General features: G+C 44.3%; 109 protein-coding genes and 2 pseudogenes (1 of these 111 running past the window's edge). 81 read left to right on the forward strand and 30 right to left on the reverse strand.

The genetic code is table 11. The features are described from left to right. From ACL9RM_RS09785 to ACL9RM_RS09805, 5 genes are all read left to right on the forward strand, one after another. Positions 1–1,807: WIAG-tail domain (locus ACL9RM_RS09785; RefSeq protein ID WP_414126323.1), on the forward strand; the 1,807-nt coding region annotated here is incomplete at its 5' end. A gap of 159 nt (positions 1,808–1,966) precedes the next feature. Then, positions 1,967–2,473 (forward strand): hypothetical protein, encoded by a 507-nt coding sequence (locus tag ACL9RM_RS09790; protein WP_250266447.1) that lies wholly within the window; start codon positions 1,967–1,969, stop codon positions 2,471–2,473. Positions 2,474–2,641: 168 nt separating this feature from the next. Next, entirely contained in the window at positions 2,642–3,352 is a 711-nt protein-coding gene (locus tag ACL9RM_RS09795; protein WP_061828739.1) for a response regulator transcription factor, read from the forward strand. Between the two features lie 2 nt (positions 3,353–3,354). Further along, positions 3,355–4,734, forward strand: coding sequence for a sensor histidine kinase (locus ACL9RM_RS09800; RefSeq protein ID WP_250266446.1), 1,380 nt, complete (start codon positions 3,355–3,357; stop codon positions 4,732–4,734). 214 nt (positions 4,735–4,948) lie between these two features. After that, the gene (locus tag ACL9RM_RS09805; protein ID WP_013311421.1) at positions 4,949–6,016 is read left to right on the forward strand and encodes an ABC transporter ATP-binding protein; all 1,068 of its coding nucleotides are present in this window, start codon (positions 4,949–4,951) and stop codon (positions 6,014–6,016) included. A 146-nt stretch (positions 6,017–6,162) separates the two neighbouring features. Here the strand turns inward: ACL9RM_RS09805 and ACL9RM_RS09810 are convergent, their stop codons facing one another. Continuing rightward, positions 6,163–7,446, reverse strand: coding sequence for a pectate lyase family protein (locus ACL9RM_RS09810; RefSeq protein ID WP_250266445.1), 1,284 nt, complete (start codon positions 7,444–7,446; stop codon positions 6,163–6,165). A gap of 380 nt (positions 7,447–7,826) precedes the next feature. Here ACL9RM_RS09810 and ACL9RM_RS09815 point away from each other — a divergent pair, with 380 nt between their 5' ends. Then, a complete protein-coding gene (locus ACL9RM_RS09815) occupies positions 7,827–8,564 on the forward strand; it encodes a cyclase family protein (protein ID WP_165178643.1) in 738 nt (245 codons plus the stop codon). Positions 8,565–8,715: 151 nt separating this feature from the next. On the opposite strand, the gene ACL9RM_RS09820 is transcribed toward ACL9RM_RS09815, so the two are convergent. After that, complete coding sequence (locus ACL9RM_RS09820; protein WP_250266444.1) at positions 8,716–9,129, reverse strand: DUF4183 domain-containing protein; 414 nt, start codon at positions 9,127–9,129, stop codon at positions 8,716–8,718. Between the two features lie 441 nt (positions 9,130–9,570). On the opposite strand from ACL9RM_RS09820, the gene ACL9RM_RS09825 reads away from it, so the two are divergent. The 4 genes from ACL9RM_RS09825 to ACL9RM_RS09840 all read left to right on the forward strand — a co-directional run bounded on the left by ACL9RM_RS09825 (position 9,571) and on the right by ACL9RM_RS09840 (position 12,025). Continuing rightward, on the forward strand, positions 9,571–10,194 hold the full coding sequence (locus ACL9RM_RS09825; protein ID WP_250266443.1) for a DUF4183 domain-containing protein: 624 nt from the start codon (positions 9,571–9,573) through the stop codon (positions 10,192–10,194). A 438-nt stretch (positions 10,195–10,632) separates the two neighbouring features. Then, positions 10,633–11,217 (forward strand): TetR/AcrR family transcriptional regulator, encoded by a 585-nt coding sequence (locus tag ACL9RM_RS09830; protein ID WP_250266442.1) that lies wholly within the window; start codon positions 10,633–10,635, stop codon positions 11,215–11,217. Positions 11,218–11,291: 74 nt separating this feature from the next. Continuing rightward, positions 11,292–11,873 carry an NAD(P)H-dependent oxidoreductase gene (locus tag ACL9RM_RS09835; protein ID WP_103049409.1) on the forward strand — a complete coding sequence of 194 codons (582 nt, stop codon included), beginning with the start codon at positions 11,292–11,294 and terminating at the stop codon, positions 11,871–11,873. Beyond that, positions 11,831–12,025, forward strand: a complete 195-nt coding sequence (locus ACL9RM_RS09840) for a hypothetical protein (RefSeq protein WP_250269013.1) — start codon at positions 11,831–11,833, stop codon at positions 12,023–12,025. Before ACL9RM_RS09835 ends, ACL9RM_RS09840 begins: the two co-directional genes overlap by 43 nt. Here the strand turns inward: ACL9RM_RS09840 and ACL9RM_RS09845 are convergent. The 3 genes from ACL9RM_RS09845 to ACL9RM_RS09855 form a co-directional block, all read right to left on the reverse strand. Continuing rightward, positions 12,022–12,351, reverse strand: a complete 330-nt coding sequence (locus tag ACL9RM_RS09845; RefSeq protein ID WP_061828748.1) for a hypothetical protein — start codon at positions 12,349–12,351, stop codon at positions 12,022–12,024. The genes ACL9RM_RS09840 and ACL9RM_RS09845 overlap by 4 nt on opposite strands. A 271-nt stretch (positions 12,352–12,622) precedes the next feature. After that, positions 12,623–13,258, reverse strand: a complete 636-nt coding sequence (locus ACL9RM_RS09850; protein WP_250266441.1) for a LysE family translocator — start codon at positions 13,256–13,258, stop codon at positions 12,623–12,625. A gap of 304 nt (positions 13,259–13,562) precedes the next feature. Beyond that, positions 13,563–14,756, reverse strand: a complete 1,194-nt coding sequence (locus ACL9RM_RS09855; RefSeq protein WP_250266440.1) for a glycoside hydrolase family 5 protein — start codon at positions 14,754–14,756, stop codon at positions 13,563–13,565. A gap of 338 nt (positions 14,757–15,094) precedes the next feature. Between ACL9RM_RS09855 and ACL9RM_RS09860 the strand changes: the two genes are divergently transcribed. The 10 genes from ACL9RM_RS09860 (at position 15,095) to ACL9RM_RS09905 (ending at position 26,140) form a co-directional block, all read left to right on the forward strand. Beyond that, positions 15,095–16,117: a substrate-binding domain-containing protein gene (locus ACL9RM_RS09860; RefSeq protein ID WP_069290129.1), complete on the forward strand. Its 1,023-nt coding sequence runs from the start codon at positions 15,095–15,097 to the stop codon at positions 16,115–16,117. Positions 16,118–16,448: 331 nt separating this feature from the next. Then, positions 16,449–17,687, forward strand: coding sequence for a PTS ascorbate transporter subunit IIC (locus ACL9RM_RS09865; RefSeq protein ID WP_250266439.1), 1,239 nt, complete (start codon positions 16,449–16,451; stop codon positions 17,685–17,687). Between the two features lie 74 nt (positions 17,688–17,761). Continuing rightward, complete coding sequence (locus ACL9RM_RS09870; protein ID WP_023989787.1) at positions 17,762–18,103, forward strand: cupin domain-containing protein; 342 nt, start codon at positions 17,762–17,764, stop codon at positions 18,101–18,103. A gap of 216 nt (positions 18,104–18,319) precedes the next feature. Continuing rightward, the gene (locus tag ACL9RM_RS09875; protein WP_013311410.1) at positions 18,320–18,763 is read left to right on the forward strand and encodes a HEAT repeat domain-containing protein; all 444 of its coding nucleotides are present in this window, start codon (positions 18,320–18,322) and stop codon (positions 18,761–18,763) included. A gap of 213 nt (positions 18,764–18,976) precedes the next feature. Next, positions 18,977–19,969 carry a Gfo/Idh/MocA family protein gene (locus ACL9RM_RS09880; protein ID WP_235308970.1) on the forward strand — a complete coding sequence of 331 codons (993 nt, stop codon included), beginning with the start codon at positions 18,977–18,979 and terminating at the stop codon, positions 19,967–19,969. A 279-nt stretch (positions 19,970–20,248) separates the two neighbouring features. Then, positions 20,249–22,015, forward strand: a complete 1,767-nt coding sequence (locus ACL9RM_RS09885; RefSeq protein ID WP_250266438.1) for a cache domain-containing sensor histidine kinase — start codon at positions 20,249–20,251, stop codon at positions 22,013–22,015. 2 nt (positions 22,016–22,017) lie between these two features. Beyond that, positions 22,018–22,818 carry a response regulator gene (locus ACL9RM_RS09890; RefSeq protein ID WP_250266437.1) on the forward strand — a complete coding sequence of 267 codons (801 nt, stop codon included), beginning with the start codon at positions 22,018–22,020 and terminating at the stop codon, positions 22,816–22,818. Between the two features lie 133 nt (positions 22,819–22,951). Further along, a complete protein-coding gene (locus ACL9RM_RS09895) occupies positions 22,952–24,295 on the forward strand; it encodes an extracellular solute-binding protein (RefSeq protein ID WP_250266436.1) in 1,344 nt (447 codons plus the stop codon). A gap of 26 nt (positions 24,296–24,321) precedes the next feature. Beyond that, on the forward strand, positions 24,322–25,203 hold the full coding sequence (locus tag ACL9RM_RS09900; RefSeq protein ID WP_039273005.1) for a carbohydrate ABC transporter permease: 882 nt from the start codon (positions 24,322–24,324) through the stop codon (positions 25,201–25,203). Between the two features lie 55 nt (positions 25,204–25,258). Next, positions 25,259–26,140: a carbohydrate ABC transporter permease gene (locus tag ACL9RM_RS09905; RefSeq protein ID WP_013311404.1), complete on the forward strand. Its 882-nt coding sequence runs from the start codon at positions 25,259–25,261 to the stop codon at positions 26,138–26,140. A 522-nt stretch (positions 26,141–26,662) separates the two neighbouring features. Here ACL9RM_RS09905 and ACL9RM_RS09910 read toward each other — a convergent pair. The 7 genes from ACL9RM_RS09910 to ACL9RM_RS09940 are packed head-to-tail and all read right to left on the reverse strand — an operon-like array spanning position 26,663 to position 34,660. Then, complete coding sequence (locus ACL9RM_RS09910; RefSeq protein ID WP_250266435.1) at positions 26,663–27,196, reverse strand: SMI1/KNR4 family protein; 534 nt, start codon at positions 27,194–27,196, stop codon at positions 26,663–26,665. 29 nt (positions 27,197–27,225) lie between these two features. Further along, positions 27,226–30,354, reverse strand: a complete 3,129-nt coding sequence (locus ACL9RM_RS09915; protein ID WP_250266434.1) for an HNH endonuclease — start codon at positions 30,352–30,354, stop codon at positions 27,226–27,228. 25 nt (positions 30,355–30,379) lie between these two features. Next, on the reverse strand, positions 30,380–30,835 hold the full coding sequence (locus ACL9RM_RS09920; RefSeq protein WP_023989777.1) for a DUF4280 domain-containing protein: 456 nt from the start codon (positions 30,833–30,835) through the stop codon (positions 30,380–30,382). A gap of 31 nt (positions 30,836–30,866) precedes the next feature. Beyond that, positions 30,867–31,496 carry a hypothetical protein gene (locus tag ACL9RM_RS09925; protein WP_250266433.1) on the reverse strand — a complete coding sequence of 210 codons (630 nt, stop codon included), beginning with the start codon at positions 31,494–31,496 and terminating at the stop codon, positions 30,867–30,869. Positions 31,497–31,508: 12 nt separating this feature from the next. Beyond that, positions 31,509–32,021, reverse strand: coding sequence for an imm11 family protein (locus ACL9RM_RS09930; protein ID WP_250266432.1), 513 nt, complete (start codon positions 32,019–32,021; stop codon positions 31,509–31,511). Between the two features lie 12 nt (positions 32,022–32,033). Further along, complete coding sequence (locus ACL9RM_RS09935; protein ID WP_250266431.1) at positions 32,034–33,137, reverse strand: pentapeptide repeat-containing protein; 1,104 nt, start codon at positions 33,135–33,137, stop codon at positions 32,034–32,036. 20 nt (positions 33,138–33,157) lie between these two features. Then, complete coding sequence (locus ACL9RM_RS09940; protein WP_250266430.1) at positions 33,158–34,660, reverse strand: hypothetical protein; 1,503 nt, start codon at positions 34,658–34,660, stop codon at positions 33,158–33,160. A gap of 280 nt (positions 34,661–34,940) precedes the next feature. Between ACL9RM_RS09940 and ACL9RM_RS09945 the strand changes: the two genes are divergently transcribed. The 5 genes from ACL9RM_RS09945 to ACL9RM_RS09965 all read left to right on the forward strand — a co-directional run bounded on the left by ACL9RM_RS09945 (position 34,941) and on the right by ACL9RM_RS09965 (position 39,896). Next, positions 34,941–35,903: a helix-turn-helix transcriptional regulator gene (locus ACL9RM_RS09945; RefSeq protein ID WP_250266429.1), complete on the forward strand. Its 963-nt coding sequence runs from the start codon at positions 34,941–34,943 to the stop codon at positions 35,901–35,903. 109 nt (positions 35,904–36,012) lie between these two features. Next, positions 36,013–36,639, forward strand: a complete 627-nt coding sequence (locus tag ACL9RM_RS09950; protein WP_235308995.1) for a type 1 glutamine amidotransferase family protein — start codon at positions 36,013–36,015, stop codon at positions 36,637–36,639. A gap of 51 nt (positions 36,640–36,690) precedes the next feature. Then, complete coding sequence (locus ACL9RM_RS09955) at positions 36,691–37,215, forward strand: VOC family protein (RefSeq protein ID WP_250266428.1); 525 nt, start codon at positions 36,691–36,693, stop codon at positions 37,213–37,215. A gap of 622 nt (positions 37,216–37,837) precedes the next feature. Further along, entirely contained in the window at positions 37,838–38,962 is a 1,125-nt protein-coding gene (locus tag ACL9RM_RS09960) for a serine hydrolase (RefSeq protein ID WP_250266427.1), read from the forward strand. Between the two features lie 217 nt (positions 38,963–39,179). After that, the gene (locus tag ACL9RM_RS09965) at positions 39,180–39,896 is read left to right on the forward strand and encodes a M23 family metallopeptidase (protein ID WP_422759362.1); all 717 of its coding nucleotides are present in this window, start codon (positions 39,180–39,182) and stop codon (positions 39,894–39,896) included. A 285-nt stretch (positions 39,897–40,181) separates the two neighbouring features. Here ACL9RM_RS09965 and ACL9RM_RS09970 read toward each other — a convergent pair whose 3' ends face one another. From ACL9RM_RS09970 to ACL9RM_RS09985, 4 genes are all read right to left on the reverse strand, one after another. Then, positions 40,182–40,541 (reverse strand): putative zinc-binding protein, encoded by a 360-nt coding sequence (locus ACL9RM_RS09970; protein ID WP_250266425.1) that lies wholly within the window; start codon positions 40,539–40,541, stop codon positions 40,182–40,184. A 190-nt stretch (positions 40,542–40,731) separates the two neighbouring features. Continuing rightward, entirely contained in the window at positions 40,732–41,196 is a 465-nt protein-coding gene (locus tag ACL9RM_RS09975) for an Imm30 family immunity protein (protein ID WP_250266424.1), read from the reverse strand. A gap of 147 nt (positions 41,197–41,343) precedes the next feature. After that, positions 41,344–41,724 (reverse strand): hypothetical protein, encoded by a 381-nt coding sequence (locus tag ACL9RM_RS09980; RefSeq protein ID WP_250266423.1) that lies wholly within the window; start codon positions 41,722–41,724, stop codon positions 41,344–41,346. Between the two features lie 12 nt (positions 41,725–41,736). Next, complete coding sequence (locus ACL9RM_RS09985) at positions 41,737–44,727, reverse strand: contractile injection system protein, VgrG/Pvc8 family (RefSeq protein WP_250266422.1); 2,991 nt, start codon at positions 44,725–44,727, stop codon at positions 41,737–41,739. 468 nt (positions 44,728–45,195) lie between these two features. Here ACL9RM_RS09985 and ACL9RM_RS09990 point away from each other — a divergent pair, with 468 nt between their 5' ends. From ACL9RM_RS09990 to ACL9RM_RS10025, 8 genes are all read left to right on the forward strand, one after another. Continuing rightward, entirely contained in the window at positions 45,196–46,074 is an 879-nt protein-coding gene (locus ACL9RM_RS09990; protein WP_250266421.1) for an AraC family transcriptional regulator, read from the forward strand. 615 nt (positions 46,075–46,689) lie between these two features. Continuing rightward, on the forward strand, positions 46,690–46,815 hold the full coding sequence (locus ACL9RM_RS09995; protein ID WP_422759363.1) for a hypothetical protein: 126 nt from the start codon (positions 46,690–46,692) through the stop codon (positions 46,813–46,815). A 402-nt stretch (positions 46,816–47,217) separates the two neighbouring features. Further along, positions 47,218–48,612 carry a TldD/PmbA family protein gene (locus ACL9RM_RS10000; protein WP_250266420.1) on the forward strand — a complete coding sequence of 465 codons (1,395 nt, stop codon included), beginning with the start codon at positions 47,218–47,220 and terminating at the stop codon, positions 48,610–48,612. A 3-nt stretch (positions 48,613–48,615) separates the two neighbouring features. Further along, positions 48,616–49,959: a TldD/PmbA family protein gene (locus ACL9RM_RS10005; RefSeq protein ID WP_250266419.1), complete on the forward strand. Its 1,344-nt coding sequence runs from the start codon at positions 48,616–48,618 to the stop codon at positions 49,957–49,959. A 215-nt stretch (positions 49,960–50,174) separates the two neighbouring features. Continuing rightward, positions 50,175–51,566: a threonine synthase gene (gene thrC / locus ACL9RM_RS10010; RefSeq protein ID WP_250266418.1), complete on the forward strand. Its 1,392-nt coding sequence runs from the start codon at positions 50,175–50,177 to the stop codon at positions 51,564–51,566. 380 nt (positions 51,567–51,946) lie between these two features. Continuing rightward, positions 51,947–53,323 (forward strand): NADP-specific glutamate dehydrogenase, encoded by a 1,377-nt coding sequence (gene gdhA, locus ACL9RM_RS10015; protein ID WP_250266417.1) that lies wholly within the window; start codon positions 51,947–51,949, stop codon positions 53,321–53,323. A gap of 279 nt (positions 53,324–53,602) precedes the next feature. Further along, the gene (locus tag ACL9RM_RS10020) at positions 53,603–53,995 is read left to right on the forward strand and encodes a MarR family winged helix-turn-helix transcriptional regulator (RefSeq protein ID WP_025718154.1); all 393 of its coding nucleotides are present in this window, start codon (positions 53,603–53,605) and stop codon (positions 53,993–53,995) included. A 51-nt stretch (positions 53,996–54,046) separates the two neighbouring features. After that, on the forward strand, positions 54,047–54,700 hold the full coding sequence (locus ACL9RM_RS10025) for a nitroreductase family protein (RefSeq protein WP_061828772.1): 654 nt from the start codon (positions 54,047–54,049) through the stop codon (positions 54,698–54,700). A gap of 135 nt (positions 54,701–54,835) precedes the next feature. Here the strand turns inward: ACL9RM_RS10025 and ACL9RM_RS10030 are convergent. The 3 genes and pseudogenes from ACL9RM_RS10030 to ACL9RM_RS10040 form a co-directional block, all read right to left on the reverse strand. Then, positions 54,836–55,990 (reverse strand): annotated as a pseudogene (locus tag ACL9RM_RS10030) (VanZ family protein). Positions 55,991–55,997: 7 nt separating this feature from the next. Next, a complete protein-coding gene (locus tag ACL9RM_RS10035) occupies positions 55,998–57,341 on the reverse strand; it encodes an amino acid permease (protein ID WP_250266415.1) in 1,344 nt (447 codons plus the stop codon). A gap of 269 nt (positions 57,342–57,610) precedes the next feature. Continuing rightward, positions 57,611–58,876, reverse strand: a complete 1,266-nt coding sequence (locus tag ACL9RM_RS10040; protein ID WP_250266413.1) for a VWA domain-containing protein — start codon at positions 58,874–58,876, stop codon at positions 57,611–57,613. Positions 58,877–59,056: 180 nt separating this feature from the next. On the opposite strand from ACL9RM_RS10040, the gene ACL9RM_RS10045 reads away from it, so the two are divergent. Together ACL9RM_RS10045 and ACL9RM_RS10050 are read left to right on the forward strand one after the other, a co-directional pair. Further along, complete coding sequence (locus ACL9RM_RS10045; RefSeq protein ID WP_250266412.1) at positions 59,057–59,938, forward strand: AraC family transcriptional regulator; 882 nt, start codon at positions 59,057–59,059, stop codon at positions 59,936–59,938. A 149-nt stretch (positions 59,939–60,087) separates the two neighbouring features. Then, positions 60,088–61,050, forward strand: coding sequence for an ABC transporter substrate-binding protein (locus ACL9RM_RS10050; protein WP_422759364.1), 963 nt, complete (start codon positions 60,088–60,090; stop codon positions 61,048–61,050). A 115-nt stretch (positions 61,051–61,165) separates the two neighbouring features. Here ACL9RM_RS10050 and ACL9RM_RS10055 read toward each other — a convergent pair whose 3' ends face one another. After that, positions 61,166–62,218 carry a 2,3-butanediol dehydrogenase gene (locus ACL9RM_RS10055; protein ID WP_028542246.1) on the reverse strand — a complete coding sequence of 351 codons (1,053 nt, stop codon included), beginning with the start codon at positions 62,216–62,218 and terminating at the stop codon, positions 61,166–61,168. 341 nt (positions 62,219–62,559) lie between these two features. Between ACL9RM_RS10055 and ACL9RM_RS10060 the strand changes: the two genes are divergently transcribed. Together ACL9RM_RS10060 and ACL9RM_RS10065 are read left to right on the forward strand one after the other, a co-directional pair. Then, a complete protein-coding gene (locus ACL9RM_RS10060; protein WP_061828776.1) occupies positions 62,560–63,597 on the forward strand; it encodes a LacI family DNA-binding transcriptional regulator in 1,038 nt (345 codons plus the stop codon). Between the two features lie 65 nt (positions 63,598–63,662). After that, on the forward strand, positions 63,663–64,313 hold the full coding sequence (locus tag ACL9RM_RS10065; RefSeq protein ID WP_250266410.1) for a hypothetical protein: 651 nt from the start codon (positions 63,663–63,665) through the stop codon (positions 64,311–64,313). A 161-nt stretch (positions 64,314–64,474) separates the two neighbouring features. Here ACL9RM_RS10065 and ACL9RM_RS10070 read toward each other — a convergent pair whose 3' ends face one another. Continuing rightward, a complete protein-coding gene (locus ACL9RM_RS10070; protein ID WP_250268947.1) occupies positions 64,475–65,404 on the reverse strand; it encodes an AraC family transcriptional regulator in 930 nt (309 codons plus the stop codon). A gap of 197 nt (positions 65,405–65,601) precedes the next feature. Between ACL9RM_RS10070 and ACL9RM_RS10075 the strand changes: the two genes are divergently transcribed. From ACL9RM_RS10075 to ACL9RM_RS10095, 5 genes are all read left to right on the forward strand, one after another. Next, positions 65,602–65,880 carry an Atu4866 domain-containing protein gene (locus ACL9RM_RS10075; protein WP_250266409.1) on the forward strand — a complete coding sequence of 93 codons (279 nt, stop codon included), beginning with the start codon at positions 65,602–65,604 and terminating at the stop codon, positions 65,878–65,880. A gap of 39 nt (positions 65,881–65,919) precedes the next feature. Next, on the forward strand, positions 65,920–66,657 hold the full coding sequence (locus ACL9RM_RS10080; protein ID WP_069290117.1) for an SDR family oxidoreductase: 738 nt from the start codon (positions 65,920–65,922) through the stop codon (positions 66,655–66,657). A 221-nt stretch (positions 66,658–66,878) separates the two neighbouring features. After that, positions 66,879–67,157: an ArsR/SmtB family transcription factor gene (locus ACL9RM_RS10085; RefSeq protein ID WP_013311367.1), complete on the forward strand. Its 279-nt coding sequence runs from the start codon at positions 66,879–66,881 to the stop codon at positions 67,155–67,157. Between the two features lie 71 nt (positions 67,158–67,228). Continuing rightward, positions 67,229–68,401: an MFS transporter gene (locus ACL9RM_RS10090; RefSeq protein ID WP_250260764.1), complete on the forward strand. Its 1,173-nt coding sequence runs from the start codon at positions 67,229–67,231 to the stop codon at positions 68,399–68,401. Between the two features lie 732 nt (positions 68,402–69,133). Further along, positions 69,134–69,505: a hypothetical protein gene (locus ACL9RM_RS10095; RefSeq protein ID WP_061828782.1), complete on the forward strand. Its 372-nt coding sequence runs from the start codon at positions 69,134–69,136 to the stop codon at positions 69,503–69,505. 229 nt (positions 69,506–69,734) lie between these two features. Here the strand turns inward: ACL9RM_RS10095 and ACL9RM_RS10100 are convergent, their stop codons facing one another. Continuing rightward, entirely contained in the window at positions 69,735–70,739 is a 1,005-nt protein-coding gene (locus tag ACL9RM_RS10100) for a chitosanase (protein ID WP_250260765.1), read from the reverse strand. A 266-nt stretch (positions 70,740–71,005) separates the two neighbouring features. Here ACL9RM_RS10100 and ACL9RM_RS10105 point away from each other — a divergent pair, with 266 nt between their 5' ends. Genes ACL9RM_RS10105 through ACL9RM_RS10120 form a run of 4 tightly spaced genes read left to right on the forward strand, consistent with a single transcriptional unit; the run spans position 71,006 to position 73,191 of the window. Then, complete coding sequence (locus tag ACL9RM_RS10105; RefSeq protein WP_250260766.1) at positions 71,006–71,788, forward strand: isocitrate lyase/PEP mutase family protein; 783 nt, start codon at positions 71,006–71,008, stop codon at positions 71,786–71,788. A gap of 42 nt (positions 71,789–71,830) precedes the next feature. Further along, a complete protein-coding gene (locus ACL9RM_RS10110; RefSeq protein WP_013311362.1) occupies positions 71,831–72,391 on the forward strand; it encodes a bifunctional transcriptional activator/DNA repair enzyme AdaA in 561 nt (186 codons plus the stop codon). A 25-nt stretch (positions 72,392–72,416) separates the two neighbouring features. Then, positions 72,417–72,902 carry a methylated-DNA--[protein]-cysteine S-methyltransferase gene (locus ACL9RM_RS10115; RefSeq protein WP_250260767.1) on the forward strand — a complete coding sequence of 162 codons (486 nt, stop codon included), beginning with the start codon at positions 72,417–72,419 and terminating at the stop codon, positions 72,900–72,902. Positions 72,903–72,915: 13 nt separating this feature from the next. After that, positions 72,916–73,191, forward strand: a complete 276-nt coding sequence (locus tag ACL9RM_RS10120; RefSeq protein ID WP_250260768.1) for a hypothetical protein — start codon at positions 72,916–72,918, stop codon at positions 73,189–73,191. An 86-nt stretch (positions 73,192–73,277) separates the two neighbouring features. Here the strand turns inward: ACL9RM_RS10120 and ACL9RM_RS10125 are convergent, their stop codons facing one another. Beyond that, positions 73,278–73,835, reverse strand: coding sequence for a YdhK family protein (locus ACL9RM_RS10125; RefSeq protein ID WP_250260769.1), 558 nt, complete (start codon positions 73,833–73,835; stop codon positions 73,278–73,280). 288 nt (positions 73,836–74,123) lie between these two features. Between ACL9RM_RS10125 and ACL9RM_RS10130 the strand changes: the two genes are divergently transcribed. The 3 genes from ACL9RM_RS10130 to ACL9RM_RS10140 all read left to right on the forward strand — a co-directional run bounded on the left by ACL9RM_RS10130 (position 74,124) and on the right by ACL9RM_RS10140 (position 76,961). After that, the gene (locus tag ACL9RM_RS10130) at positions 74,124–74,963 is read left to right on the forward strand and encodes a MetQ/NlpA family ABC transporter substrate-binding protein (protein ID WP_250266408.1); all 840 of its coding nucleotides are present in this window, start codon (positions 74,124–74,126) and stop codon (positions 74,961–74,963) included. Between the two features lie 69 nt (positions 74,964–75,032). Continuing rightward, on the forward strand, positions 75,033–76,208 hold the full coding sequence (locus ACL9RM_RS10135; protein WP_250260771.1) for an aminotransferase class I/II-fold pyridoxal phosphate-dependent enzyme: 1,176 nt from the start codon (positions 75,033–75,035) through the stop codon (positions 76,206–76,208). 42 nt (positions 76,209–76,250) lie between these two features. Then, entirely contained in the window at positions 76,251–76,961 is a 711-nt protein-coding gene (locus tag ACL9RM_RS10140; RefSeq protein WP_013311357.1) for a 5'-methylthioadenosine/adenosylhomocysteine nucleosidase, read from the forward strand. Positions 76,962–76,979: 18 nt separating this feature from the next. Here ACL9RM_RS10140 and ACL9RM_RS10145 read toward each other — a convergent pair whose 3' ends face one another. The 4 genes from ACL9RM_RS10145 to ACL9RM_RS10160 all read right to left on the reverse strand — a co-directional run bounded on the left by ACL9RM_RS10145 (position 76,980) and on the right by ACL9RM_RS10160 (position 80,431). Beyond that, positions 76,980–77,465 (reverse strand): DUF5381 family protein, encoded by a 486-nt coding sequence (locus ACL9RM_RS10145; RefSeq protein WP_250260772.1) that lies wholly within the window; start codon positions 77,463–77,465, stop codon positions 76,980–76,982. Continuing rightward, complete coding sequence (locus ACL9RM_RS10150) at positions 77,458–78,294, reverse strand: hypothetical protein (RefSeq protein WP_250260773.1); 837 nt, start codon at positions 78,292–78,294, stop codon at positions 77,458–77,460. Before ACL9RM_RS10150 ends, ACL9RM_RS10145 begins: the two co-directional genes overlap by 8 nt. Before the next feature lie 33 nt (positions 78,295–78,327). Further along, positions 78,328–79,413, reverse strand: a complete 1,086-nt coding sequence (locus ACL9RM_RS10155) for a WXG100 family type VII secretion target (protein ID WP_069290106.1) — start codon at positions 79,411–79,413, stop codon at positions 78,328–78,330. A 271-nt stretch (positions 79,414–79,684) separates the two neighbouring features. Next, a complete protein-coding gene (locus ACL9RM_RS10160) occupies positions 79,685–80,431 on the reverse strand; it encodes a hypothetical protein (protein ID WP_250262044.1) in 747 nt (248 codons plus the stop codon). Between the two features lie 160 nt (positions 80,432–80,591). Here ACL9RM_RS10160 and ACL9RM_RS10165 point away from each other — a divergent pair, with 160 nt between their 5' ends. The 5 genes and pseudogenes from ACL9RM_RS10165 (at position 80,592) to ACL9RM_RS10185 (ending at position 84,069) form a co-directional block, all read left to right on the forward strand. Next, on the forward strand, positions 80,592–81,518 hold the full coding sequence (locus tag ACL9RM_RS10165) for a cell division protein ZipA C-terminal FtsZ-binding domain-containing protein (protein WP_250260775.1): 927 nt from the start codon (positions 80,592–80,594) through the stop codon (positions 81,516–81,518). A 20-nt stretch (positions 81,519–81,538) separates the two neighbouring features. Beyond that, positions 81,539–82,240, forward strand: a complete 702-nt coding sequence (locus ACL9RM_RS10170; RefSeq protein ID WP_250266407.1) for a DUF1963 domain-containing protein — start codon at positions 81,539–81,541, stop codon at positions 82,238–82,240. Between the two features lie 173 nt (positions 82,241–82,413). Further along, complete coding sequence (locus ACL9RM_RS10175) at positions 82,414–82,674, forward strand: DUF6097 family protein (protein ID WP_250260777.1); 261 nt, start codon at positions 82,414–82,416, stop codon at positions 82,672–82,674. A gap of 52 nt (positions 82,675–82,726) precedes the next feature. After that, entirely contained in the window at positions 82,727–83,194 is a 468-nt protein-coding gene (locus tag ACL9RM_RS10180; RefSeq protein WP_039274394.1) for a hypothetical protein, read from the forward strand. A 78-nt stretch (positions 83,195–83,272) separates the two neighbouring features. Then, positions 83,273–84,069, forward strand: a pseudogene (locus tag ACL9RM_RS10185) (hypothetical protein). A 29-nt stretch (positions 84,070–84,098) separates the two neighbouring features. Here ACL9RM_RS10185 and ACL9RM_RS10190 read toward each other — a convergent pair. Then, entirely contained in the window at positions 84,099–84,521 is a 423-nt protein-coding gene (locus ACL9RM_RS10190) for a hemerythrin domain-containing protein (protein WP_039274397.1), read from the reverse strand. Between the two features lie 169 nt (positions 84,522–84,690). Here ACL9RM_RS10190 and ACL9RM_RS10195 point away from each other — a divergent pair, with 169 nt between their 5' ends. The 27 genes from ACL9RM_RS10195 to ACL9RM_RS10325 all read left to right on the forward strand — a co-directional run bounded on the left by ACL9RM_RS10195 (position 84,691) and on the right by ACL9RM_RS10325 (position 112,954). Continuing rightward, positions 84,691–85,479, forward strand: coding sequence for a YwiC-like family protein (locus ACL9RM_RS10195; protein WP_039274398.1), 789 nt, complete (start codon positions 84,691–84,693; stop codon positions 85,477–85,479). A gap of 14 nt (positions 85,480–85,493) precedes the next feature. Further along, positions 85,494–86,609 carry a TIGR04053 family radical SAM/SPASM domain-containing protein gene (locus ACL9RM_RS10200; protein ID WP_039274400.1) on the forward strand — a complete coding sequence of 372 codons (1,116 nt, stop codon included), beginning with the start codon at positions 85,494–85,496 and terminating at the stop codon, positions 86,607–86,609. Continuing rightward, positions 86,593–88,014, forward strand: a complete 1,422-nt coding sequence (gene hemG / locus ACL9RM_RS10205; RefSeq protein WP_039274401.1) for a protoporphyrinogen oxidase — start codon at positions 86,593–86,595, stop codon at positions 88,012–88,014. The genes ACL9RM_RS10200 and hemG overlap by 17 nt, the downstream gene beginning before the upstream one ends. Positions 88,015–88,123: 109 nt before the next feature. Continuing rightward, complete coding sequence (gene ric, locus ACL9RM_RS10210) at positions 88,124–88,843, forward strand: iron-sulfur cluster repair di-iron protein (RefSeq protein ID WP_039274402.1); 720 nt, start codon at positions 88,124–88,126, stop codon at positions 88,841–88,843. A gap of 29 nt (positions 88,844–88,872) precedes the next feature. Continuing rightward, positions 88,873–89,724, forward strand: a complete 852-nt coding sequence (gene modA, locus ACL9RM_RS10215) for a molybdate ABC transporter substrate-binding protein (protein WP_039274404.1) — start codon at positions 88,873–88,875, stop codon at positions 89,722–89,724. Then, on the forward strand, positions 89,721–90,398 hold the full coding sequence (gene modB, locus ACL9RM_RS10220) for a molybdate ABC transporter permease subunit (RefSeq protein ID WP_039274406.1): 678 nt from the start codon (positions 89,721–89,723) through the stop codon (positions 90,396–90,398). The genes modA and modB overlap by 4 nt, the downstream gene beginning before the upstream one ends. Positions 90,399–90,596: 198 nt before the next feature. Continuing rightward, positions 90,597–94,271 carry a nitrate reductase subunit alpha gene (locus ACL9RM_RS10225; RefSeq protein WP_039274407.1) on the forward strand — a complete coding sequence of 1,225 codons (3,675 nt, stop codon included), beginning with the start codon at positions 90,597–90,599 and terminating at the stop codon, positions 94,269–94,271. Further along, on the forward strand, positions 94,261–95,838 hold the full coding sequence (gene narH / locus ACL9RM_RS10230) for a nitrate reductase subunit beta (RefSeq protein WP_250260778.1): 1,578 nt from the start codon (positions 94,261–94,263) through the stop codon (positions 95,836–95,838). The genes ACL9RM_RS10225 and narH overlap by 11 nt, the downstream gene beginning before the upstream one ends. Further along, positions 95,831–96,397 (forward strand): nitrate reductase molybdenum cofactor assembly chaperone, encoded by a 567-nt coding sequence (gene narJ, locus ACL9RM_RS10235; protein ID WP_039274409.1) that lies wholly within the window; start codon positions 95,831–95,833, stop codon positions 96,395–96,397. Before narH ends, narJ begins: the two co-directional genes overlap by 8 nt. After that, positions 96,397–97,080 carry a respiratory nitrate reductase subunit gamma gene (gene narI, locus ACL9RM_RS10240; protein WP_081330765.1) on the forward strand — a complete coding sequence of 228 codons (684 nt, stop codon included), beginning with the start codon at positions 96,397–96,399 and terminating at the stop codon, positions 97,078–97,080. Before narJ ends, narI begins: the two co-directional genes overlap by 1 nt. 45 nt (positions 97,081–97,125) lie before the next feature. Beyond that, the gene (locus ACL9RM_RS10245) at positions 97,126–97,578 is read left to right on the forward strand and encodes a GAF domain-containing protein (protein ID WP_029515512.1); all 453 of its coding nucleotides are present in this window, start codon (positions 97,126–97,128) and stop codon (positions 97,576–97,578) included. Next, positions 97,579–98,643: a PAS domain-containing sensor histidine kinase gene (locus ACL9RM_RS10250; protein ID WP_039274412.1), complete on the forward strand. Its 1,065-nt coding sequence runs from the start codon at positions 97,579–97,581 to the stop codon at positions 98,641–98,643. Positions 98,644–98,650: 7 nt separating this feature from the next. Beyond that, positions 98,651–99,298 (forward strand): response regulator transcription factor, encoded by a 648-nt coding sequence (locus ACL9RM_RS10255; RefSeq protein ID WP_023989699.1) that lies wholly within the window; start codon positions 98,651–98,653, stop codon positions 99,296–99,298. A 22-nt stretch (positions 99,299–99,320) separates the two neighbouring features. Then, a complete protein-coding gene (locus tag ACL9RM_RS10260) occupies positions 99,321–99,851 on the forward strand; it encodes a hemerythrin domain-containing protein (protein WP_254328792.1) in 531 nt (176 codons plus the stop codon). 165 nt (positions 99,852–100,016) lie between these two features. Next, entirely contained in the window at positions 100,017–101,171 is a 1,155-nt protein-coding gene (locus ACL9RM_RS10265; RefSeq protein WP_013311332.1) for a nitrate/nitrite transporter, read from the forward strand. Beyond that, positions 101,164–102,183, forward strand: coding sequence for a ThiF family adenylyltransferase (locus ACL9RM_RS10270; RefSeq protein WP_250266405.1), 1,020 nt, complete (start codon positions 101,164–101,166; stop codon positions 102,181–102,183). The genes ACL9RM_RS10265 and ACL9RM_RS10270 overlap by 8 nt, the downstream gene beginning before the upstream one ends. Before the next feature lie 85 nt (positions 102,184–102,268). Next, entirely contained in the window at positions 102,269–102,712 is a 444-nt protein-coding gene (locus tag ACL9RM_RS10275) for a molybdenum cofactor biosynthesis protein MoaE (RefSeq protein WP_039274531.1), read from the forward strand. After that, entirely contained in the window at positions 102,705–102,938 is a 234-nt protein-coding gene (locus tag ACL9RM_RS10280) for a MoaD/ThiS family protein (protein WP_069290094.1), read from the forward strand. Before ACL9RM_RS10275 ends, ACL9RM_RS10280 begins: the two co-directional genes overlap by 8 nt. Before the next feature lie 37 nt (positions 102,939–102,975). Further along, positions 102,976–103,992 (forward strand): GTP 3',8-cyclase MoaA, encoded by a 1,017-nt coding sequence (gene moaA, locus ACL9RM_RS10285; RefSeq protein WP_250266404.1) that lies wholly within the window; start codon positions 102,976–102,978, stop codon positions 103,990–103,992. Between the two features lie 586 nt (positions 103,993–104,578). After that, entirely contained in the window at positions 104,579–105,412 is an 834-nt protein-coding gene (gene licT / locus ACL9RM_RS10290; protein WP_250266403.1) for a BglG family transcription antiterminator LicT, read from the forward strand. Positions 105,413–105,518: 106 nt separating this feature from the next. Then, positions 105,519–107,432: a beta-glucoside-specific PTS transporter subunit IIABC gene (locus tag ACL9RM_RS10295; protein ID WP_250266402.1), complete on the forward strand. Its 1,914-nt coding sequence runs from the start codon at positions 105,519–105,521 to the stop codon at positions 107,430–107,432. A 31-nt stretch (positions 107,433–107,463) separates the two neighbouring features. Next, positions 107,464–108,921 carry a glycoside hydrolase family 1 protein gene (locus ACL9RM_RS10300; protein WP_250266401.1) on the forward strand — a complete coding sequence of 486 codons (1,458 nt, stop codon included), beginning with the start codon at positions 107,464–107,466 and terminating at the stop codon, positions 108,919–108,921. A gap of 177 nt (positions 108,922–109,098) precedes the next feature. Then, positions 109,099–109,449 carry a hypothetical protein gene (locus tag ACL9RM_RS10305; RefSeq protein ID WP_039274421.1) on the forward strand — a complete coding sequence of 117 codons (351 nt, stop codon included), beginning with the start codon at positions 109,099–109,101 and terminating at the stop codon, positions 109,447–109,449. Positions 109,450–109,535: 86 nt separating this feature from the next. Next, a complete protein-coding gene (locus ACL9RM_RS10310) occupies positions 109,536–110,342 on the forward strand; it encodes an alpha/beta fold hydrolase (RefSeq protein WP_250266400.1) in 807 nt (268 codons plus the stop codon). Positions 110,343–110,366: 24 nt separating this feature from the next. Further along, positions 110,367–111,350, forward strand: coding sequence for a sensor domain-containing diguanylate cyclase (locus ACL9RM_RS10315; protein ID WP_250266399.1), 984 nt, complete (start codon positions 110,367–110,369; stop codon positions 111,348–111,350). Positions 111,351–111,466: 116 nt separating this feature from the next. Next, positions 111,467–111,862, forward strand: coding sequence for a hypothetical protein (locus ACL9RM_RS10320; RefSeq protein WP_250266398.1), 396 nt, complete (start codon positions 111,467–111,469; stop codon positions 111,860–111,862). Between the two features lie 129 nt (positions 111,863–111,991). Then, positions 111,992–112,954: a helix-turn-helix domain-containing protein gene (locus tag ACL9RM_RS10325; protein ID WP_250266397.1), complete on the forward strand. Its 963-nt coding sequence runs from the start codon at positions 111,992–111,994 to the stop codon at positions 112,952–112,954. An 88-nt stretch (positions 112,955–113,042) separates the two neighbouring features. On the opposite strand, the gene ACL9RM_RS10330 is transcribed toward ACL9RM_RS10325, so the two are convergent. Together ACL9RM_RS10330 and ACL9RM_RS10335 are read right to left on the reverse strand one after the other, a co-directional pair. Beyond that, the gene (locus ACL9RM_RS10330; protein WP_250266396.1) at positions 113,043–114,623 is read right to left on the reverse strand and encodes an S-layer homology domain-containing protein; all 1,581 of its coding nucleotides are present in this window, start codon (positions 114,621–114,623) and stop codon (positions 113,043–113,045) included. A 296-nt stretch (positions 114,624–114,919) separates the two neighbouring features. After that, positions 114,920–115,343: the 3' end of a methyl-accepting chemotaxis protein gene (locus tag ACL9RM_RS10335; RefSeq protein WP_422759365.1), read on the reverse strand. Its footprint extends 1,277 nt past the window's final position; the window shows 424 of its 1,701 coding nt (coding positions 1,278–1,701); its start codon lies beyond the right edge, outside the window; its stop codon occupies positions 114,920–114,922.

Here is a 115,343-nt window from a genome sequence, read left to right on the forward strand (position 1 = left end):
ACCAGAGTCCATCCAGTCGCATCATCTACAAATTGGAACCATTCAGGGTGTGCATATCGCATCACAGGCGATATCGAACGATGCTTTACAGGATGAATCCGTTACGTCCGACAAATTGGCGGATGAGGGCGTGACTGCCGCTAAGCTGTCTGCCCACTCGGTCCAGCCGTGGCACATTACAGACGAAGCGGTGCAAGCCAATCATTTGGCAGAAGAGTCCATCCAGTCGAACCATTTGGCCTCGGAATCCGTCACCTCTGATCATTTACAGGCTTCTTCGGTGTTTGCGAGACATCTGGCCGTGGACAGTGTGTCAGGTCGTGCGCTTCAAGCAGAAAGCGTCACCTCGGAAAAGCTGGCGGCACGCTCGGTGCAAGCCACGAATCTCGCGGAAGGCAGCGTCGGCCCTTCGCAGTTGTCTGAGCATGCCGTACATCCCCGGCACTTGGCAACGGGCGCAGTACAGGACAGAGCGTTGGCAGAGGGGGCAGTGAAGTCCGTGCATATCGCACCGGAGTCCATTCAGCCGCACCATCTGCACCTTGGAACCATTCAGGGTGTGCATATCGCATCACAAGCAATATCGACTGATGCTTTGAAGGATGAGTCGGTTACGTCCGACAAACTGGCGGATGATGGCGTGACTGCTGCCAAAATATCTCCTCATTCGGTCCAGCCGTGGCATATTACGGACGAAGCAGTGCAAGCCAATCATTTGGCAGAAGAGGCCGTCCAGTCGAGCCATCTGGCTCCTGAATCTGTCACCTCTGCCCATTTGGAGGCTTCGGCAGTGATGACCCGGCATATTGCCCCCGGGAGTGTATCGGTTCACGCGCTCCAGGCAGGCAGCGTGAACGCTGAGAAGCTTGCGCTTCGGGCGGTGCGTGCTTCGAATCTGGCAGAAGCCAGCGTAAACTCCGTGCATTTGACGGAGCATGCCGTACACGCTCAGCATTTGGCCGATGGGGCGATCCAAGGGTCCGCACTGGCAGAGGGCGTGGTGCAGTCCAGGCATATCGCGCTGGATTCAATCCAGTCGGAACATCTGCAAGCAGGGGCAATTCAGCCACAGCATGTAGGCTGGCAGGCGGTGGCTGAGGATGCTATACAGGAAGGTGCGGTGACGTCCAGCAAGCTTGCAGATGGAACGATACAGTCCCGCCATGTGGCTGAGGAAGCTATTGAAAGCCACCACATTGGAGAGGAAGTTATTGATTCGCATCACCTAAAGCCGGGCTCGGTGACACTGGCTCAGCTGTCCACAGATATTCATCTCTCCGGACTTTTGCCAGAGGAAGGTGTCAGTGGCGACAGACTTCAGGCAAACAGTATATCTCGCAGCCATCTGCAAGCTCAGGCCGTCGACAGCGAGGTACTGAGCCCGGAAGCTGTGGGACCAGAGCATCTGCAGGCTGCTGCGGTACAAAGTCATCATGTGGCAGAGCAGAGCATTGAAGGTCATCATCTGGTGGAAGGCTCTGTAGGCTCACGTGAGTTGGAGCTGAACGCAGTGAAGCCGGAGCATTTGAGCATCACTCCGGTCCGTACTTGTGCGAATCAGCCCGCATTGCAGCAGTTTGGCAGAGCGCCGTTTCTTTTGAAAGGTAGTGAAGGAGAGACGGAAGTGACCATTGTATTCGGGGAGCCTTTTGTAAACCCAGACTACACGTTGGTAGCGATGACGAACCACCCTCTCTTTCATGCGACGCTGAAATCTCAGACGCCGAATGGAGCAGTGATCGTCGTAACCAAGTGGAACGAAACCTCGCATAACTATGGTATTATTTCCTGGATCGCCATTGGCTAGTGAAGATGGTTATTGTAGAACTCATAGCGTACAGACTCATGTAATTTCTAAATACATGAGTCTGCACGCTATTTCATATACTTTTCACACATTTGCTCCACAATTATCCCGAATTCTCCTGATAAGCTAAAGATACTTTAAAGGAGAGGTGATTCAATCATGAAAAAATGGACTAAAAATGCAGCAGCCGTATTGACCGTAGTAAGTGTACTGGGAGGAGCAAGCAGTGCATTCGCCGCTACAGCAACAACGACTCCAGCGAGCACTGCACCAGCGACCAAAGCTCCTGCGTTTACGACTCCGGCTACCAAAACACCGGCGAAAGCACCTGTGACGAAAACACCTGTGGTGAAAGCACCCGTTAAAAAAGCTGCAACAGCTCATAAAACAACAACCAAAGCGAAGAAAGCCCCTGCCAAAAAATCCGTTGCGAAAAAAGTGGCAAGCCACAAAACAAAAGCAGTGAAAGTGCAGCACCGTACAGTTAAACATCATGCAAAAAAACATAATGTTGTTAAACACAAAGCAACAACTCATAAAACTCGTGCACATCATGCCGTAGCTAAAAAAGTGATCCACAAGGCTCCAGTAAAAAAAGTAGTCCCAGCAAAAACAGTGAAAACAGCGCCAAAAACAGCTGCTAAAGTAGTAACGACCAAGAAATAAGATTGATGTGTAATTAGCTTTCAGCTCGCCTGGCATATACAGCAGCGATTCATGATAAGAAAGACGGGACCGGGAACGGTATACCCGTCTTTTGTCTATTCTGCTGGGCTTCTGTTAAGCTTAAAGAGAGGATGGAAGCATCCAGAACAACGGCAAGGGGTTAAGGCCATGACAAAAATAGTAGTAGTGGATGACGATGTGTTCATTTTGCAATTAATATCTGAATATTTGAAAAAAGAATCCTACGAGGTCACTTCCTTTTCCAGTGGTAAAACACTGGTAGAGCATATCCGTACGAACCGTCCGGATTGTCTCGTTCTTGATATTATGATGCCTGGCATTGATGGGCTTTCTCTACTGACTCAGCTTCGTGATTTTACAGAAATGCCGATCATTATGATCTCTGCCCGTGGAGAAGAAAACGACCGTATTCACGGGCTGGAGCTGGGATGCAGCGATTTTTTGACCAAGCCCTTTAATCCAAGAGAGTTGGTAGGAAGGGTTAAAGCGATGCTGAGACTGAGCAAGGCCGGAATGTCTGCATCGGACGATAGACAAGCGGCAGGAAGCGCAGATCTTTGCCATGCGGGCAATCTGTGTATTTTTGCTGACTTTCGTAAAGTCACAGTGGACGGACAAGAGCTAAATTTGACCTCACGTGAATTCGACCTGCTGCTGTTTCTTGCGAATCATCTGGAGAGACCTTTTGGCAGAGAACATCTGATTCAGCAGGTATGGAGCTATGATTTTATAGGTGATGTGAGAGTCGTGGATGATCTGGTCAAACGGATTCGTAAAAAGTTAGCTGAATATCACTCTACGCTCGTCATTAACACCGTATGGGGTTTCGGATATAAAGCAACAGTTCAGGAGTTGTAACCATGCGTACGATGAGAGCTAAAATACTGCTTTCCCTGTCCATCGCCATGCTTATTACCGTCTGTATTACGGTCGTTTTATTCATCAGGCTTATCGACGACATTCTGGTGAATCAGGCCAAATCCAAGCTTCATGAGCAGGCGCGCAAAGCCGTCCATATTATGAGCGACGGAGGCTTTGATCGACTGGATAATGCTGAATTGAACTATGTTATCAAGGGCGTGCTTTTATCTGCCGATTACTTTATTTTAAGCACGGATAACCGCATCATCGACTCAAGCGTCTCTGGAATGGAAGGCAAAAAGATCGAGCATTTGCTTTTGATCCGCCAGGGATTTTTTGCATCGGTTCATCCGTCTCCCCAGGATCTGACCGCTACACATGAAGGGGTAGCTGTGCTTCAAGGTAAAAAGGTACTGTTTACGAATGAAGAATTGCCCGGACAGCCTTTTCGTATTTTTGTATACTCACCCTTATCTTCTTTGCGAGCACTGTATGTACCGTTAATGAGAACCACATTACTGTCTATCATCGCGGGTTTTTTGGTGATTCTCGTCATTGGTCTGATGGTTGTCTCACGTCTGGTGCGTCCGCTCAAACGATTGAAAGAGGCGGTAGGCAACTACGAACCGAATCAGCCACAGGATAGTGATTTTCCGCAGGCGGATAAAAGTGAGATCGGCGAGCTGATCGGTACTTTTCATTCCATGTCCGCCCGTATTCAGCAGCACCACCAGGGTCAAATTGAATTTCTACAAAATGTATCTCACGAGCTAAGGACACCGTTAATGTCCATTCAAGGCTATGTATATGCCATTCAGGATCAAGTGGTATCCCAGGACGAGGGGCTGAGTATCATCAAAGTGCAGTCCCAGCGGTTAATTGACATGGTGGAAAAGCTGCTCCAGCTATCGAGGCTGGAAGCGTTGAATGAGGAATGGCCTGTATCTCTAATTGATCTAAGAAGCATGGCGGAGGATGCTGTTCATCTATTGATGCCGGTGGCTGCTGAACGTTCTATCTCGCTTCGAGTGGAGGGAGAGGGCCTGCATGTGGCCGTTCCGGCCGAGCAATTGTTCCGTATGATGTTGAATTTGTTGCAAAATGCAGTTCGGCACACCTCTACGGAGGTTGTCATTTATTTGGAGATAGGGACAACACCGGAGGTTGTATGGGTTATGCATGTGGATGATGATGGAGGAGGGCTGACCGAACAAGAGGCAGCCGAGGTGTTCGGAAGATTCTATGCGGGCTCGAATGGTGTCACAGGTCTTGGATTGGCTATTTGTCGTCAAATTGCTACCCGATTGAACGGAGAACTACTCTGCACCCGTTCGCCATTGGGTGGAGCACGCTTCAGCTATATCCAGCACATGTTATAAATGAGTACAAAAATGGGTAAAAATGATCGTTTTTTCGGCCTAATATCCCACTTATCTAACATAGTATGAGAGGTTTTTGATGATATTTTAGATATAGCTTGACTGGTAGGTACTAAACTGAGTAAAATTAATCGTATATACCTTGACTCCTGGACGTCGTTTTTTTAGATAGTGGTCAATAATAGTGATGAATAATAAATGAAAGAGTGATGAGATGAACCGCCTTTTGGAAGTGAAGGACTTAACGATATCTTTCAAGACCCGTCAGGGACTAGTGCAGGCCATTCGTGGCGTAAACTTTCATGTCAATAAAGGAGAGACGCTGGCGATTGTGGGCGAATCCGGCTCAGGCAAAAGCGTAACCTCACAAGCTGTTATGAAGTTGATTCCGACCCCTCCGGGCATCTATCAAAAGGGTCAAATTATGTTTGACGGACAAGAGCTGATTAATAAAACAGAAAAACAGATGCAAAAAATTCGTGGTAAGGAAATTGGCCTGATTTCTCAGGACCCAATGACTTCGCTTAACCCGACGATGAAAGTCGGCAAGCAGATCACGGAAGTGCTTTTCAAGCATGAAAAAATATCCAAGGATGCTGCTCGCAAGCGGGGTATTGAGTTGCTGAATCTGGTAGGTATTCCACATCCTGAACAGCGTTTTAACCAATATCCGCATGAATTTAGTGGCGGTATGCGTCAACGTGTCGTCATTGCGATGGCATTGGCTGCTAATCCGAAACTTCTGATTGCCGATGAGCCGACGACTGCGTTGGACGTAACGATTCAAGCTCAAATTTTGGAGCTGATGAAAGATCTTCAGAAAAAGATCGATACTTCCATCATCTTTATTACGCATGACCTCGGTGTTGTGGCGAAGATGGCGGACCGTGTTGCCGTTATGTACGCAGGACAAATCGTGGAAACAGGTACGGTTAATGAAATTTTCTACAACCCGAAACATCCATATACATGGGGCCTTCTCGCTTCTATGCCAAGTTTGGACAGCCATGGTCAGAAGCTGGCAGCTATTCCGGGAACACCTCCGGATCTGCTTCACCCACCTGTAGGGGATGCTTTTGCAGCCCGCAGTTCTTATGCTATGAAAATTGACTTTGAGAAAGAGCCTCCACTCTTTCAATTATCCGATACGCACTTTGTAAAATCATGGTTGCTGCATCCAGATGCGCCTGCGGTTGAGCCACCAGAAGCGGTAAAGGCTAAACTTCGCAAGCTGGATAACGCATTTGAAAAGCCGGTTTTGGTAGAACAATACGGCAGTTAATGCGCAACGTAATTTATAACTAAACCAATGAGAAATAAAAAAGGGCTGTTCTCTCCGTGTGGAATCATTCTACGGAGGAAACAGCCTTTTTGGTGTAATATCGCAGGTTGTATGCGCCTGTGGTTATTGGTGTTAGCGGGCAGTGCTTACAGCTTACCGGAACCAGCTTGGGAAGTGACTTCTGTCTTCACACTGGCGGATGGGGAAATTTTATCGTTCAGCGATGGTTTCCAGCCTACAGAGGAGCTAAGACCCGCGCTGGAGCCTGCGTTAACAGCTTGTCCATTCAGGATTGTGCCCGTATCTGACAGGGCAGTTCCTCCAAAGACAGTCACGATTTTAGCTGCAGATAAACCGGCAACGTCAATGACATTGTTTTCGGCGAAGATTTTGGAGGATTTACCTGCACCCCATATATACAGTAAAGGATATTCGGAGCGTTTTACATCACCTGTATAGTAATTGTTGTACAGATGGACTTGTCCATACCGTACACGTGGTGTGCGTTGTACCGTGTTTTCATAATAGTTGTGATGCAAGGTTACACGTAAAGCTCCTTCATCTGCTGTTTTGCTGTCACTGTTGCCAATAATCGACGATTTATCATGATCGTAAAAATGATTGTAAGAAACCGTAACCAGATCGCCTTGGTTAATCACATCAAGAAGTCCATCATGATGCTGGTATTCTTGACCGTAAAAGGTACCGTTTTGGCTATCGGGGTGAGACCCATCATTGAAGGTATTGTGATCTACCCACACATGTGTGGCGCCGTTAACTGTAATACTGTCATATTCCGAATTCCAATTGCCTGTGCTGCCGTCTGTTGGGTCCCACTGAGGGAAATAATCGTAGGCATCCTGGAATTCAATATTACGGATAATAACGTTGTCTGTCCCTTTTTTCAGCTGGAGGTTTGCGCCGTTAATGACGGCGTCGCTACCCAGCCCGACAATGGTTGTATTGGACGGAATATCAATAATGACACGACTGGCTTGATTTTTTTGTGAAGCCTCGCGTGCCTTTTCCAAAGTGCCGGACGGAGCCTTTTTCCCCCAGGTGGATGGGTCATACGCTTTGAGGTAGGCGTCAAAATTATATTTAGGGTCCTTGTAGTCGTCCAATCCTAACGGTTTATTATTGTCATCGACGTTGGCATTGATCGTGCCTTTGACATAAATAATTTTAGGCGCTGTGTTGCTGCTTTTGCCTAAGGCATCGACAAGTTGCTTGCGATTCGTTACGGTGAAAATATTGGAGGTAGTCGCCGTAGCTCCACCTGTTGTGCCTGTAGAAAAGGCTGCCCATCCGTTTTTGCTGCCGAGCGTCTCCTTGCCAATATCGCTGGCTGCATGAGCAGGTGCACCTATAGGAGCCAGAGTAGTGAACAGTAGAGCCGCTGCGATTCCGAGTGAAAATCTCTTTTTCATAAAATACCTCCGTATATTGGATTAATGGAGTAGATGAACGAAGGGAGTCCCGGGTGCTCCTGTGGTTTCTACATTTTCTATCATACTTCGTGTTCCAGTATTTGTTAATATAATAAAAGTTACATACTAAAATTTTTGTCGAATTTTTTATATAATTCAATAGACCCCTTCTTTTTCCAATCAAGACGTATATGTAATAATGAAAACGTTAACAATCACACGGAATAGGAAATGTATATATGAATATATGGAATTGTTTATGTTTTTTTCTCAGAATGTTAACGATTGCAATCTATATTAGTTTAGCAGATCGATTTATAGATTTTTGAAGAATCCTCAGGTAAAATGGCTTGTAATAAAGCTGAGGAGGAATGGGCATCATGGCAGAGCATTTAGCAGATATCTTGAAGTTGTTGAAGCAAAAAGAGTGGGTAGATTTGTCCCACGCTTTTTATCCTGAAATCCCTCATTTTCCAGTATTCGATAATGTTCAGGTGGATACCCTGTTTACCCACGACGATGGCTTTTTTGTAAAACAATACTGCTTTCCCGGTCAGTATGGGACTCATATTGACGCACCCGTTCATTTTGTGAAGGGCAAACGTTACTTGCATGAGCTTTCGTTGAAGGAGCTGGTATTGCCGCTAGTTGTCATTGACCGTTCAGCAGCCGTTGCAGCCAATTCTGACTATGAACTTACGGTTGCGGATATTTTGGACTTTGAGAAAGAGCATGGACGCATTGCTGATCAGTCCTTTGTCGCTTTTCGCAGTGACTGGAGCAAACGTTGGCCTGATTCAGATGCCTTCTCAAACAAGGATGACGCTGGAGATGCACACTGTCCGGGCTGGTCGCTGGAAGCGCTACGCTTTTTGGTAGAAGAACGGAATGTAGCTGCCATTGGACATGAAACACTAGATACTGATTCCTCTGTAGCTTATCGCAATGCTGGCAAGCTGGTAGGGGAATATTACATATTGGAGCAGGATCGGTATCAAGTTGAGGTGCTGACGAATTTGGACAAGCTACCCCCGACGGGCGCGGTCATATATAATATTGTTCCGAGCGTTCAGGATTCCCCTGGATTTCCGGTGCGCTCCTTTGCTATTTTGCCTTAATCATACAGTACCCAGTCATTTGAAAAAGATTATATAATTTAAAAGACCGATTCAGATATCGACATCTGAATCGGTCTTTTCTAGCTTATACGGGGTAATGTACAGCATAAATGACCGTTCAGTCCATCTTGAATCAAAAATATGAAAAGTGTTAAGTGATAATAGTGACCGTAGGCGCAGAGATGGTAGGCGGAGTTGTGATAGTAGAGGTCGTGCCGCTAAAGTCGGATATTTCTATAACAACTGGGACACCTGGTGTAATATCTACGGAGGCAATGACCAAACTTGCTGTGGTTAGAGTGAATAAGGAGCTCTGCTGAATAACTCCGTTAATATAATAATTAGAAGAATCCGTAGCCGCTAATGTCGGCAAAGCAACAACTGGAGCATCTGCGTCATCAACAAAGCTTGCGGCAGGAACAGTTGTTGTTGTTGCGCCGATCATCCCGGCTGTAATGGTTGCAAAAAAACGAGTCACGGCTGGGGTTACAGTCGTGGTTACGGCACCACCAGTTGCTACGGGAGCAGTAGCTACTGCTGTATATACAGGTTTTATGATTGGCATGGTTCTTATCTCCTTTCTTTGTGGTATGAACCATTTTGCTGGCTCTTAATCAATAAATGATTTTTTAACCTATTTGGAAACGGCATATTAACCTTTCTATTAATAATAGGGTAAATGGAGAAGCCCTATTTTGCTACAAATATAAATGGAAGCGGATACTTGGGATCGGCATGCTGCAAATGCCTAAAACCCTAAAGGGGGATATGCATACAATACATAGCATGAGAGAAGGAGGTGCATACGGCTGGTATGAGGAGACGCGATTCATCACTAAGAAGGCAAGGAAAGAGAACCGTACATTGCAAGATCAACAAACGTAAAAAGTGTAAAACAAGTTATCCATTCAAAGGTAGAACAAAAACGGGGTTCCATGCCAAAAAGCTTCCAAAGCTAATCATGCAACGGCGGTGTAGAAATATTCCTGTCAAGCGGAGGAAAAGAATGGGCCAGACAGGAAAGCGAGGTGTTCCGGGTTCGGCAGGAGCACAAGGCATTCCCGGTTTGACAGGGTTACAGGGTGAAACTGGTTTGACAGGAGTACAAGGCATTCCAGGTTTAGCAGGAGCGCAAGGCATACCGGGAACTGCGGGAGCACCGGGAGTCCAAGGAATACCAGGAATACAGGGTCCAGCAGGAACATGGGGAGCGCCAGGAGTGCCAGGTCCGGCTGGAGTTCAAGGTATTTCAGGTGCAACAGGTGCACCTGGCCCTACTGGAGCCCAAGGTATAACAGGCCCAACCGGCCCGGCAGCTGACATTTCAAATATTGAAATTGTTCCTACGGCTGAGCGGTATTTTTATTTTGCCCCTGCTACAATTGAATCTTCAATCATGATTATGGCAGATCAATTTTCTGTAGATGGTGTACAGGAGGTCTTTCAGCGTTTTAATGTCGGAAGCAACAGTTACGCCAATCTATACATTAATGGCATGATACAAGAAAGCACATTGTATAGCCTGACACCTGAATCGCTGACGATTCGCCTAAACGAAGGAGAGGCAATTCTCTCCGGCACACCTATTATTGTGGAAATTGTCCAATTTAGTGTGCGATCCAGTGGATGATACGGTTTGCGGTGAGGCAACCCAGAGGCAGATACAGCTGTTTCTTGGGGCAACGAGCCTTTGCATCCGACATGCCAAGCTGAAGACCGACTTTGGAGCCTTGGTCATGGATGGCTTGCACGACTTTTTTGCAGCGGGGAAATGTGCTCGTCGCTCCATAGGCCAAGATTGCCTGAGTCTTTTCCCTGCTGGGTGACTGCGTGCATCTCAAGCATAATTAGTCCCACCTGTCCTAGCGCCCGTTTTATTCGGTTACATATCTATTTTATATGAATAAAATGGGGTGATACACGTATTATTTAAGGTATTTATGATCATTCACTTATAAAACATATATTTTAGGTTAAAATCAATATATTTTAAAAGAAGGTATGAAGAGGGAATGAGCCTGCATAAATATAATTTGCATTTTAGTTAGTTATCGCTTACTATAAGCTTATGAATAAGAAAACACATATAGACAGCAAAAAGAAAGATATTCTGCAGGCAGCGATGTGCTTATTTGCAACCAAAGGAATTGACGGGATTTCAGTCAAAGAAATTGGAGAGGCTGCCGGTGTGACGGATGCCGCGATTTATAAGCATTTTAAGAGTAAAGATGCGATGGCTTTGGAAGTATTCGGGCAATATTGCAATAGCTACACCACATTAATTGACTTCTATCGCAAGCAGAGTGGGAGCTTCGTCAGTCGTTTCCATCAACTGGTGGATGAAGTGCTGAATATGCATGATGAGGACCAGTATGGCTTGCTTCTACTATCACAGCATCATGAGCTGTATGTTGAAGCAAGCCAGAGCCAGAATGTGCGTCAGCCGCTGGAGGCGTTGACTGAATTCATCGAACAGGGGATTCAACAAGGTGAACTGCCGAAGCAGGATGCTCAGCTATCCGGTGTGCTCATCATTGGAGCTATTACACGCTTGTCCGTGTCCAGCCTGGAAGGTGAACTTCCACAGCAGTTGGTTCCATTTGCAGCAGAGGTCAAACAACGTTTAACTGCTTTATTAAGTAAAGGTCAGTAGTGACCTTTTCTTTTTAAATATAAAGTTAGTGTTTTCTAACTAAAATCATAATATGAAGGTAGGAAGTGGTTTATATGTCTAAAAAAATATTGGTAATTCAAGGGAATCCTGTCGCTGGCAGTTATGGAGAAGCGTTGGCTCAATCCTATGTAAAAGGAGCGAAGGCTGCAGGGGCAGAGGTTCGTTTGTTGCAGCTATCCGAGCTTGATTTTAATCCAAATCTATTAGGTGGATATCGTAATAAATTGCCGCTGGAGCCTGATTTGATTCAAGCACAGGAGTCGATTAAATGGGCAGAACATCTCGTTTTTGTCTTTCCGATCTGGTGGGGCAGCTTGCCTGCGTTAATGAAAGGATTCATTGACCGTACCTTTATGCCGGGATTTGCGTTTAAGTATCAAAAAGGAAAACCCCTGCCTGACAAGCTTCTAAAAGGAAGAACGGCCCGCCTCATTACAACGATGGACGGTCCACACTGGTACTACCGATTTTTCCAGGGACAGCCTGGGCATCGAATGATGAAGGATTCCACGCTGCATCTATGTGGTGTCAAACCAGTGCATTCTACTGCGATTGATCTCATGAATAAATTATCGGATCAGCAGCGCAACGATTGGCTGAGCAAGGTGGAGCAGCTGGGACGAAGCATGAGCTAGGTTTTCGCCTGCCTGCCCCAAATCCATTGGCTACAGGTAAACCATGGTGGTATCTGATCATAATTGACCTTCAAAAAGAAAAAACACCGCAATGGGAGCAACTGGCTCGCATTGCGGTGTTTAGAATCGCTCATGTTTGCAATCAACGTTAAATAAATATCGATGCAACGATTAAAATAAATCCGATCGCTAGACCGGCAGGGCCCCAATAATGCATAGGGATAAAAAACAGGCTGTGCTGGGTTCCCATTCGATAACGTTGCCCCGTTTCCATATCAACTAGCACTTTGTCCGAGTCGGCGTTAAGCGCCTTTCCCAAGTACCAGATAATAACCCCCGACACAATGAACACAAAAGCCATCGGTAGCCGGGAATCTATGGAGTCAAGCCCTAGAGCGGATACTAAACTCCCGACAATAACAAATAAGATCCCTGGAATAACGATGTTTAAAATACCAAAACCCTTCCAAATAATCACATGAAATCTTCCTTCCTAAATTTAAATCCAACATATGTATTTATCGGTTAAAAGAGAGATTTAGTTTACAAAATGACCCATTCATTGTGGGATTTACAATGTGTAAAACTGGAAGGGATGTGTCAAAAAGGGGAGAAAAAGCTTAGTTTGCTATTTTTTTATTGTGTCGATTTTTGAAAAAAAATATGACCACCATTTAGCTATGTAGGTGGTCATATGATGAATTCAAAAATGTTCCTGTTAGTGGAACACTGTGAACAATTAATCAAGTTTATTGAGGAGCCTTTGCTCGAAGAAGATTTAATCCTAATCCGATGAAGATTATCCCGGTTATTTTGTTTAAATAGCTGCCAACCCTTTGGTTGACTTTTATTTTTTGGGTAATGTAAGAGGAAAAATAGGCAATAAACAAGCACCATAATAATCCGGTGAACGAAAATGTAAGTCCTAAAATGATAAATGGAATGGGACCAGAAGCCTTTGTATCAATAAATTGTGGAAGAAAGGCAATGAAAAACAAAGAAACCTTGGGATTCGTAAGACTTGTCATCATCCCTTGTAAATATGTTTTTCTGTTACTGTGTTGTTTATTGGATTCAGAGGCACTAAAACTTGCATTTGTTTTATCCAATAACATTCTTACTCCTAAATAAACTAAATAAATAACTCCAATTATTTTAATCATGTTGAACAAGATAATTGACTTTGTAAGTATAATTGACAAACCAAAAGCAACTAACAGCGTATGGATCAAAGAACCACTAATGATACCGAAAACAGAATACACACCGGCTTTTCTCCCCTGCGCAACACTTTTTCCAATTATATACATTGTGTCTGCACCAGGAATTAGATTTAGGAGGATTCCAGTAAGCAAAAATACTTCATAATTTACGATTCCAAACATTTTGTGTGCACCACCTCTACATTATGAAATACATTAAAAGGTAATAATAATTTAGTGAATAGCTCATTGTCAATCTTCGGTATCTGTAATACATATATGTAGGTTTACGTAAAAAAAACCGCTTTTCACCCCTCCATAGGTCTGGCATGACCTGATCCTAAAGGAGGGAAAGCGGCTTTTACAATGAGAGTATACTACGTAGTTACTCATTCACGATAATTAGCAAAAAACATGGGCAGCCTGTCCTGTGTCAAATGCCCAAAGGATGGGCCGTTGTCATATACCCGTGGAGCAGGCGACAGGCCTATTCTGCGGTTGCTTTCGCTTGTTCCGCTACGAAAACAACAGGCTTCATAATTCGACTCAGCATATCTTGCTTCGGACGATTCCAGGTAGTCCAGTCATCCAGCAGCAGACCGCCTGTGTCACCGCTATTCGGATTCAGGGACCAGTACGTAAAGTACAGGTTGTTGGCACCAATATAGTCTACGAGTGCATTTTGCCATTTCCCCTCAGAAGAAGACAAATCAACATTACGACCGCCGAATTCACCGACCAGTACCGGAGCTATGTTTTGCTTACTGATGTAGCCCCAGGTTTGATCCCAGATCGCTGGCAAGTTGGACGGGAAGGCCGGATCGTTGAACCATGGCTGCGAAGACACACCAGGGCCGTAATCATGTGGAGAATATACGACACGGTGCGGTACGTCCAGAACGACAGGATAGTTGGCTACACCTGTCAGGTTGCCACCCCACCAGTATTGGCTATTGTTGCCTTGTACATTGTGGTCTACACCTTCTACGAGAATCAGCCAATTCGGATTCACGGACAGAATCGCATTCCCTGCACGTTGTGCCGCCAGACGCCAGTCTGTGGAGGCATTGCCTGTGCCCCAGCTTGCTTGACCGTGTGGCTCATTGTGTAAATCCGCACCAATGACGGTAGGGGTGTTTTTATAACGATCAGCCAACATTTTCCAGTCGCTAATCCAGCGAGACTCAGGGTACTGGGATGTGTACCACAGCTCGGATTGCCCACCTGAGCTTGGACGGTGACGGTCAAGGATAATCTGAATACCGCGTTGTCCAGCTTTTTCGATCAGCTTGTCCATAATTTGAATCGGAGTTAATCCGACCAGATCAGGGTTTTTGTGATAATCAATACTGTCTGGACGGGAACTGGAATCGAACAACTGATTGCTGTAAGGCAGACGAATCAGATTGTAGCCTTCTTTCTTCACTTGATCTAGCATGTCGTCCATTGAACGGCTCCACAGTCCATGCAAGGTATAATTAGGGGTTTCCAAACCGAACCAGTTCAGACCGTTAAATGCCGCCTCTTTCCCGGATTCGTCTACAATCTTGTTTCCTTGGGTGTGATAATATCCTTTCACACTGGCTGCATCTGCTGAAACGGGAGTATAGCCATACAGTGTGAAGCCCATTACGAGGGAGGCAATGACGAAAAATGTTTTTTTCATTCCTTTTTTCTTCATAATTCTGCTTCCTCCTTTATTTAAAAGAAATTGTAACCGATTACATTTTTATTTTATGTTCAAATCTTCCATCAAACAAGTTCATAAAATTCGTATCTTTCTAAGATTTCGTTCGAATTCAATAGATTCGTAACAACGGATGGTTAAGCTAAGTGTCCAGCTTTTGTGGGAGCGGTTGTTTATGGGCTGGATGGCTCGCTCTAACTCTTTATTTATTATATTTTCCTGCTGTAAAAGAAGGTATATAATAAAGTGAAATTCACTTTACATACAGGTTGCAGAATATATATTTGATAAAATAACACGCCTGACATGCAGAAAAAGAAAGGAGGGTAATTATGGTAACAACGATGAAGGAAGTGGCAGAACGTGCCGGGGTGTCGAAGAGTACAGTTTCGCAGTTTCTACAAAAGAGATACAACTATATGAGTGAAAACACCAAGAAGAAGATCGAGCAAGCGATTGAGGATCTCAGTTATATACCCAATGAGGTGGCACGTAGTCTCAAGCAGAAGAAGACCTTCATTGTGGGAGTTATTTCTTCAACCATTTTATCGAGATTTACTACAGAAGTCGTGCGTGCCATTGAAGATGAATGCCAACTGGAAAATGTCCAGGTCATTGTCTGCAATACCGATGATGATTCGCTCAAAGAGAAAAAGTATGTCCAGTCGATGATTGCTCGGCAAGTGGATGGACTTATCATTTTCCCGACGGAAGAGAACAAGAAATTATATGTTTCCCTTGTCAAGAATGGCTATCCTTTCGTGTTTGTGGACCGGAAAATCGATGAAATCAGCGTAGATACGGTGCTATTGAATAATGAAAAGGCCAGCGAGCTTGCGGTTGAAGCACTCATTGAGCATGGTCATAACAACATTGGGATTATCACGTTCCCCTTAGGCAAAAAAGCGATCACTACACGAAGTGAGCGACTGTCAGGTTATCGAAATACGTTGGGCAAACATGACATACCAGTGAATGAAAACTATATCAAAAGCGGCAGATCGGATGAAATGCCCAATCTGATTGGACAACTATTCCACATGGAGAATCCGCCCACTGCAATCATTGCTACGAATGACATGATTTTGGAGCAGGTGCTGATTTATGCAAAAAATAATCATCTGACCATACCTAATGATTTTTCCTTGATTGGCATAGATGATGTATCCTTTGCGTCTTTTTATAACCCGCCGATCACCACCGTTTCCCAGCCGAGTTTTGAAATGGGGAAAAGAAGTGCCCGGCTACTGCTGGAGAAAATTGATCAAAAAGAACAGGATCATGAGGAACTGTCAGAAATCATCCGAATGAATCCGGTCATTAACCACAGAGAATCTGTCCAAAAACTGAACTGAATGATTGAATAAGTCCTTTTTATCTTTTTGAAAACGTTTTTATGAATTCTATTGTAAAAAGAAAATAAAGAGCTATAATGATCTTATGATTCGAGTCATGAATACCCTTTCATTTATGTATGTCCTGATTTTAGTGATGTTGCGATTGTAGAGAGGGGAGGAATGGAGCTTAAACGAATAATGTATGGAGTAAGTTGTGATTTAATTCACAAAAATGATTCTGCTTCTTTTTACATTCCCGGAAGGGAAATTTTTTTCGTGTATTACTAAATCGATTTAGTAAGAATGGAAAATAAATAAAAGAAAGTCGGAGATCACTATGGAAATGTTTATGAGCATTATCAGGGAGCCATCCATCATTATCGCGATTGTGACATTACTCGGCCTTATATTCCAGAGAAAGAAAGTATCAGAAATTATTACGGGAACTACCCTTTCTTTTATGGGCTTCACCATGATCAAGGTCGGCGGCGGCATTTTAGGTGGCGTTCTCACTAACTTCAGCCAAATTTTTTCTTATGCGTTCAACCTTAAAGGTGTCGTACCCAGCAATGAAGCCATTATGGCACTGACCATTGATCAGATCGGGGCGGATGCTGCGCTCATTCTGCTCTTTTCCATGATCCTTAACATCGTGCTTGCACGCCTGACCAAGTTCAAGTACATTTATTTGTCTCTTCACTTGATTTTGTTTATGAGCTTTGCCGCTACAGCCGTTATGAAAGGTCTGGGTCTCAGTTCGCTGACTACGATCATCGTCGGTTCTTTGGTAATTGGGAGCTATATGGCGGTGTTTCCTTACCTCCTCCGGAATGCCAGCAAAAACATTATTAAATCGGATGAATATACGATTGCTCATGCTTCCATGACCTCTTACATTCTAGGTACCTATTTAGGGAAAGCTTTTGGCAACCGTGAAAATGACACCGAAAATGTGAAAATTAATGACCGCATCAGTTTTTTGCGCGACCCCAATGTTGCAACGACCTTGACGATGCTTGTGCTTTTACTGGTATCTGGACTGGTTGCTGGTTCTGATTATGTCAGCAAATTATCGGATGGGAAAGAATATATCGTCTTTATCCTCGAACAGTCAGCTATTTTTGCTGCCGGCTTGTATATCGCAAAAGCAGGTGTTAAGCTGTTCACAACTGAAATTGTACCCGCTTTCAAAGGCTTCTCCCAAGTGTTCGCACCTGGAGCAATCCCTGGTGTGGATGTTCTGGTACTGTTCGATAAATCACCCAATTCCGCGTTGGTAGGCTTCTTGGTCAGCTTCTTCACAGGCGTTGCCTGCGTCTTTCTTTTCCCGTTTATCGGATTGCCTGTCATTGTGCCGGGGATCATGGCCTGCTTCCTTGCTGGTGGTGCAGCCGCGATATTCGGCAATTCCAGCGGTGGTTTCAGAGGAGCTGTTATTTCCAGTTGTCTTAATGGATTCTTGCTCTGTCTGCTGCCGGCTCTCACCTTGCCGCTCTTTTCTTTTTTGGGTGCCGAAGGGGTAACGTTCGCCGATCCCGACTTTACTACCCTTTCCGGAGTACTTTGGCTTATTTTTCGCTGGTTTTAAACTAAATCGATTTATGAGTTTTTTCAAAATAACTTATCTAAATCATTTGTGCTTAAAAAGAGGAGGAATTATCCATGTTTTTTAACGACCAAGATATTCAAATTGACATCGTTGACAGTAATACCACCCGGAAAGTGCTGGCCCACAGCGACCAGCTTATGTATGTCAAAGTGATGTTTGCTAAAGCCCAAACAGGGGAGATCCTGTTGCATAAGCATGTCCATGAGCAAGTCACTTATGTAATAAAGGGAAGTTTTAAGTTCATGATCGATAATGGCGAAACCAAGGAAGTCCAGACCGTCAAAGAAGGAGACAGCATCCATTTTCCATCCGATACTCTTCATGGCTGTATCCCACTGGAGGATGGCGGTATTCTGCTAGATGCATTTACACCAGCACGTGCAGATTTTCTGTAAATCCCCTTACAAAATACGGTTTATCTACCCCGAGATCTGGAGGGATTTACGAAGCCTTTCCGCGGCAACCAACTGAGGCGGATGATGCCTTCTGGCATGTCCAATACATTTCATTTTTATCTTTTTTAGAAGAAGACCTGCAAGTATGTTATATTTAACAAACGGCAATCGTGATGAACAGTAATATAGTGATTTTTAGAAAAGGATGAGATGATTTTGGAAAACAACGAAACTCAGCAAGAATTTGCAGAAGTATATGAGCAGCTTAAAGTAGCTGCAAACCGAACCTCCGATTGGAAAACACGCCTAGCCGCGGTAAATGATCTGGGTGCATGGAAGAATCAGCAGACGATTGACTTGCTGACACACCGTTTGAATAATGATACGGTATATGCCGTTCAGGAAGCCGCTTACCGCAGACTTCAGGAATGGGGCGAGAATGTACAGCCGCCTGTGCGCAAAGAGGGTGAACTTGTTAAGGGTCTGACGAAGATTCTGGTGCGGATTAAAAAAAGCCTGCCAGCCGACCATACCTATAACGATTTTCGCGAGAAGCTGCACAAGATGAGAGTCGATATTTATGACATCTACGAAGGCGACAAGGGTGCTGAATTTGATCAGTGGCTGGAGCAAAAATGGGCTTCGTTATCTACAAGATAATGTCTGAACCCTGTAATTGAATGTGTATTTAAGGATCATTACTGGTGATGCAGACAGAGCCTTAACAAGGATAAGGAATTATCTTTGTTAAGGTTTTTTTAGCTTGTTCTCCTTAAGAATCACGCCCTTTATCTTTATGACACTGTATATATACTTCGGCAATATGGTACGATGGGATCGGATTATTTTAGTGTGTACATGGGAGGGACTAACATGAGCAAGGCGAAGCTGTGTTTTATCGGGGCGGGCTTTCACGCTTCAACAAATATATATCCTGCTGTTATTGGGGCAGGTGCTGAAATTCAGGCGATTGCGACTAGAGATCTAAGCAGATCGAAGACAGCACTTCAGCGGTTTGGAAGCAGCGGCACACCTTATGACAATTACAAGGCTATGCTGGAGCAGGAAGACTGTGATGGAGTTGTCGTGATTGCACAAGCGGCAGATCATCCTTCGCTCGTACTGGACTGCATTAAGGCTGGAAAACATGTTTTTGTAGACAAGCCACTGGGTTGGAATGCGCAAGAAGCGGCCCAAATTGCAGATGCGGCAGAAGCAGCAGGCGTTGTCCTGATGGTCGGCTTCATGAAGCGCTACGCACCTGTATACATAAAATTAAAAGAATTAATTGAGGGTGGCTCGCTTGGAGCCGCACGCTCATTTCAGGCGAAATTTCTCGTGGACAGTACCCTGTTTTGTAAAACCGGCGAAGATTTCATGAAGCTGGCGGCGGTCCACATGGTCGATCTGGTACGTTATTTGTTCGGGGAAGTGGTACAGGTTACCGGATTTGCGAACGATAACGGTGAGTGTATTTCCCATACGATTGCCCTGAAATTTGAAAATGGTGTAGTGGGCAGCGTATACTTCGCAGGTATGACAGCATGGACACGCGAGAGTGAAGGGATCACGGTAACCTTTGATCACGGTTTTGCGAACGCGGATGAGGTGAATACACTGATCATTCACAAGTCGGAGAGTCATACAGAGCTTCCTTGGAAATCCCTTGCGGAAAACGATACGGTTCTGACACCGTCAGCCTCCGCGATGTCGGGCGGATACCGTGATTTGTACTTGCGCGGTTTTGTTGGTGAAATCGCACATTTCATGAACTGCTGCCAAGAAGGACGGACGCCTGATTCAAGTGGACGGGACAACGTGAAAACGATGGAACTGTGCGACCGCATTTTGGCTGCGCTCCAATAGGATATCTATTTTATATCCAAGCTTTGGAGCCTGGACGGTACCTTAGTTTGGGTGATTTGAAAGAAGCTTCGGTTTAACTGGTCAGTAGATGGCTCCTGCATTTGTCTGGAGTCATTTTTTTCGTTTACCCTACGATCTTTCTATTTCATAGCATTCCTGTCCATTTTGATTAATCTCTGCTGAAAATACGCCAACAAGAACGAATGATACGATAGAATAGGAAAAGGAAAGCGTTATCATCACCCATTTTTTCTGCGATGGTTCAGGGGGAGAAGGCATATGCGTTCAAGGTCAAGGTTTCAGCCATTAAACACATTACGTAATCAGATTTTTATCGGATTTATACTAGTGATGCTCATTATGATGAGTGTAGCAGGGGCGTTCATTTATCTCAATGTGTCTCACTTGTTAAAAGACAGTGCTGAGCGACATATTGGTCAGACCGCCGTACAAGCAAGCGGTAGGCTGGATGCATTAATCGGCCAGATGGACAGCTTGACGGAGCAGGTCGCGAATCACCCGTCTGTTCAGCATATTTTGCTGGAGGAGCGTAACGGGGGCAAGGTAAATTTCGGACAGCGCCAATCCCTACTGCAAGTGATGCATAGCTATCAGGCATATATGCCGAGTGTCGGCTCACTGGAGCTGTATACCGCCGAAGGGAAGATGTTGTTTCCGATTAGAGAGGGCAGTCTGGAGGAACGTATTGGACAGGCAGACATCCGGGAAGCGAATCAGATGAAAGGAAGACTGGTCTGGATCGGTATTGATCCCGAAGACCCTCGGTCACTGCTGGCAATTCGGCAGGTAAGTCTGGTGGATCGCTGGTTCTCACGAGGAGGGTACTTGATTACCCGTATGGAGCGAAGTTATTTTGGACTGAATGGTGCGTCAACAGTCAATGAAGAAGCGGATGAAACCATGCTGCTTGTAGATCGTCAAGGCCAGCTGCTGTCGGGTGAACCAATGAACCAGACGGATTTGTCAGGTGTACTGCACAGCAAGACACAGACGGTTCATATTGGGGAGCGGGAATATGTGAAGGCGGTTCAGCAGTCGGAGCGGACGGGCTGGTCGCTGCTGATCCTGATTCCGGTTAGCGTCGTCACAGACGGAATTACGGTTTTACGGACTACACTTATCATTTCCGCGTCTCTTGGTGCCGTGCTATTTCTGTTCATGTCCTTTATGTTGTCTACGTTGATTACAAGACCGATAGGTCACTTGATTCAGGCGATGCGTCGTTCACGGGAAGGGGCATTGGCCCTGAATCCAGAACCGGCAGCAGCAGTCGAGCTGCGAGAATTGAACGCAGAGTACAATACGATGATTGTCGATATTAATGAATTGATCCGTGTTATTTGTGAGAAGGAGGTTTTACAAAGCCAGACCGAGCTTAAAGCTCTGCAGGCGCAGATCAATCCGCATTTTCTTTTTAATACGCTGGATGCTTTCAACTGGTCGTTACAGGAGAAGGGAGAGGAGGAGCTTGCGGGACTGATGGTGTCTATGTCGCGGCTGTTTCGTTATGTTATCGAACCGGCTCACCATGACTCTTGGGTGACCCTCGGGGAAGAAATGGCGCAAATCCGTCGTTATCTGGAACTGATGGAGATGCGTCTGGGTGAACGTCTGAGCTGGCAAATTCATATGCCTTCAGAGGCAGCCAGAATTCCGCTTCCTAAACTGCTGATCCAGCCTATTCTAGAGAATGCCATTTTGCATGGTGTCGAAAATCGCATCGGCAACGGTCGCGTTGAAATCAGTGTCACTCCTTCGACCAGATCGGGTTGGACCAAGATCGCGGTCATAGATAACGGACCTGGAATGACAATGGAAGAACTTGCAGCTGTGCGTACAGCGTTGATGGGGGGAGCAGCCTGCGAGAGCAAGGGAACCGGTATGGGACTAGTGAATGTGCAGCGCAGGCTCACGCTCTATTATGACAGCGCATCTTATCCAACGGACGGTATGCTGATACATAGTGCTGAGCAGGAAGGAACTGTGGTCGCTTTTGAAATTCCTGATGAATATGGAGGGCGGTAGGAATGAGTGTTTCATCCAAAACCATTGTCATTGTAGACGATGAACAGCGAACACGTCAGGGGATACACCAGACATTGGAGCAATGGGCCGCCGGGAAATACCGGATTGTGACATTCGATAATGGTTTGGAAGCATTAAATATACTGCGAGCAGAGACAGTTCATCTGTTGATTACGGATGTCCGGTTGCCGGAATTCAGTGGTCTGGATTTAATCCGCTCTCTGGAACGGGATTCACGACGACCAGCGATCATTGTCATCTCGGGTTATGCGGAGTTTGATTATGTCCAGCAGGCTCTTCGTCTGGGAGCCGTCAATTATTTGCTCAAACCGATTGATAAGCATGAGCTGCTGAATGCGGTCAATGAAGCGCTTCGGCTGGAAGAGGAGCGGCAGCGGTACGAGAAGCTGGACAAGCTGGCTGACCCTGTTCTGCTAGAGCTTGATCTCCAGGCGGCTACTCTTAGTGATCCGGTACGACGTGCCTTCACCTATATGGCGGAGCATCTTCACGAATCCATTACGATGGCGCAGACTGCCGCGCATTCACACCTGAATGCGAGCTATTTTAGTGTTTTATTCAAGGAGCAAAGTGGTTTGTCCTTCAGCGAATATCTGCATCGACTGCGGATTCAACGGGCCAAGGAGCTGCTGCTGCATACCCAGTTGACGATTGCCCAAATCGGCGAGCGATCAGGCTACCGGACAGATAAATATTTTATTAAAGTATTCAAAGCGACCGAGGGGATAAGTCCTAGCCGCTACAGGCAGCAGATGCGTACAGGACCAAAGAATATTGACTGACAGTAGGTAGATCAAACCCAATAAAAGTGGAATTATACCCAATGAGTGTACCCTGTTGGAAGCAGGAATGGAGTGCTAAACTTACAAATGATAACGGTTACAAAAAATAAATACAACAAACGGAGGTCTAACGATGTCCAACGAGTATGGTTTGCGTAAGCGCTCACATCAAAAGTGGTTTGCTGGGTTGACCCTGCTGCTGTCATTCATGCTGGTTCTATCCGGTTGCGGTGCTGGTAAGGATGGTCAAGGCGGTTCCAGTGGAGAAGGGGGAAAGGTTACACTTAAAATGATGCACCTGTGGCCAGAGGGAAGCTCGGCACAGCAGAGCAAGCTTGTGACTCAGATTATAGATCAATACCAAAAGGATCATCCGAATGTCGTCATTCAGCAGGAAGTGCTGGAAAATGAACAATATAAAAACAAACTCAAAGTGCTGTCAGCTTCCAATGAATTGCCGGATATCGGCATCACCTGGGCAGCGGGTTTTATGGAGCCTTACGTTAAAGGTGGATTATTTACGCCAATGGATGACCTGTTGAATGGTTCCAAGCTGAAGGACAAATTCGTACCGGGAACGACCGAAGCTTATGCGCTGAATGGCAAAACGTATGCGCTTCCGATTGAATTGAACATTACACCTATTTATTATAACAAAGCCATATTCCAAAAATACAACTTGAAGGTACCTGCGACATTTGACGAATTTAAGCAAGTTGTGAAAACACTTACGGATCATGGAGTTGCGCCGATTGCATTGGGCAATAAAGACCGCTGGACCGGCTCGCTCTGGTATATGTATCTGGCGGACCGTATAGCAGGTAACGAAACGCTGAAAAAAGCGATTGACGGCTCAGGATCTTTCGATGACCCTGGTTTAATTCAGGCGGCCTCCGAAGTCCAGACGCTTGTGGATATGAATGCCTTTAACAAAGGATTTAACGGCTTGTCCAATGATGAGGGAAAATCCGAGTTTATGAACGACAAAGCGGCTATGTATTTAATGGCTACTTGGGAATTGCCGAATTTCACGACCAATCCTGCAATCCCGCAAGCATTTAAAGATCAAATTGGCTTCTTTAAATTCCCGATGGTTGAAGGCGGCAAGGGCAACGAGAACAGTTGGGTAGGAGGTCCGGGAGTAGGTTTGTTCGTTTCGGAAAATTCCAAGGTAAAAGAAGAGGCCAAAGCGTTCGTTGAATACTTCGTAGTCAAGTGGGGAGAGCAATCGGTCACACAGGCGGGCGTAATTCCGGCGACGAAAGTGGACACCTCCAAAGAAAAATTGCCCAAGCTGTATGTCGATTTGCTGAACGGACTGAATCAAGCCAGCAGCATTACCTTGTTCGCCGATGTACAGATGAAGCCGAATGCAGCACAGGTACATTTGAATATGATTCAGGCGTTGTTTGGTAAAGCGGTGACACCGCAACAATTTGCCGAGCGGCATAAGGCTGCCATCGAGAAAGAAAATTGAAATTGACCACCTAAGGAGGTCCGACCGTGGAAAAGGTCATGTCCAATAAGCTTGTCATTGCTCTATATGTATTGCCTTCTCTGCTGCTGTTATTCGCCGTAATATATGTACCCATCGTACTGACCGGCTATTACGGCCTGAATCAGTGGAATGGAATCGGCTCTATGACTTTTGTGGGGCTGGACAATTATCAACATTTGCTCACTGACAGTGCATTCTGGCAAAGTGCCTGGCATTCGCTGCTGTTGGCCTTGTTTTCAGGCATCAGTCTGATCGGTTATCTGGTCATTGCGATGATTTTGTCAGGAAAAATCAAGGGAGCGAATCTGCTGCGGAAAATTTATCTGATTCCCATGCTGTTATCATCTGTAGCGATCGCACAGCTGTGGCTCAAAATGTATCATCCAACGAACGGAGTGTTCAATTCCATACTGGCGTCGGTCGGAGTCCACAATCCGCCTGAATGGTTAGCTAATCCGTCCTTGGTGCTGTTTGCTTTGTTCATTCCGATTATTTGGCAATATGCAGGCTTTTATATCCTGATCTATTATGCCGGGCTGAAAAACATTCCCGAAACGCTAATGGAGGCTGCCCGGATCGACGGGGCCAGTGCCTGGCAGATTGCGACTCGTATCAAATTGCCCCTGCTGCGCGAGGTGATTAACGTTACGATCATATTGTCCATTGTCGGTTCGCTCAAATATTTTGACCTCATCTACGTCATGACGGATGGTGGACCGAATGGAGCCAGTGAAGTGATGGCCTCTTACATGTACCACCAGGCATTCCGCAGCTTTGATTTTGGATACGGCAGTGCTACAGCCTTTGCCCTGCTGCTCATCTGTCTAATCGCTACGTGGCTGATCCGCAAAGTTACGGCTACGAGTGACACCATCCAGTATTCATAATGCAGTCTTGCTAATAGATGAGGGTAACAAAGGACAGGAAGAGGGAGGAACGGATATGAAAACCCAGGCAGCCGCCAACTATCCGCTAGGAGTCGCTACCCGCGGCAAAATGTTAACTCGGGTCGGTTATGCCGCTTTGTATATCATTTTAATCATCTTGGCGGTGACGCAGCTTTTACCGCTGGTGTGGCTGATGCTGTTCTCGCTTAAAAATAATCAGGAAGTGTTTAACCTTCCGCCGTTTGCACTCCCGTCCCAGCCGCATTGGGAGAACTATATGAATGTGTGGACCAGCGGCAATATCGGGCGGTATTTTTTCAATAGTGTGTGGATTACGGTCATATCCGTGGCGCTGACGGTGCTGCTAGCCAGCTTTGTAACATTTGCCATTACGCGTATGCGGTGGAAAGGAAGTCAGTTGGTTCTCGGGCTATTTATGGTCGGACTAATGATTCCCGTCCATTCCACCTTGATTCCGTTGTTCAGTATGTTTCTCAAATTGCATTTAACAGACACTTCACTCTCCATCATCCTGTCGTATGTTGCTTTTAATCTACCGACAACGATGATGATCTTGCTGGGCTTCTATTACGCCTTGCCCCGTGAAGTGGAAGAAGCGGCCGTTATGGACGGCTGCTCCGTCAACCGGATGTTCTTCCGAATCGTGCTACCCATGACTACCCCGGTCATGGCAACGACATCTATTATTAACATGATCTATAACTGGAATGAGTTTATTTTCGTCAATACGTTCATCAGCTCGGACGAAAACAAAACACTGACCGTTGGTGTCCAGAACTTTATCGGACAATATACGACCGACTGGGGAGCTATCGGAGCTACGTTGATGATCAGCATTTTGCCCATTTTGCTAGTGTTCCTCATCATGAGTGACCGGATTGTGGAAGGAATCGCGGCAGGATCGGTTAAGGGGTAAAGCAAATATTCCCTGATTAGAAAAGCCCCCCCCTAGTGTAGACATTGGATCAAACCTCTTGGTTTGTCCGATGAATGCTAGGGGGATTTTTTTATGTGAGTCTAGTTTTAGTTGAAGGAAATATATAAATGAAGTGGAAAATCCATAGATTTAAGCTTTTCTGAAAATAAATGATGAGCAAACATGTTGATATTTATGATGCCGACCAATTGCGAATCCATCAGAGATTATGATGTGGTTGGTAACTCTGATAGGGGGATGGCAAGTTATTGTTTTGGTGCAGGGAGATTGGTGGGACTGCTATTTTTTATTTCTTCTTTAAATTGAAAAAGTCCATTCCTCTTATGATTCAAATTGGAATCGACTTTCAAAATTTTAGAGTGACCCATCTTAAAAAAAGAGTAAATGCATTTAATATATATTTAATAATGATTTCTCTAAATAATTCACTCCCCAATCTATATAATTAAGTTCATTTATTTATAGCTATGTTTAGGGCAGTAGCTTCAAAGAGTAATCCTTTTAGTCTCTAGGAGAAATTAATTTAAGAAAAGCTGCGAATGATTCACATACAAAATCTAATGTTTCGTCTTGCCAGTCTTCAAGTGATTTTTCTTCTAATTCCTCTTCGGTTATTTCACTTTCTAAAATTAAATCTTCATGGTTTTGAAACAAAATTTGGGGTTCATTTTTATCTTTCCGAAAATCAAATAAAAATTTATCTCCAGATCCATTAATAGCAAAGGGGAATATATTTTTTGGTAACGCCTCGCTCAAAGTATCATACGCCAGCTCAATTGGAGAAATTACTTCTCCAAGAACTTCTTTTTCTATTAGAGATAATAGTTGTATAGACCATGTTAATTTCCCAGGTACTTTTACAACGCCCGTAATCTCTTCACCATTTTGATCTATTATATAGGGTACCGATCCATCATGATTCAGCACAATTTCTACATACTCTTTAGGAAAGCGGATATTCCATCGCTCCTCAAGACCTCTCAATTTGCTTTCATCTAAATTTATATTATCAGACCATTTTAGCTCATATCCCATTTTAATTCTCCCTTTAATTTATTAGAGGTTTAGTCGCCATTACCCCAAATTTTATTTCCACCAGTATGATTTACTTTACCATGAACATTCTCATCTACCAACTGCATTCTTCCTGTTTCTTGATGGTGATGCCAAGTAAAGCCAGGTATTTTATCATCCCCTTTTATAATGGCACGTATTTGTTTCTTATCATATTTTAATACATCCTCTAAATATGTGTTTAAATCCAAATTTGCTGCTTTTGCCTCCAGTTTTAGCTTTTCAAAGTATAACTTTGTTGAAGCTTGTAAATGGTTAGGACGAGACATATTCAGTAGTTGTTTTGATGTGTGACTCTCTAGTAAGGAAATTTCAAATTTGATATATTTTTTGTCGAATATAGGGAAACCTAATGGATCAAATTCCACGCCTTTATATTTTGCTCCTGCATTGCCTGAATTTAAAACATTAGGACGTTTATACTTAGGGTTGTTAAGATAATTACTTTGAAGATTGTTCACTGATTCTTCTAATTTTTGCACATTAGTATAGCCCCATTTTGTAACATCCACTTTACCATCCCTCGCTTTTTTTAGTAAATCCTCAACACTTTCAAATCCGTTTGGAACTATCCACCTTTTAACTACTTTACCGTTGGAATCAATTCCTTCTCTTAAAGTACCTTTAGTTTTAACTTGTTTAACGACGTCTTTTACATCTTCAGGAATGTAATCGTGTTTCTCCAGCGTTTTAGTGCTCTTACCCGTATACTCTCCTGATTTTAACGCATCAATTTGTTTTTGTCTCTCAGGCGAAATTTTTGCACCGGAACCTTTGGAATGCGGAACGTCAGGACCAGGATCATGAAACCGATAATGACCTCCAGCAGTTTCGAAAATGGGTAACCTTTTAGTTATACGGAAGTTCATCTTTCTTGCTACACTTTGCAAGTAACTCCCTAAGGATTCAAAATTGGTTGGAAAACGGATGGCATTCGTTTTGAATTTTCCATCTCCAACTTTGGCCAGAGCAGAGTCGGCCTTTGCTGAATCTCCGAATAACCCCGGTGTCCCTCCTTTACCGGCTTTCTTTTCTTCAGCTTCCTTGAGTCCCTTAGATAAGGAGGCTTCTTCTTTACCCAACTTACCCAGCTTTCTAACTAACTTTGCGCCGCCTTTGACAAACCCATAAATATCTGCTACACGTTCAACGGCCTTGATACTGTCATATCCTGCGTCGTAACTTTCCTGTTTGGTATCGGTCAATGGATTAGGGAAGAAATTATTCAATTTTCGCTCAATCGGATCGGGTATGCTTTTTATGCCGTCCCACACGGTTTCAAGGTCGTGAACCACATCTTTCTTTGTTTTTTTTCCTTGGAATGAATCGGCAATATAGTCCCAGCCAAACTTTGCACCGCCCTTAATACCCTCGAGCGTCTCATTGCGTTCCAGAAAACCTTTACCAGTGTAATTTCCCGGCATAACGAAAGGAGTCATTACCATGGTTCCCATATCCGCTATGTCGACAACTGAGTCCCATACACCGCCTAAAAACTCTATACCCGCATCCCATTCTCCCTTGAGCGTGGCGCCTACGTTTTCCTTAACGCGTGCTCCGAGCACACTTTGGATTCCCTTTTCAGCGACTTGCTTCTCAAAGTCAGACAAAATCGGTTCTGGGTAGTATTGATGGAGGGAAGCTTTAAGTTGAATCTCAGAGCTGACGCTGTTGACTTCCTGCTCCAAATCCAACGTATCGGTTGTTGTATTCAAGTGTAAGCCGTTGGTTCCTTGCAGCAGGATGCTACCTGCCGAAAGACTAAGACTGCCTGTGACTTGAATTTGTACACGTTGGGTGCTGTTCAGGCTGACACCGTTATGGGTATTCATGGAGATGTATAGTGATCCTTCCTGAGCACTCATCGACAGTTCGGAGTTCCCTAAGGAAATTTCTTTTCCCTGCGGATTCGCAAAGGATTTGACCCCGGGATCGGCTGTTTTACGCTGGTGGCGTACTGCAGGCGATTCGACCACGGCACCTTGAGCTGCGTGAGATGAAGGGACAGCAACGCTGGATGGTTTCGTTCGGACCGATTGTATGACCATCGCATCGTCTTCGTCAGCACTTGGAAAATACAGCTTCACCTGCGCACCTTTTTCCGGCATCAGATACCAAACCTGATTCCCTTCAGCAGAATAGGGGAACCATTGGGCATCCTTGGGATTCTGCTGATCGTCTATATCCAAATGCAATCGAACCTGATTCCGGCTGACATCTAGTATTTTCCCTTCAATAGCGGCGCCAATGATCGTTCGATTATATATTTTGGGAACCTTCAAGCCTTGCGACAGTGCGCATTCATATGACCAGGTCATTAAGCCGCGAATCAACTGTCCTTCACGTTTGGTGATGACGTAGGTTTCGTGATTGCGCTCCACTTCATCTCCCAATTGCAGCATTCGATCCCACTCAAAGGTATACCGAGTATAGTCTGCAATATGGGCAGATCTCCAGCCGTTAGCCTCCTGATCCAGATAGGGAGCAATCTTGCGCTGCAACGAAAAAGGAACCTCTTTCAAATGAATATGCTGTCTGGCTTGCGGAATACCGATCCAAATTTGCGCATGGTGTGAAACGACATTAGGGACGAGAAGGGCTCCCACATGCGAAGCTAGCCGTTTTAAAAAAGTCCAATCGGTCTCTTGATACTGCATCATGAACTGGCCTGTCGCTTTTTTCTCAAAAGCTTCATCAATCTTATCCGAGCCCTTATAATCAGCCAGCACTGCGTCGACGATTTCAACATATTTCTGGTTTATGTGCTGAAAGGAGCGGTTTTTGAGCTGCGTATCTAGTTTAAAACTATGAGAAATGACGTCGAGAGTTACCACGATCTCCTGATGTCTGTGCTCCACATCTACGCAGTACAGTTGTCCCATAAATAAGGGATGCTTCTGGTCTTTGGCATCGGAATACCAGAGTTCGACTTTGTCGTCGCTGCTTGCTTTGGTAATGATTGTATCTGCCTGATCGACTTCTAGACTACCCGTGATCATCAGTCTGGCATGTTCTCCGAGCTCGTGACTCATATGGACGTGACTAAGACGCAGCTTGCCATAGGGCCAAGTGACATGTAAGTGCTGATAGGTAAAGCGGTCTTTCGCTACGATGTTCATCCCTTACTCTCCTTGCTTGATAAAATCAGCCATCTTGTCCGTCATCTGTAATGGAGATAATGCCTCCACCACCCGATCCCGTGCTGTCTGCACCAAAAAAGGAGGATATGGCCTCTTGTACACCTTGACAGCTACACATTAAGGTCGAATTGTTGAGTAGGGCAGGTGCCCCCTCAATCAATACGTCTTCTTTCCCGCCTGTCCACTTGGACCCAAACGCAATCTCCGGTTCACAGGGAAGACCCTGCTTCAATTTACACAATCCAAAAGCATTGATTTTGCTAATATTGGCTCCACAAATGGCATCGTCCACGTTCAGAACGGGCTTATCTTTAATGAAGACACCGTGGCTGTACATCATATTGAGCACACCAGGGTCTGTACCTTGACTGCACTGTAACTTGGCGCCTCTCACCACATAAGAATGTTCTCCGCTGAGTGCACCTTGGGCTAGAGCTTTAATAAGTAAAGGTAAAAACATATAAGTACCTCCTTGAATAAAAGGTATAGAATCAAGAAAGCTCCGACCATGTCGCAGTGTGCAGCATGGCATAGGTTAACGGGACCCAGAGGGAAGCATCCTCCAGCTTAAATTGGCAACTCCCGATCATAGCTTTGCCGCGCCAGGAACGCACAAAGACAATCTGATAATAGGGAGAGGGGGAAACTAGAAAAATAGCTTCATAGCAGCCAATGATGGTATCTTGAATAGAAATAGCCTTTTCATCCACGAGCTTCATACTTGGTTGTGCGCGACTCGTTTGCTCAATCATTTGTTGTTGATAGATTTCTATTTGCGAGGGGGCCAATTCTTGTCTACTTTGGTGCAGACCGAACAGAATTCCACCCAGCTTGTCCTGAACAACGAAGCTTTTCGAAGGATCTACCGTCTGTCCCGCCCGAACTTCTGGAATAAGAGAGTCAGGCAGGGAAATGGTGAGTTGATCTTCAAAGACAGGAAGGGTCTGAAACTGGATCTCCTGTTCATTCGGTAGGGTTAGTGAGCCTTTCGAAATTCCCTCCATCGCTTCTTCAATAGATATCATCATCCAGCCTTCATTGTTTTCCGCTGTACTTAATTGCTCTTTCAATATTTGTTGATGATGCAGTTTCAAAAAAAATTCATCCCAATGCTCCGTCAAGGTTGAACCTCCTTATAAGAGTTCTAGCTTTTGTAGCCGAAAACCACTCAAACTTCGTCGAAGCAAGCTTTCAGCAGCTTCCAAGCTAACGATGAAATAAGGTTCCCTCACGTTGGAGAGTCTGAAAAAATGGTGTCCATTCACCTTATTGCTATCGAGAACAAGTCGCTTTAGGGTTTGATCATGCGGATAAAATTCAGTCTTTTCCGAAATACCATCCACGTAGGGAACAGATGGAATCCAATATAGCTCCTGACGGCTGGGTTCCCGGTTCACGATATACAACTGCTTAAAACGAGCTTGGGTATTGTATAGTTCTAGAATCCGTTTCATAGGATCGGAAAATAGCGGTTGTGAGGGTGAAAACGGTAGCCAGTCCGTGTACTCGGCATCTTCTGTCGCATGAACATCTAAAACCTGAGCCGGAGGCATGCCAACAAATGGCGTTTTAAAAAGGTCTAAATTCATCGGTTTAATGTTTCGGGAAATACGATGATCATCGACCAGCACATAATAATGGCGCATACACATTCCTCCTTATTCCGTCCACACAATAGATTGACGCTGTGCTTCGCTTAGTTTCCAATGCTGTTGGTACTTTCGTGGGACAAGAGTTCCTTGCATCGAAGCCCCCTCAAAATATGCATGTTCAAACGAATGTACATCTGTAAAATCAGCCCCATCCAGGTTGGCGTGTTCAAAACGAAGTCCACATAGCCCCGGCACCCGAACTCCATGTTCCCGATACGGCTGTCCGCTGGCACTATTGAAGTTAGCACCTCTCAAATCGCTATATCTAAAATCCGTATCGGTCAGTAGGCATCCCTGAAAGTTGCCTCCTGCTAGATTCGCTCGTTGCCAGATGCTTCCAATCAATATGCAGCTGTGAAACTGGCTTTCTCGTAAGTCACTGTGACTAAAATCGTTATAGCGCAAATCCTTTTGCATCAGGTGAAGGTGGGGAAGAGAAAGCCGCTTTAGGTTTTCGTAAACATAGGGTTCTTCTTCACTGGAATGTATCAATTGCTCTCTCACATGATCTGCAAGAAGTGCTTCCTGATCTTCGACATATAGATTCTCGCTGATATCCTTGTACTCGCCCGTTCGTATAGCTACACGATCAGCTTTATGAATGGCGAGATACTCAGGCATTTGAACCACTTCTGCCATCCCTAAGCGCAGGAGGGAGTTCACAAACTGGTGAAAAAAAGGAGCGGATTCCAGCATCAGTCGTTCAACGTCCACTGAAGTGATCGTCCCCATATATATTTTTCGTTCCTGCTCCAAGGTTTCCAACATGGTACTCATCGGTGCGTAAGCCCATGATGCGTCATAGGTTAACTTGCAATCGGAATCATCTTCGTACCATTCAGCAGAGTAAGCCTCGACTATATACAGGTAGGATTGCTCCAGCATCTGAGTGCGCAAGAACGAGTAGTGAATATATCCAATGGGTTGTTTTTGACCTTGTTGCTGCATGCTCAGAATGTGTATACACAAATCCCTGAACGATTCTTTGAAGTCGAAGATCAGTTGAGCTTGGTAGCGATGAAACATGGCTTCCAGCATGTCCAACTGAATGTCCAGCAAAGGTGTAAAGTGATGCTCTTTAAAATGGTGTAACGCCGCTTGTTTATCCATCTGCTAGTTCTCACCTTCCGTTAGTTCATCTTAATTTCCGTGCCAGAGAAGGTGGTTTTGTCATCCAGCGTAATCGTGTTGCCTTTACCAGACAGCTCGATTTTTCCGGCGGAAAGCTGGATGTTACCGGAACTCATAACAATATCTGAAGCCGCGCTAATACTCACATTTTTTCCACTTACAATATCAATGCCTGTTTTATCGTTAATGACAATAGACATGCCATTCCCGGAAATAACGATTTGATCCGGAGCGAGCATGATTTCTTTGCCGTATTTGGTTCGCAGCGTCTTAATGGCAGGGTCAGCCATTCGATCTGGGGCAGGAGCTGCTGCGGACAAGGCTGAAGAAGACTTTGATCCGGCAGACAAAGTAGAAGCTGTGGCATGTCCAGAAGTCGCAGAAGATTTTCCCGTGGAAGGCTGCGGTTCTCTTTTAACTGAGCTGATCGCGTACCCTTCTTCTTCCTTATAACTGGGAAAATAGATGCGGATGCTGTCTCCGTCTTCAGGCATGCAATACCAGCCCGTGTTATCCGCAGATGCATAAATGGTAGAGTAGGGAAACCAGTAATCCGTGTTCGGGTCTTGCTGATCGTCCATATCGAGCTGGGCGCGGACTTTGTCCCGACGAACGCTCAGTACCTTGCCATGAATGGAAGCGCCGATAATGGAGCGATTGTAGTCTTTAATTGGACGTAAGCCGCTTCGTGGTGACAGCTTGGCGGTATGGGTCAGCACCCCGTCTTTCATCTCCGTTAGCACCTCAGCTACGATCAACTTATGACCTTGAAAGGTTACTTCATAGCCAGGTTCCAGTAATTTCTCCGTCTCGACCTCATATTGGATAAAATCAGCATCACGTACGCCAGGGATATGGTTCTCTGAGGCGGTTTGAAAATCCGCAACCCGTTTGGTGACCTTATAATTGGTAGATTTAATTTCTCCTTTACTGAGTCCCATAGGCAGGCCAAAATAAAACTTCGGCACTCCATAGCCCACCGCAGGAATGAGCGGAGAGTAGAAGTGGGAGGCCATACGTTTCAGAAATTGCCAATCGGTCTCATCATATTGCATGATAAAGGTGCCGATGGGCTTCTTATGGGACACAACATCCATGGCTTCGGCTTTGGAGTAGTCCGATACAATACTTTCGATCAGACCCGTATAGGTGAGCTTGGGGTTCTGGAAAGAGCGTTGATGCCGCTTAATATCTAACTCGTAGGTATGAGATATGGCTTCGACGGTCAGGTAATGGACCCCATGAACGACTTTTTCCTCCACATCCAAGGCAATGCCTCGAAAAAGGGGCTGTCGATTGCCATTTTTGTCCGTAACAAAAGCTTTGACCTGAGTTTCTTCATCCGAAGCACGTACGTACAGCTCTCGCTTTTTCTCCGAAATGATACCTGTACAGATCATTCGGGCATGGTCATTGACTGTTTTTAAGATTTTAAATTCATGAAGGCGGACGAACTCATAAGGCATGATTTCGATATGACCGTATGTCACGATGTTATCCATAGATCTCTCCTTCTATAGTTGTTTTTGGTAAATGTTATTATGAGATTCCCAGCTAGTAATGTGGTTATTGATAAATCCAGCATATGTATTTATCGGTTAAAAGAGAGATTTAGTTTACAGAATGACCCATTCATTGTGGTATTTACTATGTGTAAATCTGGAATTAGAAGATATGAGAGGGAAGTATAAGGTGGAAAAAAGCATATAATAGGTAGTAAGAGAGAGTATAAAAAGATATTTATAAAAGATTGAACTTTAATGAGAGATGAGGATTCATGTTATGCCAAAAAACGATAATATGCTGGCCATTCTATGGATGCTGAATTCGGGCGTAAAAATGACTGCAAAACAAATATCCGAAAAGTTAGAAATAAATATAAGGACAGTCTATCGGTATATTGATGCACTATGTGCCAGTGGAGTGCCGATAATATCCGACACAGGTCATAATGGCGGGTATAGCTTGCTGAATAATTTTATCAGAGCGCCTCTACTATTTGATATGGAGGAAAAAAAGGCACTCCTTCATGCTGCTATTTTTGCAAAAGAGGCTGGATACCCTTTGAGTGAGGCATTAGACAATGCAACATCAAAATTGAAAATGTATTCGAATCAAGAGCAGGAAAGTATACTTAGCCGTCATTTAGCCGGATTTGAAGTTATTAATCGCATGGGAGACCCTTCTCTTCAGCCGATATTGGCGGAATTGGAGCAAGCTGTAGCCAACGAATTCTCTGTAGAAATGGATTATCGCACAAGCCATGAAGAACAACCCAAGAATAGGGTGATAGACCCCTATGGAATGGTTTACTGGAACAACAAATGGTACACTGTTGCATTTTGTCACCTAAGAAATGAGATCCGTAGCTTTCGGGCAGATCGGATTCTACAAATCAAGCGTACTCCAATCATATTTAAGCGTTCCGAAGCTTTTTCGGCCCGTGAATTTTTTATGCAAAATCTGTTGCCTGATTTAGTAGGCAAGGACGGTTTAATTTCTTTAACTATCGGAGGCAGGTCAGAGGCATTGGATGACTTATGTCTGCATTGGTTTTTGGGGCATCATCTGAAAGAGCGGGTATCCAATCAGGCAATCTTTTTGCTTGAGGAAAAATCACTTCATACATATGTCCCTTATTTACTCCTAACCTACGGGAAGTCCATTCAAGTCATCGAACCACAGAGTTTGAAGAAAAAGCTTGTTACTGTTGCGTCGGAGTTAATGGAATATTATCAACGTTAAAAGCTTCACTGACAGCAGATGTCAGTGAAGCTTTTTTATAATGAGGATAATCATGGATTACCGAGAGTTGGTATCACTTGATAAATTATTAAATAAGGAGAACTTGTGAATGAATAGTACGGTATATCTTTATGTGTTTGACACCATGGCAGACTGGGAGATCGGTTACTTAACTGCCGAACTGAACTCGGGGAGATATTATAAAAAGGGGCTGTTTCCATCCAAAATAGTTACCGTGGGAATAGAAAAGACTCCTGTAACCACAATGGGGGGATTGAAAATCCTGCCTGACATCAAACTGGATGAGTGCAGCATTGAGAGTACGGATATATTGATTTTACCCGGTGGAAATACATGGACAGAAACCATTCATCAACCGATCTTAAAAATTGCTGAAAGATGTTTAGAGGAAGGTATATGGGTGGCGGCGATTTGTGGTGCTACCATGGGACTTGCCCAGATAGGATTGCTGAATTCACGTTGGCATACAAGCAATGACCTGGAATATCTCAAAATGACCTGTCCCACCTACACGGGCGAAAAGTATTACAAAACGGAGTCTGCTGTAACGGATGGAAAACTGATCACTGCATCTGGAACAGCTCCGTTGGAATTTTCCGTACACGTCTTGAAAGCTCTGGGTGTGTTTTCTTCTAAAACATTAGAAGCCTGGTATAGTCTAAATAAGACTCGCGCATCCAAATATTACTATGAGTTGATGAATTCAATCCAATAAAGGTATAAGCACAAAATAGAACTGTTACGATCATTTAAAGGAGGAGTCAAAATGACTGAAAGCAGAGAATATACAGGAGTGTCAGGTAAATATACAAAGAAGGGAACACCCAACGGCTTTACATCTATTACCCCTTTTATTACAGTGAAGAATCCTTCCGAAGCAATAGAGTTCTATAAAACGGTTTTCAATGCAAGGGTTAAGGATATTACTGAATATCCTGATGAGAATGGCAATAAAATAATTGTTCATGCGGAATTAGATTTTGGAAATGGTTTTTTGCAGCTGGGAGCAGCGAATCCGGCATATCAATTGGTTTTGCCGCCAGATGAAGAGAATGCGTGTTATTCTTTCGGAATTTACGTAGTGGATGTTGATCAGGTCATTGAAAATGCGGTAGCAAGAGGAGCAAAAGTAAGGGAACCAGTTACAAACTTTGTTTCAGGTGATCGATTCGGAAGTATATTGGATCCTTGTGGAGTAAGATGGTCTATTATGACCAGGATCGAGGATTTGTCAGAAGAAGAAAGTAGTCGTAGGGTTGCTGAATGGGCTAAAAGCTTTAGTGGAGAATAAATGCAATCACTTTTTTGGTAAAGTGTATTAAAGTGACTATCTGCTGAAATGATGTTAAGGAAAGATTGAATATAGGAAGCATTGGTATTTTGCTCTTCAATGAGGATCTAGTTGATAAATGAAGAGAGGCTCTTCAAGTCTGGTACATAAGGCTTGAAGAGCAATAATAACGATTAATGCATAGCAGAAAAAGTTTGGAAAAGGGGTTCGATTTGAAAATATAAAAAGTTATACCATTTTATAAAGATCAGTTTCCGGAAAATATCAATTACAATTCGAAGAAAAACAAGAAGATTAGGATAAGTAAGCTTTCAACACAAACAAATTCTGGTTTTCTATGATGGTTGGTGTCCTGTTTGTTAATGAATTAGAAAGGTGAATGCATAGTTTCTCAATGAATGATTCCAGTAAAATACAACGTTGAATTGACTCTATTGCACAAATTTGTACAAGAATACCGTATCTTTGGTGGGCGGTTCCCTTTATAATTATTTTCAAAAAAATGGGTATAGGCGGTTATTTGTATGATTATATAGCTTCTAAAAGAAAAGTGATTCCCGTATAGGGAACTGTGACGACTTATGTGAACTTCAGCCTAAGCGTGTCCATTAAGGAGCAAAGTATGAAAATAATTTTATTGTTAGTAGCTATAATTTTAATATTTGTTCTCATATGTATCCTGTTTTTGTTCATTGCGAAGCGCCAAAATAATAAGAAAACAGAAATGGATGTTCTGAGCTTTTTAAAGGAAAATCCGAGTAAAGCATCTTTGTTTATGATCAAAAATGGTATGGAGAAAATCAGCTATAACTCAGAAGTTAAAATGCCGCTTGCCAGCACGGCCAAAGTGATCATTGCTATCGAATTTGCTCGCCAAGTTGTGGCGAAAATATTAGACGAGCAGGAACTTGTTCCTTTAGAGGAATTAAATAAGTTTTATATTCCTGGTTCCGATGGTAACGCTCATCATAACTGGATCAAATCCATTCGCGCAAACCATAAAGAGGTTCAAGGTAAAATTACGTTATTGGATATTACTCATGGTATGTTAGCATATAGTTCCAATGCCAATACAGAATTTCTAATGGCGAAAATGAGTTTGGATAAGATAAATGAGAATATTATGAAGCTCTCACTTTCTTCTCATGATAAAATCTTTCCTTTTTCATCTGCGGGATTCATGTCTCCTTATATCCAAGAGACCGAAAACATAGGCTTTAAAGAGTCGATACAAAAGATAAGTGAGATGAGCTACGAGGAATATATGAAAAAATCTATTGAAATTCATCAGATTTTAAATCGTGATCAGGGGATAGAATGTATTCAGAAATGGAACACCAGGCAGAATTATGTACGAAAGCTTCAAGTGCTGGAATCGCGCAAGCTTCCTCGTTCAACGACTAAAGAATATGCTTATCTCATGAAGCTCATACACAAGGAGGAGTTGGTTCCTTCTACTATAAATCCATATCTAAAAATGCTAATTCAGCGACAAGTGGATAACTCCAAGTTAATAGAGTTCGGAAACAAAGGTGGATCTACCATTTCTGTTCTAACAGAGGCTTTATATTGTACGGATCGAGAAGGAAATGACATTCAACTAGCCCTGTTTATTCAAGATGATTCTGGGGTGGATCATATTTGGCTCAAGCAGAAGATGGATTTGTTTTTTTACAAATTATTAACGGATACTGCATTTCAAGAAGAGGTAAGAAGCAAATTATCATATGATAAGGGAAGAAATTGAATGTTTTTTTTATTTTGTAAAAATGCTGTTGATTCCGCTTATATTTTACTGGATCATGGCTTACTTTCCATTTAAAAACCGTATTTCGTGGTATATACACACTTTGTTTACAAGTGCATATACGTTCATGATTTTATTCATAAATGATTGGACAGAACTTAGCTATTATTTACGACCGGTTTGCATCGTATTGTTTGGATGTTCCTTATTCCGTCAAATGGTTACTTTACGCTCTTTTAAATTTAATGGCTTAAATAGAAAAACACGAATATTTCTTTCTCTTTATGGTTTATTAGCAATATATCAAGTTTTTATATGTATTTTATTTAGTATTTCATACATTACATCCACTCCTAAACACGAAGATGCAGTCGATTTAGCGTTCCCTTTGAAAGGAGGGGCTTACGAGGTAGTGAATGGTGGAATGAGTTCATCTATGAACTATCACTTTTCGCATCGTACTCTGAAATATGCGGTGGATATAACTAAGCTCACCCCGTTAGGTTCAAGAAAAGGAATATTTGATAATCCTGAATCTTTAAAATCCTATCCCATTTATAATGATTCAGTATATAGTCCGGTTGAGGGTAGAATTATCGAAGTTGTGGATGGAGTAGAAGATAATGTCCCAAACTCCCTGGGCCGTAGTACTACAAATATGATTATCATCAAACACCAAGGATATAATATTCTGTTGTTACACTTGAAGAAAAATAGTCTATTAGTCAAGAAAAATGATTTTGTCAAGGTTGGACAAGAAATTGCGAAAGTAGGGAACTCAGGTTACAGTAGTGAGCCGCATCTTCATGTTCATGCTATAAAACATGACAATATGAGAGATTACTTCAATGGAACTTCGGTCCCTATTACTTTTAATGGTAATTACTTAAAGAGAAATGATTTGCTATTTAATCAAACACTTATTTTTCGATAAAAATGAATATCCCCTTAGAACGACGGTTTGAGAATTTGTGTACCAGGTTTCTGGGGGGGGCAATTAATTGCTCTTTAAGTCTGGTACATAAAAAATCTTCTTTTGTACAAGGACGCATAGGAATTTTGTCAATTTTAAATTGTGAGACAAATTCATTTAAACATTCGATAATTATTCTTCTTATTAAAAAGATGTTGCTGTATAAAAATAATACTGGTGACCCTTAAAGATGTGTTAGGAGCCACCAGTAAAAATTCGATACACACTTTTATTTTGATTAAAGAATTATTGTCCAATTTGTTCTAAGATTTGTGTGTAAGCATTCCTATAATGATTGGGGTTAGGATCTTCTCCTATTATCTTGGGTACGTCAAAGTCAGACAGCAGGAAATGGTGTTTGGGTTGAACTTCATGCCTTGCTAAGCAACTCTTGCAACAGGACAAGGGACAGCCATCAATTGCAATGATGTCACGTCCTGATTTTGCTGTTCTGACAAGAGGTTTGACATCACCACCAACACCAGCTATACAGGACATTTCAGCGACTTTTTCTCGATCCATTTGTATAGCGATCATGTTAGCGGTTTGTGCTGCGGAGGAACATCCAGAACATGAATAGACAAGAGGCAAATCAGTTCTTTTCATCTTTGTACACTTCCTTGTTTTTTCTTTGTGATCCGTCACAGTATCTTTGGTTTTAGCTGAAATAAAATTTAAAATTGTTTGTATTTTAACTTAAATTTACAGTCTAAACCGTGATCATGATCACGACAACATTTTGTAAAATCTATTATAGGGCTAACTATTTGTATATAAATCAGCCAGATCCCCCTTTTTAACTTAATTTTTCTAATACAGAATTAGCCTTATCTAAATATAAATCTGGATCGTCATCCTTAATCACCATTAAAATTTCTTTAATTGTCTGTTTGGTTGTACTTTCTAGTTTATCGAAAGATTTACCGTAAGAAATTACTAAATCTTTTGAATTTAAAAGTGTCCGATGGATTCTCTCTGCCCAAAATTCTGCATGGGGCAACATTTTGGAAGTACCCAAAGCCAATTTGTATAAGCCCTCTTCCAAATCATTACGTTTTGCAATATAAAATATAGTTTCAATAAGATAATCATTAGCTGACGGTTCAGCAACTTCATCTTCGAAGATTGTACAGAGATCTAGAATTATATCATTCGTTCCTTCAAGGGACATTTCATTCAGAATATTCTCAAATACCTCTATACTGTCCCCCTCGTTTTCCATAAAACGCATTTTATATAGTAAATTAATTTTCTCATTCATATTCTCTTCCCCTCCTGCGGTTTGAGTGTGTATGTTAACTCTGATGGAGAGGGATGACAAGTCATTGTTTCATAAAAAAAGCCCATCCCCACTCATGATTCAAGTAGGAATAAGCTTTGGGTAGTTTTTTAATCGTAAAAAAATGACCTATTCAGAAATTTCAATATAGTTCTGTTCATTAATTTGTTCATATTTTATTTTTATTTTTTCCGTTCCTTCTAAAAGTGAGGCAATGTATCTTGTTATTTCTACCGTCACTCTTTCAGTATCGTCTGGGCTTTCATTGTATGGGCTTGGATTGACTTCTAATAAATATCCACCTTCTCCTCCATACCCTTGTATAACTAACTCAAAACCCAATATATTTGCATTAATATATACTGCCGGAACTTCTTCATAAATGTAATCTTCTAATCCACCAAATGGAATACCACCAACCAGTTTATCTGAAATAATCTTTGCAACACCAAAGATATCTTCCTCAGATTCTATTGGTAGGGAACAAGTAAAGTAAGGGTATTTTTTCATATTAATTTCCTCCTAATCATGATCAATTATTTGAGTACCTGCTTTAATTTTTTGGTTATATTCTTCTTGCGTAAATATACGAAAAGTAAGCTTGTCTGGTCTCCCTTTCTTATCCACTCTCCTTAGACCATCTAAAGATTCTTTAAGGATTTTATCGGCTTGCCGTTGTAATTGTTCAACCTCTTTAATTTTTGCCCCTGACCTCCATGTATCATCAATCCGAAATTTTGAAGCCAGCTTATCACTGACAATAAATGCATCAATATCAAAGTCCGTTGGATCAAATGGCGCGTTCCCCTTATGTGGGCCTTTCTGACCTGTTGCCAAAGAACCTCTATACCCCACTTTAGCATCCGGGTCTAATTCTTTTATTTTCTTCGCAGCAGGACTCAATGTCTCTTGAACCGTATTCATAATATCTATTCTGGTTTTAGGTTTACCCGTCCCCTCAGTTTTAGTTAGACTCGATTTCGGCTCATTCGTTGGCTTCAAGGGTTTTGGTTCTGAAACATCTTTGGAATTATGATGTGTCCCTTTTCCACCTTTTATTTTTCCCTTACCCAGAAGAGAGCTAATTAGCATCCCAGCTAATGTCTCACCCTCCATGTAACTTTGGCCCTTCTCTAACATCCGTTTATCGTCTTCTTTTAAACCTTTGAGATACTCATCTCTGGCATTTTCCTGATCCAAAATATAATTTTTAGCAAATACCAAATCTCCCTTTGCCTCTTCAAATTGGCCCGACACTATAGTACTTATAGTATCCACAGGATGCTCGATAAGAGCATCTTTTAACTGTTTCAAGCCTTCAACGTTCGCTTGAACTGTTTCCTCCATGCCCTGGAAAAAGAGTGTGGTTTCCTCGCCAAAGCTTTTTTTAGGGGGTTCGGGACGATTAGCTTCCCAGTCACGAATACTTTGCGCATACTTTCTTGCTCTCTGTAATTTTTCTTCTTCTGGGGAAAGCGGCTTAGGAGGAGGTTGTTGCTTCATATAATCCCTAATCCATTTTTCACGAACACTTTTAGGAACCTGCTGATACGCATGAACCATCATCTTAGACTCTTTCAGCAAGTTTTGAACCAGCTCTAGTGTTCCACCGGAATGAGCCACATGACGAGCACTTGTATACACTTTCCCCAAAATCCACTTGCTATAATAGGCTTCCTTAGCCCGCTCATGCTCGTATTGGCTTATTAGCCCTTGGAGTGCTAAACTAGCCAGATGCTTCAGTGGATGCAAACCACCTTTAGGAGCACTACCTCCAGCGTGACTTGTTCCTTTGCTCCGAACGGGGATCATTGCGGTTGCTTTTAGAATGACACCCGCCGCAGGCCCACCTAAAGCTCCCGCAACAACGCCAGCCACTTTTCCCATCACTGGAATGGAGCCTAATAGCTTGGACACCGTACCCAACAAAGAGTTGGCCTGTTGAAGTGCAGCCGGACTTGTTACTTTGGCGGTAGGAGTGCTGCTTGATGATGTCTTAGCTGTCGATGGAGCTTGCGCCGCCTCGTATGCTTTGATGCTCATTAATGGCGGTTCAGGCACAGGAGGGAGGTCGGCTACGAAAACAGGTGCTTTCACCGTACCTTCCTGATAAATCATCGGAGCTTTGGTATCCGTCTCACCATCCAGTACCATGCTGCTGGACCCGCCTTTTAGATACAGCGCCGTTCCAGCTTCCAGTGAAAGTTCCTCGCCAGCATCGAGCTTCACGTGACCACCCTGAATCTGCACATTCCCCGGACTGTCGATGGTAATGCCGCTACTTTCATGCAGTGTAATGGAAAATTCACCGGAGGTGGATAGAGTCAGCTCATGCTCAGACATTTCTACGCCGCTACCTTGTACATGTTGCCATACCTTCACATTCGGCTGTCCATTGGTGTGGCGTTGTTGTCGCAGTGAATCCGTGACATAGGCATCTTGTTCGCGGTGTGTAGGCAGATACAGTTCCACCTGTTCCCCGATTTCAGGCATATCGTACCAGCCACTATGTTCTTCGGCGACATAACGGGTGGACACCGGAAACCAGCACGCTTTGGCAGTGTCTTGCTTCGGATCAATATCCAGTTGAAGCTGTACAAAATCCTGCTGTACCTTCAGCACCGTTCCTGTCACCGAAATCCCGGTGGCCTGATCGTTTTCATAGCGGGCATAGTGGATATCCTGCTCGGCTTGAAGATCATAACGGGTGCGCAGTAAGCCATCCGTTAGTGTAGTCACGGCCCGAACCACGACCAGTTCTTTACCTTGTCCGATGGGTAACGTGATGAGGTCGCCCAGCGCATAGTATTGCAGGCTTTCGATCATATAGGTGATATACGAGCCAGCACGTTCTCCCGGCTTTTCCGTATCCAGTTCATGAAACGTTTTTCGTACACGATAAAATACTTCCCGTTCCACCTTATGCTGCTTGCCTTCTGGCATTCCAAAGAAAACCTTGGGTGAGGCTGCGGTTACCTCTGGCACAAGTACGGAACCAAAGCGAGAAGCGAGACGTTTTAAAAACGCCCAATCGGTCTCATCATATTGTAAAACAAATGTCCCTAGTTTGGCATAATTGCTTACCGTATCAATGGCATCTCCGTACTGATATTTTCGAACCATTGCAGTCACCAGATCATCATAGGTACGGTGAAAATCTTGATAGGAGCGTCTTTTACGCTTAATATCCATCTGGTACGAATGGGAAGCGGCCTCTAGTTCAAACGTATACACGCCTCGCACGCAGTGTACGGACATACGTGTAACAATCCCATGGAACAGCCTTCTCAACGATTGTCCCTGATCATTTAACTGACGAATCACAATGGGCTCTTGCTCCATATCCTGTCCGATGCATACAGCTCCTTGTTCTTCGGAGAGCATGCCACTGATATGTAAAAAGGCATGATCATTAATGGTGCGTGTTATTTGAAGTTGTTCGATGTGTAGTGGCTGAAAGGGACCATAAAAGCGTAGGCTTTCATATCCGATCCCATCTGATAATACGCTCAAGTGAGTTCATGACTCCTTTCTAGATGCGATGGGTATTTCCAAGTAAAGCACGTCATCTTGCATTCACTTCTGATTATAGAAGGAGCAGATGAGTACAACAGTGAGTCCATATAAATATGTATAACAAGGTTTGTACGCTAAAAAGGAACGAGAGGTGATATTTAAATAACAACCCAGCATATGTATTTATCGGTTAAAAGAGAGACTTAGTTTACAGAATAACCCATTGGTTATACCGAATAATGAAAATCTTTATTGATGGAACATATATTAATTATAATAAATCCGGTGAGGTGGATCTTTTATTGAAAGGGCATTGATTATTAAAGATATTCTTACTTAATTAGTTATGTTATATAAGTTTGTGTACTAAACTTATGAATAAGAATAGACCCTACAATATTGTGCAGGAATTGTCGGATGGATACATTCAACTACTGTTATTCTATTGATGAAGGAGGTCATATAGTGGATTTGCTTAAGAGCATGAATGAAGCAATAAGGTATATTGAAGAAAACCTGACTAATGATATTGACTTTAAAGAGGTAGCAAGGTTGGCTTACTGCTCTGAATTTCATTTTAAAAAGATGTTTTCTTTTCTTGCAGGTGTTACGTTATCAGAATACATCCGCCGCAGACGCCTTACTCTTGCAGCATTTGAGCTTAAAGATAGCAATGTAAAGGTTATTGATATCGCGATTAAATACGGGTACAATTCACCAGATTCTTTTACAAGAGCTTTTCAAAATTTACATGGATTAACGCCGTCTGAAGCCAGAATTAATGGCCGTTCACTTAAAGCATATCCACGAATGACCTTCCAGTTATCCATTAAAGGGGGAAGTGAAATGAACTATCGAATTGAAGAAAAAGGGGCATTTTGCATCGTTGGTATCCAAAAAAGAGTTCCCATTATTTTCAACGGAGTCAATCCAGAGATTGCTGCGATGTGGGAAAGTTTAGATGGTGAAACGATCAGCAATCTTAAAAGAATTTCTAATGTCGAGCCTATGGGGTTGCTTAGTGCGTCCACGAACTTTTCTGAAGGTAGAATGGAGGAAAAAGGGGAGCTTGATCACTATATTGGCGTTGCAACAACAAAGGAGTGTCCGGATAACCTAACACAACTTAAAGTTGCTGCCTCAACGTGGGCAGTATTCGAAGCAATCGGATCATTTCCTGATGCGCTACAAGATGTGTGGGGACGTATTTATTCCGAATGGTTCCCATCCTCAAACTATGAACAAATAGAAGGCCCGGAAATCCTATGGAATGAGAGTAAAGATATAACCTCACCGACTTTCAAAAGTGAAATATGGATCCCCATTTCAAAAAAAGTAACATAAAGCATGTGATTATGAAGTATCCATGAGCTGTTTCGACAGCTCTTTTTTCAATTATTATAATTGAAGCTTATTTTGTGAAGAAGGTATTTCTTTTAAGGTACAGCCATTTGGTGAGAAAGATCAGGTAATTTATTTTACGGGACTAATGATTTTGAATAGAAATGATACTTACTTATGTAATTGAAAATATAATGTAGCGACAGACTGAAGAACAGTGCAAGGTTTAGGGTATTGAAATAATATTTATTCATTTAGTTGTACTTTTATAGCTTCTAAGTTTGAAATAATCCTTATCTTGGAATGTCAAAGAGTCTTAATTTATCTTGCATACTAAATTGTTCTAATAATCTTATCTATTATTCTCTCATTGCTACGTATCCACGTACCACATCCAGCATCATCCTTTGCTACACTTTTTATAAAGGAGATGGTTAACTTGGATACCCAACCTAAGATACTAAAGAGCATGGAACATACAAACTCATCTGAAAATACTGCTGAAGAATACGAGAACTTGGTGCAGCAAGAAGACGACACATAGAGAGACTTAAAACATGCACAAAGCTCATTTGGGATGCGCTGGCTATTATTTCTCAAAAGGCAAGCGTACTTCACATGGAAACCGTCAAAGAAGCAGCAGACCATCTTCATATTATGGAACTAGATTTACGAAGAGAACTGTTTAAAGTCCGTTTGAAAAAAAGTATTTTGGCAAACAAAATGAAGCAAACCCAAGCATAACAGCGGAGGGGATGGAATCGTTCTGTAGAAGCGGAGTGTTCGCCTTTGAACCCGGATTTTTACCGTTAAACTATAATCAAAAAAATCTGGGGGCAACAGCGATCGGAAGAATGATCCGTCTACGTAGCGGCATCATATGCACGTACTTGCTCAACCCAACCAGTAATCAATTTGCTCCAATAACCCGACATGACCCTTCACGGTCTGATCGGTTTTTCTCATTTCAATCCCTTCATCCCCGCGCATAAATCTTCACGCCCCTCCCAACACCGCGACCCAGATAGTTACACCCACTCCCAACATCATGTATAGTAAAGTTATGGGAAATGAACATGAACCCGCATATGATCTTGAACGTTTAACAGTACAATAAGAAACATGGCAAAAACGAGGAGGAACGTGATGATACATCCAACACAGATTCAGGATATGCTGCAAGCCGCGCTGGAGACGGGCGGGGATTTTGCAGAGGTGTTCGTTGAGGACCGTACCAATGGACAACTGGGTATGACCGGGGGAGTCGTGGATACGGCGCTGTCAGGCCGGGATTTTGGGATTGGTATTCGGATCATGAAGGAGCATTTTTCGGTGTATGCGTACACCAGCGATATGAGCGAACAGAGCCTGATCAGACTGGCCAAATCGGCCGCCAAGGCCATTCGCGGAGGTGGAGTGCCAGGTACACACACCATTACACTCCATCCTCATGCTATCCCTAACCAACATCCGATTGCGATCATTCCTGACGGTTCACAGAAACGCGCTAAGATCGACATGATGAGACGGGCGCATGAGGCGGCAAGCCAATACGATCCTTCCATCACGCAAACCTCCATAGGGATCAGTAACTCGATCCAGAACGTGCTGATCGCCAATAGCAACGGGCTACTGGTGGAGGATACCCGTACGTATACACGTATGAGAATAAGCGCGATTGCGACGGATGGGGAGCATAGACAATCCGGGTTCCGTGGGCCGGGAGCATATGCGGGGACTGAATTCCTGGAGAATCTGAATATCGAAGAAAATGCGAGACACGCCGCTCGCATTGCGTCCACGATGGTGAAAGCAGGATATGCGCCTAGTGGCAGACTGCCTGTCGTGATTGAGAATGGCTTCGGCGGAGTTCTTTTTCACGAAGCATGTGGACACGGGTTGGAATCTACGGCGGTGGCTCATGGAACCTCAGTGTTTGCGAATAAGATCGGGCAGCAGGTGGCTTCGCCGCTCGTTACAGCTATAGATGATGGAACGATTCCGAACGCGTGGGGCTCGCTCAATATCGATGATGAAGGAGCGCCGACACAGCGCAATGTATTAATTGAGAACGGCATTTTAAAAGGATATCTGATCGACCGCATGGGCTCGCGCCAGATGGGTGTGCCTGCGACAGGGTCGGGACGAAGACAGTCCTATAAATTCGCGCCTGCGTCCCGTATGAATAATACGTTTATTGCGAACGGGGATTCGACCCGTGAAGAGATCATTGCCAATACGGAGTACGGGATCTATGCCAAATCGCTGGGCGGTGGTTCGGTGAACACCTCGACGAGCGAGTTTAATTTTGCGGTCGAAGAGGCGTACATGATTCGCAACGGCAAAATTGCCGAGCCGGTCAAAGGCGCAACATTGATCGGCAAAGGGATTGAAACCCTACAAAATATTGATAGGGTCGGCAACAATCTGGATCATGGTCAGGGGATGTGCGGATCAGTCAGCGGAAGTCTTCCGGTCAACTGCGGACAGCCTACGATACGAGTGTCCGAGATGACTGTCGGCGGACGAAAGGGGGAATAGGAAATGGATATTCAGCAATTTCAGGAAGCGTTGTTCACAAAAGGTCGGGAAATTGGCTACGCGGATATGGAAATCTACTATGTAAATGGACGTTCTACCTCGGTGAAGGTACTGAAGGGAAAAATTGATCAATATACCATCGTTGAAAATGGCGGACTTTCCTTCCGGGGCGTCATTAACGGGAAAATGGGCTATGCCTCTACGGAGAAGCTGGAACCGGACGTGATCGACTTTTTATTGGAAGAAGCACGCAGCAATGCGGACATATTGGAGAGCGAGGAACAGGATGAGCTGTTCGCAGGCTCTGAGAGCTATCCTGAGCAGCCTGCCTATGCCTCAGCGTTGGCCGACACGGCTCCTGAGATTCTGATCGAAGCGGCGCTAGAAATGGAGCGCACAGCGCTTGCCGCAGATCCACGGATTGTGATGGCTCGGCATTGCTCGGTCAGCATTCGTGAAAATGAGGTTCTGATAGTAAATACCAAAGGACTGCACTGCCATCGTCGCAAAAGCCTAGCGACCGCTTATGTGTATGTGATTGCAGCAGACCATGACACGACGGTAACTGGGGGCTGGCATGATTATTCCCTGCGGAGCGTGGAGGAAATCGATATTGTGGATGTGGCGCGTAAAGCCGTAAAAGAGGCTGTTTCCAAGCTGGGGGCGCACACGATCCAATCGGATAACTACCCGGTCATTTTCCGTCATGATGCGGCAGCGCAATTGCTGGCTGCGTATACGTCGGTATTTTCAGCGGAGTCGGTGGATAAAGGCTTTTCGCGATTAGCTGGGAAACTGGGGCAAAAGGTGGCAAGTGAGCATATTACGCTGATCGATGATCCGCTGATGGAGAATGTTCCGGCAGGCAGTACGTTTGATGCCGAAGGCAGTGCGACGCATCGTAATGAGATCATCAAGGACGGCGAACTGCGGACGTATTTCCATAACCGCAAGACGGCCCGAAAGGCTGGGGTGCAGAGTACCTCTAATGCTTCCAAGGGAGGCTATAACGGTAAAATCGGTGTGTCGTATCATAACCTGTATGTGGAACCAGGCACGTCTACGTTGGAGGACATGATTCGTAAGACGGATCGCGGGTTGATGATCGTCGAGCTGCAAGGGCTGCATGCGGGTACGAATACGGCGTCCGGTAATTTTTCGCTGGCTTGTCTGGGATACTGGATTGAGCAGGGGCAAGTGGTCAGAGCAGTCAATCAGATCACCGTATCGGGCAACTTCTTTGACGTGTTGCAGCAGGTAGAGGAAGTTGGCAACGATTTGCGTTTTACGGGAAGCTGCACATCCCCTTCGCTCAAGCTGGCTGAACTCTCGATTTCAGGTTCCTAATGTCTGGAGCAGCCTTCTTTTTTCAGACTCACAGCCTGTTTCTGACGTTCCGATTGCCTAGCGATTACAGATGCCTGATGCATCAGGGTATGGTAAAGTAGGAGAAAGTCTTTGAAATATGAAAAAAAGGCTTGGTTACAGCACCGCGACAGGGTATTATAGACAATAATATATTCGAAAAAAGGTTCGAATTGAATTTTTATTGGGGGATGTATATGAGATATATTAGCACTAGAGGTCGAGTAGAAGCCAAGGGATTTATTGATACCGTGCTCATGGGGTTAGCTGACGATGGAGGTCTGATGGTACCTGAGCAGATTCCGACCGTGTCGGCAGCTACGTTAGAGCAATGGGCTACATTGAGCTACAGAGAGCTGCTGCTGGAAGTTTTTGCGCTGTATATCAATGATGAGATTCCTCGTGAAGATTTGGAGCAGCTGGTGGAGCGCAGTTACGCGAGCTTCCGTCACCCGGAAGTTACGCCAGTGAAGAAGATCAACGATTCCCTGTCTATTTTGGAGCTGTTCCACGGGCCTACGTTCGCGTTCAAGGATGTGGCGCTGCAATTTATGGGTGAGTTTTATTCCTACGTGTCCAAAAAGCAGAATGAGATCATTCACATTTTGGGTGCAACCTCAGGTGATACCGGGGCAGCGGCGATTCAGGGCGTGCGGGGCAAGGAAGGCATTAAAATCTGTATTTTGCACCCACACCAAAAGGTGAGCAAGGTACAAGAGCTGCAAATGACGACAGTTGACGATGAAAATGTACTGAATCTGTCCGTAAAAGGGAACTTTGACGATTGTCAGAAGGTCATTAAGGATCTGTTTGCCGATCTGGATTTCAAAGCTAAACATCATTTGCGGGCAATTAACTCGATTAACTTTGTGCGTATTTTGGCGCAAACCGTATATTACTTCTATGCTTATTTCCGGGCGCAGGAGTCTGCCGGTACGAAAAAGATTAATATCAGCGTGCCATCCGGCAACTTTGGCAATATCTTTTCTGGCTTTCTTGCGAAAAAAATGGGCTTGCCGATCCATAAGCTGATTATTGCCACCAATGAAAATAATATTTTGGAGCGCTTTGTGAAGACAGGCGAATACAAGCCAGGCGACTTTAAAAGCACATACAGTCCTTCGATGGACATTCAGGTGGCGAGCAATTTCGAAAGATACCTGTATTACTTCCTTGGAGAAGATACAGCCAAGGTATCTGAATACATGGATAACCTCAAAACCGAGGGACGGATTGTGATCAGTGCAGAGGATTTGAAACGGGTACAGCAGGATTTTGAAGCGCTCGGTGCTTCGAATGAGCAGTGTCTGGAGCTGATCAAAAAATACAAAGCCGAGTACGATTATTTGCTCGACCCGCATACGGCTTGCGGTATTGCCGCATATGAGGCGTATAATGGCGCGGACGAAGTATGTGTGACCTTTGCGACAGCACATCCGGCCAAATTTGATGAAGCTATTCGTCTGGTGGACATCAAGCAGGAGTTCCCGACGCAAATTGAACAATTATTCTCGAAATCGCAGCATCAACAGGTGGTAGAGCATGACGAGGCAGAAATTGTGCGTCAGCTTGAAGCCTTTTATGTGTAAAAGAATGGGAAAGGAGGCTACGCCCTGCGCGCAGCCTCTTTTTTATTTCCATATTTTCCAGATGTGCTGTATGTTTTAGTTTCAATTTGTTCACATTATAATGCCATGTGGAGTAAGGTGTTAGGGCCTTAGAAATCGTGAAAAAAGTCCGTGAATCAAGGGATTTATCTTTAATAAACTAACAGGCAATGAGAGGTTCATAGAGTTATTTGATGAAGGATACAAAAATTTTTTATAGGCGAATTAGATGTATTATTATAAAAAATCATGTATAGTTAACTAAATTTTATGAATACATAAAGTTCCACTCTCGAAGGTGCAACATAACGTCGTTCCGTCATTTAACAGAGGGGCTAATTATAAAAGGGGTGTATTAAATAATGACCATGATCCGTCCAGAGCAGAGTCAACAAGCAGCAGCCGAATATGTGCAGTCCGTTTTTGAGAAGGTTATCGCGCGCAATCCTCATGAGAATGAATTCCATCAGGCCGTCAAGGAAATATTGGATTCGCTAATTCCGGTATTGGCTAAGCATCCTAAGTATATGCAGCAGGGGCTTCTGGAACGGCTAGTGGAGCCGGAGCGAGTCATTACCTTCCGTGTACCTTGGGTGGATGATGCAGGGGTGGTACAGGTCAACCGCGGCTTCCGCGTACAGTTTAACAGTGCGATAGGGCCTTATAAAGGTGGACTTCGCTTCCATCCGTCTGTATATCTGGGAATCGTCAAATTTTTGGGTTTTGAGCAAGTTTTCAAAAATGCATTGACGGGTCTTCCCATCGGTGGTGGTAAAGGCGGTTCGGATTTTGACCCCAAAGGGAAATCAGATAACGAAGTGATGCGTTTTACACAAAGCTTCATGACTGAGTTGTATAAATATATTGGTCCAGATGCCGACGTTCCGGCAGGGGATATTGGTGTAGGCGGACGTGAGATCGGATACATGTTCGGGCAGTACAAGCGGATTCGCGGAGGACATGAAGGTGGCGTCCTGACGGGTAAAGGGATTCATTACGGAGGCAGTCTCACGCGTACAGAAGCGACTGGCTACGGTTGTGTATATTTTGTAAACGAGATGTTGCAGGCTCAGGGATCGTCCTTTGAAGGAAAACGCGTCGTCGTGTCGGGCTCAGGGAACGTATCCATTTATGCAATTGAAAAAGCACAGCAGCTCGGTGCTACAGTCGTGGCATGTAGTGACTCGAATGGCTACATCTATGATCCAGACGGTATCGATCTGCAGCTGGTAAAGCAGTTGAAAGAAGTGAATCGTCTGCGGATTAGCGAGTATACTAAAGAGCGTCCAGGCGCAATCTATACAGAAGGCTGTTCGGGGATCTGGTCGATCCCATGCGACATTGCACTGCCATGCGCCACACAGAATGAAATTGACGAGCAAGCAGCCCAGCTGCTGGTAAGCAATGGCGTAAAAGCTGTAGGCGAAGGTGCCAATATGCCATCCTCGCTACAGGCCATTGAAGTGTTTTTGGGCAATGGGGTTTTGTTCGGGCCAGCCAAGGCTGCCAATGCAGGCGGAGTAGCAGTCTCGGCGCTTGAAATGTCTCAGAACAGCATGCGCCTGTCATGGACCTTTGAGGAAGTGGATGCCAAGCTGCATGATATTATGAAAAATATCTATGCTAACAGCGTGAAGGCGGCTGAGGAATACGGTGTGCCGGGCAATCTGGTTGTCGGAGCCAATATCGCAGGATTTGTGCGTGTGGCCGACGCAATGCTGTCCCACGGGATTGTTTAACTTAACGGTATACCAACCCTTATCTGCTATTACATGATGATTGAATAAGTAAGCTAATGAAACAAAAGCTGAGTGGCTCTGTGTGAGTCGCTCAGCTTTTATTTGCAAAGAGCACTTTATTTTTCTCAGGGACTTGATTTATTTTTAAAGAGGATGTATATTACTTGATAGATCAATAATTGATGGATCAAAGGTCGGATCATCAAGCCCAGCGATATGCTTAAGGGAGGAGAGATTGATATCACCCAGACACCATCCGAGCCTGAGTATATTTTTGACATGCTGTTGTTGCTGAACAAGCAGATTAGCTCCAAGTTTGAGCGTTGTGCAGGAGTCAGCGCATCCAGATTGCAGCTATTGTGCAAGTTGTATCAAGTGGAGGAGATTAGTCAAACTCTGCTGCAAAAAGAGGTTGGCATTGACGCTGCAGCCGTAACGCGCCATTTGAAACAACTGGAAGCGACAGCTATGGTCACACGACGCACGAAGCCAGAGGACAACAGGGTTACCTTGGTAAGCCTGACCGATTATGGGCGTGCACGCATTGTCATCTTTAAGCAGGAGCGCTCGCAGTTTGTAGCTCAGCTACTACAGAGCTTCGACGAGACCCAACGGCACCAACTAGCTGATATGCTGCAAGTGATGAATAGTCACATATCTGATATGGACTGACAACATTTTTTTAACATTACTATACCCACAGAGGGACAAGGAGAGATTGGAATGAATAATACGAACACATCCAGTACTGTAAAAACGAATGATTTTAAAGAAATCGCCCTGGGACGCCGTTCTGTAAAAGTATACGATCCGTCCGTGAAGATCAGCCGCGAGGAAATGACCGAGATTTTGACGGAAGCTACACGCGCACCATCTTCCATTAACCTGCAACCTTGGCGTTTCCTTGTCATTGACAGCCCTGAAGGTAAAGCTACACTGGCACCATTGGCCCGTTTCAACCAACGTCAAGTAGAAACATCTTCGGCAGTGATCGCTGTGTTTGGAGATTTGAACAACTTTGATAATTTCGAACAAATTTTCGGAGAAGCTGTAGAACTGGGCTATATGCCAAAAGACGTCAAAGAAATGCAACAGGAAAAAGTAGCAGCCCATTTTGCAGCGCTTGATCCAGTTGTGAACAAAGAAACGGTCCTGATTGACGGTGGTTTGGTATCCATGCAGCTTATGCTGGTAGCACGCGCTCATGGTTATGATACTAACGCTATTGGCGGTTTTGAAAAGGATCAAATTGCTGAAGCCTTTGGTCTGGAAAAAGATCGTTATGTCCCTGTTATGCTCATTTCCATGGGTAAAGGTATCAACGATGGTCATCCGTCCACACGATTGCCTATTGATCAAATTGCACAGTGGAAATAAGCAAAACGAACTAACATCTATACACAACATAAAAAAACAGGCGGACAAAGGAAATTCCTTTGCTTCGCCTGTTTTTTATTTGCTTGGATGCAACGTAGATCGCGGGTGCTTATCACGTTGTCAGTCTTTCGGTTATCATGTCACGGTATTTTCTCCCGGCGTCTCTGCCGAATCAGCGGTGTCATTCTGAAGGTGATGATAATGCTTGGGCCATATAATTTGGTGCGAAGTATGGCTAAGCTCCTCATAAAATAACGGGGCTTTCTTGATTAGACGTATGACCAGATGGAAAAAGAACCATCCATTCATCACCAACAACAAAAGGCTGATCAGAACACTTACCCATGGAGAGACTTGAGACCACAGCACGGGTCCACCCAGTACGTAATTAAGTCCAAAATACAACCAATACAAGAGACTGTAACGCTTGATGAGCCCCCATAGGGAAATCCGTTGTCCCGTCCCTGTAAGATGAATACGCACCAGCCATTTCCCAGGAGTTCGTCCATTCGTCAGGTAAGGGACCCCCATAAAGTAGACTCCACTGGAAACCCAGAAGGCAGCAGGAACATGCAGAGACTCCATGATGCCGAGTAGCCCGATCCATATGATAGAATCCACGAAAAAGGCTACGCCCCGTCGGGTATAGGACACTCGCTTCGTTGCCATGTCCACATGCTTGTCCAGATGTTCCAAGCGGGGCAGGAAGCGTGAAAACCATTCGCCTAATAGAAAGCCTAGCATGCCGCCCAAGGTATTAGCCAATAGATCGTCCACATCGAACACGCGATACGCATGGTCAAAAAATCCATACAGTCCTGTCAGCTGCGTCACCTCAAAGAAGAGGGAGAGGATAAAGGACAGAATCAGACACCATCCCCATCGTGCACGGAAATAATAACGTAAGAACATACCGAAAGGCATGGTCATCACAACGTTAAAAACGACTTGCAGAAAAGCGCGCTCCTTCAGCAAATGAACATAGCTGGAGGGATGAGCGGGTGAGACGGATGTTTCTCTTATAATGTCTTGAACGAACTGCAAGGGCATCAATTGCAACGCTCCCCCGGCTAATGTAGCATTATGACGCGATGCCGGAAGCGGGAGTATGACCAGAAAGAAGGCGTTCATCAAGTATAAAAGCATCAAGTAAAGCAGCCATGCTCTAGCCTTGTGAATATAGCCATGCCTGCGATATTACACGATTAGAAAAGGCAGTGTAAACAATAACGCAGCAAAAGGAAACGCAAGAAAGGCATACGAAACAGGAAATAGATACGATTGAATCATGTGCTGCTTACGCCTGCTTTCTCCGGAACTTCACCAAAGACCAGATGATCAGAAATGCCATGAAAGCCAGGCACACGCTAATGCTAATACGATTTTGCGAGTCAAGCAAGAATAGGAACGCAATTACCCATAGGCATCCTACTGTAAGCGCCGTTACATAAGGGAATCCCCATATCTTGAAAGTAGGCTCCACGGGATAAGATTTGCGCAGTTTCAATTGGGACAGACAAATGCAGCTCCAGACGAGCAGCACGACGAAGCCAGGTACAGCCATCAAAATACGGAACAGTCCGTCCTGAGCGATATAAGCAACCATGGAACCGACAATCAGGACTACAGCGCACAATTTGAGACTATTTACCGGAACCCCGTTTGAAGATAAGCGGGCGAGTGATTTGGGACCTTCTCCATTGATAGCCAGCGAATGTAGCATACGTGTAGCCCCGTAAATCCCCGAATTGGCGGCAGACAGTACAGCAGTAATCAGAATAAAGTTCATGACATGAGCCGAGCCTTGAAGCCCTACAGAAGACAATACCTGTACAAACGGGCTGGTATTCGCATCCAGTTGGTTCCAGGGAATCAAGCCACAAATGATGAGAATGGGCAACGTATAGAACAAAACAACGCGAAGAATAAAGCTTTTAACCACTCTAGGCAGTACCTTTTCCGGATTTTCTGTCTCCGTCAACGTCAGTCCAATCAGCTCGGACCCGCCGTATGAAAAGGTAACGACCAGCAGCGCTGAAAAGATAGCCAACCAGCCATTGGGTAGAAATCCGCCGTGCTGCGCGTAGTTGCTTAGATAAGGTGGAGTTTCAGTGGGAATAATCCCGAACAGTATACAGCCACCCAAGGCGATGAAGATAATAATCATGGCAATCTTAATACCCGCAAGCCAAAATTCTAGCTCCCCAAAACCGCCGACACTCAGCATGTTGACGACAATAATGAAAGCTGCACTCACTAAACTGAGTACCCATAGAGGAACATCTGGCAACCAATATTGCAGGAAGCTTCCCGCAGCAATGACCTCAATGATACAGACGGCCAGCCACATGAAGCAATACAACCAGCCGATAATAAAGGACAGTCGTTCTCCAAAAGCTTTGCGAATAAAATCTTTCATATTCATGTTGGGATAGACGGTAGCCATCTCGGCAATTGCGCCCATAACGACCAAGAGCAGGAGTCCCGCGAAGACATAGGATAAAATAACTCCAGGTCCCGCCAAGCTAATCGTTTCGGTACTTCCTTTAAAAATTCCCGTTCCGATGACTCCACCCATAGCCATAAAGGTAATATGCCGTGGGAGCAGCTTTTTGTGCAAAGTTGCTTCATTTGATTTCAATATGAAATCCTCCTTCATATAGTGTATAGCTTCAGCATAGCCCAAACAGGGTTACTTCAATTAGACTTATACTACATGAAAATATCCAATTAGGAAATGAAAGAAATAGGATCTGGTAGGGAGATTGAAATCGATAGAGGACAAACTGAAGAAAACAGAGGCAGAATGCTGGCGCTGATGATTGCTCTATCTGCGGTCATTCTGCCTTTATTGCACTGCTCGGTGGATATTTAAGTGATCATGTAGGAGTATCGCATTGCGGTGAAGGATTAGCTCCGCAATATTCCTTTAGCCCGCACTTGCTTGAGCCAACCAGGAAACTCATTCAGCAGACGGTCGTACAGTTCTGTGTCTGTCACGGAGTCGAAGTCATCCAAGGCAAAGAAATCTGCATTATCCACTACGCGGCCGCGCATCTTATCCAACTTTCGAAGGATTCCGTAATCGGCTTGACCAAGACCTACAAATTGCCAGAAAATCGGGGCGCTTGAGCTTTTAATCAGCAGTTGTTCTATTTTTTTCTGTTCATAAATACCTCCATCACTGAAAAAGATAATGTAGGTCGGGATTATATCGTTGGGATCTTCTTTTGTATATTTTAGTATGATATCCTTCATGACTTCTGGTTCGTTATTTCCCCACCCTAGCTCACTATCTTCACTAGGCTCAGCATAATTCATATGAATGTAATTCTCGAAATTCCTCTCTGTGACGCTTGGAGCACGCTTGGCTTTGTCTGCAAAAAACCATACATCCATTTCACCATTGTCATCCATACAGGCGGCTACAGCCAACACACGTTCGCAGGTTTTTTGCACCGTCCCACCCGTGTACAATTTGAACATAGAAACAGAAGCATCGAATACAACCGCTACCCGTGCCTTTTCACAGTCTATGTGTTTCTTTTTTAGTGAATATTGTACATTCTGCTTGTGCAGATTGATTCTTCCACTCACAGGAGAAGTTTCTTTCATGTCAGCTTTATCCGCTGACGGTGCTGCTGGCGATTCCGTTTCCTCTACGGTGACACCGTGAGCCTCGGCAAGCGGCTTTAGTCCTCCGTTGAAACCACGTCCAACTGCGCGAAGCTTAAAGCCAGAAGTATGACGATACACCTCTGCCAGCACAAGCGATGTCTCACTGGTGGCTTCGGTGATGCTGTAGGTGATATGGGATTGCTTGCCTTGAGCAGTAACTGAGCAGCCGACCACATCGGCAAAAGTACCTGGGCCGTCCACTGTGGCCGCAAACACACATTTTTCCACCCCGGTTCGTTCCAGTTCCTGGAGCGCTACAGTAAACTCAGTGGTTCTGTCATTTGGACGCTGTAATCGTACATGGCCGTGCGGGTCAGCGGGTTGATTGTAAAAAATGAAATAGTCATCTGAGGAAACCTTTCCGTCTGCTCCTACCATAAAACAGCTAACATCCAGTTCGGCAGGTGCATGCTTCCATGTAATGGTGACCCGCACCGTATCTTCCTTACCGAATGGTGCATTAGCTCCTGTACTCAATGCAATGTTGGGACCGCTCATGCTGTCAAACCCCCTATGTATTTTAAATCTTGTATTTATACAAATTGTACCATGAAAATGGTACATACACCTTGTTTCGTGCAGGAATATTTGTCTCATGGTAGACGCAGTAAATGATGATATATAATGAGGTTGGTTTGGAAAAAAAGTATGATATTTATGAAGCGGAGGCTTTGATACGTGAAGCAGGATCGACAAAAGCAGGCAGGTTCTCATACCGGGATGAGCAAGGGATATGAAGCTGATGAGTTAAACAAACTGTTGTCCCTATGGCTTCATTCGTCGATCCGTGTCATGGATGTCCGGCATATTCGACTGGAGCCGGAAGAGTTGCTTCAACCGTATCGTCTTCCAGCGCAGGCTTTTGTATTTGTATTGCAGGGTAGCGTGCGTTTGGATGGCGATTGGAAGGATACGCCACATTCAGGATACATACTGCATGGCAGCAAAGGTTTTGAACTGAATATGAAACCCTCGCAATGCGGGATTGAATATATCCTTGTACTATATAAAGCGACTTCTCTATCTGGACATACGGTGTATAATCATCCTTCGATAGTTCATGGTTTTGCACCGCCTTATCCGGTTATACTGTATCAAAAGCTGCAACTACTGGATGAAGCATGGCAGGATCAAGAGACGCTATCCAAGATTCAGGCTCAGGGTCGGTTCTATGATTTTGCATATGAATGTATACGGCAATTGCAGGAACCGAAGGCTCGAACTTCTGCGCGGGATATCGTGACACAGGCTATTCGATTTATGCAGGATCATTATGCGGAGTCCGTAACGCTGGAACGTTTGGCCGGATTGTTGGAATGCAGTCCGAGACATTTGACCCGGTTATTTAAAAAACAAACGGATTGTAGCCCGATTATGTACTTGATTCAACTGCGAATGGACAAGGCGAAGGAGCTTTTGCGGAAGACGGATGCGACTTTGCAGGATATCGCTGTCAGTGTGGGGTACCCGGATGTCTATTTCTTTAGCCGGGCATTCAAAAAATATACGGGTGTATCCCCGGTTCATTACCGGGACAGCCTATATCATCTGCTTTTGTGAGAGATACCAGTCTGGATAATCCATTAAGCATGTCTGAATGTTCCATTGATTCGATAAGTGGCGCCCTGCATACTGTTATTGAGGATAATAATCATTATCAAAATCATGATGAAGGGATTTTACGAATGAATAGAAACGCAAAGCATTCCATGGCATTTATTTTATTGCTTAGTTTTACCCTGCTGCTCAGCGCGTGCTCAGGCACATCCAGTCCTGCGGCAACCGATGGCGCTTCGCAAGGGACCAATAATACATCAGCGGAACCAACATCACAGGAAAGGGTGCTGAAGGATGCACTTGGGCATGAGGTGAAAATTCCGGCTCAGCCTCAGCGTGTGATCGCTTCTTATCTGGAGGATCACCTGGTTGCGCTGGGGGTTAAACCTGTAGCCCAATGGTCGGTAGGGAAAAATTCAGTTCAAGGTTACCTGCAAAAAGAACTGAAGGACGTTCCTACCATTGCTTCAGATCTTCCGTTTGAGGCGGTTCTGAACTTCAAACCTGATTTAATCATTATGGACAGTGCGAGCATGGTGGAAGGCGACAAATATAATCAATACTCTAAGATTGCTCCAACCTACGTGGTAGGCACTAATATGAACAATGATTGGCGTCAAGAGCTGCTGACCGTGGGTGAGGTGCTGAATAAGAGCAGTGAAGCGAAGCAGGCATTGAGCAACTACGACAAAAAAGCAGCAGAGGCTAAAGCCAAGCTGAGTCAGACGGTAGGACAAAAAACTGCGGCGGCATTGTGGGTAACGGATAAAAATGTGTATGTCGTAAACCAGAATCTATCCAGCGGTGATGTATTGTATAAGGATTTGGGATTCAAGATTCCACAAGTCGTACAGGAGATTTCCAAAACGGCTAAGGCGAACTGGAGTAATTTATCGCTGGAGAAGCTGGCCGAGCTGGATGCGGATTATATCTTTATCGTGAACAGCAAAAACGTAAGTAAAGAAGATATTGTAAAAGATCCTGTATGGGCGGGAATTCCAGCCGTTAAAGAAGGCCATGTATACGATTTTGGTAAGGATTCCAGCTGGTTGTATACAGGTACAATCGCAAACAGTCAAATGATCGACGATGTTTTGAAAAATGTAACTCAGTAATCCAAATGGTAATCAAAAAACGCTACTCATCTTGACGACAGTATGTCGCAGGAAGGAGAGCGTTTTTTTATAAAAAGATGTCTGCAAAGAGCAGACATCTGATTTATTTTCTGAATTAGGCTTGCGGAGATACCAGGATTTTAACCTGATTTTTCTCTTTCAGGAGACCTTCAAAACCTTGCTCAATCACTTCTTCGAGTTTAATGCGTTTGGTAACCAGCTTGTCAGCAGGGAAATAACCTTTTTCCATCAGGCTGATAACAGCTGGGAATACATCACGGTAGCCGATAATACCAGTCAGATTGCGTTCCTTCATAACGATATTGTTAGGCTTGATCGGAGCTTCTTTTTCAAAAATGCTGACGATCATGATTTGTCCGCTGATCTTAGTGGATTCGATAGCTTGAGTCAGCACAGGAGGTACTCCAGTGACTTCATAGGCTACATCTACGCCGCCGTTGGTCCGTTTGTGCAGTTCTTCCACCACATCATAAGTTTTAGGATCAATCACGATAGCACCCAGCTCTTCAGCTTTAGCTTTACGCTCCTCGGAAAGCTCTACTGCATAAATCTCAGATGCTCCCGAAGCTTTCAACGCTTCAATAACCAGCAATCCGATAGGGCCAGCGCCAAATACTACAGCTTTGTCGCCGACTTTCAGTTGGCTTTGACGAACAGCATACAAAGCAACGGCCGAAGGCTCTACCAATGCGCCTTGCTCGAAAGATACGCTTTCTGGAATTTTGTGAACCATGTGCTCGTCAGCTGCGACATATTCAGAAAATCCACCACCGCCGCCTGCCAGACCGAGGAAGCCCATTTTATCGCAAAGATTATATTTGCCTTGTTTACATGCATCACATTCTCCACATGCAAACACCGGTTCTACAACTACACGGTCGCCAACTTGAATCTTGGTTACACCTTCGCCGATTTCGACAACTTGTCCAGAAAATTCATGTCCCATTACGATCGGCGCTTTTTCGCCAGTCAATGGATGCTGAGCATCTTGGGGAATGAAGATCGGTCCTGCTACATATTCGTGAAGATCACTTCCGCAAATGCCGCACCATTCTACCTTGATTTTTACTTTTCCTGCCAGAGCAGCGGGCTGCTCAATGTTTTCCAAACGTAAGTCTTTTACTCCATGCCATCTCAATGCTTGCATGTTTGTCATCTCCTTGAAGAATATATGATCATTGCCTCTATAAAAGTGAATGAATTAGGAAACGTTTCCGAAAAATAATATGTCACAATTTTTACACATTGTCAAACCAATTTAATGCAAAAAGCACTTGACTTTTTTTGTGAATATAATCACTTGTGACTACAGTGCTATATTTGGCTCTTTACTTTTATACAAAGAGATTTTGCGAATTTTTTAGGTGAAGCAAAGACAAGAAGAAAACGACTTCAATTTTTAGACACTCATTCTGTGGTATAATATCAACATTAAGACTTTATCTTAGAAAGTCAGAAAACGATTCCGTTCTTGAAAGGATTTTGGGCGTGACAGATCAAAAGAAAGTAACCATAGAGGATGTAGCCAAGCGGGCAGGAGTCGGTATTGCGACTGTCTCCAGAGCTATTAACGATAGTGAGGGCATCAGCCCGAGAACGAAAGCCTTGATTTTGCAAGTGATTGAAGAGATGGGGTTTACGCCCAACACCTCGGCTCAGAGCTTGAAAGTTCGTCAGACACGACAAATCGCACTGGCCGTGCCAGACATTCGTAACGCGATTATTCCAGAGATCGCTTGGTCCGTAGAGCAGGCCGCCAAGCAGCATGGTTACCGGGTCGTGCAAATCAATACCGCCGGGAATGCCAGAATGGAGCTTGAAACAGTTCGTGAGGTCAAGAAGCTGCATGTCGACGGGCTCATCATTATGCCGCTGGCGTATCCCAAAATGTTGGTAGATCTGATTAACAAAGCCAGCGTTCCCGTGTCCATTATTAACTATGGCAAGAAGCTGGGCGAAGATGTCAAAGCGGATATCGTCAGTCTGGCCCGACAAGAGGGAAGACTTGTGATGGAGCATTTACTTAAAATCGGGAGAACAAGAATTGCCTATGCAGGCGCTGCGAAGGACAAAATCGAGGAGAGATACTTCGCTTATGAGCAGTCTCTCCAGCATGTGGACCCTTCACTCGTTTATTTTGGCGATGATTTCTCCTTTGAGACAGGGCTGCGTGCAGCCGATTATTTTTACAGCCTGAAACATATGCCGGATGCTATTTATGCGGTTAATGATATGGTGGCGATAGGGATCGTCAATCGATTTAAGGATTTGGGTGTAAAGGTGCCAGATGAGGTTGCTGTAGTCGGTATTGATAACAATCTGTGGGCTACGGTAACGACCCCTCAGATAAGCTCAGTTTCCATCATGGGAGAAGAGGTGGCACGGTTGGCTGCGGAGCTGCTGCTCAAGCGGATTCAAGAACAGACACCTGGGGATTATGAGCGTGTGCAATTCGAGCCTCGTCTGATCGTGAGGGAATCGAGCGTCTCTGTGATCCGTAAGCCTACGGTGGGACGTGACGAGTAGTAGGGTATGAGTGGATTTTGGGCAATTATAACGACCATTGTTTGTTCAGACAGGAGAGTGGATTCATGTTAAAAGGTAATGGGTTTGTATCTGTAGCTTGTACTGCACTATTGCTGGCTGTAACCATAGGGTGCACTCCCCATCCAGTGGGACAGGATGCTGAAACTGCGGCGCCGTCCGGGGCAAACAATGGGGAGTCCAAGCAAACTGCAGTCAATACGCAGCATACCCAGCAAAGTAAAGAGGAGCTAGTGCTGTCCTTTTATAAGGATTCATCCCTCAGTGATGAAGCAAAAGTCCGTCATATGACGGACCATTTAGCAGGAATCCAATGGGGAAAGATGAACAAAATCAATGAACATCAAAGCCTGGAAATTATCGAATATCTATATAGGCAGCGTGCTTTTATTCCATCGGAAAGCTTTGCAAATGTGATCCAGGCTTCTGACGGATTGGATGGAGCTTTAAGCGAAAGCTATGCTGGTCTTATGGGAGATTTGTTTACAAGAGATAGAACTGCGATGACTCGAGCATTGGCAAATATGGACAAAACCAACCGCACACAAGGTATAGGAAGCATCGGGTATGCTCTCAGTTATAGAGAACCCAAGGAAGTCAAGAAAGAGATTCAACAATGGCAGGCAGGACAAAAGCTAACTTCGGCAGAGAAGGATGTCATTCGAGCCTTGTTCGTCAAGCTGGATAATCCGTATTGATGCTCAAATAGTGATGACCACATGCGTAGAGGAATATATTGAACAGCCGCGTCTCTACCGGAGGAGCGGCTGTTTTGTGCTGTTTTTTTACATTCTGCCATGTATGATTGGGATAATCGTTAGTAGAACCAGTGGTTTCAGATGTTCATCTAACAACGGGTTCAAATGGTCGGGTGATCCTGATCCGAGCGCAAGCGTTTGATATCACTAATTGGAGGCAGGCCGAACAAGCGGGCGTATTCGCGGCTGAATTGTGAGGGGCTCTCGTAACCTACCTGAAAACCGACATCTGCCGCATCCGCTGATTCGGATAACAACAGGCGGCGGGACTCTTGTAGGCGTAATTGTTTTTGATATTGCATTGGGCTCATAGCCGTAACCTCTTTAAAATGTCGATGTAGTGACGAAGGACTCATATTCGCTAGTTTGGACAATTCCTCAATACGCAACGGCTTATCATAATCCTGCTTAATCCGCTTTATGACTTCTGCAATCCGGTTGGAATGGCTGCCGGTCATGACCAGTTGTTTTAAGGATTCCCCCTGATTACCCTGTAAAATCCTATACAGTATCTCACGAATGACTAATGGAGCCAGCACCGGAACATCCTGCGGGTTTTCCAAAAGATGCACTAGCCTTATCACGGCATCCAGCAGTAGAGAGTTGGTTTGGCTTACATACAGGCCTCGTCTGGAATCAGGCATTGGGCTTGTGGGAAGAGCAGATTCTTTGATCAGGTCCAAAACCTGATACGGATCAAAATTGAGCCGGAGGCACAAATAAGGAGCTTCTGCTGACGCTTGGATAACCTGCCCCGAGATCGGCAAATCCACCGACACAACAAGGTAGTCGGATGTGCCGTAATGGTAACTTTCCTCTGCGAGCATCACGACTTTTCTGCCTTGTGCCACAATACATAAGGCAGGTTCATGGACTTGATGTATCGGAACGGTTGTATTTGAACTTCGGACGAAGTGAAGCGAAGGTATGGCTGTAGTGAGAACTCCGTCCTGATTTGAAAATCGTTCTATGAGCCTTGCCAACTCGGCTTGTTTTTCCATGGTAGAACCCTCTATTTTGGTTGCCCCCATCATGACACATCCCTTCTTTGCAAAGCAGCCCGTTTTCATTTCCAGTAGTTTATTACATATTAAGGGTCTTTGGAGGATTAGGCAATAATTTGCTCTGATTCTTCTACCGGGCTGATGGACATTCCTCTCATAATAAGATGCAGATACAACACCTAATGAGCAATTGAAAAAAATAGAAGGACAAAGGAGTGGGAGTCATGGAGAGTAACAAAGCGGAAAAAAGTGTACACGCTTCGCAGCATCCCTATATAGGGATGTGGGTAACTGAAGACGGAAATATCCGTCAAGAACTCTTGCCTTATGGCCGTTATGATGAAGCACGGGGTCAGAGACAAAGTGCCTATACAGGCAGCTATATCATAGAAGATGACTATATCGAATATGTGGACGACACCGGATTTACGGCAGATGGTGTATTCAAAAATGGTGTTTTGTATCATGCAGGGATGGTTTTTTACAGGGAAGTAAAAAAGTAATCTGTTTCAGTCCGTTTTTAAACTAAAGGAGGAATAAGTATGTTGGATATTAAAGGGAAAGTCGTAGCTATTACGGGGGCAAGCAGTGGGATCGGTGAGGCTACTGCCCGTTTACTTGCTCACCATGGGGCTCATGTAATATTAGGGGCCAGACGCACAGAGCGACTAGAGGCTCTGACATCCGAGATTCGTTTGAAAGGTGGATCGGCTGATTATCAGCAACTGGATGTGACTAAGAGGGACCAGATGGAAGCGTTCATTAAGTACGCGGAAAAAACATTTGGGCGTGTGGATGTAATTTTGAACAATGCGGGAGTGATGCCTCTTTCAAAATTAGAAGCCCTGAAGGTAGAGGAATGGGATCGCATGATTGATGTAAATATACGGGGCGTTCTGCATGGGATTGCGGCAGGGCTTCCGATTATGAAAAAGCAAGGATTTGGTCAGTTTATTAATATCGCCTCTATTGGCGCGTATAGTGTAACCCCAACTGCAGCGGTGTATTGCGCAACGAAGTATGCGGTTCGGGCAATTTCTGAAGGGTTGCGTATGGAGGTGGGGGGAGATATTCGTGTGACGCTGGTATCGCCAGGAGTAACCGAATCTGAGCTTGCTGACAGTATTTCAGATGAAGAGGCCCGGCAAGGAATGAAAGAGTACCGTCGTATTTCGATTTCGCCTGATGCCATAGCCCGTTCCATTCTGTATGCCATGGAGCAGCCAGCGGATGTAGATGTTAATGAAATTATTGTCAGACCCACGGCAAGCCCGAATTAACGCCATGGCGTCCAAGATTCCCCCTCTCTACTCAGATCAGTTTTCCCTCCATCCTTTATGGATGGGGGGTTATTTATCGGATGAGAAAGACCATCATTCCCATCTCAGAGTGTAAAAAACTGTACCTTTATAATAAACAGGTTTACTTTTACAAATGTTTGTGATAACTTTATTTCGACAAACATCGAAATTAAGACTGGAACAGAAGGGAGCCGAACAGGGTGAAAGATACAACAGAGATGCAGCAAGCTGTAAAAATATATAAAGCACTTGGAGAACCCACTCGTCTCAAAATAGCACTTCTGCTAAAAGAGGAAAGTGACCAATGCTGCTCTGTGCTGGGCGAGAAGCTGAACAGTGTAGCTATTTCAACACTGTCGCACCATCTGAAGCAAATGGCAGAGTCGGGGCTGCTCACATACCGTAAAGAGGGGACGTTTATTTATTACAGCTTGGATGTGGAAGCAGCGCAGAAATATGCCCCGTTCCTAATAACATAAATTTTTTTAGTCTTAATTTCGATATTTGTAAAAATATAAAAATATCAAAAGAAAAGAGGCGTTATTTAAAAATGCAGAGTACGTGGAAAGTGTATATTTTGGCCATTGTCAGTTTTTTGGTAGGCACATCCGAGTACATCATCTCAGGCATTTTGGATCAAATTGCGACAACTATGGGGATTGCGGTGTCCGCAGCGGGCCAGCTGATTACAGTCTTTTCTCTTGCTTACGCGATTGGCACGCCGATTCTGATGGCAGTAACCGCTAAATGGGACAGACGCAAGCTGCTCTTGAGTTCGCTCGGATTATTTGCAGTAGCTAATGTCCTCTCCTTTATTCTGCCGGGTTTTGGAATGTTTATCGCCGCACGTATTCTTATGGCCCTCGGGGCGGGGATGGTCGTGGTTACAGCACTGAGCATTGCAGCAAAAATTGCCCCAGCCGGCAAGCAGGCCAGTTCTATTGCTACAGTCACTATGGGTTTTACAGCTTCGCTGATTATCGGGGTGCCGCTTGGAAGAATGATATCTTCTGCATATGGCTGGAAAACCGTATTTCTCGGCATCGCGTTGACAGGGATTATTGCCCTAATTGTTATATCTATGACAATTCCCCGCTTAAAAGGAGATCGACCAGTCCCCTTACTACAACAGTTTGCTCTTCTGAAAAAGCCTGAAGTTGCTTTGGGATTAGGTATCACCTTCTTTTGGCTAGGAGGTTATTCACTCGCGTATACTTACATCTCACCGTATTTGCTGAATGTATCAGGTGTAGGAGAGGATATGCTAAGCTCAGTATTGCTCGCCTTCGGAATTGCCAGTCTAATCGGATCAAAAATTGGTGGGTACAGTGCGGATAAAAAGGGTATACCCTTTACATTATTAGGGGGTATGGTGTTGCACGGTATTTCCTTACTCTTACTTCCTTTTGCCGCTCATTCCCTGATCGCAGTATTTGCTTTATTGATCCTTTGGTCGTTCGCAGCCTGGACAACTGGACCTACTCAACAATATAATCTGGTCACACTTGTGCCTGAATCTTCCGGTGTGATGCTGAGTCTCAATCAGTCTACAATGCAGCTTGCTATGGCAGCCGGAGCCGGAATTGGCGGTGTAGTTGTTGGTCAGGTTTCGCTGGCTTCCATCACTTGGTTTGGAGCAACCGGTGTCGTCATCGCCATTGTAGCTGTATATTTACTTTCACGAAGATCCTCAGTTCACACGGGATTGGGTGTTACGGAATAAAGGTGTAAAGGTAAGTGAAGAGGAGGCCCAGCGATGGATAACATTGCGGGCCTTGTTTGATTTGAATGAGCAATATTAGCCATGGATACGGGCATGTTAATTACTATCCAAAGGTACAAATTTCCTGTCTTGATGGTCTTCACCGCAACCGATATTTGACTAACCGGATCAATAGAACTACCTAAAGCCTCTTCTGAAAAACCAGCTAGAAACTGGGCAACTAATTGTACATCCTCTGGGATGGATTGTCGGATCATTCCCTCAACGCCCAAGGGCTTTTTATATTTAGGACAGAAATGAGCTATGACCTAAGCACTTGTAAAGTGCTATGAAAAGTAAAATGCTATGAAGATCCAGTTGTTATATCTACTAGGATTTAAACTTCCGCGCTATAAGCTTCTTATTTTTTTGTCGCCAAATCCATCTTTCGATAAAGTTTTTTTCTTTTCTTTCCTGAAGTGTTTCCTTCATACCCTTAATAAGAAATTCGGATCTTCGCTTGTCGTTTCTGCTAATTTCACGTAGTTCCTCAATAAATTTATCGTCCATGTCCGCATCTCCGTTAGTTCAGGATTTTCCAAATTGCTAAGCTAGATTATACAGAACATATGTTCCTTTTTCAAGTCTGCGTCTGCTCTATTCAATCATATAACCATTTTTAGATGGATGCTGCGAGGCCCGCGCCAATCGGATGGTGAGGCATAAGATAAAGTTGAAAGGAGGAATTACAACATGGACAACAAAGCATATGTATCCCAAACGTATCCACGTCTTACAGTCTACAACGAAGAAAATTTTCGGGGTTCCAGGAGAGTATTCAGAGGAAACCTAGGCATTCGTAATACCGATAACATTCTCGACGGCATCGAAAGTCTGCGTTTCTTTTCTACCAGCAGCAATGCTACCCTTGTACTCTTTACTGGCACGCGGTTTAGAGGTAACTTCCGTGTGTTTAGAGGCAATCGCAACATCGCCGACCTGGATGATCTGATTCGCGGGAATGATGTGGAATCTATTATCTCTACCAATCAACGTTTGACGTTGCAGCAAATCCGTAATATCCGCAGTAGCGGTAGACTGCCATCTGGCTATCGAATCATCTAACAGCCTTATTTCGACTTCATAAACCATTTTACAAGACTGTTTCAGGAGCTTGCAACTTTCGGGCTTCTGGGACAGTCTCTCTATTTGTACACGCGACCTACATACTCGAATGATGAGAGGAACTGTATGGGAGAATGGGATGTTGTTAGCAGTCATCGCCAACTCAATGTTCATGAAAAATAGATAAAGGAGGACATACGATATGCCCTCCTAATGACGTATATTATATTTACTTCAGTTCCCAATTCGTTGCTTTGATCACAGCTGCATCTGCGTTCTTAAGATCTGTTTCGCCAGAAGCTAAGAGAGAGCTCCATTGTTTCACACGATTCTTACCATTGGGAGGTTGGTTATAATCATTGGTATCGACAACCAATGTACGCTTAGCATAGAAGCTAGTCATGAACTTCTTCTCATTCGTACTACTGCCTGAGCGTGAGAGGATTCCTTCAAGACTACCTGAATCACCAGTAGCACCTTGATTGAGTGCTGTGTCGACAAATGATCCAATCGTCAGAGCAGTATTAAATCCGCGTTTCTGTGCTTGCTGTACACTATATTCGATATAGGTGTCATAGAACGTACGCCACATGGCTTCTCTCCAAGCTTCATTGTTTTGGAGAGCGTTGATCTTCTTCTTGATTACACTATCGCTATCGCTGAGTTTTAGAATCGAACCACTCATTTTCCCCTTCAGACCAGCACGTGTTAATCCACCTGCAATGGAAGGATTGCTAGCTCCACTAGCAGCATCAAAAGCTTTGAATAAGTCCGGACCATCGGGTCCTGTATCATTTGAACCGCCTGTTGTTGCTCCAAAGATACCGATTGTGTATCCGCGATTATCGCCGATATCTTCAGCATAGCCATAGAATTCAGTCCATTTCAAAGAATCTTGCTCTGGTTTGTTCACTAGCTTCATAATATTATCCCATTGCTCACCGTCGAGTCCTGTATTAGCCTTCAGAAACTGGAGTGTTGAAGGTGAGAAATTAGCATCATGATCAATAGCTGTAACCGTTGCTTGGCTAGTAGCTTCTTCGCTGGTAAGGGATAATGGCTCTATACTAGCTTCATTTGAATTGTCGAAGCCCTCATTTAAATCGATCGTTTTCTGAACCGGAGTTCCATTCTCTTCAGCAAAAGCCTTGCTAGGTGAAGGGCCGGACAAGCTAGAGAAAGAAGCGATTACAGTAAAGCTTAGCAAGATCATAAGGAACTTTGTTTTATACATATAACTCCTCCTATAATAATGTAATTGTGAAAGACTAAAAGCGTAGATTTGCATCTAACTCGAATTGATTTAGCAAGAGTATAGATAAGAAGCATAGGATTGAATAGAGCTTAAATAACCGTTTTTTTCAAAAATTATGATTTATATGTGAATAAATGGACCTAGTTGTTCCTAGATTCCTATAGACCATAAGTGCAAGAATGAGGACGAAACAAAGATAGTCTCTTGATAAAATGAGATACATCACATATCAGGAGGCTATATTTATGAACAAAATTCATCAGTTTCATGCACTTCACACATCAGAGGAACTTTTATTTTTAGGGAACGCCTGGGATATGCTATCTGCGGTGGCTCTGGAGAAGGCAGGCTTTAAGGCGATAGGTACGACGAGCTGGGGAATTGCCAATACGCTTGGATTCTCAGATGGAGAGCTTATTGATTTTGACCAGCATGTAAGCGTTATTCGGACGATTGCTGAGCATGTTCAAATTCCAGTGTCGGCAGATATTGAAGCAGGATATGGGGAGGATATGGCAACGATTGTTGAGCATGTTTTAAGGGTAGCCGATGTGGGAGTTGCAGGGATTAATATTGAGGATTCTTTGAAAACGCAAAAGGGACTTCGAGAAGTGGGCCTGCACAGTAACCTGTTGTCCAAAATAAGAACAGCATTGGATGCGCGTGGGTTTCAAAAATTTTTTATAAACGTAAGAACGGATACATATTTGCAGATGGATGCCCCACTTTCAGAGACCATAGAGCGGGCCAAAGCGTATGTGGATAGTGGTGCGAGCGGAATTTTTGTTCCAGGATTAAAGAGTGATGAAGAGATCAGGGAAGTTGTGTTTCATATACATGCTCCGCTTAATGTTTTATCCCTGCCGGGTCTGACGAATGTCCACCAGCTTCAGCAGTTAGGTGTTAAACGGTTTAGCTTTGGAAATGCATTTTCTGATAAGATAATAGTTGCTTTGCAAAAGAATGCCGAACAGTTGATAGAGCTTCAAGATACATCACATTTATATGAGGATTTTACAAAATCCTGAACTAGATGAATATGAACTATAGAAAGGACAGAGCATTCGATCATGGCTAACATCAATCTTTCTTTTGAAGAAATGTGGGAGAAAATTATAGCATGTGATCGTAAGTATGACGGGTTGTTTTTTACCGCTGTGAAAACAACCCGCATATACTGCCGACCTTCCTGTCGATCCAAAAAGCCGAAAAAAATAAATGTGGAGTTTTACTTTGATTTGGACAAAGTGGAAAAGGCGGGTTTTCGTGCTTGCAAAAGATGCCAGCCCCATACAGACCATTCGCCGTATATCAGACTTGTGCAGAATGTGGTAACCTTCTTGGTTAATCATTACAAGGAAAAACTTGTATTGCAGGATATTGCGGATCATATCGGAATAAGTTCCTTTTACTTGGATCGGATCTTTAAACAGGAAACCGCCGAAACCCCGCGCACGTATTTGGAAAAAATAAGAGTAGATAAGGCAGCCTATCTTCTTAAAAGTACAAATCTTACGAATCTTGAGATTTGCTATGAGACGGGCTTCCAAAGTCCCTCCCATTTCTATAAGGCGTTTCGTAGCTTGAACCATTGTTCTCCTAGTGAGTATAGAAAGTTGAGTAGGGAATAGAAAAGGAAGGAGGTTGTATCCTTTTATGAGCGAACTATACGTAATGAAGTATGTATCGCCGATTGGAGAGATAGAGATACAGGGCACAAATGAGGCTGTCTATTCTATTATGTTCTCTAATCGGAATGAGCCCTTAACGAGGGCTATAGAAGAGGTTCCAATCCAAGTATTAGCGGAATGCGCTACCCAGCTTGACGAGTATTTTAAAGGTGAGCGCTTTGAGTTTACGTTTCCTTATGCCTTTGAAGGTACGGATTTTCAGCAAAAAGTATGGAATGCTCTGGTGTCCGTGGGGTACGGTAAAACGACAGCTTATAAAGATATTGCTCTTGCTATTGGGAATGAAAAAGCGATCCGAGCCGTAGGTAGTGCTAATGGAAAAAATAAGCTGAGCATTGTGATTCCATGTCACCGAATTATCGGTTCCAATCAGAAACTAACGGGCTATGCAGGAGGGCTATGGAGAAAAGAATGGTTGCTCCAGCATGAGAAGCGTTGTCTGAGGCCCTAAGGAGGGCTCATAGATGAGAGACATATATTTGAAAGAGTTTAAGCTGGAGAGCTGGGCCAACATGGTTCAGCTCTATCAGGAGCGATATGATCAGGTAGATCCGGCTATAAGAGTAAAAGTGGCCGAAAGTAAAATTCCAAAGGAGATTCAGATGGTGCTGCTGCCCGATATGGGGGAGTATTTGCTGACTTGGATGGATCGAAAAGTCCCCGCACTTGGCCACGAAACACCGTCGGATTATTTAAAAAGTGAAGAATCAGATGGCATGAACTTCATTTTAGCGAAGTAGGTTTGTCCAAACTCAAATAAAGCCGTATAAAGGGAGCCGATGTCAGGCTCCCCTTTGCTATCATAAGCGCCTGTGTTGTAAGAGTTCTAATGGGCTGAAAGCTCACTCTCCGTCACCCATTTATGATTTTTGACAGGCTCTCCTCCTGTAGTCGGCGTATAATCTACCATATATACGGTCGTTGGTTCTGCGGAGTCAATGGTAGCCTTAGCCCCATCCATCCCTTTCATATGATCTGCTGTAAGGATAACCTCCGTTCCCGGTGCATAGGGCTCGCTGCCTGCATCTTTAATCTCTTCATGAATAACCCACTTATGATTATTCACTTTTTCTTCTCCAGTGGTTGGAGTATATGAGACCGTATAAGCAGTAGTCGTATAAGCACCCACAATCGTGGCAGTGGCCCCATTCATGCCTGCCATATGGTCAGCTCGAATAGTCGCTTGGCTACCAACTTTGAAGGCTGGATTTTCAGCTTCTTTTAGTCCGGTAGGAAGCTCACTGGAAGTGGGATGGTTCATATCCGATGTGTCGTGCTGTTGACTGCTGTTTGTCGTGTGCTCCTGGTTCGGCGTGTTACTGTTTCCGCACCCACTCAAAATAATCATGATTGTACCAGCGAGCAAAGCCCATTGCATTCTCATATTTACAGCTCCTTTAGGGTTTTAATTACATATTTTAAATGTACCCCTATGGGGTATATTTAAAACGGAAGTATATGACAAACGTGTGAAGTGTTTTGCTTTCAAGGGGATCTCCTGTTATGCCCCCTTTTTTGCTATGCAGAAGATGCGTAATTAAATGTTGTTGACAGTGAATAAAAAATCATTGTAATATCTATAAAACACATCAAGTTACTTGGTATTGTGAGATTGTAAACATTCTAACTCACCAAAAGTAGATGATATCAAGGAGCAGGGGGAGACATCAAAATGAAGAAACCATGGATTTCATTTATATTGCTGCTGGGAGCAGTCGTGCTTTTTATTTCAGGCTGCGGCAGCAAGGATACGTCGGGCAACGCTGCGAGTGAAGAAAAGAAAACACTGCATATCAGCTTTAATCCCGGTCCATATAGCGATCAGTTTAAGAATGGTGTGGCTCCATATTTGGAGAAGAAAGGATATACGATTACATATAAAGAGTTTACAGACGGTGTTCAGCCCAATGTAGCCGTGGCTAAGGGGGATATTGATGCTAATGTGTTCCAGCACTCGCTCTACCTGGATTCTATGAATAAGCGGGAGAATATTGATCTGATTGGTGCTGTGCAGGTTCCGACTCCTCCGATGGGATTGTACTCCAGCAAGCATACTAGCCTTGACGAGATCAGTGAGGGAGCCCAAATCAACCTGCCCAACGAGCCAGTCAATATGCTGCGTGCGCTGAATATTTTGAAGGAAGTAGGCTGGATTACGTTAAAGGACAATATTGATCCATTGCAAACCTCGGTGAACGACATCACCTCTAATCCGCATCATCTGCAATTTGTTGCTACCGACCCGGCACAGGGGCCACGTGCACTGGAGGATGTTGATTTTGCGGCTATACAAGGGAACTTTGCTGTATCGAATGGAATAAAGCTGACCTCGGCATTAAAGCTTGAAAATATGACAGATCCGTTCACGAACGTGGTCGCTGTGGACAGCAAGAACAAGGATAAGCCCTTCGTCAAAGACATTATTGAAGGATATCATTCAGATGAATTCCAAAAGTACATCCAATCGAATCCTGATTATGAAGGCTACAAGCTGCCAAGCTATTTCAAATAATATGGGGTATTATCTTCTGCGGGCTGATGTTGTCAGCCTGTATCTTATGGATAGAAGGTGGAGATGAACGTGATTTTTTCATCCTCTGATCTCGTCAAGGCTCTGCCTGACAACTATTTTAGCGCAATGGATGACAAAGTGAATCTGTATAAAAGTAAGGGGATAGATGTAATCAATTTGGCAGCCGGCAACCCGGATCAGCCGACACCGGCGCATATCATCAGCACTTTGAAGGAAGCGGTCGATCAACCGATCAATCAGGGCTATCCGCCTTTTCATGGAAAAAAAAGCACGCTGGAGGCTGTCGCCGCGTTCTATAAACGGGAGTATCAGGTGGAACTGGATCCTGACCGGGAGATTGCCATATTCAACGGCTCAGCCATAGGCGTAATGGGGATTCCCCAGGCGCTATTGAATCCAGGTGATTGGTTATTGACCACCGATCCGGCATATCCCCAATATTATTCCGCTGCTGCGCTGGCAAGAGCCCATATTCATACGATTCCGCTTGATGAGAAGCATGGCTTCTTGCCTGATTATACAACCGTGCCGGAAGAAATTGCAGAGCAGGTCAAATTGCTCATGATTAATTATCCGAACAATCCGACTGGAGCAGTAGCTACAGCAGATTTCCTGACAAAGACGCTGAATTATGCCGCTCGGTACCAGTTTCCGGTTATGAATGATTTTGCTTACGGTGCTCTTGGATTTGACGGGCATAAGCCGATTAGTTTATTGCAAATCCCCGGCGGCAAGGAGTATGGCGTCGAGACGTATACGGCTTCCAAAACGTATAACATGGCTGGATGGCGCTTCGGATTTGCAGTGGGAAATTCGTCCATCATTGGTGCGCTCAAGCATTATCATACGCATGCCTACAGCACTGTTTTTGGAGCGGTACAGGATGCGGGAGCTGTGGCATTGCTGGGCACGCAGGAACCGGTACGGGAACTCGCGGGGTTATATGAGCGACGCCGTGATATTCTCATTGCAGCGTTACGAGGTATTGGCTGGGATGTAGCTGCTCCCCAAGGGTCTTTTTTTGCCTGGTTTAAGGTGCCAGAGGGGTATACATCGGCTTCCTTTGCAGACTTTTTATTGGACGAGGCGCATGTTGCGGTCGCTCCTGGAGAAGGCTTTGGTCGTGCAGGAGCTTCTCATGTGCGGGTCAGTCTGGTAAACAGTGAGGAAAGGCTGCTGGAGGCGGTGCAGCGCATCGCAGCAACGGGTGTTTTTCAAGGTTAAGCTGGAATACAAGGAATTCATGGAGGGAGCGGGAAAAGAACTTTGAGTATAGCGATTATCGGAGCTATGGAGGAAGAAATAGCAGATTTGAAAGCGCAGATCGAAGGGATAAAGATGACCCAGATTGCGAACGGGATTTTTTATACGGGCCAGCTTGAGGGCAAGGAAGTTATTCTGCTGCAATCAGGAATTGGCAAAGCGAACGCAGCCTCGACTACGGCGCTGTTGATTGAGCGATTTAGCCCGGAGCTTGTCATTAATACCGGATCTGCGGGTGGGCTCGATCCAGCGCTGCATGTTGGCGATGTCGTAGTGGCGACCGAGCTGACTTACAGCGATGTGGACGGAACGGCGTTCGGCTATACCTACGGACAGGTACCACAGATGCCGGCAAGTTATCCTGTCGATCCAGCGCTGCTTGCTTTTGCGACAGAAGCGCTGGCGGAGACCAGGATTGAGGGGCAGATTGTCAACGGTTTGATTACGACGGCAGACTCTTTTATCTCTCAGGCTGAGCGCGCCCATTTTATCCGTAGCCAGTTTCCTGAAGCGAAAGTGACGGATATGGAAGGGGCCGCGGTCGTTCAGACTGCGTACCAGTTTGGTGTTCCATTTTTGGCTGTCCGTTCTTTGTCTGATCTTGCCGGTGTAGAAGCGGCGGATTCTTTTGACTCCAATCTTGATTTGGCTGCGGCCAACTCGGCAGCAGTGGTTGTGGCTCTTGTAGCTGCATATGATAGAGACAAGCTTTGATATATTCAATGGCACTATTCAGGAACGTTTTTTCTTTGGCTTGCCATGCTGGTTAATGAGAGTTCGAAGTTGTTTCCCGGCTTGGTTCAGCTCCATATCGTTCAACACATAATCGGTGCTGACTTCCCAGGTGCTGCGGTCATTCAGATGAAAAATAAAGACGGGAAAGCGAGGGCGCAGCCATTTGCGGATGGAGGCCCCTTCGAATTCGACTTTAGTGATTGCAGCCCACGGGACAGTTCGAATACCATCGGAAATGCTGTGTTCGTCAAAGATGAACAGGTAGTTATCCTTACGAAGCGTTCTGCTCAAACAAACCATAAGATAGCTACCGAAAAAAGGAAGTCCGACAATGGCGGACGTAATAAAGAAGAAGATTTGTAGAGCCGAGATATCTTCGTCGATAAAAATGAGCAGCAGCAAAAACAGACAAATCAGCACAAACATCAAGCTACCCATGGCCTTCCAAAATGCCAAAGATCTGCGATATACAATTTTATCCACGGAATACCGCCTCGTCGGGAACAAACGCCTGAATGAAATAAGTTATTCGTTCTCTCCAGTCAGCTTCGGTCACACTTTCAATTCGCAGACATGGGGTGGCCTGCATGTTCAGTTCTGTATTTCTTACAATCCACACATCATTCATTCCTTTAAGAACAAATAGCAGATTCGTAACAGAAGGACCATCTTCATCCGTATTCGTGTATATCATCTGGCTCAAATTATCAAGGCTACACTGATTACGATCAAAATCCTCTCGCCAGTCTTGTATTATTTGTTGAGCCGACTCATGAAGCTTCCACGTTGTCATTTGCTGCATGCTGAAGTTGGATGAGGTTAACTCATTCCACTGTTCTTCGGTCAGATCGACGTATCGGCTGTGCGCATTGAAGTTCGAAGCAAGCAGGCCGAACAATTGATCAATGTCATGATGCCAGTCTTCTGGAGAAGACCAGCGAAAGAAATGGAGTTCATTGTGACTGGAGAAATGATAGAGAAAACGTTCATTTCCATGGTGTATCGTTAATGTATTTTGCTTATCCTGTTGCTCCTTGTAGCCACGTAGCATCTGACGACTTTGTACCAGATGAGCTAGCATTTCAACAATGAACTCATCAAATTCGAGCTGTTGTTGCTCGTCATCCCGTTGTTCCATCAGACCCTTGGATATCAGGCTATGCGTTGCAGCATGAAAAAGCAGTTCCCAGCGATCTTCGGTTAGTTCCCCGTAATAAGATTGGAGCAGACCAGAAGCCATATCTTCTGCGCCCAGTGCGGTCAAGGCAAAGCCTAGTTCCTCAAGCGTTAAAATTACCGTTTGTTTATCCATAGTCAGGCTCCTTCTCCATCTGTTAGGTGTATGTCATTTAAATAGTTTGCTGGCCCAACGTATCCCCTTTTCGGCGAATTTGGCGACTTTTCCACCTGCCCAGCTTCCCACCGTACCGCCGACATAAGCACCGACGGCTGCACCGACCGGACCACCGATAGCGCCGCCTACGGCTCCCAAAGCGACAGCACCGCCATAAGTTGCGGCGGTTTTAATCGCTACGTTAGAAGCAGATACAGCCACATCCGTTCCGGTAAGCTTCCCGCTTTTCCATTTTCCAGCCAGACTGATACCCTCGCCCACAATATTCATGGTGGCATTAATAGGGTACAGCTTTTTGGCAATCATGCCGGGAATTTGGCGGGTGGCTATGCCATATCGGCCTTTTTCCACCCCGGCGATGACGTTCCGCGTCCACTGAGGAAAGCTGTTGGCTTTATTGAATCCGAGGCCGAGCTTACCCATTTGAAGCTTTCCAGCTAATCGATCAAAGCCCTTTAACCCCTTCATCACAATACCGGGTTTGGCGAATTGGCGGTTTAGGCTTTTGCCTAAATTACGCATAAAAGCATTGTTACCCTTGCCTTTCACCCATGCCGCATTATGTATAACTGCTCGAGTGGGATTCTTCAGACTTTTCTTGAATTCTACTGTTTTGGTGAGCACAAGTGTGGAAGCCAGACCGCTATATATAGCTGTTCCGGCAAATCCCAGTTGCCCGCGCCATTTATTGGCTTCTGAAATGCTGTTAATGGCTATATCTGCTGGATCGGGTCCTTTTTTCCCGGAAGTTGTCCCTTCACTGCTGCCGATCTGTCCGCTGTGATCTCCTTTATTAATACCCGTGTCTGCTTGGGTATCTGTTTCCTTGAATTTTACTGCAATGGAACGCAGCTCTGTGCTGACAGAACCGACAGTTTGAGTGAAAGCATCCATTTGTCCACGAGCTTTATGAAAATCCTGATAAAAGCGCTGTTGTGTTGTTCCTGCCCAGCTATTTTCCAACATCTGAATATGCTGTGACAGTTGTCCGCAAATTTGTGCCCCCAGCTCACGTGCCTGTGCGAACTGCCTGGAAACCGCCTCTAGTTTCTCAGGAGGAACCATAATTTTAGCCATGATGTCCACCTCGGATGATTAAAATAATTACTTATATTTTAGTGAATCTAGTGGGGGTTAGCAAAAAAAGGAGGGGATTTAAGTGAAAAATAAGTCATTTGTATGAGTTCCTGAGGATTCATAAGGGAGAAAAGTAGGAGTGTTATGATCCGAAGTTCTTATAAGTTATTCATAACGAAAACGAAAAAAGCCCCTCTTTTCAAATGGAGCTTTCCATTAGAAAGAGAGGTCTTCTTGCGTAGAGGCTAATACATGTTTCGCGTCGTATTAATTATTTTAGCGGAATCTGCTTGGACAGCTTTTCAAACTGCTGCAAGTGAGGAGTGACCTTGGCGGTAATTCCTTTAAAATACTTGATGGACGCTTGTCTTTGACGTTCTTTGGTAGCAGTCTCTTCAGGGAACATGGAGTATTCCTTTTGGACAGAGCCATTTTTATAATTTACGGAGAAGAGCTCTCCTTTTTGCCACCTTTGGACCAGATCTTGATTACTGTGCAAGATATTTAACACTTCTTTTCCATTTTTATAAGTGAAGCTGTAGTCTGGATCGGCCACAGCGTGGATTACTTGGTAGCCGTTCTGTAATCCATTGTTCTGAAAAGTACCTACTTGAATCTCGTTCGAACGTACGGTTCCGTCCATTTGCGTCACTTTTTCAGTCTGCGTACCCTTGCCGCTCATCGTGTCATTGTTCCATGTGCCGTTGTATACGATTTTATGATTTTGTCCATCTGCATCCGTGTATTGATTTATATATTTTCCAGTACCTGAACGCTTGCCATTCACAAAATCACCCGAATACTGCTTATATTGGCTCCATTTGATCGTACCACGTCCGTTGGGCTGCCCATTCTCAACCTCTCCATAGTAAGTCGTCTGACCAGATAGCTGAAGCAATTCCCTGGTTGCAGCCGCATTCGCCACAGGTGTACTTACAGACAGCGCTCCAGATATCAGCGATGCGGATACCATAATAGGCAGAGATAGATATTTCCCTTTTTGCCAAAGTTTTTGCATCATGAGTTCTCCCCTTTCGAAGCTTTGAAATTCTAAAAAGTTATGTTCAACAACCCAGCACCGTTTTTATACTATTTTGTGCTTGGTGATTTATAGTTTAATATATATTGAGAATTATAGGAAACTGTAAAGTGAAAACAGCTAGTTAGGAGAGAGATTCATGAATTTACCTGAACATGGGAGTGAGGATGTATCTAGCATCCTTGCCGTGAAGTTGGAATATGAGCCTGTGAAGACCATAAATGGAATCCATCAAGTGGAGCCTGATGCTAATATTTATTGGCTGATTGATGTAGAATTCAGTGGTTTTACGTTGTCAGATGAGGATATTTTGCAATTGCTCAAAGGATATATCGTGTATGGGCATGTCCATGATTTGCAGATGTGGACTAGTGTGGGGCGCAGACCGGCAGGCGAATGCCATTTTGATAAAATCTGTATTTGTATGGATATATTCGATAATGTAGAGATGCAGGTTCGTTTAGATGAAGCCAAGGTTGCAGACTTTATGAACACACTGCCAGCGCGTTTTCAGGAGAAGGGCACCGTTCATGTGCTTCCTCGGGAGGATGCTGCCCGTGCACGTGCAAAAGCGGAGAAACTTAAAGCATTTACAGATCAGGAAGGTGAAAGGGAACACGCTGTCATGCTTAGGCTAGAAGCGGATCAAGGTCAATCTTACTGTGGAGCGGATATCTGGGATGTCATGCTGAGCCTCGGAATGGAGTGGGGAGATATGGATATTTTCCATGCACACCATCACGGTCAGGGAGGCTATGATGAACTATTTAGCGTACATACGGGAACCGAGCCTGGCTTTTTTTGGTTGAGTACACTCGCGGAGGATCGCTTTGCAGATTTGATTTTCGGTATGGATGGGGTACGGACCGTGCAGCCGCAAACTGTGTTTGAGGCGATGTGGAAAAGTGCCGAATATGCACGCGCCAGACTTGGCGGGACATTAGTGAATGAACAGGGTCTGCCAGCTATGCCGGAAGATTATCTACATCAGATTCAAGAGATGGAAGATCAATTAAGTGAGTTTGGATTTAAAGCAGGCGAGGATGTTGTTGCGTTTCTATTCTAGATTAGAAAGGAGTGATTTCGTTGTCCAGCAACTCTATTGAGAAGCTAAGAACGATTCTAAAACGTAAAGCTACTATTTTTCATACAGGGGGTCGCAGACCGTCGGGTTCCCTTGAACAGAGCTGGATTGGTAGAGTTACAGTGGCTTTGCCAACGGAGGAACAACCCATTGATGTACAGGGGAATGTTATGGCTCCGATCATGCAATTGTATTTGCCTGCCTTGCCCTTTGTCCCTGAAGCTATGCACAGTGTCAAGCTGTTGACCGTCTTCCTGTCTCCCGATGTACTGGATCATGAGGACATGGAAGGATATATGTGTATTCGTGAGTATACGTCGGTAGAGGATTTGGTTGAAAAAGATTTTGGTCCGGCATTTATGCAAATCAAAGCATTTCCGCTGTTCCCCGAACTTAAAGAGAATGATTATCCGGTCTGGGACGGTGAAGATATCCCTGAGGAATACGGCGATGTTCTCAACCAGATGGACGAGGAGGAACCCGACTATTTTGAGGACATCGTAGAGGAAATATATGCGGTTCACAAAATCGGTGGCTATCCCAGCTTTATTCAACCAGGCATCGACTTTGGCGAGGGCTATGAATTTGTGTTTCAGATTGCCTCAGATGCCAAAGCCCAATTGAATATTGTGGATGGAGGCAGCTTTTATTTTGCCAAGCATCAGAATGAAGGAGTCTGGCGGGGGTACTTTGATTTTTACTAATAGGCTCATTTAGAGAGCAGTCTGGAACCGATCGTTTTGTAGAGCATGGCAACCCAATATACTCGTAGTTTAGAAGCTATCGAAAATGGAGTGAAAAGATATGAATGTTTTAGCAATATGCGGGAACTCGCGTTTTTCAGCGAGGGCTTGCTAAATACAAAGTAATCAATGTAATGCTTATGATCATATCTGTGATCATATTGCTGGCAGCAGGCATCGTTGCGGCGGTGGAATATTTACAACCAGAACGACATTTGCTGCAAGTGCTGGCGAATGCCATGTTTGACCATTGGGTTCCCTCTATCACTTTGCTCAGTGTTGTATTCGTCGGTGTGATCGTTTTTGCCATCATTAGAAATGTTTATGTCAAGCAATTACATACGCGCGTGCTAGATCGGGCCTGGCAGGCCATTTTCAATCATGTGGACAAATGAGGACAGAGAGTAACTGTAGGAGATTGGCATAATAGCTGAAGGAGTGACAGCAATGAATGACTGGGAATCGGGAATCATTCAGGTCGATGGTGAGCGTGCTATCTACTCATCTTTAACGGAAGATCAGTTGTTAGAGACCACTTGGTATTCGAAATATTTTCATTCTGTAAGAAAGCTAGGGAATGACTACATCTGGTATCATTTCGATCAGGTTTCTTTGCTGTGTCGGCATTTTTTTGTGTCTGTATGCTTTAAGGATACAAACCTAATTGTCGTGGAGATTTCGCTCCAGGGAGATGAATTTCCAACTTCGTGGGATAATTGGTCTGAGGAAGGAGAGAGAAAGCGACAAAGGGAGCATGATCGTTTGTTACAGCAACATTTGTCCGTAAAGCCAAGCTATCGTCAAACAAAGCCTTACCCCTATATGGAATATGAACTGAACTGGGGGAAAATCTCTTCTTATTTTGACCCCCGGTCGGGAAATACGGCCATTGCTTTTAAGTATAAAGATGAGTAGTGATCTTACATAAAATACATGACAACCCTGCTCTTTGTGCTGGAGGTGAGGGTGTTGGATGAGTAAGGGAGATGTGTTGTGGATAAAAAGGCGAAAAAAATACTGATGAACACATTCTGGTCCTCTAGCGGCTGGAAGCAGGACGGGGATCTTTTTCGGGTGAGGATTTTGAATATGCCAAAAGTAAGGGCTTGATGTTCGATCCGATCACCATTACACATAACGAGATTATAAACAGGCTGCATGAGCTGCACCAGCAAAAGGCTACAAAAGAGCGAGTGGCAGTAGCGTTTTTGCACAGTCTTTCCACGAAAAAGGTTCATTTACGAAGCGCCTTATCGAGCTGGGCATTAACCGCAGGGCTTCCTTTGCACACCTATGGGGAGCGGCCTGTCGTCTTGCCCAATTACAGTAGCTGTGGGGATTGTAATTTTAATAAATTGATGTCTGATAAGGAATATGTCAATGAAGATTTGAATGTACTGAATTTTGAACGAATCAAATGGGGCGGTATTCGTCTGAACCACCTTCTGTATTGCTGGATGGACCTTGAATTGTTCAGTCAAGAAGAGGCTGTTCAGATTTCCGATGAGGATCTGACTATACTTCATAACATGCTCGAAGCTGTTCAGAACTGTGATGCTCAAAGCAGTGCACGTCAATTGGAAAAGCGCTGGAAGGATGTGTTTCCATCCAGCAAAAACGAGCGTGATGTAGTCATGGAGGTGTGGGGATATGCCGGACTGCTGGTTCCACAGGACACGCCTCGTAAACGACAGCACGGCAATCATGATTTTTATTCCGTAGCAGCTTGGCAAGGAGATGACGGATACTCGCAGGAGGCGTTGGACTATTTCTTCGGTACGTTTTTATAGAGAAAGTGAATCGTTATGCCACATCTCGATCATGACGGTTCCTCAAACAACAAACGTTCTTCTTCCCGACTATGGATGGCATTGACAACCAGAAGCGCGTGGAACTGCTGAAGAACTTCAGGCGTAAGCCCTTCTTCACGGATCATGGCTTTGAGCTCTTTTACAATGATTCGGAGCAGATCATGATCCCGTGTAAGTTTGACGACAGCCTCCTGCAGCTCCGGTTTTTTCTCGGCCATTTCCTGATAGAATCCTTCCTCTTCTGCATCAGCATGGCTAAGAATGCGGGTTTCCCAATATTCGATCAAGTGGTCGGCAGCCTGGCGCGCCACCTTGAATTCTTTTGCTTCGAGTAATTCCTCTACTTCTCTCGTCTTATCTAGAGCGCCAGATAGCCCGCCTTGATGAATGGCATGATGAGCAGGCAGTTGACGTAAAGAAGGTCCTCCCATAACAGTTCATCCTTTCTTTGTACCCTTTTTTAGTACAGTATAGCATAAGAAAATAGCGTTATTTTTCCGGTTAGGATTTTCCCCCCTAAGGAAAAGGGAACTCCCTAATTGGTTCAATTTCATATAATACTTAGAATGAAGTTAGAAGATAAAACTCAATCTTGGGGGAATGGATGATGAATCGATTAACCGAAATAACAGACATAAAAAAGATTGTGAAAAAAGGATCAAGGGTTTGAAGGGGATGAGCAGATACATACCCAATCAACATGGAGCTTGGGCCATGCTCATTCTTCCATTTTTATTCGGTTTAGCTGCTTCTCGAGGGGAACTCATTCATATCCCCCTATTTGTGTGCTGGTTTTTTATCTACTTATTCAGTTTTCCTGTCCTCCAATGGATCAAAACAGGCAGCAGTGAAAGATACCGCAAACCCGCCGTTGTATACGGAGTGATATTACTTCCTTTGTTAATTTCACTGATATGGTTTGAGACTGCCTTGATCTGGTATGGAGCTCTTCTATTGCTCTTTTTTATGGCTAATATTTATTTTGCAAAAACGAAAAATGAACGTGCTTTACTCAATGACATTGTTGCAATTCTACTCTTTTGTTCTTTTATATACCCTGTTATTTATATGGGGGGAGGAGAGGATTGGGGAGTAGCAACAGAGCTATTCTTACTTTTGGTGCTTTACTTTATCGGAACTGCTTTGTATGTCAAAACGATCATTCGTGAAAGAAAAAATATACGTTACCATTATGCTTCCGTCATCTATCATTTGGTGATTTTGTTGTTTGCTACTTGCTTAAAGTTACCTCTGTTTATTCCTTTTTTGATTTTTTTGATACGGGCCATATGGCTTCCTAAACTCGGATTAAAGGCAAAACAAGTTGGCATGGCGGAAATTGGATTTTCAATGATGCTCTATGTTTTTGTGTTGTTTTTATACTTCTAAAAGGAGAGACATCAATGATATCTTTGAAAACGCCGCGTGATTATCATACTGATCCGTTTATAGTCATCTGGGAGGTTACACGAGCTTGTGCTTTAAAGTGTCTTCACTGTAGAGCGGAAGCTCAGTACAAACCTGATCCTCGCCAGCTGACACTAGAAGAAGGTAAGAAGCTGATAGATCAAATCGCTGAAATGAATCATCCGTTGGTTGTGTTCACAGGCGGAGATCCTTTGATGCGTCCTGATCTGTTTGAACTGGCTCGATATGCAATTGAAGAGAAAAATCTGTCGGTTTCGATGACCCCCAGTGCCACACCTAAAGTGACACGAGCAGCGGTAGAAAAAGCAAAGCAAGTTGGGTTATCTCGGTGGGCTTTTAGTCTGGACGGTTCATGTGCAGACATTCACGATCATTTTCGGGGTACGGTGGGTTCTTACGATACAACCATGCGAGGAATTGGTTATTTAAAGGAACTGAATATCCCTATTCAAGTGAACACTACGGTGTCCCGGTACAACCTCCATGATCTGGAGCAAATTGCAGAAAGGGTAAAGGAAATGCAGGCCGTGTTATGGAGTTTATTTTTCCTTGTTCCAACCGGACGTGGCATGGAGAAAGATATGATTACTCCTGATGAGCATGAAGCCGTAATGAAATGGTTGTATCAAATACAGCAACAGATGCCGTACGGTGTGAAGGCTACAGAAGCTCCCCACTACCGGAGGGTCGTACTGCAGCAAAAGCACAATGCAGGTGAGAGCAGTGTAGCAGACGGACAAAAGAGGGCAGACGTTTTAGGACGTGCTCCTAAAGGCGTAAATGATGGAGATGGATTTGTTTTTATTAGTCATATCGGAGAAGTATACCCGAGCGGTTTTCTGCCTCTTATGTGCGGGAATGTACGAAACGATAGTCTGGCAGATATTTATCGCAACTCTCCGATCATGATGAATCTTAGAGATAAGTCCCTACTTAAAGGTAAATGTGGAGTCTGTGAATTCAAGGCCATCTGTGGGGGCTCCAGAGCAAGGGCTTTTGCAATAACAGGAGACTATTTGGAGAGTGACCCTTATTGCGCTTATATACCCGGGGTTGGAGAGGAAAAGTGTTTTCATGAAAAAAAGTTCTAAAAAAGTCGTTATTCTCGGTGGAGGAATAAGCGGTTTAAGTGCTGCCTTTTATGTGAAAAAGCTGGCTGAGGATCGGCAGCTTGAAGTGGAGATCACACTGGTGGAGAAAAGTGAACGTCTGGGGGGAAAGCTGCAAACCGTTCGCCAAAACGATTTTATGATCGAAAAAGGACCGGATGCTTTCTTGGCCAGAAAGACGGCAATATTAGATCTGACCATGGAGTTGGGGCTGGAAGCAGAGTTGGTATCGACAAACCCGAAAGCCAAATCTGCTTGCATTTTGCATAAGGGCAAACTTCATACGATGCCGATGGGCTTCATTCTGGGCATCCCAACAAAGCTGACTCCTTTCATTCGGACTGGACTTATTTCTCCACTGGGAAAAGCACGGGCAGCCCTGGATTTAATCATTCCGGCGAAGAAAGGTGATGCGGACGAATCTCTAGGTGATTTTATCAAACGGCGTCTCGGCAAAGAAGTTCTGGACCAGATTACAGAACCTCTGCTGTCTGGAATTTACGCTGGGGATACTCATTCTCTGAGCCTTATGTCAACTTTCCCTCAATTTAAACTAATGGAACAAAAGCATGGAAGTTTGATTAAGGGTATGTCTAAAGGGGCGGGAAAAAAGCCAGCAGTACAAGACAAACTGCCGGATATCGCTAAGAAAAGTATGTTTCTTTCTTATCGGCTAGGATTATCTACGATCGTGGAGCGGCTAAAGGAAAGGCTGGATACCGTACGTTTTGTTATGGGGCAAGGTGTAGTTGAAGTAAGGAAGGAAAGCGGTTATCAGGTCATTTTAGAACACGGACAAAAAATAGATGCGGATGCGGTGATCTGCGCTGTTCCAGCTTTTGAAGCGGCTACATTATTTTCCGGCGTTGCAAGCGCTAGCTGGCTACACAAGATTCACTATGTTTCCGTAGCCAATATTGCTCTTGCTTATAAAAACACAGATCTTAATTTTGCTTTTGAGGGAACGGGATTTCTAGTCCCCCGCAAAGAAGGCAAAAAGATTACGGCATGTACATGGTCTTCGACGAAGTGGAGCCATACTGCTCCTGAAGGATATACGCTTTTACGGACCTACATCGGACATGCAGGCGCACAGGAGTGGATTCAGATGACAGACGATCAACTTGTGGATGCCGCGCGCAAAGATTTGAAAGATTTAATGGGCCTAGAAGCGGAACCAGAATTCGTTGAAGTCAGTAGGTGTGATCGATCGATGCCGCAATATCCGATTGGACACAAAGAGCATATGGCGAAGATGAGACAGGACTTCGCACAGTATTTACCGGGTGTTTTTCTATGCGGTGCCGGCTATGGGGGCGTTGGAATTCCAGATTGCATCGCTCAAGGGAAAGAAGCGGCTGAACAGTTGCTTTCTGATTTGTTATAATCAGGCTCTTTCCACTAGTGAAAGAGGGAACCCCCTGATTGGTTCAGCTTTAAGGGAGACGTAGAATGAAAGTTGAGCATAAAATCGAAGTAAAATGGAGGAATGGAAGATGAGCCAGTTAACGGAAGAAACATGGGTGGCGGATATCGTGAAAGCAGTACCCAAAACGGGAGATCTGTTCCGCAAACTGAGAATTGATTTCTGCTGTGGAGGGAAAATATCGCTCCGTGAAGCAGCAGCCAATCGAGGCCTCCACGCTGGTGAACTGCTGACGCAGATACATGAAGTGGAAGAAAAGCAGGCACAGCATAAGCAATTGCAACCTCCTTCACTCGAACCAAAAGAACTAATCGCCTATATTCAAAATGAGTATCATACGAAGCTTCGGGAAGAACTATCGGCCTTAACGCCGTATGTAACCAAACTAACGCGGGTTCACGGTGAACGTTATTCGCATCTCAAGCGAGTTAATGAACTGTTCACCTTGCTTAAACAGGAATTATCGGAACATATTCAAAATGAGGAGGACCTTGTGTTTCCGATGATTGAAGCATTTTTACAAGAATCAACAGTGGAACGAGCAGATGAGTTGAATCCAATTTTGTCCAAGTTGCAAGACGAGCATCAAACGGTGGTGGAATTCCTGAAGGAAATGCGCTTGATCACAAACGGCTTTGAGCCGATGCAGGAAGCTTGTGGTACGCACCGACTCGTATTGAAGCGGTTAGAAGACCTGGAAGCAGATATTTTTAATCATATTCTACTTGAAAATTGTACACTGATCGAACGTACGAGACAGGCACAGCTAATAGCGAAACCGATTAATTGATGATGAACTAACATGAGGAGCCGAACCAAATGCATAAATTAATTAAAAGTAGCACTGTTTTCGTTTTGGTTATGTCCATCATTTTATTATTATCAGGATGCGGTACGAAACAACAACTAGATTCAAATGTTAGCAGTTCGGATCAGAACGGATCTTCCAGCCAGACATCTTCGAAAACGGCTGAAACTATTGAGCTTACCATATCCGCAGCAGCAAGTTTAACGGATGCGCTCAAAGAAATTCAGCATTCATACGAATCAACCCATACAGGCATTAAATTGAATTTTAACTTCGGCGGCTCTGGTGCGTTGGAAAAACAAATTGAGCAAGGAGCGCCGTCGGATTTGTTTCTGTCCGCTTCGACCAAAAACATGAAGTCCCTTGTTGATCAGCAGTTAATAGATACGAAAAAACAAAAAACGTGGCTGACGAACGAATTGGTCGCGGTTATCTCTGCAGACGGGACGATGAACATCGCGAGTGTTAGCGATTTAACAAAAAAAGAAGTGAAGAAAGTTGCAATCGGAATTCCTGAAAGTGTTCCTGCGGGCAACTACGCACAGGAAGCGCTGACGAAAGCGAAGCTTTGGGACACGTTACAGAACAAGCTGGTTCAAGCGAAAGACGTTAGACAAGTGCTGCAATATGTGGAAACTGGGAATGCAGATGTCGGATTTGTATATAAAACAGATGCATTGACTTCACAAAAGGCAAAAATCGCCTTTGAGGTGAATCCCAAAACCTATTCACCTGTTGAGTATCCAATCGGGATTGTCAAAGCTACAAAGCACATTCAAGAAGCCGAAGACTTTTATGCATACTTACAATCGCAAGAATCTCTGAATATTATGGATAAGTATGGATTTACCATACCGAAGTGAGCATGCAAGATATAGATTGGAATGAATATTGGCCTCCTATCCGATTATCGTTGCAGGTTGCACTGTTATCCAGCGTTCTGGTAATCATATTAGGCTTGCTTGTGGCATGGTCAATGTCGCGGTTGGGATTATTTAAAGGGAAAACGGTTGTTGAAACCGTGCTTATGCTGCCCTTGGTACTCCCACCGACGGTTGTTGGTTTTTTACTGCTCATATTACTTGGACGAAAAAGCGGGTTCGGACGGTTTGTGGAGCAATGGTTTGGCGAGCCTATTATATTCTCGTGGTGGGCAGGGGTTATAGCAGCGGTGGTAGTAGCTTTTCCTCTAGTCTATCGGACGCTGAGAATGGGATTGTCTTCTGTTGACCAGGACTTGGAAAACGCGGGGCGATCGATGGGTGCAAGTGAATGGCAGGTTTTTCGATACATCACCTTCCCTTTAATTTTCCCTTCTTTTAAAGCTGCCTTCATACTCGGTTTTGCCCGCGGTCTGGGCGAATTTGGTGCTACGCTGATGATTGCCGGAAATATTCCGGGTAAAACACAAACGATTCCGACGGCCATTTATATTGCAGTGGATGCTGGTCATCTTCCTATGGCGTGGGCGTGGACATGCTCTATCATACTCATTTCTTTTATCATGCTCCTGTTAACGGGTCAAAAGAACAATTAATTACTTCATACAAGCTTCCCTTTAGCAGGGGGAGGCTTTTTTGTATCTTTCCATAGAACGAGGGATTTCCTGTAGCGCTATAGGACATTCCCTAATGGGAACAGAGATGAATGAATTACATAATGAGAGTAAGCGAATGAGTCTTCCCTTGGAACTTGCGTTGGGATGATTCTTTCTAAAAAGGAGTGTTGGTCATCGATGAAAAAGAAATACAACCTCAACTTTTTTAAACCGATCGAAAGCTATTCGGGAAATTGGTCAATCCTTGAGGAAAAAAATAGAGAATGGGAAAACGTGTATCGTCAGCGTTGGTCTCACGACAAAGTGGTTCGGACGACTCACGGAGTGAACTGCACCGGTTCCTGTAGTTGGAAGGTTTTTGTCAAAAACGGCATCATTACCTGGGAAAATCAACAGATCGATTATCCTTCCTGCGGTGTAGATATGCCAGAATTTGAACCGCGGGGATGCCCGCGTGGGGCTACATTTTCCTGGTATGAATACAGTCCATTACGCGTGAAATATCCTTATATGCGTGGTAAGCTGTTGCGGCTTTGGCAGGCGGCCATCCAGGAGCATGCCAATCCGGTGGAAGCATGGGCAAGCATTGTGGAAGATCCAGAGAAAGCCAAGCTCTACAAATCAGCTCGCGGAAAAGGCGGTCATGTCCGTGTCACTTGGGACGATGTCCTGCGTCTGATCTCGGCACAACTCATCTATACCATTCGTAAATACGGTCCTGACCGGATCGCGGGCTTTACGCCAATCCCGGCGATGTCAATGATAAGCTACGCTTCAGGAGCTCGATTCATTTCGCTACTGGGTGGGCAGATGTTGAGTTTTTATGACTGGTATGCCGACCTTCCTCCTTCATCTCCTCAAATTTGGGGTGAGCAGACGGATGTACCGGAATCTTCTGATTGGTACAATGCGGGTTACCTGATTATGTGGGGATCGAACGTACCGCTTACCCGGACGCCAGACGCTCATTTTATGACGGAAGTACGATATAAGGGAACAAAAGTCGTATCAGTGGCTCCCGACTTGGCGGAGAATGTGAAGTTCGCTGACAACTGGCTTGCCCCAAATCCGGGTACAGATGCTGCCGTAGCCCAGGCTATGACGCATGTTATTTTGGATGAGTTTTACAAAGAGCGCCAAGAACCGATGTTCATTAACTATGCCAAACAATATACGGATATGCCGTTTATGATTCTGCTTGATCCACACGAGGGATCTTGGAAAGGTGGACGTTTTCTACGGGCGAGTGACCTGGGGGATGCTTCGCCGCATGCGGACTGGAAGCCGGTCATATATGACGAAGCGGCGGGGGAAATGCTGGTCCCGAACGGTACGATGGGACAGCGCTGGGAGCAGGATAAGAAGTGGAACCTGATTCTGGAACGGGAAGATGGAACAAAGGTTGAGCCCGCGCTCACTGTGGAAGGTCATGGAGAGCAATGGGAAGAAATCGTATTCCCTTACTTTGATAACGCTGGTAATGGAACGTTCAAACGTGTAATTCCGGCCAAAAAAGTACGCTTGGCAGATGGCTCGGAACGTTACGTAGCAACTGTGTACGATTTGATGATGAGCCAGTATGGTGTCGCACGCAATGACAGCCCTCATAACGCCAAAAATTATTACGACGAAGCTTCGCATTATACCCCTGCCTGGCAGGAGAAGATCACAGGTGTGAAGGCGTCTGTTGTGGTACAGATTGCTCGGGAATTTGCCCAAAATGCTATCGATACTAAAGGTCGCTCCATGATTATTATGGGTGCGGGTATCAACCACTGGTTCAATAGTGACACGATCTATCGGTCCATCTTGAATCTTGTCGTGTTGACTGCTTCCCAAGGTGTAAACGGTGGAGGATGGGCGCATTATGTGGGTCAAGAAAAGCTCCGCCCAATCGAAGGCTGGTCAACGATTGCTTTTGCAAAAGACTGGCAAGGGGCGGCTCGGCAGCAAAATGCTACATCGTTTTTCTACTTTGCAACAGAGCAGTGGCGTTACGAAGAAAGTGGAACAGACACCTTGAAGTCACCGATTGGCGGGGATGTCAGTTACAGACATCCAGCAGACTACAACGTGCTCGCAGCACGTCTGGGTTGGCTACCTTCTTATCCACAGTTTAATAAAAACAGTCTGCTGTTCGCCGAAGAGGCTGCACAATTAGGCAAGAAGTCGAACGAGGACATCATCAATCATTCTGTGGAAGAGATTAAATCACGTAAGACACGCTTCGCTGTAGAAGATCCTGGGGCAGCCGAGAACTTCCCGCGTTCACTCTTTGTTTGGCGGTCAAATCTGATTTCCAGTTCGGCGAAGGGACAAGAGTATTTCATGAAACATTTACTCGGAGCATCTGATGCCCTGCTTGCCCAGCCGAACGAAGAACAGAAACCTGAGGAAATTGTCTGGAGAGAAGATGTAGAAGGAAAACTTGATTTGATGGTTGCACTTGATTTCCGGATGACAACAACTCCATTGTACGCGGACATCGTGCTTCCGGCGGCAACCTGGTACGAAAAAACAGACTTGTCGTCAACAGACATGCATCCTTTCGTGCATCCGTTTAATCCGGCTGTTAACCCTCTGTGGGAATCCCGCGCGGACTGGGATATTTACCGCCAGCTTTCCGAAGTCTTTTCGGATATGGCTAAAGAGTACCTGCCAGGCATATATAAAGACCTTGTGACTGCGCCGCTTGCACACGATAGTATAGGCGAAATTTCACAGCCGATGGGTCTTGTAAAGGATTGGACGAAGGGCGAGATTGAAGCTACTCCGGGTAAAACCATGCCGAATTTCAGCATCATCGAACGCGATTATACTAAAATTCACGATAAATTTATCTCACTCGGTCCGAATTTGACTAGTGGGAAAGCAGGTGCGCATGGCGTCAGCTTCTCCGTAGCGGACGAATATGAGGAAATGAAAAAGTTGAACGGAGTTTATTACGATGAATCCATTAAAGACGGGCTGCCCAAAATCCAGACAGCTCGCCAAGTAGCCAATGCAATTCTTCACCTTTCATCCGCGACTAATGGACGGGTGTCGCAAAAGGCTTATGAGCAGGCAGAAGAGCTTCACGGTGTGGAACTCAAAGATATCTCGGCCGATCGGGCAGCGGAAAGGATCACTTTCCAAAGTATAACGGCACAGCCACGGGAAGTTATACCGACACCAGTATTCACTGGATCGAACAAGAAGGGACGCCGCTATTCACCATTTACAACGAATATTGAACGTCTCGTTCCGTTTCGTACTTTGACGGGAAGACAGCATTTCTATATTGATCATGAGATTTTCCAACAATTTGGGGAATCATTGCCGATCTACAAACCGACGCTGCCGCCAATGGTGTTCGGCCCTCGCGATCGGGAAATAAAAGGCGGGCAAGATTCACTCGTGCTCCGTTATCTGACACCACACGGTAAATGGAATATTCACTCCACCTACCAGGATAACCAGCACATGCTTACACTGTTTCGCGGAGGTCCTACGGTGTGGATCAACAACGAAGACGCAGAGGCACACGATCTTGCCGACAATGACTGGGTAGAGGTATACAACCGTAACGGCGTCGTAACCGCCCGGACCGTTGTCAGCCACCGGATGCCAAGAGGAACGATGTTCATGTACCATGCTCAGGATAAGCACATTCAAGTGCCAGGCTCCGAAATCACGGATACACGCGGCGGTAGTCATAACGCACCTACAAGAATTCATCTCAAACCAACCCAGATGGTCGGTGGATATGCTCAGCTTAGTTATGGATTCAACTATTATGGTCCAATCGGCAACCAGCGTGATGTGTACGTTGCGGTACGTAAAATGAAGGAGGTTAACTGGCTTGAAGATTAAAGCTCAAATTGCCATGGTCATGAACCTGGATAAGTGTATTGGCTGTCATACGTGCAGCGTGACATGTAAAACAACCTGGACGAACCGCAAAGGTGCGGAATATATGTGGTTTAACAATGTGGAAACCAAACCGGGTATCGGTTATCCGAAGCGCTGGGAAGATCAGGAATTATATAAAGGAGGCTGGCAGCTCCGCAAAGGGAAACTGGAACTGAAGTCAGGCAACAAGCTGTCCAAGATAGCACTGGGTAAGATTTTTTACAATCCAGACATGCCGGAAATGAAAGATTATTATGAGCCCTGGACTTATAATTACGAGCAACTGACCAACGCTGGCGAACAGAAGCATTCACCTGTGGCACGCGCGCATTCTGCGATAACGGGTGAAAAAATGGATTTGGAATGGGGTCCAAACTGGGAAGATGATCTGGCGGGTGCGCATGTAACTGGTCCGCTTGATCCAAATATTCAGAAAATCGAAGAAGAGATTAAATTTAACTTTGAGAAGTCTTTCATGGTTTATCTCCCACGGCTTTGCGAACATTGCCTAAATCCAAGCTGTGTCGCGTCATGTCCTTCGGGCGCCATGTACAAGCGGGACGAGGACGGAATCGTGCTCGTGGATCAGGAAGCCTGCCGTGGATGGCGGTATTGCATGACGGGCTGCCCATACAAAAAAGTGTACTTTAACTGGCAGACGAACAAAGCGGAAAAATGTACCTTCTGTTTCCCACGTGTGGAAGCTGGCCTGCCGACAGTCTGCTCCGAGACATGTACAGGACGAATTCGCTACCTCGGCGTTATGCTGTATGACGCGGATCGAGTGCTTGAGGCCGCTTCTACGCAGGATGAGAAAGAGCTTTATAAAGCGCAGTGCGACCTGTTCATGGATCCAAGTGATCCGGCGGTGATTGCTCAAGCGAGAAAAGACGGTATCTCGGAGGACTGGATTGAAGCAGCGCAGAACTCACCTGTCTACAAGCTTGCCATTGAGCACAAGTTGGCATTCCCGCTTCATCCAGAATACCGCACATTACCTATGGTCTGGTATGTACCACCACTTAGTCCGATCATGAATTATTTTGAAGGGAAAGACTCGATTGAGAATCCCGATATGATCTTTCCAGCTATCGAAGAGATGCGTACCCCTATTCAGTATCTTGCCAATATGCTGACGGCGGGCGACACGCAAACCGTGAAGGAATCCTTGCAAAGAATGGCTATGATGCGCTCCTATATGCGTGCCCAATCCACAGGACAATCTTTCGATGAAAGCCGTCTTGAGCGCATCGGCATGACACCGCGGCAGACTGAGCAGATGTATCGGCTTCTGGCGATTGCCAAGTATGAGGATCGTTTCGTCATTCCAACGTCGCATAAAGAAGGATATTCGAATCCGTACCGGGCTCAAGGATCTGCGGGTTACGGCGATACCATGGGAAATATGGGTTCGGGCTCTGGATGTGACGGATGTAGCATGGCAAGTTCAATGGGAATGGAAGAGCCTTTGAAAACGGGCAAAGAAATGTATGAAGAAAACTTCTACGGGGGTATTTGGCGTGATTAATGTAGCGAAGTTGTATGAATGCAAGCCATCATTCGGGTTTTTCGCTCAGCAACTCATGTACCCAGAAAAGCTGGATTTTCATCCGGCTTTTCTGGAAGCATCGTTTGATCCGAACCATCCGGCATATACGTATGCGAACACCTACTGGTCCCTTATGCAAGAGTTCAGTATGGAAGAGATTCAGGAAATGTATACGGAAACCTTTGATTTTCAAAAGAATTGTGCACTATATATGACTTACTTTAAATTTGAAGATGCAAAAGAACGGGGACAAATGTTGGTCAAGTTAAAGGTGCTATATGAGATGTACGGTCTTGAAATGCCAGATGGAGAGCTGCCAGATTACCTTCCGCTCATGTGTGAATTTCTGTATGCCGCCGAATGGGCGCAAGATCCGAAGACGACAGAAAACTTCCGCATGCCAATCGCGATCCTGGAAGACGGCACATATCATTTGCTTAAAGCGCTGGAAAAAATGGAAAGCCCGTATTTTCATCTGGTGAAGGGACTGCGCGAAACGCTTAAAGCTTGCGTAGAACAGGAGGCGGCCGCGCAATGATGATGCTAGAGCAGTTTTTATGGGTCATTTTCCCTTATATGTGCGTGGTCGTCTTTATTGTAGGCCATATTTTCCGCTACAGAAACGACCAGTTCAATTGGACAGCGAAATCAAGTGAGTTTATTGAAAAAAAACAATTGATGATCGGAAGCCTCTTGTTCCACCTGGGTATCATCCCGGTTATTATGGGGCATGTGTCCGGTCTGGGCATACCGAAAACCTGGATGCATGCACTGGGTGTAAATGATCATCTGTATCATATTGGGGCAGTTTATATTGGTGGTATATTCGGAGCCATGACGTTCCTCGGTATGTTGATTCTCACCTCTCGCCGTTTTACAATACGCAATGTGCGCCGTTTAAGTACAGCGTCTGATTTGATCGTAAACGTATTGCTTTTGGCCATTGTATGCATGGGGATGTTTGCGACTCTCGTAACGAATGCGGTACAGCCAGAATTCGATTATCGAGAGACGATCTCAATCTGGTTCCGCGGTTTATTCATATTCCGTGTCGACCCGACACTGATGAGAGACGTACCGATGTCCTTCAAGCTTCATATCCTTATGGCCTTTGCGATTTTTGCATTCTGGCCGTTTACCCGGCTTGTACATGTGTGGAGTGTTCCGTTGAATTATGTGCGCAGAAGTTATATCCTTTACAGAAGACATAAATCGAATTAGGAAAGCGGGCTCTGCCTTCTTTCCTAATTCTATTAGGAGAGAGCGATGAATAATAGGATGGATTATCAAAGGGAGCTTGAGCGAATACGCGAACATTTCGGTTATGATTTCATGGCGCTTGCTCTGGTTGAACCGGCCGAATATCAATACGTAATTAAATGGAAAAATGCAGCCGGTAATTTAAATGATCGCTTTAAGCGAATTGTACTGCAATCCGGAAAGGGCATAGCAGGAGTCGTGTTCAAAACTGGGAAATCCGTTTTCATTCCATCTGTTCATCAATATGTGGGGGCAGACAACCTGTTTAACTACCCGATCGTTCAATCCGAGAAGCTCAAGAGTCTCGGGGCTGTTCCCCTATGGAATGATGCTCGCGTCGCGGGCGTACTGCTTGGTGGATTTCGGGAAGAACTGCTGATGACCGCAGCCATGATGCGTGATTTGGAAGCTTTGGCGCATAGGGGATTTGGAGAGTTGAACGGGAAGGAAGTGATGTAATTGACATTATCTGTAGGGACTGGCTCTTTGAATGCGCTAATGGTGAAGTTGTTTGAGAACAGTACAGAAGCCATTTTCTTTTTTGATGGGCAAGGGAACACCCTAGCTATGAACCCGGCAGCGGAGGAGATTGTGAGCGATGACGTCCTCATTCAACTCTATGAAGGGAAGGAAAAAGCTTTGTGTGGAACATGCAGGGGCTATACAAGCGAAACGGAGCCCCGTACCTGCCTTGATTGTTATTTCAATATGCCAGAATCCAAGGATTTCGCTTCTTTTCAGGTTTATCTGGAAACAAAGAGCAACGGAATGATCCCCTATGCCGCTTCTTTTCACACCATTGATTCTGAACATGGAACAAGGGTGTTGATGTTGAGGGACTTGACTCCGCAATTTCAGACGCAGGAAAAATTGTATCAAAACAAAATGATGAAGCATGTCATTGAAGCGCAGGAAAATGAGCGTAAACGGCTTTCCAGGGAACTGCACGACAGCGTCGCCCAGGAATTGATGAGTGCGGTTGTTGAGCTGCGGGTGTTAAAATACATGACGAATGATGAACAGCTCATCAAAAACATGAAGCAGACTGAAGCATCCATGACGCGATTGCTGGATGATATCCGCAACCTGTCTGTGGAACTACGCCCCGCCACACTTGATGATTTTGGGCTTGAAGCGGCATTTCGTTCCCACTTTAAGAGGGTTGAACAAAGCTTTGGTCTTGTCGTTGAATTTGTGTCGGATCTTCCCCAAAAGCGATATGGAAGTGAAAAGGAAACGGTCATTTACCGTGTCTGCCAGGAGGCTGTTCTCAATGCCTTGAAGTATGCCCAGGTAGATATGGTTAAAGTTTCTTTGTCTGAGCACGATCATACGCTTCGTTTGACTGTAGAGGACGATGGGGTTGGCTTTGAAAAGGGGAGCAATCCTATTGGAACGGGACTTGGTTTATATGGCATGCAGGAGAGAGCAGAACTGGTAGGTGGAAGTTTTGGCGTTCTTTCAAATGTTGGTCAAGGAACCAAAGTATTTTTAAAAATTCCGATTGGACATGAGGAGGAGTAAAGACGTGATCAAAATTGTGTTAGCGGATGACCATGCCATTGTACGGAGCGGATTTTCCATGATTTTGAACTTCCAATCGGATATGGAGGTTGTCGGAACGGCTGCGGATGGCATTGAAGCGTATACGATGGTAGCTAAATATCGTCCGGATATTCTGATCATGGACCTCAGCATGCCCCCAGGCGAGAGTGGATTGATCGCCACAGGCAAGATTAAAGAGGACCACCCTGATACTAAAATTCTGATTCTGACCATGCATGACGATGAAGAATATCTTTTTCATATTTTGAAGAATGGTGCTTCAGGGTATGTTTTGAAAAATGCTCCAGATGAGGAGCTATTACTTGCCATACGAACCATTCATGGGGGTGGGACTTATATCCATCCTAAAATGGCTACTTCTCTCGTTCGTGAGTTCATCAAAAAAGATACAACGTCACAATCAGAAGATCCTTATGAGATCCTGTCCAAGCGGGAACTGGAGATTCTGCCTCTGGTCGCAAAAGGTTACGGTAACAAGGAAGTTGCGGAAAAGCTGTTCATCTCTGTCAAGACGGTGGAAGCGAACAAAGCGAAGATCATGGAAAAATTGAATTTAAGAAGCCGGCCTGAACTGGTCCAATATGCATTAAAGAAAAAAATGCTGGATTTTTAGCCGATGAATGGAGGAAATCCGCGTGCTGGAAAATGAGAAACTGCGCTTTTCCAAACCTGCCATGCGTATTCTTGAAAATGAGCATCGATATCTAACCTATCTGATGGATGAATGGCATGCCATTGTATTGTGGTTTGAGCAGCACAGAATACTAGATTTGGAAGAAGGCCGCAAGCAACTGGAAAAACTGAGAATGCAGATTATCGACTTTAGGGTACCCCTCAAGAAACATACCGAAAAGGAAGAAGAACACTTCTTTTCTATGCTAGGAACCTACATTGGTTTTGAGCAGGGACCGCTCGTCGGTATACAGGAGGAGCACCGTGAAATAGAGGGATATATCGATCATTTTCTTTATCAAACGGAGGGCGATCTGAGTTTGCTCACGCTTGATGAGATTCAGGAGGCGACCAAGAACGCGGGAGAGGCGTTCGAAGTGCTGACTGTACATTTTATAAAAGAAGAAACCGTACTTTTTCCTATGGCAGAGCAACAGATCAATCGGAATGATCTAACCAAGTTATGTGACAAATTAAATACACTTATCTCTTAAAAAGACCAAGTCGCTTCTTATAGAAGCGGCTTTTTATATTTTCAGGGAGTCCCCTGTCAGGTAAAGGGGAGTCCCCTATATTCGAACAGATCAACTAGCGGCTACAATGGGGACATAAATTCAAATCAATAATTCGACAGAAAAAACGTTGAAAAGGTGAGTTAAATGATTAGAAAAATGCAGTTGCCGCTACAAACATTGAACTTGATTCTTGGATTCATGGTATGGGTTATCATTTCTTCTCTTATGCCGTTCATTACGGAGGATATTGCTATTCCACCCGGAAAATTGGCCATGGTTACGGCGATTCCGGTCGTGCTTGGATCGATTCTGCGCATTCCGCTTGGTTATTATGCCAACATCGTTGGAGCAAGAATCGTTTTTCTCGTTAGCTTTATTTTGCTTTTGTTTCCCGTCTACTACATTAGTGAAGCTTCTACGATGACGGATTTAATTATCGGTGGCTTGTTCCTTGGGATTGGAGGAGCTGTGTTCTCGGTTGGGGTGACTTCGCTACCGAAGTATTATCCAAAGGAAAAACATGGGTTTGTAAATGGAATGTATGGTATAGGGAATTTGGGAACAGCCGTCACTACCTTCTCGGCCCCTATTGTGGCTACACAAATTGGCTGGGCCCTTACAGTGAAGCTGTATCTCATTCTGCTGCTTGTTTTTATCGTTTTGAATTTCTTCTTAGGGGATCGTCATGAAGCTAAAGTAAAGACGCCTATTATGGAACAGATCAAAGGGGTTTACAAAAATGAAAAGCTTTGGTTTTTCTCGCTCTTTTATTTTATTACTTTTGGCTCATTTGTAGCGTTCACGGTGTACTTGCCGAATTTCCTGGTATCGAATTTTGAGCTGGCTAAAGTGGATGCAGGGATGCGTACAGCAGGCTTTATTGCGATTGCCACATTCTTCCGTCCCATCGGTGGCTGGCTGGCGGATCGGTTTCAGCCCCTGTTCCTGCTGGTAGGCACGTTCACAGTTTATACGGTCGCTGCGATTCTTTTGGCTTTTTCACCAGGGATTACCCTGTATACAGTAGGCTGCTTGGCGATCGCTGTAAGTGCTGGAGTGGGGAACGGCGTTATTTTCAAGCTAGTTCCATTTTATTTTAATAAACAAGCAGGTATAGTTAACGGAATTGTATCTATGATGGGCGGTCTAGGTGGCTTCTTCCCTCCGATCTTGTTGTCGACGATTCATGCTGCTACTGGCCAATATTCCATTGGATTCATGCTCCTCTCCCAAGTGGCGCTGGCTAGCCTGATCCTCGTCATATGGCTGTATTATCAAGGGACACAATCTAATGAATGAACGTTATTCCAGACAGATCTTATTTAGACCCATTGGTGGCGAAGGGCAGCGTAATCTATCCGCTGCTGTCGTCACCATTATCGGTTGCGGGGCACTGGGTTCCGCCATTGCCGAAACATTGGTAAGAGCGGGCGTTGGAGAGCTGCATCTTGTTGACCGGGATTATGTAGAGGTGTCGAATCTGCAACGTCAGCAGTTGTTTACGGAGCAGGACGCTGCGGAAATGCAGCCCAAGGTCATGGCAGCCGAAAAAAGGCTGAAAGCCATACGAGAAGACGTGCGGTTGCACACATATCTCGATAACTTGGATGCCGAGCTTGTTCAAGAACTTGCCAGCAAAAGTATATTGCTGATGGATGCTACGGACAATTTCGAAACTCGTCTGCTTATCAACGATGCTGCACTGAAGGCTGGAATTCCGTGGATTTACGGTGCCTGTGTTGGAAGCATAGGCGTTGTTTTTCCATTCGTGCCGGGCGAGTCAGCGTGTTTACGCTGCCTTCTGCCATCGCTGCCTGCGATCAATCAGACCTGCGATACGGCTGGAATCATCTCGCCCGCAGTCCAGGTGACAGCCGCCCTCCAATGTGCAGAAGCCATGAAGTGGCTGAGCGGCAGACGTGGCAAGATGCGCAGCAAGGTTCATCTGTTTGATCTATGGGAGAATACGCAGATGGACATAGGGATTTCCCGCATCCGTAACCAAGATTGTCCAACCTGTGGAGAACATCCTACGTTTCCTGCACTGACAGCACCACGCCGCTCGGCGTATGCGGCTCTGTGCGGACGGAACGTGGTCCAGGTTCTTCCAGACCCACAACGTCCGATTACGCTCGATGATGCAGAGAAAATGGGCAGGCTTATAGCAGATCGTGTAAAAAGAACCCCTTATTTCGTTGAATTTTATGCTTTTAAGCATCGAATGATTTTATTCAAAAACGGAAGGCTTCTCATACACGGTGTACGGAGTGTTGCCAACGGTCAAAAACTATATCATCAGCTGTTCGGTTAAATGAGATGTAGATACAAAAAGCAGAAATATTTAAAAGAGTCTGTCACCGGAAAGTGGCTTGTCCGGTGGCTGGAAGGTGGAAAAAATGAGTGTATTTGAAATCGTAACGGAGCCCATTATCCCGCAGGCTTATGCGGATTATGTCCTAAGGCCGGAAGCAGGAGCGGTGACTATTTTTACAGGGCACGTACGAGAATGGACTCAAGGCGTACGGACCTTATACCTTGCTTATGAGGCCTATGTCCCCATGGCCCAAAAAAAACTCACAGAGATTGGTCGCGAAATCGAACAGAAATGGGAAGGGACGCGAGTAGCAATCGCGCACCGCATTGGCGAGCTTCAAATCGGTGATATCGCCGTTGTCATTGCCGTTTCTTCACCTCACCGTTCGGATGCGTATGAGGCAAATGAATACGCGATCGAACGAATTAAAGAAATAGTTCCTATTTGGAAACGAGAGATTTGGGAAGATGGAACGCAGTGGGTCGGAGGTCAAAAGAAAAAGCCGGGGGAGATCAGTCATGATTAAGCTGTACTACTTTGCGGGACTCCGTGAGGTGACGGGAAAAACAGAAGAATTGGCAGATTTGGCGGGCCAAACGGTAGGCGATTTATCCAATTGGATAACAGATCAATATCCAGATATGCCAATCCAGTCTGTACGAATTGCGATAAACGAAGAGTATGCGTTGTCTACGGATGTATTACAGGATGGAGACATTGCAGCCTTCATTCCCCCAGTCAGCGGCGGCTAATGATAACGATGCTAAACAACTAGAAAGGAGGGGGCGTATGAATTTTCATCCACTGAAAGACAAGTTGCAGCGGCCCATTCGTGATTTGCGTATATCGGTTACAGACCGCTGCAATTTCCGCTGTTCCTATTGCATGCCTAAAGAAATTTTCGGTGACGATTACGCCTTTCTTCCCCAAAATGAATGTCTGTCGTTTGAAGAGATTCACCGGCTGACGAAGCTCTTTGTATCCCTGGGCGTAAAAAAGATCCGACTCACGGGCGGTGAACCATTAATGCGCAGGAATCTACCCGACCTAGTCTCCCAAATCCTGTCCATTGACGGAGTGGAAGATGTCGGCTTGACCACCAACGGTGTGCTGCTAGGACAGCAGGCTAAGCCTCTCTATGACGCGGGGCTACGGCGGCTTAATGTCAGTCTGGACGCTCTGGACCCTGAGCTATTTGGGCGGTTGAATGGCCGGGGGATTAAGCCTGATGTTATTTTGAAGCAGATCGGATATGCAAGAGAAATCGGCTTTGAAATCAAGATCAATATGGTAGTTCAAAAAGGCGTTAATGACTCGGAGATTTTGCCGATGGCTGCTTATTTTAAGGAGCAGGGAATAACCCTTCGCTTTATCGAGTTTATGGATGTAGGTAATGACAACGGATGGAGCTTCAAAAAGGTACTAACCAAAAAAGAAATCGTTGAACGACTTAAGAATGCGTACGAGCTGGAGCCGATGGATCGGGATTACTTTGGAGAAGTGGCAAAGCGTTATCGTTATAAAGACAGCGACGCACAGATTGGTTTTATTACTTCGGTTTCTGAATCGTTTTGTTCGTCTTGTACACGTGCCCGCTTATCGTGCGATGGCAAGTTTTATACATGTTTGTTTGCTTCAGGCGGATTTGATTTACGCCAGATGCTTCGCAACGGGGCGAATGACCAGGAATTGCTCGATGTGATTACTTCAGTATGGGAACAACGCACAGATCGGTATTCCGATGAACGTACGGAGCAGACAGCCAACAACAAAAAAAAGATTAACATGTCCTACATTGGCGGCTGACATTTTATACCATGATCGTGTGCTGTATTTGATGTGGTTGCTCCGGAAAAGAAAGCGCAAACATTTTTGTTGGCAAAACTTAAATTCGATGTTATTATGATTTTGGGATTGTTACTGAAAAGGCAAAACCCGAGGCATGGAATTCAATTTCCATGTGTTGGGTTTTGCCTTTTCTTTTTAGAATACAAGCTTTACGATATCCTGCATGATATGAATATCTGCCCAGCCATAACGCAGAAAGGTGAGTGATATAAAGCCTTACAAGTGCTGAACAACAAAGATGATGACGTCGACCAACGAATCGACATCCGAAAAATGATGTCATGGGACGTGGTTAACCGACTATATCCATTTTCAGAACGGAATATCAGGTCGGTTTGGGAGCACTCAAGATCAATGATGGAAAACGTAAGGCTTTTGTCTCTTATTATGAATGCGTTTTCATAACATAAAGTTGTAAATCAATACATTTGAATTTGATTTACGACGAAGATTTGATCGGCTATTACCGTCTTGTGACCTATCTGAAATTTCGCCCAGCATCTAAATCCTTTTTTAAATTTGATGGGATAAGGGGGGCAGTTAGATGATCATAACGAAGATATTTAATAACAACGCCATAATAGCCAAAGATCAAAAAAGAGATGAATTTGTTGTTATGGGTCGTGGTATTGCATTCAAAAAGAGTACAGGCGAACAAGTAGAAGAGCATCTAATTGAAAAGGTCTTTGTGCTTAAACATAAAGATGCTTCAGAGAAATTCAAGTTATTGTTAGAGGATGTTCCATCAGAATATGTTTCGTTATGCTATGACATCATTGAATATGGAAAAAGCATATTAGAAGCACAATTGAGCGATTATATATATGTTTCGCTTACGGATCACATGAACAATGCATTTAAAATGTTTGATGAAGGGTTTAAAAATGCAAATCCGTTAATTTGGGAGATTAAAAAATTTTATCCCAAAGAATTTGCGGTTGGCTTAAAAGCACTGGAGTTTATTGAAGAAGAAACAGACAAACGATTGTCAGAAGATGAAGCAGGTAATATTGCTCTTCATTTAATCAACGCTCAAGTAAACAGCTCCTACAACAAGGTAGCAGACGTTGCTCAGCAAACTCAAAAAATACACGACATCTTGAATATTATTAAATACTCTTATAATACCACCATAGATGAACACTCGATCAGTTATGAGCGATTTATTACACATTTAAGATTCTTCTTTCAGCGATTAAATAAAAAAGAAAAAGTAGAACTGGAAGACGATTTTTTGTGGAGGCAAGTGAAAGCAAAGTACAAAAAGGCCTATGGGTGCATGCTGAAGATTGAGAAATACTTGGATACGGTATTGTCAGATGAGGAGAAGCTGTATATAACGATTCATATTCAGCGTGTGACCCAAAGACAAAATTGAATAACCCTTGGATTGTTACTGGTAATGCAGGCGAAACCAACCTAGATCGAATTTGATCTATTTGGTTTCGCCTTTTTTTATAAATACAAATAAAGGGGAAGTTACAATGAAGTATGAGACATTAGCAAAAGACATCATCAGAAATGTCGGCGGCAAAGAAAATGTGAATAGTCTAACTCATTGTATTACACGCTTGCGCTTCAAACTAAAAGATGAAAGTAAAGCCAATACAGAGGTTTTGAAAAATATGGATGGTGTTGTCACTGTGGTAAAGAGTGGCGGGCAATACCAGGTTGTTATAGGTAACCATGTACCTGAGGTTTATGCTGAAGTTACTGCTGTAGGCGGTTTTCAGACAGGAGATTCAGAAGAAGCCTCAGGTGAAAAAGCGAGTTTGTTCAATAGATTCATTGATACCATTTCAGGTGTATTTACACCCACGCTGGGTGTCTTAAGTGCCACGGGTATGATTAAGGGCTTCACTGCCTTATTTGTAGCTTTGGGCTGGCTGGCCACTACATCGGGTACCTATCAAATTCTCAATGCTTTAGGTGATTGTTTGTTTTACTTCTTTCCTATTTTCCTGGGGTATACGTCAGCTAAAAAGTTCAATGCCAACATTTTTATAGGTATGGCTATAGGTGCATCGCTTGTATACCCGACATTTAGCACGATAACAGCTTCGGGCAAACCACTATACACTCTATTTAGCGGGACTATATTTGAGTCACCGGTATATATCACTTTCTTAGGTATTCCGGTCATTCTGATGAGTTATGCGTCAACCGTTCTTCCGATTATCATATCCACCTATGTAGGCTCAAAAATAGAAAACTTCTTTAAAAAGGTAATCCCTAGCGTCGTGAGAACATTTTTGGTTCCGTTTTTCACATTGTTAGTTATTGTACCCTTAGCATTGATTGTGATTGGACCTCTCTCGACCTGGGCAGGTCAACTGCTTGGGGCAGCAACCCTCTTTGTGTATAACTTAAGTCCAATTATTGAAGGCATAATCATGGGCGCTTTCTGGCAAGTGTTTGTTATCTTTGGATTACACTGGGGACTTGTTCCTATCGCTATGAACAACTTAGCAGTGCTTAAATTCGATCCCATTCTTGCGGCTACGCTGGGAGCTTCCTTTGCTCAGACAGGCGTCGTACTGGCGATTTTGTTTAAAACCAAAAATGTAAAACTGAGATCACTTTCCATTCCAGCTGTCATCTCCGGGATTTTTGGTGTGACAGAACCAGCGATTTACGGGATTACATTACCACGTAAGCAACCATTTATTTTAAGCTGTATAGCATCTGCAGTAGGCGGCGGTATTATAGGAATGATGGGAACTAAAGGCTACATCATTGGTGGATTGGGTATTTTCGCTATCCCGAGCTATATCAGTCCGGCAGGAATAGACAACGGATTTTATGGGGCTGTTATCGGTATCCTGGTAAGCTTTGTATTAGGTTTCTTGCTTATGTTCTTTGGCGGATTTAAAGATGATGAAGTGAAAGAAGCAAAAAAGGAAGACAGCGCACCAGGAGCAGCCAAAGGAGAAGTTTTAGTAAAACAAGAGACGGTGATGAGTCCATTAAAAGGTGAAGTGAAGTCTTTATCTGAAGTAACAGATGAAGCCTTTTCGACAGGTGCTCTGGGTAAAGGGATTGCCATTGAACCTTCTGAAGGTAAGGTCGTTTCACCTGTAGATGGTGTATTAACATCATTATTTTCGTCAGGTCATGCGATTGGAATTACAAGTGACCACGGTGTTGAGGTCCTCATCCATGTAGGCAAAGATACGGTCAAATTAAAAGGCAAACATTTTTATCCTAAAGTAAAACAGGGAGATGCTGTTAAAAAAGGCCAGCTGCTTATGGAGTTTGATATGGAAGCTATAAAAGAGGCTGGTTATGTTTTGACCACACCTGTTATCGTTGCCAATACTACGAATTACCTGGATGTCATTGAAACAGAGAAGAAGGCGATTGAGTATCAAGAGGATTTATTGACCGTCGTAGTCTAATCCTAATTAAATGTTGAGGAGGAATTAAACAATGAAAAATACAACTAAATTGGAATTTCCACAAGGATTTTTATGGGGAGGTGCAACAGCTGCCAACCAATTTGAAGGTGGATATAATGAAGAAGGTAAAGGCTTAAGCACTGCTGATGTGATTACGGCTGGAACGCATACGACTTCCCGAAGAATTACACCTATACTGGAAGAAGGAGTGAACTATCCGAGTCACGAGGCTATTGATTTTTTCCACCGCTATCAAGAGGATATCCGCTTATTTGCGGAAATGGGATTCAAGGTCTTTAGAATGTCCATTGCGTGGTCAAGAATATTTCCTAACGGAGATGATGCAGAGCCGAATGAGCAAGGCTTGCAGTTCTATGATCGTGTATTCGCAGAATTGAAAAAGTATAATATTGAGCCTTTGGTTACGATCTCACATTATGAAGCACCGTTTCATTTGACCCAAAAATATAATGGTTGGTCAGATCGCAGAGTCGTAGATTTTTATGTGAGATATTGTGAAGTACTTTTTAACAGATACAAAGATGTCGTAAAATACTGGTTAACCTTTAATGAAATCAATATTTTAACCTTGTCATTTGGCGCGTTCATGGCTGGAGCTATAATGCCGGAGGGGAATGGAGAGCTTGCCCATGCTACAGTGAAGGATGAGCAGGTTTTGTATCAGGCGTTGCATCATCAATTTATTGCCAGTGCAAAGGCTGTTAAGCTGGGCCATGAAATCAACAAGGACTTTAAAATCGGTTGTATGATTGCTTATATGTGTTCCTACCCACTTACATGTCATCCTGATGATATTCTACTGGCTCAACAAAAGGATAACTTAAGCAATTTCCTATGCTCAGATGTTCAAGTAAGAGGAGCTTATCCGGGATTTGCCAAACGCTATTTTAGAGATCATAATATTCAGATCAAAATGCAAGAAGAGGATGAGGACATCTTAAAAGAAGGCTGCGTAGATTTCTATACCTTCAGCTATTATTCCTCTACTTGTGTCAGTGCCGATCCTAACCAGGAGAAGGTGGGAGGGAACTTATCTATGGGCTTAAAGAATCCTCATTTGAAAGCAAGTGCCTGGGATTGGCAGATCGATCCACAGGGATTGAGATGGTCCCTCAATAACATTTATAACCGATATGAAATCCCGTTAATGGTTGTTGAAAATGGCCTTGGAGCCGTAGATACAATGGAAGAAGACGGCTCCATTCACGATGATTATCGAATTGATTATCTGAAGCAACACATTGAGCAAATGAAAGAAGCGATTGCTGATGGAGTAGACCTAATAGGGTATACGCCTTGGGGATGTATTGATCTGGTAAGCGCGGGAACCGGTGAAATGAAAAAGCGTTATGGGTTTATATACGTCGATAAGGATAATGAAGGCAAAGGGACACTTGCCAGATCCAGAAAGAAGAGCTTTTATTGGTATAAGAATGTGATCGAAACCAATGGAGAGCAGCTGGATTAAATCTTAGTGCCTGTTTCATAAAATTCATACGGTCAGCGCGTGCCCATTTTAATCGGTACGCGCTGTTTGAATTTACATTTTGACATGAAAACAATACCTTAAATGTGAGGTGGCTGGCTACATTAAGGAAATTTCAGAGCAGACAAACTTGCATGAATAACTTGGAGTGATACATGTATGAATTTGAATGGGTTGAATGAACAGAGTTACACAGAACTAGAGGATTATTGGGTGCGTGTATTTCTAAATGTAGTACAAGATCAGGATAAGGAGAACTGGGTGATTCCTTATTACAACACCTCCTTTTCTAATGGTCAGAAAATCATGGATATGAACCCCATTTTTTCGGCTAAGTCAGAAATAAGTCATAAATCCATCAGAATCATTCATGAAACGGTTAATGAAGAGGATGACGTTCACCATTGGTTAGATACGAATGGGAAAAACGAATTGGTTATTATTTGTTCCTTATCACAGCAACATGTGCAAAGAGTAAAGGGGATCATTGAACGCTGGATTTATGAATGAGAGTCATTATCCATAATCGAAACTTTTCCGATATAATAGGGAAGAGAAGCTATAGAACAGATACTACCTCAGAGAGGTGATTCACAATGACCGTTGATATTCTCCGACGTAATAATGTAAAAGTAATAGGCACAGGCAGCCAGACGATTGTGTTTGCTCACGGCTTTGGATGCGACCAGGATATGTGGCGTTATATCGTCCCTAGCTTTATCGACAACTACCAAATCGTCTTGTTTGATTACGTAGGTTCCGGAGATTCTCAAATAAAGTATTATGACTCGAAAAAATACAGTGACTTGCAAGGGTATGCCCAAGATGTGCTGGATATTATGGAAGCGTTAGACTTAAGAAATACCATATTTGTCGGACACTCCGTTAGCAGTATGATCGGAATGCTCGCCTCCATCCGCAGCCCTCAATATTTTGAGCGCATCGTCATGCTCGGTCCCTCTCCTCGTTATGTAAATGACCTCCCCCATTATTATGGAGGCTTCGATAAGAGTGACATCGATGAATTACTGGATATGATGCAAATGAACTTTATTGGCTGGGCTAGTTACCTGGCACCCATTGTTATGCAGAATCCTGAACGACAGGAATTAACCGAAGAGTTGGAGAAAACCTTTTGCTCAAGAGACCCTCATATTGCACGACAATTTGCGGAAGTGACTTTTTTTTCGGATTGCCGTGTCGATCTCCAGCATGCTTCAGTTCCTACACTGATTCTCCAGTGCTCGGACGATAGCATTGCTCCGATTGAGGTAGGGGATTATTTACACACCCATCTTAGAAACAGCAGGCTTCAACAAATGAGGGCAAAGGGGCATTATCCTCACTTAAGTCAACCTGAAGAAACAAGCGATCTGATTAAAGAGTATTTAGCCAGTGTGTAATATCGTATGAAAGGCAGTCATGCAATGGATATTCAATTAGATAAAGCTCCCTGTGGATACTTTTCAATTTCGGACGCTGGGATCATTCAATCGGTAAATCAAACTTTATTGGACATGCTTCTGTATGAACGTGATCAATTGCTCGGACGACCGATTGAAATGACAATGTCTGTTACTAACAAGCTATTTTTTCATACTTATTTTTATCCCTACATCCAGTTGTACGGGCGTGTCGATGAGATGTACTTTTCGTTTCGCACAAGTGATCGACAGGATGTGCCTGTACTACTAAACGGAGTTCGCCAGGAGCGAAATGGAGAATCTGTTATTGACTGTGTAGTGCTTGTGATGCGTAAGCGTATTGAACACGAGAAAGATATACTACAGACCAAAACCAAGCTTCAGGAATTATATCAAGCTACGAATGAAGCCAACCAGAAGCTCGAACGATTGCACGAAGAATATGAAATCAAGCAGCAGGAATTAGTGAGGATCAATCTCCAGCTAGAAACGATGGCGTCAACTGACCCGTTAACCGGTCTTAGAAATCGAAGATATTTTCAAGATCAGTTACTGGCTAGCCTAGCCTCCTTTCAAGAGACTGGAATACCTTTTTCGCTGCTGCTCATTGATATTGATCATTTCAAAAGCATTAACGACACTTACGGTCATCCGGTGGGCGACCTGGTGCTCACTAATCTGGCAGAAATACTCCAATCCATGTCACGGGAGATAGATATTGTCGCTCGTTATGGTGGCGAGGAGTTCGTTATTATTCTTCCGGGCAACGATCAAGAGGAAGCCATTCGTACGGCAGAAAGATATCGCTCAAAGGCCGCCTCAAGGGTTTGGGGAGAATACAGCATTACTGTGAGTATTGGTGTGGCAACGGTTACGCAAGCGGATACGGAACAATCGATAATTCATCAAGCGGATTTGGCACTGTATGCTTCCAAGAGTGGCGGGAGAAACCGGGTCACGCATTCAGCAAGTCTCGTAAAGAAATAGATAGAGGCTTAATAAAGGGAATTAAGAGCTGACGCGCCTTAGAGCTAATTAGCCTAGCCAGCCTCTTACGGCGGGCTTTTTATTATAAAAAGAATGAGTGATGTGGAGGGATATACATGGGGGAAGCGTACAAGCTGGACTGTGATACCTGTGCTTATACTAAGAACATATTTGTAGGATTTGGTTTTGCATATATGAGTTTGAAATCCATTGCTTCGTTTGTACAGGATGCTGCCCTTAAACGACGTATTGAGGAATTCATAGGCAACCCTTCGACGAGATACGATGCTTATAACGCTTTATATGTGTGCCCGGCCTGTCAGGCTATGCGCAATGAATTGTTTATAGAGATGAAATCCGACTCATCACAGTATAGGAGTTCTTATGCTTGTCCTAAATGCACGAGCGTCATGGAAAAGAAACACATTGAAAACAATGCTCCTCATCATTTAAGCTGCCCAGCATGTGAGAAGGGTAAATTGAAGGCAACGTTTTATATGGATTGGGATTAATAGACCCCCGAATGTCTCCACAGCTTACTCCAATAGGTCTGGTCAAACCATTCAAATTCGGCTACTATTATTGATAACGATTCTCATTTGGAGCATCAGAATGAATGAAAACATTTGAGGTGGACGCTTGTGAATTCAAACTCGTTATCATTAATATATCAGCATTATTTGGAAAAAACTCCGTTTAGACAACAGAATGAGCATACGTATATGATGTTGCCGGAAGCGGGTCATGGGCATATCTACCGAGTTACAACTTACAGCGGAATTGAGATTGTATATTCGCACATTCAATATCACGAGCCGTATCCGACCAATTTTTCTTCCAGAGGACAAATGATTGAACTTCAATTTGCGCTTTCCGGTCAACGTCATGTGAATGTGGCTGGTCTGGATTATACACTCCCGATGGGGCAGGGTGCTCTTATTTTTTTACAGGATTTCAAAGCATGTTTCCATCCTCCGGTTAACGAACAATACCAATCATTTGCACTTGGCATTCCGATTTCGTTGTTTAATTATGCGGCTTCACAGTTAGCGGCTCGTCGGCAGGTAGCTATTGAATTTAATCAAATTCTTAAGGGAGCTGCATTCCATCACTTTAGTTTTGAACTGGATCACAGAAGTATAGTGATGATTGAACATTTGATCAGAGACTTGAAAAGTGTGCATAAATCGCCTTTGTTAATGGAAGCAGCGGCACTTGAGATTTTAAATCGATTTATGATTCAATTATTTGATTTAACACCTATGCCCGAAGGTTTGTCTAAAGAAGATGTCAGAAAGCTACATATGGCTCGGGAGATCCTTGAATCCAGCATGATTGATCCACCCTCGCTGATCACATTATCCCAAAAGGTTGGATTAAACGATTTTAAATTAAAAAAAGGATTCAAAGCCTGCTTTGGAACTACTGTATTTGAATATTTGCGCCAAATTCGTCTCGATTATGCGATGAAGCTGCTCCGAAGCCAAGAAAGCAATGTGACTGAAGCTGCGATGGCTGTAGGATATAGCAATGTGAGTGCATTTTCAGAGCAATTTTTCCGGGAATACGGAGTGAAGCCATCCTCCTTAAAGAAGGTATTTTAAAATTTATTTTTTGACCGTTTTTTAAAAATATCAGGTAAATAAAAAGCTGGAACCCTGTATAGAAAGGATTCCAGCTTTTATTTGGTGCTTAATTCACGATAGTTTCAGTACCCTCTGAATTGATGGTTGAAGTATGGGTACGAGACGCTTCTTCAATATTTTTGAATGCCCAGTAATCTGCGGGTACATCCTTCCATGTAGCCTGGGTCGTACCTTCCAGAGGTCCTCGTTTTAAGATAGTGTTCAAAATTGTAACGGTTTCTACTCGTGTTATATATTGATTGGGTTGGAAGCTGCTGTCGTTAAAACCAGTAATCCATCCTGCCTCAGCTAGCGCTTTAATTGAATCTCTTGCCCAGTGCTTTTCGATATCGGTATAAGGTGATGCTGCGGTTTGTGTTCCTTTAAGCTGCTTCCAGGATGCGAGTATTGCTGCCATTTCTGCACGGGTAATGGGTTGCTCTGGCCGAAATGTTCCATCTGCATATCCATTCATGAAGTGTTGTGTCGTGAGTGCTATAATTGAATCCTTTGCCCAATACGTGCTAGGTACATCTTTGTATGTCGTTGAGCCTTCTTTTGTCTCCAGCTTCATAATCCTAGCCATCATCGTGGCAGTTTCAGCTCGTGTAATCGACTGGTCCGGTCGGAATGTGCCATCGTGATAACCGGTTATATATTTTTCATGCATAACCTCTGGTTGATCAACTGGCTTAATTTCCAGAATCGTCGGCAAATCTGTCGGTAAAACCGATGGTGATGAAGGTGTGGTTGTTTCGCTAGAAGAAATAGACTCACTACTATCTGTACTATCCTTCTTATCTTTTTTACTGCTACTGCTGCCGTTTCCAGTAGTAGCACCAGTTCCGCCAGTATTACCAGTGTCTGCATCTCCATTTACAACCTGTATATACGCTTCAGATCTACTGGGGACAAATCGAGCATCTCCACTGTAAATAGCAGTGATCGAGTGACTTCCCACACTTAAGTCGCTTGTAGTGTAGTACCCATTGGCATAGCCATTCGAAATGCCCACTGGCTCCATCGTAAGCGTATCTAATACATCCGTGCCGTCCATAAGGATGACCGTTCCGGTTAAATCGCCAGAAGTCTGTGGGTTTGAAGTTGTCCTCACGCTAAATCTTACTTCTTGACCTTGCTTAGACGGATTCAGCGAACTCAATACTGTAGTTGCTGTAGGTCTCAGTGAAGTTGTAGGCGCAGGTGCATTTACGACCTGAATGTATGGCTCAGATGTACTGGGGACAAATCGAGCATCCCCACTATATATAGCAGTAATCGGGTGACTTCCCACACTTAAATTGCTTGTGGTATAGGTCGCAGTGGCATATCCATTTGCAATCCCATTTGGCGTCATCGTAAGCGTATCTAATATATTCGTACCATCCATAAGAACCACGGTGCCAGTTAAATCCTTCGTAATTTGTGGGGTTGAGATGGTTTTGATGCTAAACGTTACGGATTGACCTTGTTTAGAAGGATTTGTCCAACTCGTTACCGTGGTTTCAGTAGCATACACAGCATCTGTTACACTAGGTACTGGTGAGGAGGTTGCATACACAGCACTCTCGGAAAAACTCCATGTCCAGGTCCCAAATAAGACGATAACAGCAAGATAAGTTAAACAAAAAGACTTGAATTTACTCATAAACTTCCTCCATAAATTTCCGGTGTCACGATGAGCTTACTAAGATTCTCCATGATGACTAACCTACTAATATGATTTCTTACACTACTGGATTACTATACTAAATGCTTCTGAACCAATTCTGAACAAAATCAACTAAAACCGTGTCAAATTTAAATAGATAGAAGAGGGTCACAATTTACGAGACTTTTCGGCAATTCCTCAGAACAATGCAAAAAGGGTCAACCAGAAAGAACTGGTTGACCTCATAATATGAATAACAGTTTAGCGTGATGTTTTGGAAAGACTTATTTCCGTTAGTATTTAAATTTGACCGTTAGATCCTGTAATTTCTGTGACATATCCGACAAGGTCGTTGCCAGGCTGGTGATCTGCTGCATTGAAGCCAACTGCTCTTCTGCAGACGCTGCAATATTCTGCGAATTGTCCGCCGCTTGAAGCGCCAGACTTGATACGTTCTCTCCGCTCGCCGAAATTTCTTGGACACTTGCGGTTATTTGCTGCGTGATGCTCGCGAGCTCTTCCGTTTGCTGTGCGATATGATTGGTGGACGTCACAATTTTGTTAAACTGCTGCTCCGTCTCACTGGCAATTTTAATACCAGAGTCGACATCCTGTTTTACGCGTTCCATGGTCTTAAGCGAATGCTCCATATCTTTGCGCATATTCTGAATCAACTCGGAAATCTGCCCGGAAGACTGGTTCGATTGTTCGGCCAGC

It is taken from the genome of Paenibacillus sp. S29, assembly GCF_049319765.1.
In the GTDB taxonomy this organism is placed as follows: Bacteria; Bacillota; Bacilli; order Paenibacillales; family Paenibacillaceae; genus Paenibacillus; species Paenibacillus polymyxa_B.

Excerpts from the sequence above, each read along its gene's own strand:
- ACL9RM_RS09790 (WP_250266447.1), top strand. The coding sequence starts at position 1,967 with ATGAAAAAATGGACTAAAAATGCAGCAGCCGTATTGACCGTAGTAAGT.
- ACL9RM_RS09795 (WP_061828739.1), top strand. The coding sequence starts at position 2,642 with ATGACAAAAATAGTAGTAGTGGATGACGATGTGTTCATTTTGCAATTA.
- ACL9RM_RS09800 (WP_250266446.1), top strand. The coding sequence starts at position 3,355 with ATGCGTACGATGAGAGCTAAAATACTGCTTTCCCTGTCCATCGCCATG.
- ACL9RM_RS09805 (WP_013311421.1), top strand. The coding sequence starts at position 4,949 with ATGAACCGCCTTTTGGAAGTGAAGGACTTAACGATATCTTTCAAGACC.
- ACL9RM_RS09810 (WP_250266445.1), bottom strand. The coding sequence starts at position 7,446 with ATGAAAAAGAGATTTTCACTCGGAATCGCAGCGGCTCTACTGTTCACT.
- ACL9RM_RS09815 (WP_165178643.1), top strand. The coding sequence starts at position 7,827 with ATGGCAGAGCATTTAGCAGATATCTTGAAGTTGTTGAAGCAAAAAGAG.
- ACL9RM_RS09820 (WP_250266444.1), bottom strand. The coding sequence starts at position 9,129 with ATGCCAATCATAAAACCTGTATATACAGCAGTAGCTACTGCTCCCGTA.
- ACL9RM_RS09825 (WP_250266443.1), top strand. The coding sequence starts at position 9,571 with ATGGGCCAGACAGGAAAGCGAGGTGTTCCGGGTTCGGCAGGAGCACAA.
- ACL9RM_RS09830 (WP_250266442.1), top strand. The coding sequence starts at position 10,633 with ATGAATAAGAAAACACATATAGACAGCAAAAAGAAAGATATTCTGCAG.
- ACL9RM_RS09835 (WP_103049409.1), top strand. The coding sequence starts at position 11,292 with ATGTCTAAAAAAATATTGGTAATTCAAGGGAATCCTGTCGCTGGCAGT.
- ACL9RM_RS09850 (WP_250266441.1), bottom strand. The coding sequence starts at position 13,258 with ATGTTTGGAATCGTAAATTATGAAGTATTTTTGCTTACTGGAATCCTC.
- ACL9RM_RS09855 (WP_250266440.1), bottom strand. The coding sequence starts at position 14,756 with ATGAAGAAAAAAGGAATGAAAAAAACATTTTTCGTCATTGCCTCCCTC.
- ACL9RM_RS09860 (WP_069290129.1), top strand. The coding sequence starts at position 15,095 with ATGGTAACAACGATGAAGGAAGTGGCAGAACGTGCCGGGGTGTCGAAG.
- ACL9RM_RS09865 (WP_250266439.1), top strand. The coding sequence starts at position 16,449 with ATGAGCATTATCAGGGAGCCATCCATCATTATCGCGATTGTGACATTA.
- ACL9RM_RS09870 (WP_023989787.1), top strand. The coding sequence starts at position 17,762 with ATGTTTTTTAACGACCAAGATATTCAAATTGACATCGTTGACAGTAAT.
- ACL9RM_RS09880 (WP_235308970.1), top strand. The coding sequence starts at position 18,977 with ATGAGCAAGGCGAAGCTGTGTTTTATCGGGGCGGGCTTTCACGCTTCA.
- ACL9RM_RS09885 (WP_250266438.1), top strand. The coding sequence starts at position 20,249 with ATGCGTTCAAGGTCAAGGTTTCAGCCATTAAACACATTACGTAATCAG.
- ACL9RM_RS09890 (WP_250266437.1), top strand. The coding sequence starts at position 22,018 with ATGAGTGTTTCATCCAAAACCATTGTCATTGTAGACGATGAACAGCGA.
- ACL9RM_RS09895 (WP_250266436.1), top strand. The coding sequence starts at position 22,952 with ATGTCCAACGAGTATGGTTTGCGTAAGCGCTCACATCAAAAGTGGTTT.
- ACL9RM_RS09905 (WP_013311404.1), top strand. The coding sequence starts at position 25,259 with ATGAAAACCCAGGCAGCCGCCAACTATCCGCTAGGAGTCGCTACCCGC.
- ACL9RM_RS09910 (WP_250266435.1), bottom strand. The coding sequence starts at position 27,196 with ATGGGATATGAGCTAAAATGGTCTGATAATATAAATTTAGATGAAAGC.
- ACL9RM_RS09915 (WP_250266434.1), bottom strand. The coding sequence starts at position 30,354 with ATGAACATCGTAGCGAAAGACCGCTTTACCTATCAGCACTTACATGTC.
- ACL9RM_RS09920 (WP_023989777.1), bottom strand. The coding sequence starts at position 30,835 with ATGTTTTTACCTTTACTTATTAAAGCTCTAGCCCAAGGTGCACTCAGC.
- ACL9RM_RS09930 (WP_250266432.1), bottom strand. The coding sequence starts at position 32,021 with ATGCGCCATTATTATGTGCTGGTCGATGATCATCGTATTTCCCGAAAC.
- ACL9RM_RS09935 (WP_250266431.1), bottom strand. The coding sequence starts at position 33,137 with ATGGATAAACAAGCGGCGTTACACCATTTTAAAGAGCATCACTTTACA.
- ACL9RM_RS09940 (WP_250266430.1), bottom strand. The coding sequence starts at position 34,660 with ATGGATAACATCGTGACATACGGTCATATCGAAATCATGCCTTATGAG.
- ACL9RM_RS09945 (WP_250266429.1), top strand. The coding sequence starts at position 34,941 with ATGCCAAAAAACGATAATATGCTGGCCATTCTATGGATGCTGAATTCG.
- ACL9RM_RS09950 (WP_235308995.1), top strand. The coding sequence starts at position 36,013 with ATGAATAGTACGGTATATCTTTATGTGTTTGACACCATGGCAGACTGG.
- ACL9RM_RS09955 (WP_250266428.1), top strand. The coding sequence starts at position 36,691 with ATGACTGAAAGCAGAGAATATACAGGAGTGTCAGGTAAATATACAAAG.
- ACL9RM_RS09960 (WP_250266427.1), top strand. The coding sequence starts at position 37,838 with ATGAAAATAATTTTATTGTTAGTAGCTATAATTTTAATATTTGTTCTC.
- ACL9RM_RS09965 (WP_422759362.1), top strand. The coding sequence starts at position 39,180 with ATGGTTACTTTACGCTCTTTTAAATTTAATGGCTTAAATAGAAAAACA.
- ACL9RM_RS09970 (WP_250266425.1), bottom strand. The coding sequence starts at position 40,541 with ATGAAAAGAACTGATTTGCCTCTTGTCTATTCATGTTCTGGATGTTCC.
- ACL9RM_RS09975 (WP_250266424.1), bottom strand. The coding sequence starts at position 41,196 with ATGAATGAGAAAATTAATTTACTATATAAAATGCGTTTTATGGAAAAC.
- ACL9RM_RS09980 (WP_250266423.1), bottom strand. The coding sequence starts at position 41,724 with ATGAAAAAATACCCTTACTTTACTTGTTCCCTACCAATAGAATCTGAG.
- ACL9RM_RS09995 (WP_422759363.1), top strand. The coding sequence starts at position 46,690 with ATGGAAACCGTCAAAGAAGCAGCAGACCATCTTCATATTATGGAACTA.
- ACL9RM_RS10000 (WP_250266420.1), top strand. The coding sequence starts at position 47,218 with ATGATACATCCAACACAGATTCAGGATATGCTGCAAGCCGCGCTGGAG.
- ACL9RM_RS10005 (WP_250266419.1), top strand. The coding sequence starts at position 48,616 with ATGGATATTCAGCAATTTCAGGAAGCGTTGTTCACAAAAGGTCGGGAA.
- thrC (WP_250266418.1), top strand. The coding sequence starts at position 50,175 with ATGAGATATATTAGCACTAGAGGTCGAGTAGAAGCCAAGGGATTTATT.
- gdhA (WP_250266417.1), top strand. The coding sequence starts at position 51,947 with ATGACCATGATCCGTCCAGAGCAGAGTCAACAAGCAGCAGCCGAATAT.
- ACL9RM_RS10020 (WP_025718154.1), top strand. The coding sequence starts at position 53,603 with ATGCTGTTGTTGCTGAACAAGCAGATTAGCTCCAAGTTTGAGCGTTGT.
- ACL9RM_RS10025 (WP_061828772.1), top strand. The coding sequence starts at position 54,047 with ATGAATAATACGAACACATCCAGTACTGTAAAAACGAATGATTTTAAA.
- ACL9RM_RS10040 (WP_250266413.1), bottom strand. The coding sequence starts at position 58,876 with ATGAGCGGTCCCAACATTGCATTGAGTACAGGAGCTAATGCACCATTC.
- ACL9RM_RS10050 (WP_422759364.1), top strand. The coding sequence starts at position 60,088 with ATGGCATTTATTTTATTGCTTAGTTTTACCCTGCTGCTCAGCGCGTGC.
- ACL9RM_RS10055 (WP_028542246.1), bottom strand. The coding sequence starts at position 62,218 with ATGCAAGCATTGAGATGGCATGGAGTAAAAGACTTACGTTTGGAAAAC.
- ACL9RM_RS10065 (WP_250266410.1), top strand. The coding sequence starts at position 63,663 with ATGTTAAAAGGTAATGGGTTTGTATCTGTAGCTTGTACTGCACTATTG.
- ACL9RM_RS10070 (WP_250268947.1), bottom strand. The coding sequence starts at position 65,404 with ATGGGGGCAACCAAAATAGAGGGTTCTACCATGGAAAAACAAGCCGAG.
- ACL9RM_RS10075 (WP_250266409.1), top strand. The coding sequence starts at position 65,602 with ATGGAGAGTAACAAAGCGGAAAAAAGTGTACACGCTTCGCAGCATCCC.
- ACL9RM_RS10080 (WP_069290117.1), top strand. The coding sequence starts at position 65,920 with ATGTTGGATATTAAAGGGAAAGTCGTAGCTATTACGGGGGCAAGCAGT.
- ACL9RM_RS10090 (WP_250260764.1), top strand. The coding sequence starts at position 67,229 with ATGCAGAGTACGTGGAAAGTGTATATTTTGGCCATTGTCAGTTTTTTG.
- ACL9RM_RS10095 (WP_061828782.1), top strand. The coding sequence starts at position 69,134 with ATGGACAACAAAGCATATGTATCCCAAACGTATCCACGTCTTACAGTC.
- ACL9RM_RS10100 (WP_250260765.1), bottom strand. The coding sequence starts at position 70,739 with ATGTATAAAACAAAGTTCCTTATGATCTTGCTAAGCTTTACTGTAATC.
- ACL9RM_RS10105 (WP_250260766.1), top strand. The coding sequence starts at position 71,006 with ATGAACAAAATTCATCAGTTTCATGCACTTCACACATCAGAGGAACTT.
- ACL9RM_RS10110 (WP_013311362.1), top strand. The coding sequence starts at position 71,831 with ATGGCTAACATCAATCTTTCTTTTGAAGAAATGTGGGAGAAAATTATA.
- ACL9RM_RS10115 (WP_250260767.1), top strand. The coding sequence starts at position 72,417 with ATGAGCGAACTATACGTAATGAAGTATGTATCGCCGATTGGAGAGATA.
- ACL9RM_RS10120 (WP_250260768.1), top strand. The coding sequence starts at position 72,916 with ATGAGAGACATATATTTGAAAGAGTTTAAGCTGGAGAGCTGGGCCAAC.
- ACL9RM_RS10125 (WP_250260769.1), bottom strand. The coding sequence starts at position 73,835 with ATGAGAATGCAATGGGCTTTGCTCGCTGGTACAATCATGATTATTTTG.
- ACL9RM_RS10130 (WP_250266408.1), top strand. The coding sequence starts at position 74,124 with ATGAAGAAACCATGGATTTCATTTATATTGCTGCTGGGAGCAGTCGTG.
- ACL9RM_RS10150 (WP_250260773.1), bottom strand. The coding sequence starts at position 78,294 with ATGGATAAACAAACGGTAATTTTAACGCTTGAGGAACTAGGCTTTGCC.
- ACL9RM_RS10155 (WP_069290106.1), bottom strand. The coding sequence starts at position 79,413 with ATGGCTAAAATTATGGTTCCTCCTGAGAAACTAGAGGCGGTTTCCAGG.
- ACL9RM_RS10160 (WP_250262044.1), bottom strand. The coding sequence starts at position 80,431 with ATGCAAAAACTTTGGCAAAAAGGGAAATATCTATCTCTGCCTATTATG.
- ACL9RM_RS10165 (WP_250260775.1), top strand. The coding sequence starts at position 80,592 with ATGAATTTACCTGAACATGGGAGTGAGGATGTATCTAGCATCCTTGCC.
- ACL9RM_RS10175 (WP_250260777.1), top strand. The coding sequence starts at position 82,414 with ATGCTTATGATCATATCTGTGATCATATTGCTGGCAGCAGGCATCGTT.
- ACL9RM_RS10180 (WP_039274394.1), top strand. The coding sequence starts at position 82,727 with ATGAATGACTGGGAATCGGGAATCATTCAGGTCGATGGTGAGCGTGCT.
- ACL9RM_RS10190 (WP_039274397.1), bottom strand. The coding sequence starts at position 84,521 with ATGGGAGGACCTTCTTTACGTCAACTGCCTGCTCATCATGCCATTCAT.
- ACL9RM_RS10195 (WP_039274398.1), top strand. The coding sequence starts at position 84,691 with ATGGATGATGAATCGATTAACCGAAATAACAGACATAAAAAAGATTGT.
- ACL9RM_RS10200 (WP_039274400.1), top strand. The coding sequence starts at position 85,494 with ATGATATCTTTGAAAACGCCGCGTGATTATCATACTGATCCGTTTATA.
- hemG (WP_039274401.1), top strand. The coding sequence starts at position 86,593 with ATGAAAAAAAGTTCTAAAAAAGTCGTTATTCTCGGTGGAGGAATAAGC.
- ric (WP_039274402.1), top strand. The coding sequence starts at position 88,124 with ATGAGCCAGTTAACGGAAGAAACATGGGTGGCGGATATCGTGAAAGCA.
- modA (WP_039274404.1), top strand. The coding sequence starts at position 88,873 with ATGCATAAATTAATTAAAAGTAGCACTGTTTTCGTTTTGGTTATGTCC.
- ACL9RM_RS10225 (WP_039274407.1), top strand. The coding sequence starts at position 90,597 with ATGAAAAAGAAATACAACCTCAACTTTTTTAAACCGATCGAAAGCTAT.
- narI (WP_081330765.1), top strand. The coding sequence starts at position 96,397 with ATGATGCTAGAGCAGTTTTTATGGGTCATTTTCCCTTATATGTGCGTG.
- ACL9RM_RS10245 (WP_029515512.1), top strand. The coding sequence starts at position 97,126 with ATGAATAATAGGATGGATTATCAAAGGGAGCTTGAGCGAATACGCGAA.
- ACL9RM_RS10265 (WP_013311332.1), top strand. The coding sequence starts at position 100,017 with ATGATTAGAAAAATGCAGTTGCCGCTACAAACATTGAACTTGATTCTT.
- ACL9RM_RS10270 (WP_250266405.1), top strand. The coding sequence starts at position 101,164 with ATGAATGAACGTTATTCCAGACAGATCTTATTTAGACCCATTGGTGGC.
- ACL9RM_RS10275 (WP_039274531.1), top strand. The coding sequence starts at position 102,269 with ATGAGTGTATTTGAAATCGTAACGGAGCCCATTATCCCGCAGGCTTAT.
- ACL9RM_RS10280 (WP_069290094.1), top strand. The coding sequence starts at position 102,705 with ATGATTAAGCTGTACTACTTTGCGGGACTCCGTGAGGTGACGGGAAAA.
- moaA (WP_250266404.1), top strand. The coding sequence starts at position 102,976 with ATGAATTTTCATCCACTGAAAGACAAGTTGCAGCGGCCCATTCGTGAT.
- licT (WP_250266403.1), top strand. The coding sequence starts at position 104,579 with ATGATCATAACGAAGATATTTAATAACAACGCCATAATAGCCAAAGAT.
- ACL9RM_RS10295 (WP_250266402.1), top strand. The coding sequence starts at position 105,519 with ATGAAGTATGAGACATTAGCAAAAGACATCATCAGAAATGTCGGCGGC.
- ACL9RM_RS10300 (WP_250266401.1), top strand. The coding sequence starts at position 107,464 with ATGAAAAATACAACTAAATTGGAATTTCCACAAGGATTTTTATGGGGA.
- ACL9RM_RS10305 (WP_039274421.1), top strand. The coding sequence starts at position 109,099 with ATGAATTTGAATGGGTTGAATGAACAGAGTTACACAGAACTAGAGGAT.
- ACL9RM_RS10310 (WP_250266400.1), top strand. The coding sequence starts at position 109,536 with ATGACCGTTGATATTCTCCGACGTAATAATGTAAAAGTAATAGGCACA.
- ACL9RM_RS10315 (WP_250266399.1), top strand. The coding sequence starts at position 110,367 with ATGGATATTCAATTAGATAAAGCTCCCTGTGGATACTTTTCAATTTCG.
- ACL9RM_RS10320 (WP_250266398.1), top strand. The coding sequence starts at position 111,467 with ATGGGGGAAGCGTACAAGCTGGACTGTGATACCTGTGCTTATACTAAG.
- ACL9RM_RS10330 (WP_250266396.1), bottom strand. The coding sequence starts at position 114,623 with ATGAGTAAATTCAAGTCTTTTTGTTTAACTTATCTTGCTGTTATCGTC.